The organism is Gordonia sp. BP-119, from assembly GCF_016924115.1.
Lineage (GTDB): Bacteria > Actinomycetota > Actinomycetes > Mycobacteriales > Mycobacteriaceae > Gordonia > Gordonia hongkongensis.
In genome coordinates this window covers 57,295-146,253 of record NZ_JAFFZF010000008.1, presented here as the reverse complement: position 1 = coordinate 146,253, position 88,959 = coordinate 57,295, and the positions used below count along the sequence as shown (strand labels likewise).

Annotated in this window: 85 protein-coding genes and 2 pseudogenes (1 of these 87 only partly in view); 39 read left to right on the top strand and 48 right to left on the bottom strand. The window is 68.3% G+C overall.

The genetic code is table 11. From position 1 onward, the window contains the following. Positions 1–356: 356 nt before the first annotated feature. The gene (locus JW364_RS07485; protein ID WP_205333396.1) at positions 357–2,510 is read right to left on the bottom strand and encodes an acyl-CoA dehydrogenase; all 2,154 of its coding nucleotides are present in this window, start codon (positions 2,508–2,510) and stop codon (positions 357–359) included. 73 nt (positions 2,511–2,583) lie between these two features. After that, a complete protein-coding gene (locus JW364_RS07480; RefSeq protein ID WP_068971403.1) occupies positions 2,584–2,832 on the bottom strand; it encodes a hypothetical protein in 249 nt (82 codons plus the stop codon). Positions 2,833–2,849: 17 nt separating this feature from the next. Here JW364_RS07480 and JW364_RS07475 point away from each other — a divergent pair, with 17 nt between their 5' ends. Next, positions 2,850–3,833 (top strand): TauD/TfdA family dioxygenase, encoded by a 984-nt coding sequence (locus tag JW364_RS07475; RefSeq protein WP_068971404.1) that lies wholly within the window; start codon positions 2,850–2,852, stop codon positions 3,831–3,833. Between the two features lie 161 nt (positions 3,834–3,994). Here JW364_RS07475 and JW364_RS07470 read toward each other — a convergent pair whose 3' ends face one another. Beyond that, complete coding sequence (locus JW364_RS07470) at positions 3,995–4,837, bottom strand: sulfurtransferase (protein WP_205333395.1); 843 nt, start codon at positions 4,835–4,837, stop codon at positions 3,995–3,997. A gap of 108 nt (positions 4,838–4,945) precedes the next feature. Here JW364_RS07470 and JW364_RS07465 point away from each other — a divergent pair, with 108 nt between their 5' ends. Then, positions 4,946–6,115 carry a metallophosphoesterase gene (locus JW364_RS07465; protein WP_205333394.1) on the top strand — a complete coding sequence of 390 codons (1,170 nt, stop codon included), beginning with the start codon at positions 4,946–4,948 and terminating at the stop codon, positions 6,113–6,115. A gap of 190 nt (positions 6,116–6,305) precedes the next feature. Here the strand turns inward: JW364_RS07465 and catC are convergent, their stop codons facing one another. Genes catC through JW364_RS07445 form a run of 4 tightly spaced genes read right to left on the bottom strand, consistent with a single transcriptional unit; the run spans position 6,306 to position 9,593 of the window. Then, complete coding sequence (gene catC / locus JW364_RS07460; protein ID WP_058249761.1) at positions 6,306–6,587, bottom strand: muconolactone Delta-isomerase; 282 nt, start codon at positions 6,585–6,587, stop codon at positions 6,306–6,308. After that, entirely contained in the window at positions 6,587–7,453 is an 867-nt protein-coding gene (catA, locus tag JW364_RS07455; protein ID WP_205333393.1) for a catechol 1,2-dioxygenase, read from the bottom strand. The genes catC and catA overlap by 1 nt, the downstream gene beginning before the upstream one ends. 56 nt (positions 7,454–7,509) lie before the next feature. After that, a complete protein-coding gene (locus tag JW364_RS07450) occupies positions 7,510–8,613 on the bottom strand; it encodes a mandelate racemase/muconate lactonizing enzyme family protein (protein WP_205333392.1) in 1,104 nt (367 codons plus the stop codon). After that, the gene (locus tag JW364_RS07445) at positions 8,610–9,593 is read right to left on the bottom strand and encodes a LysR family transcriptional regulator (RefSeq protein WP_205333391.1); all 984 of its coding nucleotides are present in this window, start codon (positions 9,591–9,593) and stop codon (positions 8,610–8,612) included. Before JW364_RS07445 ends, JW364_RS07450 begins: the two co-directional genes overlap by 4 nt. Positions 9,594–9,813: 220 nt before the next feature. Between JW364_RS07445 and benA the strand changes: the two genes are divergently transcribed. Genes benA through JW364_RS07425 form a run of 4 tightly spaced genes read left to right on the top strand, consistent with a single transcriptional unit; the run spans position 9,814 to position 17,388 of the window. Further along, positions 9,814–11,208, top strand: a complete 1,395-nt coding sequence (gene benA / locus JW364_RS07440; RefSeq protein ID WP_205333390.1) for a benzoate 1,2-dioxygenase large subunit — start codon at positions 9,814–9,816, stop codon at positions 11,206–11,208. A gap of 36 nt (positions 11,209–11,244) precedes the next feature. Continuing rightward, on the top strand, positions 11,245–11,802 hold the full coding sequence (gene benB, locus JW364_RS07435; RefSeq protein ID WP_065632574.1) for a benzoate 1,2-dioxygenase small subunit: 558 nt from the start codon (positions 11,245–11,247) through the stop codon (positions 11,800–11,802). Between the two features lie 9 nt (positions 11,803–11,811). Further along, a complete protein-coding gene (gene benC, locus JW364_RS07430; RefSeq protein ID WP_205333389.1) occupies positions 11,812–14,634 on the top strand; it encodes a benzoate 1,2-dioxygenase electron transfer component BenC in 2,823 nt (940 codons plus the stop codon). 21 nt (positions 14,635–14,655) lie between these two features. Then, positions 14,656–17,388: a LuxR family transcriptional regulator gene (locus tag JW364_RS07425; RefSeq protein ID WP_205333388.1), complete on the top strand. Its 2,733-nt coding sequence runs from the start codon at positions 14,656–14,658 to the stop codon at positions 17,386–17,388. Positions 17,389–17,440: 52 nt separating this feature from the next. Here JW364_RS07425 and JW364_RS07420 read toward each other — a convergent pair whose 3' ends face one another. The 4 genes from JW364_RS07420 to JW364_RS07405 are packed head-to-tail and all read right to left on the bottom strand — an operon-like array spanning position 17,441 to position 20,943. Next, entirely contained in the window at positions 17,441–18,100 is a 660-nt protein-coding gene (locus JW364_RS07420) for a 3-oxoacid CoA-transferase subunit B (protein WP_078112734.1), read from the bottom strand. 10 nt (positions 18,101–18,110) lie between these two features. After that, entirely contained in the window at positions 18,111–18,944 is an 834-nt protein-coding gene (locus JW364_RS07415) for a CoA transferase subunit A (RefSeq protein ID WP_205333387.1), read from the bottom strand. Beyond that, positions 18,941–19,708 (bottom strand): 3-oxoadipate enol-lactonase, encoded by a 768-nt coding sequence (gene pcaD, locus JW364_RS07410; protein ID WP_205333386.1) that lies wholly within the window; start codon positions 19,706–19,708, stop codon positions 18,941–18,943. The genes JW364_RS07415 and pcaD overlap by 4 nt, the downstream gene beginning before the upstream one ends. After that, entirely contained in the window at positions 19,705–20,943 is a 1,239-nt protein-coding gene (locus JW364_RS07405) for an acetyl-CoA C-acetyltransferase (protein ID WP_205333385.1), read from the bottom strand. Before JW364_RS07405 ends, pcaD begins: the two co-directional genes overlap by 4 nt. Before the next feature lie 91 nt (positions 20,944–21,034). Between JW364_RS07405 and JW364_RS07400 the strand changes: the two genes are divergently transcribed. Further along, the gene (locus JW364_RS07400; protein ID WP_058249750.1) at positions 21,035–21,922 is read left to right on the top strand and encodes a LysR substrate-binding domain-containing protein; all 888 of its coding nucleotides are present in this window, start codon (positions 21,035–21,037) and stop codon (positions 21,920–21,922) included. A gap of 89 nt (positions 21,923–22,011) precedes the next feature. Here the strand turns inward: JW364_RS07400 and JW364_RS07395 are convergent, their stop codons facing one another. Then, a complete protein-coding gene (locus JW364_RS07395) occupies positions 22,012–22,788 on the bottom strand; it encodes an enoyl-CoA hydratase (protein WP_058249749.1) in 777 nt (258 codons plus the stop codon). Between the two features lie 70 nt (positions 22,789–22,858). Continuing rightward, complete coding sequence (locus tag JW364_RS07390; RefSeq protein WP_205333384.1) at positions 22,859–23,920, bottom strand: enoyl-CoA hydratase/isomerase family protein; 1,062 nt, start codon at positions 23,918–23,920, stop codon at positions 22,859–22,861. Between the two features lie 88 nt (positions 23,921–24,008). On the opposite strand from JW364_RS07390, the gene JW364_RS07385 reads away from it, so the two are divergent. Continuing rightward, positions 24,009–24,881: a siderophore-interacting protein gene (locus tag JW364_RS07385; RefSeq protein ID WP_058249747.1), complete on the top strand. Its 873-nt coding sequence runs from the start codon at positions 24,009–24,011 to the stop codon at positions 24,879–24,881. On the opposite strand, the gene JW364_RS07380 is transcribed toward JW364_RS07385, so the two are convergent. Together JW364_RS07380 and JW364_RS07375 are read right to left on the bottom strand one after the other, a co-directional pair. Continuing rightward, positions 24,878–25,747: an SDR family oxidoreductase gene (locus tag JW364_RS07380; RefSeq protein ID WP_307814759.1), complete on the bottom strand. Its 870-nt coding sequence runs from the start codon at positions 25,745–25,747 to the stop codon at positions 24,878–24,880. The two genes, JW364_RS07385 and JW364_RS07380, sit on opposite strands and share 4 nt — an antisense overlap. Next, a complete protein-coding gene (locus tag JW364_RS07375) occupies positions 25,744–26,235 on the bottom strand; it encodes a MarR family winged helix-turn-helix transcriptional regulator (RefSeq protein WP_137809451.1) in 492 nt (163 codons plus the stop codon). The genes JW364_RS07380 and JW364_RS07375 overlap by 4 nt, the downstream gene beginning before the upstream one ends. Before the next feature lie 94 nt (positions 26,236–26,329). Between JW364_RS07375 and JW364_RS07370 the strand changes: the two genes are divergently transcribed. Beyond that, complete coding sequence (locus JW364_RS07370; RefSeq protein WP_205333383.1) at positions 26,330–27,811, top strand: MFS transporter; 1,482 nt, start codon at positions 26,330–26,332, stop codon at positions 27,809–27,811. 273 nt (positions 27,812–28,084) lie between these two features. Here JW364_RS07370 and JW364_RS07365 read toward each other — a convergent pair whose 3' ends face one another. Beyond that, positions 28,085–28,840, bottom strand: a complete 756-nt coding sequence (locus tag JW364_RS07365; protein ID WP_205333382.1) for a GntR family transcriptional regulator — start codon at positions 28,838–28,840, stop codon at positions 28,085–28,087. 35 nt (positions 28,841–28,875) lie between these two features. Then, positions 28,876–30,027 (bottom strand): acyl-CoA dehydrogenase family protein, encoded by a 1,152-nt coding sequence (locus JW364_RS07360; protein WP_205333381.1) that lies wholly within the window; start codon positions 30,025–30,027, stop codon positions 28,876–28,878. A 117-nt stretch (positions 30,028–30,144) separates the two neighbouring features. On the opposite strand from JW364_RS07360, the gene JW364_RS07355 reads away from it, so the two are divergent. The 3 genes from JW364_RS07355 to JW364_RS07345 are packed head-to-tail and all read left to right on the top strand — an operon-like array spanning position 30,145 to position 33,200. Beyond that, entirely contained in the window at positions 30,145–31,017 is an 873-nt protein-coding gene (locus tag JW364_RS07355; protein WP_205333380.1) for a CoA ester lyase, read from the top strand. Continuing rightward, complete coding sequence (locus JW364_RS07350; protein WP_065632511.1) at positions 31,014–32,018, top strand: MaoC family dehydratase; 1,005 nt, start codon at positions 31,014–31,016, stop codon at positions 32,016–32,018. The genes JW364_RS07355 and JW364_RS07350 overlap by 4 nt, the downstream gene beginning before the upstream one ends. A gap of 42 nt (positions 32,019–32,060) precedes the next feature. Beyond that, positions 32,061–33,200: a CoA transferase gene (locus tag JW364_RS07345; protein WP_065632510.1), complete on the top strand. Its 1,140-nt coding sequence runs from the start codon at positions 32,061–32,063 to the stop codon at positions 33,198–33,200. Positions 33,201–33,410: 210 nt separating this feature from the next. Here JW364_RS07345 and thpD read toward each other — a convergent pair whose 3' ends face one another. From thpD to JW364_RS07320, 5 genes are all read right to left on the bottom strand, one after another. Then, positions 33,411–34,346, bottom strand: coding sequence for an ectoine hydroxylase (gene thpD / locus JW364_RS07340; protein ID WP_065632509.1), 936 nt, complete (start codon positions 34,344–34,346; stop codon positions 33,411–33,413). A 235-nt stretch (positions 34,347–34,581) separates the two neighbouring features. Continuing rightward, positions 34,582–35,931: a hydroxysqualene dehydroxylase HpnE gene (hpnE, locus tag JW364_RS07335; RefSeq protein ID WP_065632508.1), complete on the bottom strand. Its 1,350-nt coding sequence runs from the start codon at positions 35,929–35,931 to the stop codon at positions 34,582–34,584. A 74-nt stretch (positions 35,932–36,005) separates the two neighbouring features. Further along, a complete protein-coding gene (locus JW364_RS07330; protein WP_165629551.1) occupies positions 36,006–37,193 on the bottom strand; it encodes an MFS transporter in 1,188 nt (395 codons plus the stop codon). Next, positions 37,190–37,864 (bottom strand): FadR/GntR family transcriptional regulator, encoded by a 675-nt coding sequence (locus JW364_RS07325; RefSeq protein WP_078113786.1) that lies wholly within the window; start codon positions 37,862–37,864, stop codon positions 37,190–37,192. Before JW364_RS07325 ends, JW364_RS07330 begins: the two co-directional genes overlap by 4 nt. A 66-nt stretch (positions 37,865–37,930) precedes the next feature. Continuing rightward, entirely contained in the window at positions 37,931–38,581 is a 651-nt protein-coding gene (locus tag JW364_RS07320; RefSeq protein WP_205333379.1) for a DsbA family protein, read from the bottom strand. 103 nt (positions 38,582–38,684) lie between these two features. On the opposite strand from JW364_RS07320, the gene JW364_RS07315 reads away from it, so the two are divergent. Further along, positions 38,685–39,971, top strand: coding sequence for a lipase family protein (locus tag JW364_RS07315; protein ID WP_205333378.1), 1,287 nt, complete (start codon positions 38,685–38,687; stop codon positions 39,969–39,971). Positions 39,972–39,980: 9 nt separating this feature from the next. Here the strand turns inward: JW364_RS07315 and JW364_RS07310 are convergent, their stop codons facing one another. Further along, the gene (locus JW364_RS07310; RefSeq protein ID WP_205333377.1) at positions 39,981–40,841 is read right to left on the bottom strand and encodes an SDR family oxidoreductase; all 861 of its coding nucleotides are present in this window, start codon (positions 40,839–40,841) and stop codon (positions 39,981–39,983) included. Between the two features lie 64 nt (positions 40,842–40,905). Next, entirely contained in the window at positions 40,906–41,154 is a 249-nt protein-coding gene (locus JW364_RS07305) for a hypothetical protein (RefSeq protein WP_058249732.1), read from the bottom strand. 228 nt (positions 41,155–41,382) lie between these two features. Between JW364_RS07305 and JW364_RS07300 the strand changes: the two genes are divergently transcribed. The 5 genes from JW364_RS07300 to JW364_RS07280 all read left to right on the top strand — a co-directional run bounded on the left by JW364_RS07300 (position 41,383) and on the right by JW364_RS07280 (position 46,357). Beyond that, a complete protein-coding gene (locus JW364_RS07300) occupies positions 41,383–42,051 on the top strand; it encodes a PAS and ANTAR domain-containing protein (RefSeq protein WP_078113781.1) in 669 nt (222 codons plus the stop codon). 254 nt (positions 42,052–42,305) lie between these two features. Next, the gene (locus JW364_RS07295) at positions 42,306–43,424 is read left to right on the top strand and encodes a glycosyltransferase (RefSeq protein ID WP_205333404.1); all 1,119 of its coding nucleotides are present in this window, start codon (positions 42,306–42,308) and stop codon (positions 43,422–43,424) included. After that, on the top strand, positions 43,417–44,523 hold the full coding sequence (locus JW364_RS07290) for a glycosyltransferase family 4 protein (protein WP_205333376.1): 1,107 nt from the start codon (positions 43,417–43,419) through the stop codon (positions 44,521–44,523). Before JW364_RS07295 ends, JW364_RS07290 begins: the two co-directional genes overlap by 8 nt. Further along, the gene (locus JW364_RS07285) at positions 44,520–45,500 is read left to right on the top strand and encodes a hypothetical protein (protein WP_205333375.1); all 981 of its coding nucleotides are present in this window, start codon (positions 44,520–44,522) and stop codon (positions 45,498–45,500) included. Before JW364_RS07290 ends, JW364_RS07285 begins: the two co-directional genes overlap by 4 nt. After that, entirely contained in the window at positions 45,497–46,357 is an 861-nt protein-coding gene (locus JW364_RS07280; RefSeq protein ID WP_137809465.1) for a glycosyltransferase family 2 protein, read from the top strand. Before JW364_RS07285 ends, JW364_RS07280 begins: the two co-directional genes overlap by 4 nt. Here the strand turns inward: JW364_RS07280 and JW364_RS07275 are convergent. After that, a complete protein-coding gene (locus JW364_RS07275) occupies positions 46,329–46,754 on the bottom strand; it encodes a hypothetical protein (RefSeq protein ID WP_058249946.1) in 426 nt (141 codons plus the stop codon). The two genes, JW364_RS07280 and JW364_RS07275, sit on opposite strands and share 29 nt — an antisense overlap. A gap of 323 nt (positions 46,755–47,077) precedes the next feature. On the opposite strand from JW364_RS07275, the gene JW364_RS07270 reads away from it, so the two are divergent. After that, a complete protein-coding gene (locus JW364_RS07270; RefSeq protein WP_078113777.1) occupies positions 47,078–47,527 on the top strand; it encodes a hypothetical protein in 450 nt (149 codons plus the stop codon). A 3-nt stretch (positions 47,528–47,530) separates the two neighbouring features. Beyond that, a complete protein-coding gene (locus tag JW364_RS07265) occupies positions 47,531–48,709 on the top strand; it encodes a zinc-dependent alcohol dehydrogenase (RefSeq protein WP_137809466.1) in 1,179 nt (392 codons plus the stop codon). Here JW364_RS07265 and JW364_RS07260 read toward each other — a convergent pair. Next, positions 48,699–49,562: an RNA polymerase sigma factor SigF gene (locus tag JW364_RS07260; RefSeq protein WP_068970828.1), complete on the bottom strand. Its 864-nt coding sequence runs from the start codon at positions 49,560–49,562 to the stop codon at positions 48,699–48,701. The two genes, JW364_RS07265 and JW364_RS07260, sit on opposite strands and share 11 nt — an antisense overlap. 439 nt (positions 49,563–50,001) lie before the next feature. Between JW364_RS07260 and JW364_RS07255 the strand changes: the two genes are divergently transcribed. Beyond that, positions 50,002–50,448, top strand: coding sequence for an STAS domain-containing protein (locus JW364_RS07255; protein WP_137809467.1), 447 nt, complete (start codon positions 50,002–50,004; stop codon positions 50,446–50,448). A gap of 7 nt (positions 50,449–50,455) precedes the next feature. Here the strand turns inward: JW364_RS07255 and JW364_RS07250 are convergent, their stop codons facing one another. Together JW364_RS07250 and JW364_RS07245 are read right to left on the bottom strand one after the other, a co-directional pair. Next, positions 50,456–51,139 carry a GAF and ANTAR domain-containing protein gene (locus tag JW364_RS07250; RefSeq protein WP_065632495.1) on the bottom strand — a complete coding sequence of 228 codons (684 nt, stop codon included), beginning with the start codon at positions 51,137–51,139 and terminating at the stop codon, positions 50,456–50,458. Positions 51,140–51,270: 131 nt separating this feature from the next. Then, positions 51,271–52,458 carry an acyl-CoA dehydrogenase family protein gene (locus JW364_RS07245; protein ID WP_205333374.1) on the bottom strand — a complete coding sequence of 396 codons (1,188 nt, stop codon included), beginning with the start codon at positions 52,456–52,458 and terminating at the stop codon, positions 51,271–51,273. Between the two features lie 131 nt (positions 52,459–52,589). Between JW364_RS07245 and JW364_RS07240 the strand changes: the two genes are divergently transcribed. After that, the gene (locus JW364_RS07240) at positions 52,590–53,597 is read left to right on the top strand and encodes a LacI family DNA-binding transcriptional regulator (RefSeq protein ID WP_205333373.1); all 1,008 of its coding nucleotides are present in this window, start codon (positions 52,590–52,592) and stop codon (positions 53,595–53,597) included. Positions 53,598–53,600: 3 nt separating this feature from the next. Here JW364_RS07240 and JW364_RS07235 read toward each other — a convergent pair whose 3' ends face one another. Together JW364_RS07235 and JW364_RS07230 are read right to left on the bottom strand one after the other, a co-directional pair. Beyond that, a complete protein-coding gene (locus tag JW364_RS07235; protein ID WP_165629539.1) occupies positions 53,601–53,918 on the bottom strand; it encodes a DUF2470 domain-containing protein in 318 nt (105 codons plus the stop codon). Continuing rightward, a complete protein-coding gene (locus JW364_RS07230; RefSeq protein ID WP_205333372.1) occupies positions 53,911–54,642 on the bottom strand; it encodes a tyrosine-protein phosphatase in 732 nt (243 codons plus the stop codon). The genes JW364_RS07235 and JW364_RS07230 overlap by 8 nt, the downstream gene beginning before the upstream one ends. 92 nt (positions 54,643–54,734) lie before the next feature. On the opposite strand from JW364_RS07230, the gene JW364_RS07225 reads away from it, so the two are divergent. Next, on the top strand, positions 54,735–55,367 hold the full coding sequence (locus JW364_RS07225) for a flavin reductase family protein (protein ID WP_165629538.1): 633 nt from the start codon (positions 54,735–54,737) through the stop codon (positions 55,365–55,367). 24 nt (positions 55,368–55,391) lie between these two features. Here JW364_RS07225 and JW364_RS07220 read toward each other — a convergent pair whose 3' ends face one another. The 7 genes from JW364_RS07220 to JW364_RS07190 all read right to left on the bottom strand — a co-directional run bounded on the left by JW364_RS07220 (position 55,392) and on the right by JW364_RS07190 (position 60,978). After that, positions 55,392–56,339 (bottom strand): PfkB family carbohydrate kinase, encoded by a 948-nt coding sequence (locus JW364_RS07220; protein WP_165629537.1) that lies wholly within the window; start codon positions 56,337–56,339, stop codon positions 55,392–55,394. After that, complete coding sequence (locus JW364_RS07215) at positions 56,336–56,911, bottom strand: zeta toxin family protein (RefSeq protein ID WP_165629536.1); 576 nt, start codon at positions 56,909–56,911, stop codon at positions 56,336–56,338. The genes JW364_RS07220 and JW364_RS07215 overlap by 4 nt, the downstream gene beginning before the upstream one ends. Further along, complete coding sequence (locus tag JW364_RS07210) at positions 56,908–57,291, bottom strand: hypothetical protein (RefSeq protein WP_068970821.1); 384 nt, start codon at positions 57,289–57,291, stop codon at positions 56,908–56,910. The genes JW364_RS07215 and JW364_RS07210 overlap by 4 nt, the downstream gene beginning before the upstream one ends. Before the next feature lie 123 nt (positions 57,292–57,414). Then, positions 57,415–57,963, bottom strand: coding sequence for a peptide-methionine (S)-S-oxide reductase MsrA (msrA, locus tag JW364_RS07205; RefSeq protein WP_068970820.1), 549 nt, complete (start codon positions 57,961–57,963; stop codon positions 57,415–57,417). After that, entirely contained in the window at positions 57,960–58,454 is a 495-nt protein-coding gene (gene msrB, locus JW364_RS07200) for a peptide-methionine (R)-S-oxide reductase MsrB (protein WP_165629534.1), read from the bottom strand. The genes msrA and msrB overlap by 4 nt, the downstream gene beginning before the upstream one ends. A gap of 156 nt (positions 58,455–58,610) precedes the next feature. Then, positions 58,611–59,834: an acyl-CoA dehydrogenase family protein gene (locus JW364_RS07195; RefSeq protein ID WP_277244056.1), complete on the bottom strand. Its 1,224-nt coding sequence runs from the start codon at positions 59,832–59,834 to the stop codon at positions 58,611–58,613. A gap of 55 nt (positions 59,835–59,889) precedes the next feature. Further along, a complete protein-coding gene (locus JW364_RS07190; RefSeq protein WP_205333371.1) occupies positions 59,890–60,978 on the bottom strand; it encodes a VOC family protein in 1,089 nt (362 codons plus the stop codon). Between the two features lie 246 nt (positions 60,979–61,224). Between JW364_RS07190 and JW364_RS07185 the strand changes: the two genes are divergently transcribed. From JW364_RS07185 to JW364_RS07165, 5 genes are read left to right on the top strand one after another with little or no spacing between them, the layout of a single operon-like run. After that, positions 61,225–62,118, top strand: coding sequence for an acetaldehyde dehydrogenase (acetylating) (locus JW364_RS07185; protein WP_078113761.1), 894 nt, complete (start codon positions 61,225–61,227; stop codon positions 62,116–62,118). Further along, a complete protein-coding gene (gene dmpG / locus JW364_RS07180; RefSeq protein WP_205333370.1) occupies positions 62,115–63,170 on the top strand; it encodes a 4-hydroxy-2-oxovalerate aldolase in 1,056 nt (351 codons plus the stop codon). The genes JW364_RS07185 and dmpG overlap by 4 nt, the downstream gene beginning before the upstream one ends. Before the next feature lie 4 nt (positions 63,171–63,174). Beyond that, a complete protein-coding gene (locus tag JW364_RS07175; protein ID WP_205333369.1) occupies positions 63,175–64,668 on the top strand; it encodes an aldehyde dehydrogenase in 1,494 nt (497 codons plus the stop codon). Positions 64,669–64,673: 5 nt separating this feature from the next. Then, positions 64,674–65,426, top strand: coding sequence for an SDR family NAD(P)-dependent oxidoreductase (locus JW364_RS07170; RefSeq protein WP_068970814.1), 753 nt, complete (start codon positions 64,674–64,676; stop codon positions 65,424–65,426). Between the two features lie 43 nt (positions 65,427–65,469). Further along, positions 65,470–65,883 (top strand): tautomerase family protein, encoded by a 414-nt coding sequence (locus JW364_RS07165; RefSeq protein ID WP_068970813.1) that lies wholly within the window; start codon positions 65,470–65,472, stop codon positions 65,881–65,883. Positions 65,884–65,976: 93 nt separating this feature from the next. Here JW364_RS07165 and JW364_RS07160 read toward each other — a convergent pair. From JW364_RS07160 to JW364_RS07125, 8 genes and pseudogenes are all read right to left on the bottom strand, one after another. Then, a pseudogene (locus tag JW364_RS07160) lies at positions 65,977–66,747 on the bottom strand (DUF222 domain-containing protein); the annotation flags it as partial. Between the two features lie 185 nt (positions 66,748–66,932). Continuing rightward, positions 66,933–67,139: a tautomerase family protein gene (locus JW364_RS07155; protein WP_068970812.1), complete on the bottom strand. Its 207-nt coding sequence runs from the start codon at positions 67,137–67,139 to the stop codon at positions 66,933–66,935. A gap of 1 nt (position 67,140) precedes the next feature. After that, complete coding sequence (locus JW364_RS07150; RefSeq protein ID WP_137809483.1) at positions 67,141–67,938, bottom strand: 2-keto-4-pentenoate hydratase; 798 nt, start codon at positions 67,936–67,938, stop codon at positions 67,141–67,143. Between the two features lie 32 nt (positions 67,939–67,970). Beyond that, a complete protein-coding gene (locus JW364_RS07145; protein ID WP_068970811.1) occupies positions 67,971–68,765 on the bottom strand; it encodes a 2-keto-4-pentenoate hydratase in 795 nt (264 codons plus the stop codon). 43 nt (positions 68,766–68,808) lie between these two features. Then, positions 68,809–69,630, bottom strand: a complete 822-nt coding sequence (locus JW364_RS07140) for an IclR family transcriptional regulator (protein WP_068970810.1) — start codon at positions 69,628–69,630, stop codon at positions 68,809–68,811. Position 69,631: 1 nt separating this feature from the next. Continuing rightward, the gene (locus JW364_RS07135; protein WP_068970809.1) at positions 69,632–69,943 is read right to left on the bottom strand and encodes an EthD family reductase; all 312 of its coding nucleotides are present in this window, start codon (positions 69,941–69,943) and stop codon (positions 69,632–69,634) included. 27 nt (positions 69,944–69,970) lie between these two features. Further along, entirely contained in the window at positions 69,971–71,008 is a 1,038-nt protein-coding gene (locus JW364_RS07130) for an NADH:ubiquinone reductase (Na(+)-transporting) subunit F (protein WP_068970808.1), read from the bottom strand. 3 nt (positions 71,009–71,011) lie between these two features. Beyond that, positions 71,012–72,247 (bottom strand): cytochrome P450, encoded by a 1,236-nt coding sequence (locus JW364_RS07125; RefSeq protein ID WP_068970807.1) that lies wholly within the window; start codon positions 72,245–72,247, stop codon positions 71,012–71,014. A gap of 121 nt (positions 72,248–72,368) precedes the next feature. Here JW364_RS07125 and JW364_RS07120 point away from each other — a divergent pair, with 121 nt between their 5' ends. Together JW364_RS07120 and JW364_RS07115 are read left to right on the top strand one after the other, a co-directional pair. After that, positions 72,369–73,358 carry an AraC family transcriptional regulator gene (locus JW364_RS07120; RefSeq protein WP_065632477.1) on the top strand — a complete coding sequence of 330 codons (990 nt, stop codon included), beginning with the start codon at positions 72,369–72,371 and terminating at the stop codon, positions 73,356–73,358. 47 nt (positions 73,359–73,405) lie between these two features. Beyond that, complete coding sequence (locus JW364_RS07115; protein WP_068970806.1) at positions 73,406–73,906, top strand: SRPBCC family protein; 501 nt, start codon at positions 73,406–73,408, stop codon at positions 73,904–73,906. A gap of 181 nt (positions 73,907–74,087) precedes the next feature. Here JW364_RS07115 and JW364_RS07110 read toward each other — a convergent pair whose 3' ends face one another. Next, the gene (locus JW364_RS07110; protein WP_068970805.1) at positions 74,088–79,586 is read right to left on the bottom strand and encodes a carboxyl transferase domain-containing protein; all 5,499 of its coding nucleotides are present in this window, start codon (positions 79,584–79,586) and stop codon (positions 74,088–74,090) included. A 318-nt stretch (positions 79,587–79,904) separates the two neighbouring features. Here JW364_RS07110 and JW364_RS07105 point away from each other — a divergent pair, with 318 nt between their 5' ends. Further along, positions 79,905–80,564: a helix-turn-helix domain-containing protein gene (locus JW364_RS07105; protein ID WP_068970804.1), complete on the top strand. Its 660-nt coding sequence runs from the start codon at positions 79,905–79,907 to the stop codon at positions 80,562–80,564. Further along, positions 80,561–81,226, top strand: coding sequence for an enoyl-CoA hydratase-related protein (locus JW364_RS07100; RefSeq protein WP_065632473.1), 666 nt, complete (start codon positions 80,561–80,563; stop codon positions 81,224–81,226). Before JW364_RS07105 ends, JW364_RS07100 begins: the two co-directional genes overlap by 4 nt. Before the next feature lie 68 nt (positions 81,227–81,294). Here the strand turns inward: JW364_RS07100 and JW364_RS07095 are convergent, their stop codons facing one another. Further along, positions 81,295–81,708, bottom strand: coding sequence for a cupin domain-containing protein (locus JW364_RS07095; RefSeq protein ID WP_065632591.1), 414 nt, complete (start codon positions 81,706–81,708; stop codon positions 81,295–81,297). Between the two features lie 40 nt (positions 81,709–81,748). Continuing rightward, positions 81,749–82,768, bottom strand: a complete 1,020-nt coding sequence (locus JW364_RS07090; protein WP_065632472.1) for a zinc-dependent alcohol dehydrogenase family protein — start codon at positions 82,766–82,768, stop codon at positions 81,749–81,751. 171 nt (positions 82,769–82,939) lie between these two features. Between JW364_RS07090 and JW364_RS07085 the strand changes: the two genes are divergently transcribed. The 7 genes and pseudogenes from JW364_RS07085 to ribB form a co-directional block, all read left to right on the top strand. After that, on the top strand, positions 82,940–83,806 hold the full coding sequence (locus JW364_RS07085; RefSeq protein ID WP_065632471.1) for a helix-turn-helix transcriptional regulator: 867 nt from the start codon (positions 82,940–82,942) through the stop codon (positions 83,804–83,806). 200 nt (positions 83,807–84,006) lie between these two features. Next, complete coding sequence (locus tag JW364_RS07080) at positions 84,007–84,918, top strand: hypothetical protein (RefSeq protein ID WP_205333368.1); 912 nt, start codon at positions 84,007–84,009, stop codon at positions 84,916–84,918. 136 nt (positions 84,919–85,054) lie between these two features. Next, positions 85,055–85,465, top strand: a complete 411-nt coding sequence (locus JW364_RS07075) for a globin domain-containing protein (RefSeq protein WP_205333367.1) — start codon at positions 85,055–85,057, stop codon at positions 85,463–85,465. A 109-nt stretch (positions 85,466–85,574) separates the two neighbouring features. Beyond that, positions 85,575–86,745 (top strand): annotated as a pseudogene (locus JW364_RS07070) (LLM class flavin-dependent oxidoreductase). A 1-nt stretch (position 86,746) separates the two neighbouring features. Further along, positions 86,747–87,160, top strand: a complete 414-nt coding sequence (locus JW364_RS07065) for an SRPBCC family protein (protein WP_205333366.1) — start codon at positions 86,747–86,749, stop codon at positions 87,158–87,160. 69 nt (positions 87,161–87,229) lie between these two features. Continuing rightward, entirely contained in the window at positions 87,230–87,766 is a 537-nt protein-coding gene (locus tag JW364_RS07060; protein WP_083229367.1) for a flavin reductase family protein, read from the top strand. Next, positions 87,763–88,959, top strand: partial view of a 3,4-dihydroxy-2-butanone-4-phosphate synthase gene (gene ribB, locus JW364_RS07055; protein ID WP_205333365.1) — the 5' portion only. The gene runs 60 nt beyond the window's last position; 1,197 of the gene's 1,257 nt are visible here — the first part of the coding sequence; its start codon is at positions 87,763–87,765; the stop codon falls past the right edge of the window. The genes JW364_RS07060 and ribB overlap by 4 nt, the downstream gene beginning before the upstream one ends.

The window sequence follows — 88,959 nt, the reverse complement described above, 5'->3', positions numbered from 1 at the left end:
CTTGTCTCCACGACTCAAACGACTAGCCTTAGACATTGACATCCTCCTTTTGTGGTTGGGATAACCAAGCCCCTTATGACCACATCAGGAGGATGTCCCAGTTACCAGCCCTTCCAGCTATTACTAGCAGCGAGCTTGCGAGCGTCACGAAGGGTCCTGGTGAGGCGGGTTGCGAGACCCTTCGTGACGCGCCCTCCGCAAGCTCCGGGCGCTCCTCAGGGAGCAGAAGGGTGACCCTCCGCAGGTGAGCAGAAGGGTGACCCTCCGCAGGTGAGCAGAGGGGTGACCCTCCGCCGGGAGCAGAAGGTGGGCCCTGCGCAGGGAGCAGAGGGGTGGCCTCCGCAAGCTCTGGGCGCTCAGCGGATGAGCGGGTCGCGCGGCAAGCCGAGGATGCGTTCGGCGATCTGGTTGCGGGTGATCTCCGACGTCCCGCCGGCGATCGACATCCCGCGGGCACCGAGGATCAGCAGGCCGGCCAGCTTGCCGGGACCGGACGAGAACGCGACGTCGGGTCCGAGCAATTCCGCGGCCAGGTGCGCGCGGTCGCTGAGATGCTCGGCGAGAAGCAGTTTCGTCACATTTCCCTCGGGTCCGGGAGCGGCGCCGACGACCGATCGGGCGGCACGACGCAGATTCAGCAGTCGCAGCGCATCCTCGACGGCGAGGAACTCACCGACCTTCGTCGCCGCCCCCTCGACCCGGTCCCCGTAGCCCTGGACGAGTGCCACCATCTGTTGGACCGCACCGTCGCTACCCGGCGCACCGCCGCCGATGCTGACCCGCTCGTTGCCGAGGGTCGCGCGGGCCACGGCCCAGCCGTCGTTCGGTGTGCCCACCACGTCTTCGTCAGGGACGAAGACGTCGGTGAAGAACACCTCGTTGAACTCGGACCCGCCGGTGATCTGCCGCAGCGGACGTACCTCGACACCGGGCGCCGACATGTCGATCAACACCGCGGTGATGCCCTTGTGCTTGGGGGCTTCCGGGTCGGTCCGCACCGTTGCCAGCCCTCGCCGGCACAGGTGGGCGCCGCTGGTCCAGACCTTCTGGCCGTTGATGCGCCATCCGCCGTCGACGCGCGTGGCCCTCGTGCTGACCGCCGCCGCGTCCGACCCGGCGCCGGGCTCGGAGAACAACTGACACCACACCTCGTCCCCGAGCAGCGCCGGCCGGACGAACCGGTCGATCTGGTCCTGCGTGCCCTGCTGGATGAGGGTGAGGATGACCCACCCGGTGATGCTGTAATCGGGCCGCTTCACACCCGCGGCCGCCATCTCCTCCTCGATGACGAGTTGTTCGACGGAATCCGCGGCGCGTCCCCACGGCCTGGGCCAATGCGGCATGACGTAACCGGTGTCGATGAGCTTCTCGCGCAGCGCGGACTCGCCGACGCCGGCGATCTCGGCGATGTCGGCTCGAACGCGCGCACGCAGTTCCTCGGCCTCGGGTGGGAGGTCGAGGCTGTTGGCACGGGTGACGCCGCCTGCGGAGAACTCGTACACGTCACGAGCCGGCTGTTGTCCGCCGAACAGCGCCTGCAGCACGGTGGCGCGGCGCAGGTGCAGGTGCGCGTCGTGTTCCCAGGTGAAGCCGATGCCGCCGTGCACCTGGATGTTCAGCTCGGCGTTCGTCGTGTACGTGGGCAGTGCCAGCGCGGCCGCCGATGCCGCGACCAGCCCGAGGGCGTCGGCGTTCTCGTCGGCCGCTCGCGCCGCGTCCCACACCACCGCGGTGGCGGCCTCCGCGCCGACGAGCATGTTCGCGCAGTGGTGCTTGACGGCCTGGAACGCACCGATGGTCCGGCCGAACTGTTCGCGGACCTTCGCGTAGGCCACCGCGGCGTCCAGCGCGTCCCGCGCCCCGCCGACGGCTTCGGCCGCGACCAGCGTCCGGGTGAGCGCCAGCGCGGTGGCCGCCAGTCTCGGCAGACGGACGGCGGCAGCACTCGACAGCGACACCCGCGCCGACAATCGGGTCGGGTCCAGATCGGCGTGCGAGCCCACCTCGACACCGGAGTCCGACGACTCCACCACCAGCACATCGTCGTCGCCGATGAGTACCAGCAGATCCGCGAGCGGTGCGCCGAGTACCGCGTCGACCTGACCGGAGACCGCCCCACCGGCCTCGGTCAGTCCCGGCACCACCGCGACACCCGCGGTGACCGTGCCGTCGACGAGCGACCGCAGCCAGCGGGCTCGCGTCTCGTCGTCGGCATGAGTCAGGATCGCCGAGGCGACCACGGTGGGCAGGAACGGACCCGGCGCCACCGCGCGGCCCAATTCCTCTGTCACGACGACCAACTCGGCGATCCCGAAACCGGAACCGCCGTACTCCTCGGCGACGTGCAGACCCAGCCAGCCGAGTTCGGCGATCTCCGCCCAGAACGTGGGTCTGGCCTCCTCGGGCGCGTCGAGTCGGTCTCGCGCCTGCGCCCGCACCTTTCGGTCGACGGCGAATTCGCGCACCACCGAGGCGAGTTCGACGTGGTCATCGGTCAGGGCAATACTCATGGCGACTCCCGGGATCGTCGGTCACCCGATCACACCATCTACCCCCGGTCCGGGGTGGACGCTTGAGACAAACTCATCGAATCCGTTCCCGACGCGCCCGTTGCACGACCGGGTCCGGGAACGGCACGGCATCGACGAGGTCCCTGGTGTACCGGTCTGCGGGCCGGGTGAGCACGTCCCGCGTTCCGGCCGATGTCCGCCGCGAGATCGACGACGCCGCGGAGACCTCGGCGGACTGAGGCGTTCCGATCACCGTGAGCGATTCCCTCGATCGCACCACCGTCGCGGTGGTCTGATGAATTCGATTGCCATCGAACGACATTGAGAAGAGGATGAGAGATGACCCTGGCGCAGATCGAGGACCGGACCGAGCGCGAGCAGGCAGCTCAGCAGATCTACCGCGACGCGGGGATCACCGTCGACAAGCTCGGCGAGCACATCGGGGCACGCATCGGCCAGGTGCGGCTCGGCGGCGACCTCGCCCCGGAGCAGGTGGAGGCGATCCGCCTGGCGCTGGCGATCAACAAGACGATCGTCTTCGAGGGCCAGGACCAGCTCGACGACGACAGCCAGTACGCGTTCGCCGAACTCCTGGGCGATCCCACCGCACCTCATCCGACGGTGACCTCACGCGGCGAACAGCTGCTGACCATCGAAGGCGCCGCGAACAGCTGGCACTCCGATGTGACGTTCGTCGATCGCATCCCGAAGGCGTCCATCCTCCGGGCGGTGACGCTGCCGAGCTACGGCGGCGCGACGACCTGGGCGTCGACGGTGGCCGCCTACGAGCAGCTGCCGAAACCGCTGCGCGCGTTGACCGAAGAGCTGTGGGCCACCCACACCAATCTGTACGACTACGTCGGCCAGAAGGAGCCCTCGGGTGGTGTCGACGTCAGCCGCAAGGCCGAGCACTACAAGGAGTTCACCAGCTCCGAGTACCAGACGCTGCACCCCGTCGTGCGCGTCCATCCCGAGACCGGCGAACGCAGCCTGCTGCTCGGACACTTCGCCAAGGAGTTCCGCGGCCTCAAGAGTTCCGAGTTCGCCGACCTCTACCAGCTCCTCCAGGCACGTATCACCAAGCTGGAGAACACCTTCCGGTGGAACTGGAAACTGGGCGACGTGGCGATCTGGGACAATCGCGCCACGCAGCACTACGGCATCGCCGACTTCGGCAACCAGCAGCGTGAACTGCACCGCATCACCCTCGCCGGCGATGTGCCCGTCGACGTCCACGGTCAGGCGAGCCAGGTTCTCCAGGGCGACGCGACGCACTACTCGGTCGTCGAAGAACCCGCCCGACTGTCGGTGTTCGCGGCCTGACCCGTGCGCGCGTCACCGCCCGCTCCCTGAGTTGCGAGGAGCGCAAGCGACGAGCCTCGAAGGGTCCTGGCGAGGTGCGTGGCAAACCCTTCGTGACGCGCCCTCCGCAAGCTCCGGGCGCTCCTCAGGGAGCAGAGAGTGCGGCTTGCGCTCCTCTCGCCTCAGGGCCGGTCGCCCTCGGCGACCGGCCGTTCCGGGTTCGACGACCACTGCGAGAACGAACCCGGGAACAGCGCGGCGTCGATCCCCGTGATGGCAAGCGCCGCGATCTGGTGCGCGGCATTGATCCCGGAACCGCAGTAGACGACGACATCGGAGCCGGCCCCGCCGTCGATACCGACATCTGCGAACCGGCGTCGTAGCTCCTCCGCCGGACGGAAGCGGCCGGAGGTGTCGACGTTGTCCGCCGTCGGGACACTGATCGCCCCGGGGATGTGGCCGGCGCGCGGATCGACCGGTTCGACGTCGCCGCGATAGCGTTCGGCGGCCCGGGCGTCGAGCAGGTGTGCCGGCCCGGCCGCGACGCTGTCCATGGTCGCGACCGGCAGGTGTCCGGGGCTCAGGGTCACGTTGCCCGCTCGCGGCCGACCGCCGTCGCCCGTCGTCGTGCGCAGGCCTTCGGCACGCCACGCCGCGAGGCCGCCGTCGAGAAGTCGCACGTCGGCGACACCCGCCCACCGCAGCAGCCACCAGGCGCGCGCGGCCGCGAGGTTGCCGGAGTCGTCGTAGACCACCACCGGGACGGCGTCGTCGATCCCCCATCGCCGGGCCGCCTCCTGGAGGTCGGCGACGTCGGGCAGCGGATGCCTGCCGCCGACCGGCCCGGAGGGCGGGGCCGCCAGTTCGGAGTCGAGGTCGACGTAGACCGCACCGGGGATGTGACCCTCGCGATAGGCGTGCCGACCATCGAAGTCGCCCAGCTGCCAGCGCACGTCCAGCAGGATCGGCGGAGTCGCCAGCAGCATCTCGGCCAGCTCGAGCGGGGTGATGAGGACCTCGGCCATAGCGGCGAGGGTACCAACGCGAACCGATGGCAGAATGGGGCAATCCGCCCATGACCGGGCACCTGGGCCTCCGTCGCCCTGTCGTCACCACCCTCAGGAGTCCAGCCCGTGGCGTTGTTTCCTGCCGTCGTCTTCGGACTCATCACCTTCTGGCTGCACCGGCGCATCGTCCGCGCGACCGCGATGCCGCGCCCCTGGTCGATCATCGCCGACGTGGCGCTGGTCGTGCTGTGGGCGCTCGCCCTCATCGGCTTCGCCACCGGACGGGTGCTCGACCCGTCGTGGGCGCGGCCCATCGGCACGATCGGGCTGATCTGGCTCGCCGCCGTCTTCTACCTGTTCCTCGGCCTCGCGGTGGTGGGCCTCGTGTCGTTCGCCGCACACATCGTCCGCTGGATCCGGCGACGTCGATCCGGAGTGCAGGACAACCCCTCGTTCGCGGCCCGTCGGCTCAGCAAGCTCCGGGTCGCCACGGCCGCGGTCGTGGTGGTCGCGCTCGGGGTCACCGGCTACGGGGTGTGGGAAGCATCTCGCCCCCAGGTCGTCGACATCGACGCCACGTTCGCGAGCCTGCCGCCGCAGTTCGACGGAACGCGCATCGCGGTGATCTCCGACCTGCACGTCGGCCCGGCCCGTGACGCGTCGTTCACCCAGCGCGTCGTCGACGACGTCAACGAGCAGGAGCCGGATCTCGTCGTCCTCGTCGGCGACCTCACCGACGGCACCATCCCGAACGTCCGCGACACCCTCGAACCCCTCGCGGATCTGGATGCGCCTCTCGGGGTCTTCGGTGTGAGCGGCAACCACGAGTACTACGCCGACGACGGTGGTCGGTGGCTCGACGTCTGGGAGGAATTCGGCGTGCGCACGCTGCGCAACGCACGAGCGCCCATCGAGGTAGACGGCGCGACCATCACACTTGCCGGCGTCCACGACGCCACCGCCCCCGAACCGTACGAGCCCGACCTCCCGGCGGCGTTGGCGGGAACGTCTCCCGAAGACTTCACCCTGCTCCTCGCCCACCAGCCCAAGCAGGCCGTCGAGGCATCGGATCTGGGTGTCGACCTCCAGCTGTCCGGGCACACGCACGGCGGCCAGCTCTGGCCCATCCGCTACCTCGTCCGTGCCCAGCAGCCGACGATCACCGGGCTCGACCAGATCGGGAACACCACGATCTACACCACCCGCGGCGCCGGCGCCTGGGGCCCGCCGGTCCGTGTCCTCACGCCGCCGGAGATCACGATCCTCACGCTGCGATCGGCGCCGCCTGCCTCCTGAGGCGCGAGGAGCGAAAGCAACACCCCCTGCCCCCTGAGGTGCGAGGAGCGAAAGCGACGAGCCTCGAAGGGCTGGTGAGTTGACTCGCCGGCCCTTCGAGGCTCGCTTCGCTCGCACCTCAGGGAGCAGATGGGTGGGCTCGCTCGCACCTCAAGGAGCAGGATGGGGCTCGCTCTCGAGGAGCAGCGGCTCAGCCGTTGATATCGGAAGGATGGGTCGCCAGTGGGGTGACCTTGATCCGCATGTACGGGAACAGCGGCAGACCTGACAGCAGGGTGTGCAGTTCGTCGTTCGACTCGACGTCGAAGATCGAGTAGTTGGAGTACTCCCCGACGATCCGCCAGATGTGCGGCCACTTGCCGGCGCGTTGTAGATCCTGCGAGTACGCCTTCTCCCGTGCGACCGTGTCGGCCCGCAGGTCGGGGTCGAGGTCGTCGGGAATGGAGACGTCCATCCGCACGTGGAACAGCATTACTTCGCCGGGTCCAGCACGAAGTCGTAGGAGACGGTGAAGCCGCCCTGGCCGTCGTCTTGCGGGTCGAGCACCAGTTCGGGCTTGACGGCGCTGGCGACGTCGTCATCGTTGTGCGGGTCGCCCGGGAAGTACAGCTGTGCGGTGAGCTGCTCGTGGCCCGGTGCCGAGACCTTGAGGTGCAGGTGCGCGGGGCGCCACGGGTGCCAGCCGGCCGCGGAGATCATCTTCCCGCACGAGCCATCGGTCGGGATCATGTACGGCGCGGGCCGGATGGTGGTGATCTCGAAGCGGCCCTCGTCATCGGCGGTGAAGGTGCCGCGCAGATTCCACTCCGGAATTCCCGGCGCGAACTGCGAGTAGAAGCCGTCGTCGTCGGCGTGCCAGAGTTCGACAGTGGCGCCGGCGAGGGGGGTGCCGTCGCACGACCGGACCTGGCCGGTCCACACCAACGGATCGCCGGGCTCGTTGTCCCGCATGGGCAGAGTGCCCTTGGCGCCGAGTTCCGGAGCGTCCGGGACGTAGTACGGGCCTTCGATGCTGCCCTTGTTGCCCTGACGATGCGAGGTCGCGACGTCCTCGACGACGTGCTCCACCCAGACGTCGAGGAACAGCGGCCACTCGCCGTCCTCACCGACGTTGATGAGCCACGCCTTGAGCGCGTTGTACTCGTCGTAGGTCACCTTGTGCTTCCGGATCACCTCGTGCACGCCTGCGAGGACCTCGTTGATGAGGGTCGAGACACGTTCCGGCGCAGTGTCCTTCACTGCCTCGAACGGAGACTTGTCCGCGTGGAACCGCTCGGTGGCGGAGGCGCCGGACGCCGCGGCGGTGGCGACTTCCTGGGGATGCTCGGTGGTGGTCATGTTCTTCTCCTTGCTACTGGGTTCGCGGCCACGAGACGTGTCGTGGGCGTGCGGGTCTAGTTGTCGGTGCGATAGCGGTCGAGCTTGTCCGGATCGATCTCGAAACCGATGCCCGGCGCGGTCGAACGGTGCAGGTGGCCATCGCGGATCTGCAACGGCTCGGTCAGCAGGTCGTCGCTCATGTCCAGGAAGTTCGACAGCTCACCCGCGTAGCGCGAGGTCAGCTCGAAGGCGCTGCCGAAGGCGAGCGTGCACGCCGTCCCGATCTGTCCGTCGATCTGGTTGCCCATGACGACCGGGACGCCCAACCCCTCGGCGAGGTGATGCGTGCGGCGTGAGGTGGTGAAACCCGACCGCGCGGTCTTGATGCTGACGGCGGTCGCCGACCGGCCGAGGATCTCGCGGGTGACGTCGGCTGGCGTGGGCACCGATTCGTCGGCGATGAACGGCACCGGCAGCTGTTCGACCAGCCACCGGCGACCGAGCACATCGGCTGCGTCGCAGAGCTCTTCGGCGAACAGCAGATCGAGGTCGGCCATCTCCCGCATGGCTCGCGCCGACTCGGCTGCGGTCCAGCCCCGATTGCCGTCGACGTAGAGGTCGACGTCGCTGCCGAACCGCTCGCGGAGCGCGCGGACGACCGCGGTGTCGAGGGATGCCGGGTGACGTCCGACCTTCACCTTGAAGGTGCGGATCCCGTAGATGTCGACCATCTTCTCGGCTTCGGCGACCATCGCGGCCGGCTCTGCGAAACCGAGCATGTGACTGACGCGCATCCGGTCGGTGTAACCGCCGAGCATGTCCCCCACGGGCAACCCCAGGACCTTGCCCAGCGCATCCCAGATCGCCATGTCCACAGCGGATTTCGCGGCCGGGTTGCCGACCGTGCGAGCCATCCGGGCGGCGACCACCTCACGCTCGAGCAAGGTGAGGCCGACGACCGCGGGCGCGAAGACGCCCTTGATCACGGCGATGATGCCGTCCTGGGTCTCGCCGTAGGTGAACGGGCGGGGCGGCGCCTCGGCGACGCCGACCACGCCGGCGTCGGTGTGCACCCGGACCAGCACGTGGGTCGCGGCGTGCACCTCGCCGGAGGCGAACCTCAGCGGCTTCACGTACGGGATGGTGAACGGAATCGCCTCTACGGCGGTGATTTTCACGGTTTCTCTCCAGATCGAGCACCCAGTCGGGTCCTCACGGAACGGTGGTCGGCAAGCTGGGTGTCGCGCGACTCTGCGGCGGCGGAACGGGCGAAGGCGGAATCGGCGAAGGCAGCGGCGATGACGTCGGCGACCGCGGTGACGACCGGGTCGTCGGAACCCGATCGCCAGGCGAGTGCCACCTCGACGGTGTCGGCATCGACGAGGTCGCGCACCACCAAACCGTCGAGCGGAAGTGACCGCACCGAGGCCGGGAGCAGGGCGACCCCCAGCCCGGCGGCGACCAGGGCCAGCAGCACCGCGGTACCCGGCGCCTGGTGCGCCCGGTGGGGAACGAAACCCGCTGCGCGACATGTCCGTATCGCGGCGTCGTTGACGGCCGAGTCCCGGCTGTCGTACAGCACGAACGGCTCGTGGCGGAGGTCGGCGACGGAGACCACGGGCTCGGCGGCCAGTCGGTGATCGACCGACACCGCGAGAACCATCGGCTCGACATCGATGACCGTCGTGTCGATGTGCTCCCCGATCGCCGGCGGGCGCAGGATCCCGAGGTCGAGGGTGCCGGCGCGCAGGGCGTCGCACTGGCCCGGCGTGAGCATGTCGGACTGGATACGAAGATCCACATCGGGCAACTCCCGCTTGACGACCCGCGCGATGCGCGGCAGATGGGAGAACGCGGCAATACCGGTGATACCGACCCGGACGAGGCCGCTGCGGCCGGCGGCGATCCGACGCACGCCGTCCACGGCTTCGTCCACGCCGGCGAGAATTCGCTCGGCCTGGGCCCTGAGGTACTGCCCGGCCGGGGTGAGCGACACCTGACGGGTGGTCCGCGTGAACAGGGTGACGTCGAGCTCGGCCTCGAGCTGGCGGATTGCGTACGACAGCGCGGGCTGTGCCACGTGCAACGACTCCGCTGCCTGCCCGAAATGACAGGTGTCGGCCACGGCGGCGAAGTACCGCAAGTGCCGTAGCTCCATGACCCGCCTCGTCTCGTACTGATCGACACCGCGGTTGTGACCGCGGACACGTCTCACGGTAGAGCGTCGATCCATACATGACAAAGACACAAATTGCGGCAATTGATTGACGCCATTGATCAATAGGCTGCTTGGACAGGACTGGCAATTACCCGGGTGTGATCGCCACCACGTGCTGCCACAGTGCAGAGAGCAGCCCACTTCCTGGAGGTTTACGACCATGACCGCGTCCGTATCGGAACACTTGAATCATGTGAACTCGGTCCTCGACGACGCGGTCGTCGACGACCGAGACGCCGGTGTCTACCGCGCCAACCGGCGGATCTTCACCGATGAGGACATCTTCGAGTTGGAGATGAAGCACATCTTCGAGGGCAACTGGATCTATCTCGCACACGAGAGCCAGGTCCCCGAACCTGGCGACTACTTCACCACCTACATCGGCCGGCAGCCCGTCGTCATCACCCGCGACAAGAACGGCGAGTTGCACTGCCTGATCAACGCCTGTGCGCACCGCGGCGCGATGATCTGCCGGCGCAAGACCGACAACCGGATGACCCTGACCTGCCCGTTCCACGGTTGGACGTTCCGCAACGACGGGACCCTTCTGAAGGTCAAGGATCCCGATGGGGCCGGTTACCCCGACACCTTCGACGTCGACGGCTCGCACAACCTGACCAAGGTCGCCCGCTTCGACAGTTACCGCGGCTTCCTGTTCGGCAGCCTCAACGAGGACGTCGCCTCGCTAGGGGAGCATCTCGGCGACACCCGACTGATCATCGACATGCTCGTCGACCAGTCGCCGGACGGCCTCGAGGTGCTCCGCGGCGCGTCGACCTACACCTACGACGGCAACTGGAAGGTCCAGGCGGAGAACGGCGCCGACGGTTACCACGTCACCGCCACCCACTGGAATTACGCTGCCACCACATCGCGACGCGGCACCGGCGAGTCGACGAACGACACCAAGGCGCTCGACGCCGGCGGGTGGGGCAAGTCCGGGGGCGGTTACTGGTCGTACCCGAACGGCCACCTGTGCCTGTGGACCTGGGCCGCCAACCCTCAGGACCGGCCGCTGTGGGACAAGATGGACGAGCTCAAGGAGATCCACGGCGACGCCAAGGGCGAGTTCATGGTGAAGGGGTCGCGCAACCTGTGTTTGTACCCGAATGTCTATCTGATGGACCAGTTCTCGACGCAGATCCGCCACTTCCGTCCGATCGCGCCGGACAAGACCGAGGTGACGATCTACTGCATCGCGCCCAAGGGTGAGAGCGACTCCGCGCGGGCTCACCGCATCCGCCAGTACGAGGACTTCTTCAACGCGTCCGGGATGGCGACTCCCGACGACCTCGAGGAGTTCCGGTCGTGCCAGCTCACGTTCCGGGCGCAGGCCGCGCCGTGGAACGACATGAGCCGCGGTGCCGAGCACTGGCTCACCGGTCCCGATCCCGTCGCCGAATCGCTGGGCATGACCGGGGTCATCTCGGCCGGCGTCAAGAACGAGGACGAGGGGCTCTACCCGGTCCAGCACGGTTACTGGCTCGAGCGGATGCGCGCAGCTGCCGCGAAGGAAGAGGCGGCGGCCGAACAAGCAGCGGCCCCAGCCCAGTAGACCGCCGCCCAGCCCACCGCCCTGAAGGAGAGCACCATGACCACCGCTGAGACCAATTCCGCCGCTGTCGATCCCGCTGGGTCGGGCATATCCACCGGCGGAAAGCTCATCACCCAGAACATGATCGAGCAGTTCCTGTACCGCGAGGCCCGCTACCTCGACGACCGCGAATTCGAGAAGTGGCTCGACTGCTACGCCGACGACGTCGTGTACTGGATGCCGGCCTGGGACGACCGTGATCGTCTCACCGAGAACCCGCACCGCGAGATCTCGCTGATCTACTACGGCAACAAGGGCGGCCTCGAGGACCGGGTCTTCCGCATCCGCACCGAGCGGTCGTCGGCGACCTCACTGCCCGAACCCCGGACGAGCCACAACATCGGCAACGTCGAGGTCATCGAACGGCGCGGTGATCTCGTCGACGTCCGGTTCAACTGGCACACCATGTATTTCCGGTACAACACGGTCGACCCGTACTACGGGACCTCCTTCTACACGATCGACTTCTCCGGCGAGCAGCCGTTGATCCGGCGCAAGACAATAGTGCTGAAGAACGACTACATCCACCACGTGGTGGACATCTACCACTTCTAGGACCCGTCCATGACTGTCACCACCGACAACGGCGTCGGCGCCGACCTGCGAACCCCCGACGGCGAGGCCACCATCCATCAGGTGGCGCTGTCCTTCGAAGACGGTGTCACGCGGTTCATCTCGTGCCGCGAGGACCAGACCGTCGCCGACGCCTCCTACCGTCAGCGGATCAACATCCCGCTGGACTGCCGCGACGGGGCCTGTGGAACGTGTAAGTCGTTCTGCGAATCCGGCGATTTCGACGGCGGGGTGTACATCGAGGACGCGCTCTCCGACGATGAGTCCGCCGCGGGCTATGCGCTCCCCTGTTGCATGAAACCCAAGTCCGATCTCGTGCTGCAGATCCCGGCGACCTCCGATGTCGCCAAGACCCAGGCGTCCCGATTCACCGGCACCATCGTCGAACTCGATCGACTCTCGGACTCGACCATGCGTCTCGAGGTCCGGATCGAGAACCGCGGGGAGCTGGCGTTCCTGCCCGGACAGTACGTCAACATCGAGATCCCCGGCAGCGACGACGGCGAGGGCACCCCGGTGTCCCGGTCGTACTCGTTTGCCAACGGCCCGCACGAGGACCGTCTCGTCTTCCTCATCAAGCTGAGTCCCGGCGGCGCGATGTCGACCTACCTGACCGACCGCGCCGCCCGCGGCGAGGAGATCGCGTTCACCGGTCCGCACGGATCGTTCTTCCTGCGCGAGGCCACCCGCCCCGTGCTGCTGCTGGCCGGCGGCACCGGCCTTGCGCCGATCCTGTCGATGTTGCGGAAGCTGCACGCCGACAACAGCCGTCGAAAAGTCCACCTCATCTACGGGGTGTCCACCGACACCGATCTGGTCGCCCTCGACGAGGTCGAGTTCTTCGCCGAGAAGCTGCCCGGTCTGACGTGGGACCACTGTGTCTCGGACCCGGCCAGTTCCGCGGTCAACAAGGGCTACGTGATGAGCCTGATCGAGCCGGCCCACCTCTACGACGGGGATGTCGCGATCTACCTGTGCGGTCCGCCGCCGATGGTGGAGTCGGTCCGCAAGCACGTCGCCCAGGCCGGCATCGCGCCGACGGGCTTCTACTACGAGAAGTTCGCGCTCGCGGCGCGTCCGGAGGCCGGTGCCGACGACGGCACAGTCGACGAGACCGAGGTGCTCACCGACGAAACCGCCCGGGTGACTACCGCGGCGTCCGACTCGTCCGCGCCGGACGCCGACGACCCGATCATCGTGGCCGCGAACGCCCGGTCTATCGCCGGACAGCAGACTCTCCCGGCCGCAGACATGGCGGCCTGGTCGGGTGCACGTCCGTCGGTCGCCGGCGACGATTCACTGGTCCGGATCGCTGGACAGGTCGTGTGGCACAGCGAATCCGATGACCGCGGACTGGACTCCGATGCGGGGTTGCTGCGACCGACGGCGTCGCATCCGGCGGGTCCGGCACGGTCGATCGCCGGTCAGGAGGTGTTCGCGTCGTCGAGCCTGGAACCGCTGCACGCAGCGGTGCCCGAGGTGCCGACCGAAACGCCCACCGTCGGGGACACCGTCGCGGGACCGGCAGTCGTCGGTTCGCAGGGCTACCAGATCGGCGAGGAGCATCCGGCGATCCACGAGTCGGATGCCCTGTTCGAGGCCCGGGCCGCACTGGAACTGGGCGCACTCGAGCTGACGTTCGGGCGCTTGTCCACGCAACAGCTGGCCGGTTACCGTCTGCTCGCCGACGCCACGGTGCCGTACGTGGACGGTGATCGCTTCGTCGATGCCGCGGAGTACACCGAGACCAACGCCGCGTTCCACGACTACCTCTTCGCCCAGACCGGTAACGATCACCTGCTCGAGGCCTACAAGGCGCTCGGCGTCAAGGGCCGCATGAGTGAGGTGCTACGGAACGCGACCTGGTGTCACCCGTTGTGCGCCCAGGACCACATCGATATCGTCTCGGCGTTCGAGGCCGGGGACCACGACGCGGCACGGGCACTGATCGCCGCGCATGCCGACCGGTCGAAGCAGACCATGCGCCGAGCGATGGCCGACGAATCGGTCTCGCGTCGACCGCGTTTCGTCACCCCGGGCCGGTTCGCCGGCAAGGTCGTCGTCATCACCGGTGCCGCACAGGGGATCGGCGAGCAGACCGCCCGGCGAATCAGCGCCGAGGGCGGCAGGGTCGTCCTCGCCGACCGGTCGAAACTGGTCGCCGAGGTGTCCCGCGATCTCGACGCGAACGGTCCCGGCGCGGCAGCCGCCATCGCCGACCTGGAGGGTTTCGGCGGCGCCGAGTCGGTGATCCGGCAGGCGTTGTCCACGTACGGTCGGGTGGATGTGCTGATCAACAACGTGGGCGGCGCCATCAACTTCAAACCGTTCGTCGAGTTCACCGAGGAGCAGATTCGGGCCGAGATCGACCGGTCGCTGATGACGACGCTGTACGCGTGCCGGGCGGTCCTGCCGTCGATGACACGCGCCGGGGGCGGGGTGATCGTCAACGTCTCCTCGGCGGCGACGCGAGGCATTCACCGGATCCCGTACTCGGCGGCGAAGGGGGCGGTGAACGCGTTGACCGCGTCACTGGCGATGGAGTACGCCGACGACGGCATCCGAGTGGTCGCCACGGCGCCGGGAGGCACCGAGGCACCGCCGCGTCGGATCTCACGCGGTACACCGGAGCCGCGCAACGAGATCGAGTCACAGTGGTATCAGGCCCACATCGACCAGACGATCGCGTCGTCGTCGATGCACCGGTACGGCACGCTCGACGAGCAGGCGGCCGCCATCTGCTTTCTCGCTTCCGACGAGGCGTCGTACATCACCGGGACCGTGCTGCCCGTCGCCGGCGGCGATCAGGGTTGAGCTGCTGACTAGTATGGACCGATGATGGTCACCGGCGGGTGCGTCGGCCGCGACCGCGAGATCGAATTGCTCTTCTCGCGGCTCGACGCCGTGTCGGAGTCGGGTTTTCTGGCCGTCACGGGAGATCCCGGAATCGGCAAGTCGACGCTGCTGAGGCACCTGGTCCGGCGGCGGCTGTCCGCTCCGACAACCGGTTCCACGTTGTGGGCCGCGGTCTCACCGTGGCGAGCGCACACGCCCGGCGCACTCATCCGGCAGCTGGTACAGGACCGGCCCGACGCCACACCCGCGACCGCTGCCGACCCGACCCCGGACGACCTGCTCGACGCACTACTCGCAGCGGTCACCACTCCTGCAGAGTCATCGACCGAGGTGCCCGGCGACACCGCCGGACTCATAGCCGTCGACGACGCCGACCTCGCCGACGAGGAGTCACTGCAGGCGTTGGTCTCACTCACCCGAGAACACCGGGATCGCCGAATCCTGGTCGTCCTCACCATGTCTCGGCCGGGCGCCCGGCTCGTCGGCAACGCACTCGACGAGCTACGACTCGACGGCCTGGACCCAACGGGTACTGCCGACCTCGCCGCGCAGCGCGGCATCGTGCTGCACCCGGCGATGCGGGAGGAACTGGCCCGGCACACCGGCGGGAATCCCCGCGACATCGTGGCCCTGCTCGACGAGGTCCCGCCAGGTACCTGGTCCCGCACCGGCGTGGGACTGCCTGCGCCGGCCCATGTCGTCGCGATGGTGCGGAAGCGATTGCCGGACAACGGCACCTCGGCTCGCGCGCTCATCGAAGCGCTCGCGATCCTCGACCCGGCCGAGCCCCTCGCCACCGCGATTGCGCTCGCCGGGATTAGCGACCCCCTGGCCGCGATCGACGACGCGCGCGCAACCGGTCTGGTGACGGACGACAGGGCATTGACACCCGCGGAGGCGCAACCGCGTCTCGCGGGTCCCCTGGTGCGGGCCGCCGTCCTCGAGGTCCTCGGCATGAAGACCGTGGGCGACGCCCACCGTCGGGCTGCGGACCTCGTCGACGACCCTGCCCGACAGCTCCATCACCGCGTCGCGGCCACCTCGACGGTCGACGCCGCCCTCGCCGACGCCCTCACCGACCTGGCACGCGCCCGCGGCGCCGACGGTGCGTGGGCCGAGGCCGCCGGGCTGTACGGGCAGGCGGGCCGGCTCACCCCCGATCCGTTGCAGCGCGACACACGGGTGACGCTCGCGGTCGATTCGCTCCTCGCCGCGGGCGACTGCACCGGTGCCGGCGCCCTCGTACCGACCGTGGAGAGCCTGCGCGAGACACCACTGCGCAATGCGACCCTGGCGTACCTCGCCATCCTGCGGGGCCGGTCGGCGGAGGCACAGCTGCGTCTCGACCGGGCGTGGGCGATCGTCAACGTCGAGCGCGAGCCCGATGTCGCCGCCCTGATCGCGCAACGTTTCGTCCTGCACAACCTGGTCCGATGCCAGGGCACCGAGTTGGTGGACTGGGCCGATCGCGCGGACGCGATGGCCGACGCCGGATCGGCCGCCCGAGTGGAGGCCGCCGTCATCCGTGGACTCGGACTGGCCTGGTCGGGACACCCGGATGCCGCACGCGCCGAGTACCAGACGGTGTCGGAACGGGTTCGATACGGCGCGCAGGCGCAGCGTGCGATCATGGGTCGCGGTTGGCTCGAACTCGGCCTCGACGAGATCGACGCTGCGCGTACCGATCTCGAAACCGCCGTGTCGATGGCGCAGCTCGGTGGCTCCACCCGGATCACGTTGTGGGCGCTGGCCTGGCTCGCCCGGGTCCAGTTCCTCACCGGCGACTGGGACGATGCGCTGCGCGGCGTCGAGGCCGGCCGCGCGCTCGCCCGCAACAGCGGCATCGCGCTCACCACGCCCCTGCTCAACTGGACTGCGAGCCAGATTTATTCGCTGCGCGGGAACTGGGAGGACGCGCATGGAAGTATCGCACAGAGCAGCACCTCCATCGGCGACTACGAGATCATGCGGATACCGGACCTGCTGGCCCGGGCCCAACTGGCGGAGGCCGCAGCCGACTACGGCAAGGTCCGGCGGATACTGACGCCGCTCGTCGCGATGGCCGAGTCCGTCCCGGCCCTGTCCGAGCCGGGCCTGTGGCCGTGGGTCGACGTCCTCGCCAACGCACTGGTCCTCGAGGGACGGCACGAGGCCGCCGACGATCTGCTGCGACGCTACGAGATCCGGTCCGCCGAGCGGGGCCACCGGTCGTCGGCAGCCCGGATGAAGTACGCGCGCGGCCGCCACCTCGGCGCAACCGGTGACATCCACGGAGCACGGCGCACCTTCGAGGAGGGCATCGAACTCCTCGACGGTCTCGGCCTGCGCTACGACCAGGCGCGGGTGAACTTCGCCTACGGCCAGACGTTGCGACGTGCGGGCAAGCGCCGGGTCGCCGACGCCGTCATCGGGACTGCCCGCGACCTGTATCTGTCACTCGGCGCGACCACCTACGTCGAACGCTGTGAACGCGAACTGAAGGCGGGCGGTCTCGCGACGTCGCGTGGTGAGAACCACACCGCCACAAAGGGTGCCGCCGAACTCACGCCGCAGGAGGAGGCAGTGACCGCCCTTGTCGCGCGCGGCCTGTCGAACCGGGAGGTGGCGGCCGAGCTCTACATCTCACCGAAGACGGTGCAGTACCACCTGACCCGGATCTACGCGAAGCTCGGTGTGCGGTCCCGCGCCGAACTCGCAGCCACCCGCCGGTGACGTCGACCGTGCGTCAGACTCCGTCGACCGTGCGTGTGTACCTGCAGGCGATCTATGCTCCGGCCGTCGCGTAGGCGGCGGTGCGGTCGGTGACCGGCGCACCGGTCCGGTCCTCGACCATCCCCAGGTCCACGCCCGGGGCGAACTCGACGACGTCGAATCCCGTTCCGGCGATGTCGAACACACCGAGGTCGGTGATCACGCGACTCACCACGCCGCGGCCGGTCAGCGGGAGCGCGCAGCCCTCGAGCAGCTTGGGCTCACCCTTCTTGGTGACGTGATCCATGAGCACGATGACCCGGCCGGCGCCGTTGACGAGGTCCATGGCGCCACCGATGCCCTTGACGAGGGCACCCGGCACCATCCAGTTGGCCAGGTCGCCGTTCATCGCGACTTGCATGCCGCCGAGGACCGCGACGTCGACGTGGCCTCCGCGGATCATCGCGAAGCTCGTGGCCGAATCGAAGTACGACGCCCCGGGCAGGACCGACACGGTCTGCTTGCCGGCGTTGATGAGGTCGGGGTCGACCTCGTCGTCGTAGGGAAACGGTCCGACGCCGAGGATGCCGTTCTCGGCGTGCAGGTGGACGCCGGAGTTGTCCGGCATGAGGTCGGGAATCATGGTGGGCAGACCGATTCCCAGGTTGACGTAGTCACCGGGGGTGAGTTCGCGCGCGGCGCGGGCGGCCATCTCGGTACGGGTCCAGGTCATGTCGACACTCCTAGGCTGACGGCGATGCGGTGGGACGTTCACGGACGGTGCGCTTCTCGATCCCCTTGCGCGCGACCTGCTCCGGGGCGAGTTCGACGATCCGCTGCACGAAGATGCCGGGCAGGTGGATCTCGTCGGGTCCGAGCTCGCCGACCTCGACCACCTTCTCCGCCTCGACGATGGTGATGCGCCCGGCCATCGCCGCCGGTGGGTTGAAATTACGTGCGGCGGCGTGGAATCGGCAGTTGCCGTCCGTGTCGACGACCGCGGCCCGGATGAGTGCGTAGTCGGTGACGATCGACTCCTCGAGGACCATGTCCCGACCGTGGAAGGTCCGCACCTCCTTGGGCGGCGACGCCTCCGCGATGGTGCCGTCGGAATGGTAGCGCCAGGGCAGCCCGCCCTCGGCGACGAGCGTACCGACGCCGGTGGGGGTGAAGAACGCCCCGATCCCGCTTCCGCCGGCGCGCATGCGTTCGGCGAGGGTGCCCTGAGGCGTGAGTTCGACGGTGACCTCGCCGGACAAAAACTGTCGCCCGAACTCCTTGTTCTCGCCGATGTAGGACGCGACCACCCGGTCGATACGGCGGGCCTCCAGCAGCAGCCCCAGGCCGGCGCCGTCGGCCCCGCAGTTGTTGGAGACGATGGTCAGGTTCGCCGCGCCCTGCTCGAGGAGCGCGTCGATCAGGAAGCCCGGAATCCCGGCCAGCCCGAAGCCGCCGACCGCGATGCTCGCACCGTCGGGGATGTCGGCAACCGCATCGGCGGCCGACGCCGAGAGTTTGATCGGGCCGCCGGGCCGGTCGACGACCGTCTCCGTGGCGGCACTGTCGCGAGTGCTCATTGCTGCTCCAGATGTTCGATGAGTGCGGGAGTGATGGTGTCGGCTTGTTGCGCGTTGGCCAGGTGGGCCGAGTCCGGGACCACCAGCAGGCGGCCGTTCGGCACGGCATCGACGATGTCGCGCAACAGATCCGGCGGGGTGGCCGGGTCGCCGGCACCGGCGATCGCCAGTGTGGGCGCGATGATCGACGACAGGTCGGATCGCTGATCCATGGCGGCGATCGCCTCGCAGCAGGCCGCGTATCCCTCGGCGGGAGTGGCGGCGACCATGGCCTCGAACTGTTGTCGGGCTTCGGTGTTCGCGGCGAGGTAGCCAGGAGTGAACCACCGCTGGACCACGGCCGCGGCGACCGCCGAGGTGCCGTCGGCGCGCACGAGTGCGGCACGGTCCGTCCAGCCCTGCGCCGGTGGCAGATACGCCGCCGTGCACAGCAGGGCCAGCCGATCCACTCGTTCGGGATTGCGTGCGGCGACGCGCATCATGGTCATCCCGCCGAGCGACAGCCCGACGAGGTGTGCTCGTTCGATGTCGAAGCGGTCCAGCAGCGCGATGACGTCGTCGGCCAGCTCGTCGATCGAGTACGGCCCCGGCGGCACCGGCGAATCGCCGTGCCCCCGGGTGTCATAGCGCACCACGCGGAATCGCTCTTCGAGCGCGGCGACCTGCGAATCCCACATCCGATGCGTCGAACCCAGCGAGTTGGACAGTACGACCGCCGGTCCGTCGGGACGTCCGGTGACGACGGCGTGGACCTGCGCGCTCATCGGGTCGCCTCGAAGATCGCGGCGAGTCCCTGTCCGCCGCCGATGCACATCGTCTCCAGGACGAATCGCGCGTCGCGCCGGCGCGCCTCGTAGGCCGCGGTGGCGAGGATGCGGGCGCCGGTGGCTCCGATGGGATGACCCAGCGAGATCCCGGACCCGTTGGGGTTCAGTCGTTCATCGGTCGGGTCGACCTTCCACTCCGCCAGGCAGGCGAGCACCTGAGCGGCGAAGGCCTCGTTGAGTTCGATGAGGTCGATCTCGTTCAGAGTGAGCCCTGCGCGGTCCAGTGCGGCGGCGGTGGCACCGACAGGGCCGATTCCCATCACCTCGGGCTCGCAACCGGTGACGGCCCACGAACGCAGGGCGAGAAGGGGTTCGAGTCCGCGCCGCTCCGCCTCGGCGCGCGTGGTGACCACGGCCATGGCCGCACCGTCGTTCTGGCCCGAGGCGTTTCCGGCCGTGACCGTCGACTCGGCGTCGATCTTGAACCTGATGGGACGCAGCGCTGCAAGCGATTCCGCAGTCGCGTCCGCTCGCGGGTGCTCATCGCGGTCGACGACGGTGTCCGTACGGCCGCGTCGGCCCGGGATGGTGACGGGCACCAGCTCGCTGGTGAAGCGGCCGCTGTCGTGCGCCGCGATCGCCCGTTCGTGGGATCGGGCCGCGAACTCGTCCTGCTCGGTCCGCGAGATGCCGTACCGCGCACGAAGATTCTCGGCGGTCTCGATCATCCCGCCCGGAACCGGGTGTGACTCGCCGCCCGCGGTCAGACGCCCGCGGTCGAGGCGATCGCGGAGTTCCACGCCGCCCTGCTTGACCCCCGACCGCAGACCCAGCGCGTAATGCTCGACGGTCGACATCGACTCGGCGCCACCGGCGACGACGAGGCGCGCACCGCCCGTCGCGACCATCGACGCCCCGGTCAGGATCGCCTGTAACCCGGAACCGCAGCGACGGTCGATCTGCATCCCCGGTACGCCGACTCCGAGACCGGCGTCCAGAGCCGCGATGCGACCGAGCGCCGGCGACTCACCGTTGGCATAGCCCTGCCCGAGGATCACGTCGTCGACATCACCCTCCCCGAGTCCGGTGCGTCGGACGAGGTCGCGAAGGAGGTCGGTGGCCAGTCGGGTGACGGGCACGGTCGACAGCGCCCCGCCCATGCGCGCGACCGGGGTACGCAGTGGCGAACAGACAACGATGTCGGTACCCGCGTCCGTGGTGAGAGAAGCCATGAGTCCACCCTAGGAAGCAACAGCGATATGCAGAAGTATCCATATCCCGGCATTTGATATGGAGCAGATATCAACGCTCTAGACTGACTCCATGGAACTGCGACACCTGCGCTACTTCCGCGCCGTCGCCGAGGAGCTGCACTTCGGCCGGGCCGCCGAGCGGCTCCACATGGCCCAGCCACCGCTGTCTCAGCAGATCCGCCAGCTGGAGGACGAGCTCGGTGTCGCACTGCTGGTCCGGTCGACGCGTCGTGTCGAGCTGACCCCGGCAGGTGCGGATTACCTGCAGCGCGCCGTCGCGATCCTGGACTCGGTCGACGCCGCTGCACGACAGGCGCAACGGATCGCCGACGGGCGGCAGGGCAACCTCGCGATCGGGTGCGTGGGTTCGGCCACCTACTCGCTGTTGCCCGCGCTCGTGCGCGCACTGAGCGACGAACTGCCCGATGTGGACGTCCACGTTCGCGGCGAGATGCTGGCACCGGCCCAGATCGCCGCGCTCGAGTCCGGGGACATCGACCTTGCCTTACTGCGCATGCCCATCAACACCACCGGACTGCGGGTCGAGTCGATCCGCAGCGACCGCCTCATCGTGGCACTGCCCCACGATCACCCGCTCGCCCACGGCGCATCGGATACGCCCGTCGACCTCGCGCTGTTGGGCGGCGACGACTTCATCGTGCACGCGGGCAGCGGGAAGTCGGTCATGCACGGGGTCCTGTCGGCGGCCGCCGGACGCGCGGGATTCGTCCCGCGCATCCGGCACGAGGTCGAGGAGACGTCGACGCTGGTGACACTCGTCGCCGCGGGGGTGGGGGTCGCCCTGGTCCCTGAACCCACCTCAGCGCTCGGTATACCCGGCGTCGTCTACCGCCCGCTCGACACCGACGACGAGGTCGAACTGGCCGTCGCGTTCCCCGACGGGCGCCAGTCCCCGCTCGTCGACCGGGTCCTGGCCGTGTTGCGCACCCTCTCCTGAACGCCGCAAACCCACCCCTTTTCGGTATATCCACCCACCACACAGGGGGTGGGAATGCCGAAAAACGGTGGGTTTGCGAATGTCTCGGATCAGCGGTGGGTGAAGTTCGGGTCCCGCTTCTCGACGAAGGCGGCCATGCCCTCGGTCTGGTCGTCGGTCGCGAACGTGGAGTAGAACAGCGCGCGCTCGGCGCGGACACCCTCGACGAGGCTCGACTCGAACGCGCGATTGACCGCGTCCTTGGCGGCGGCGGACGCGATCAGCGACTTCGAGGCGATGACCTCGGCGACCTCGATGGCGGCGGCGCGGCAGTCCTCCTTGGGAACGACGCGCGAGACGAGGCCGAGGCGTTCGGCCTCGTCGACCTTCATCTGGCGGCCGGTCAGCACCATGTCCATCGCCTTGGCCTTGCCCACGGCGCGGGTGAGACGCTGCGAGCCGCCGATCCCGGGGATGACGCCGAGGTTGATCTCGGGCTGACCGAAGACGGCGTTGTCGCCGGCGATGATGGTGTCGCACAGCATCGCGAGCTCGCAGCCGCCGCCGAGGGCGTAGCCGGTGACGGCGGCGATGATCGGCGTGCGCGCCCGCGACAGCTCATCCCAGGCACCGAAGAACTGCTCGTTGACCACGTCCGCGTAGGACTTCGACGACATCTCCTTGATGTCGGCACCCGCGGCAAACGCCTTTTCCGAGCCGGTGATCACGATGGCGCCGATCCCCTGGTCGACGTCGAACTCCCGGACGGCACCGACCACTTCGTTCATCAGCTCGGTGTTGAGGGCGTTCAGTGCCTTGGGGCGGTTGAGGGTGATGATGCCCACCCGGCCGCTGGTCTCGACGATGATGGTCTGGTGTTCGGTCACGGTCAGTCCTCTTTCGGTTCGGTGACGGGCGGGATGTTACGGGCTGACTCCCACCCGGGGAAGGTCTCGGTCAGACGGTCGGGAACGTGAGGTCGTCGGGCAGTGGCGCGAAGAAGGCGTCGACGGCGTCCTCGGAGAACGTGGCCCACTTCGGATCGCGGTCCTTGTCGATGACCTGGGCGCGGATGCCCTCGGCCATGTCGGGATGCAGCAGGCAACGCACCGACACGCGATACTCGCGCACCAGGGTGTCCTCCAGGGTCGCGTCGCCGGCTGCCTCGCGCAGCGAACGCAGGGTGACGGCCAGTGCGGTCGGGCTCTTCGCGGCGATGGCGTCGGCGGTCTTGTCGGCGAAGGGCGTACCGACCGCGCGGCATCGTTCGATGATCTCCGAGACCGAATCGGCCGCAAACGCTTCCGCGATCCATCCGCGATGTTCGGCGAGTTCGGAAGCCGGCGCGTCGACGGCGTGCGCGGACAGTGCCGCCTCGATTCCCGACTCGCCGATCACGGCGAGGAACGCCGGCAGCGACTCCGACGGGACGAAGTGATCGGCCAGGCCCATCGCGATGGCGTCGGCGCCGCGCAGGTGACCGGCGGTGAGGCCGGCGTAGGTTCCGAGCCCGTCCGGAACGCGCGAAAGCAGATGCGTACCACCGACATCGGGCACGAAGCCGATACCCACCTCGGGCATCGCGAGTTTCGTACGGTCGGTGACGATGCGGATGTCGCCGTGCGCGGAGACCCCGACACCGCCGCCCATCACGATGCCGTCCATGATCGCGACATACGGCTTGGGATAGCCCGAGATCAGCGCGTTCAGCCGGTATTCGTCGTACCAGAACCTCGCCGACGGCGACTGCTCGGCGTCACGATCGGTCGACTCGGGATTACCGCTCAACGCGGACGCGTCGCGATGGATGGCGACGATGTCGCCGCCGGCACAGAGCCCCCGCTCACCGGCGCCGGAGAGAACGACGGCCTCGACCGCGTCATCGGCGGCCCAGGCCGCGAGGTGCTCGGCCATCAAGCCGACCATTTCGTGATCGATCGCGTTGATGGACTTCGGACGGTTCAGGATCAGCGACCGCGCCGACCCGTTCTCCTCCGTCAAGACCGATGGTTCCGACACGGGCGAACTCCTCTCCACACCGACAGTTCTCCGATGGTTGCATATCCTAGTAACCGGGGTCCAGCCCGACTCAGGTTAGGGTTACCTCATGGGCTATTCCAGAGCACGCGTTGCCGACGTCGCCGACCTGACGCCCAATCTGCGTCGCATCGTCTTCGACGTGAACGATCTGCCAGGACTCGGCTTGCCCGGCGGAGCCGACGAAGCCGTGGGCATCTACTTCCCACACGACCCCGAGCGTGTCACACCGGACATGGAATGTCGCGACGGCACGTGGGCCTATTACGACACCGACCCGGCGCCCGACGGCCGGAACTACTCGATCCGGTCGGTCGACCACTCCGCCGGCACCATGGTCGTCGACTTCGTCATCCATGCCGCCGGCCCCGCGACACTGTGGGCCCAGCGCGCAGAAGCCGGGCACGACGTGGTGATGACACACGCGCGGTGCTGGTACGCACCACCCGCCGGCGTCGAACGCCTGATCCTCGCCGCCGATCTGGCCGGACTCCCCGCCCTGGCCCGAATCCTCGACGAACTGCCGTCGACCGACGGTGTCACCGCCGTGGTCGAGGTGCCTGCTCCGACCGAACTGGCCTATCTGCCCGAGCGCGACGTCGAGCTGATCACGCTCGTCGGCGGCAACTCCCGCACGCCGAGCCGTCTCGCGGACACGGTCTGCGGACTCACCCTGCCGACCTCGGGCGCGTACTGCTGGTTCGCCGGCGAGGCGGCGGAGTCGCGTGCGATCCGCAAGCACCTGCGCGGCAATCTTCGCTGGGACCGCCGGTCCTACGACGTCATCGGCTACTGGCGCGTCGACGCCGAGCGATGGACGCAGGCCTATGTGGAGCGGGGCGCGGAACTGTTCGCCGTCTACCGCCAGGCGCTCGACGACGGCAAGAGCGAGAAGCAGGCGTCGGAAGAGTTCGACGAGGCGCTCGAACGGGCCGGCCTCTAGTACTCGGCGACCATACCCTTGTCGGGGGCACGAAACATCGTCCACAGGAACCGGGGTATGACCCGCTTTGGCAGCGGCGACGGCCAGTCCCGTCCGCGCATCAAGGCGTCGGTTCCACCGTCGACGGTGACGACCGCGCCGGCCATGAAGTCCGCCGCCGGCGACAGCATCAGCATGACCCAGGCGGCGAGCTGGTCGGGAGTTCCGTACTCGCGCACCGGAACCGGAAACGACTTCACGTGCCCGGCCTGCGGACCGTCGAGTTGCGACTGCAACAGCGGCGTCATGACCGGCCCGGGAGCGAGGACGTTGACCCGGATGCCCTCACCGGCCCATTCGGTCGCCGTCCCGTGCAGGCGGCACCACTGCGTGACCGCGATCTTCGACGACGCGTACGCCACCGTGCCCGTGACGCCGCGCCGGCGTCGGATCACCCGGACGGCCCCCTCGGGGTCGCCAGCCAGCAGGCGTCGGATGGCGGATTTCGGGACCAGCGGCGTGACCGTCGTCGAATTCGAACCGAAGACAACCACTTTCGCCTTCGCCGCGGCGGCCAGGGCGGGCCGCCAAGCGGCCAGCAGCTCGGTCACCCCGAACACGTTGACCTCGACGATCATCCGCTCCCGTCCGGCCGCGGGGCCCATGCCCGCGGCCAGCACGGCCCCGTCGAGTTGCCCGCCGGATCGGGCGAGGACCTCGTCGGCCGCGCGGCGTCGGCCCTCGGGTGTCGACAGATCGGCGACGACGTCGGCATCGCGCTGATCGACCCCGATCACGGCGTGACCGTCCGCGCGCAAGGCGGCGGCCACCGACGCACCCATCCCCGACGCCGAGCCCGTCACGGCGTAGATGCCGGCCGAGGTCACGCCAATCCCCTTTTCCCGCGGTCGGATTCATCGGCCGCACCGTGCCGGTGCTGGGTCCGCTCGTAGGCGTCGTTGAAGGCACGCAGCTCGTGGAGCAGGGCCTGCGGCGAGCCCGGGGCCAGATCGGCGAAGACCTGCTCGAGCCGTTCGGCACGCAGCAGACCGTCGCGCCGGAACGCCTCTCGCCCGGCCTCGGTCGGGCGGATCAACTTCGACAACGAGTCCTCGACCTCGAACCGCTCGACGTAGCCGTGTTTGATGGCGGCGTTGACCTGCCGGTTGACCGTCGACTGCTCGAGCTGGAGGTCGGCGGTCAGCTCCCGCAACGTCCGCGGCCGACCGTCGGAGAGAATCCAGAGGATCGCGAAGGCCGAGCGTTCCAGGCCGACCGCGGGGTGCACCAGGCTGCGACGCCGTGACATCCGCAGCAACTCCTGCGCCAGGTCACGATGCACCGGCGACTGCCAGGGCGCATGATCCTCCGACATCTCTCCTCCATCTGTCGACGTGGACAATCTACTGTCCGATTTGCATGTGTACATTACATATGTATGCTGCATACCTAGAAAGGAGGTCTCCCCCATGAGCCAAGTACGAGGTTCCGCGCCCGAGCTGACCGACGACGCGTCCGACGCCGTCGAGAAGGCACCCGCCGGCGCGATCGGCAGCGTCGTGGTGCTGTGTTTCGGCGGCCTGGTCGCCTCGCTGATGCAGACGCTGATCATCCCGATCCAGCCCGACCTGCCCCGTCTTCTCGGGACATCGATCGGCAACGCATCGTGGATCATCACCGCGACCCTGCTCGCCGCCGCCGTGGCCATGCCGATCGCCGGACGCCTCGGCGACATGTTCGGCAAGCAGCGTGTCCTCTTGGTGAGCGCGGTGCTGCTCACCGTCGGTTCGCTGATCTGCGCGCTGGGCGATTCGCTCATCCCGCTGATCATCGGACGCGGCGTGCAGGGCCTGGCCATGGGATTCATCCCCGTCGGTATGAGCCTCATCCGAGAGATCACTCCGCCCCGGATCACCTCGATGGCCGTCGCCGCAATGAGTGCCACGCTCGGCGTCGGCGGTGCGATCGGCCTACCGCTGGCGGCCTGGATCGTGCAGACCTGGGATTGGCACGCCCTGTTCTACGTGGCAGCCGGTCTCGGCGTCCTCGTCACGGTCGCGGTCCTCGTCCTGGTCCCGCGCGTGAACGACGCCGCGGGCGGCCGCATCGACGTCCCCGGCGCGATCGGGTTGGCCGTGGGACTGTCCGCCTTCCTCATCGCCGTCTCGAAGGCGAACGACTGGGGTTGGACGTCCGGCGCCACACTCGGACTCGGTATCGGCGGAATCCTGGTGTTGATCGGATGGGGATTCTTCGAACTGCGACAGCGTGAGCCGCTCGTCGACCTGCGCACCACCGCACGGCCCGCCGTCCTGCTGACCAACATCGCCGCCGCGGCAATCGGATTCGGCATGATGGCCCAGTCCATCGTGCTGCCGATGCTGCTGCGCCTACCGGAGGCCACCGGATACGGTCTGGGACAATCGCTTCTGGCCGCGGGTCTGTGGATGGCGCCCGGCGGACTGATGATGATGATCTTCGCGCCCATCTCGGGCATCCTCATCAACCGGATCGGCGCCAAGATCACCCTGGCGATCGGCGCGGCCATCCTGGGCTGCGGCTACCTGCTCGCCTTCTTCCTCATGGACGCGGCCTGGAAGCTGATGCTGGCCTCGATCGTGTGTGCCATCGGTGTGGGTGTCGGTTACGCGGCGATGCCGACCCTGATCATGGGATCGGTGCCGGCCACCGAGGCCGGTGCCGCCGTGGGACTCAACGGACTCATGCGTTCGCTGGGCACCACCGTCGCCTCCGCCGTGATGGCACTGATCCTGGCCAGCGCCACGATCTCGCTCGGCGGCACCGAGGTGCCCGACCAGTCGACGTTCACCTGGTGCTTCCTCGTCGCCGCGGCCGCCGCCTTCGTCGGGATGGCGATCACACTCACCATCCCCTCGCGTCGCGGACCGTCGAACGTGCCGGAGGAGCAACCGCTTCCGGCTCGGGGCTGACAGGGGTACCGCTTCGTTAGAGGGCGCGTGCCCACTGCTCATCGAGGTGCGAGCGGAGCGAGCCACCAACTGCTCCCTGAGGAGGCCGTAGCTTGCGGAGGCCGTCACGAAGGGTCCTGGTGAGATCCATCGCCAAGCCCTTCGTGGCTCGTCGCTTGCGCTCCTCGCACCTCAGGGAGCAATGGCTATGTCGTTTTTTCGGATTAGGGAGCAGGGGGTGGCGCTCCCCAGGGAGCAGGGGGTCGCGCTCGCCGGGGAGCAGAGGGCGCCGGCTCACTCCGATCGCGGATCGGCGGTGCGACGGAGCGTCACCCGATACGTGTAGTGCTCGGGAAGGAAGTGGCTGACCGCGAGTTCGACTGCCCGGCCGCGTGAATCGGTGTACAACCGGTCGACACGCAGCACCGTGTGCCCCACCGGGCATCCGAGCCGGGCGGCGGTCTCGGCATCGGCGACGGTGGCGGTGATCGACTGCGCACACTCCTCAATCGGGTGCACCAGGTGAGGTTCCAGCAGGCCGATCATCGTGTGATCACTCCGCGCTCCGGTCTCGACTTCCGGGGCGTCGATCACGAGGCGTGCGACCGACTCCGGCCACCACACGGTGGTCACCACGAACGGGACGCCGTCGTGGAATCGCTGGAAGACGATGCGGTACACCACGTCGGTGTCCAGTCGCAGGCGTCCGGCCGCCTCGAGATCCACGCGACGCGAGGGTGATTCGATCACCTGCATCTCGGTGTCCGTCGACAGGTTCATGAGGTCCTCGATCGAACCCAGCTGGCGCAGGTACTGACCCGCGGTCTCGGTCGCGAATGTTCCCCGGCCGGGCACGCGGTACACCGAGCCCTCGGTCACGAGTTCGAGGAACGCGCGGCGGACGGTCTGCCGGCTGAGCCCGTACTCCTGGGAGAGCTCGGATTCGGTCGGCAGCCGCACACCGCCGGCGTATCTGCCCGCGACGATCTGCGCGCGCAATTCCGCGGCCAGTGTCTTGTACGCAGGTGCGGACTGCTCGGACTCGCGCATGGAACCCACTCTCCCGCCGGACGACGGCGTGCCGCTCAGATCCCGCCGCGCGACACGAGTTGCGCCGCAATGACATTGCGTTGGATCTCGTTGGTGCCCTCGCCGACGATCATCAGGGGCGCGTCCCGGAAGTATCGCTCGACGTCGAACTCGGTGGAGTACCCGTAACCACCGTGGATGCGGACGGCGTTCAGGGCGATCTCCATCGCCACCTCGGAGGCGTAGAGCTTGGCCATCCCCGCCTCCATGTCGCAGCGCTCACCCCGGTCGTACTGTTCGGCCGCGTGCCAGGTCAGCTGACGCGCCGCGGTGAGCTTGGTGGCCATGTCGGCCAGGTAGTTGCCGATCGACTGGTGCTTCCAGATGGGCTGACCGAACGACTCCCGCTGCTGCGCGTAGGCAAGCGAGTCCTCCAGGGCGGCGGTCGCCACCCCCAACGCGCGGCACGCCACCTGGATACGACCGGTCTCCAGCCCTTTCATCATCTGGCCGAACCCCTTGCCGGGAACCTCACCCAGGATCGCCGACCGTGGCGCACGGTAGCCGTCGAAGGACAGTTCGCAGCTCTCGACGCCCTTGTAGCCGAGCTTGGGCAGGTCGCGCGAGACGGTCAGTCCCGGACCGTGTTCGACGAGCACGATGGAGATGCCCTTGTGCCGGGGCTGCGCCCCCGGATCGGTCTTGCACATCAGGGCGATCAAGCCGGAGCGCCGTGCGTTGCTGATCCAGGTCTTCGCGCCGCTGATGACCAACTCGTCGCCACAGGTCTTCGCCACAGTGGTCATCGCCTGCAGATCGGAGCCGCCACCCGGCTCGGTGAGCGCCATGGTGGCGCGCAGTTCGCCGGTCGCCATCCGCGGCAGATAGCGCTGCTTCTGCTCGTCGGTACCGAACAGCGTCAGCAGTTTCGCGACGACGGTATGCCCGCCCATCGCACCGGCGAGGCTCATCCACCCGCGCGCGAGTTCCTGGGTGACCCGCGCGTAGCACGGCATCGACACCGGTGAGCCACCGAACTCCTCGGGCACGGCGAGACCGTAGATCCCGATCTGCTTCATCTGGTCGATCCACTTCTCGGGGTATTCGTTGGCGTGCTCGACCTCCTGGACCGACGGCTTCACCTCGCGGTCGACGAAGGAGCGCACGGTGTCGACCAGGAATGCCTCTTCGGCGGAAAGCGAGCTCATGACGGTGCCCCTACGATCTACGGCCAGATTTGTACGGCCATTTTGTCGATCCTCGCCGCACCTGTCAACATTTCCCAAAGCTCGCCGAGATCTGATACAACCGGAACCGCATCGCATATGGCCGCACATTTGACCTCGACCCCTGGAGCAACCGTGCAGAGAAGACGAGCCGTCCTGGTCGCGCCCGCCTCCGACGACCGCAAGGCCCGCAAGGCGCTGGCTTCGATCGCCGACGAGGTCGTCCTCGACCTCGAGGACGCGGTGACCCCGGCGAACAAGGACTCCGCACGCGCAGCGGCCGCCGACCTGATCGCCGAGTTCGGCTCCGACCGCGCGATCTCCCTGCGCATCAACGCGATCGACACGCCTTGGGCCGCCGCCGACCTCGCCGCCTGCGCCCAGATGCCGAACCTGACGTCGGTGGTGCTGCCGAAGGCCGACTCGCCCGCCGACCTCCGGTCGGCCGACGAGCAGCTCGGCCGAGCGCCGGTCCGTCTGCAGGCGTTGCTCGAATCACCGCGCGGCATCCGTGACGCCGGCGCCATCTGCGCGGCCACGAACCGGCTCGACGCCGTCCTCATCGGTTACGCCGATCTCGCCGCATCCTTGGGACGCAGCCCCGGCCTGGCGATGCAGACGTGGCACGTCGTCCAGGACTCGGTGCTGCTCGCCGCGCGCGCGGCCGGCGTGGACGTCATCGACGGACCGCATCTGACGATCGCCGACGACGACACCTTCCGCGACGCCAAGCGCTGGGTCCGCGACCTCGGCTTCGACGGCACCTGGGTGATCCATCCGGCTCAACTGCAGTCCGCCATCGACATCTTCACCCCGGACGCCGCCGCCGTGGAGGACGCACGACGGGTGCTCGACGCACTCGAGCAGGCAGCCGCCGCGGGTGCCGGTGCGGCCGAGCTCGACGGCCGAATGCTCGACGAGGCGCTCGCCGTCTCCGCGCGGCGCGTCCTCGCCAAGGCTGCGTCCGAATGAGCGCGTCCGAGCCGGTCGCCGTGGGCGGCCCGTTCTTCGACGAACTGTCCCATGGACAGTTGTTCGACGACGCGCCGTCGCTCACGTTGACATCCGGTCTCGCCGCGACGCACCAAGCGATTCTCGGTGACCGCCTTCGACTCTCGCTCGACGCCCATCTCTCGGATCGCGTGGTGGGTGGCGTCCTCGCCCATCCCGGCCTGGTCACCGACGTCGCGATCGGTCAATCCACGCTGGCCACCCACCACGTGAAGGCGAACCTCTTCTACCGCGGCCTGCGGTTCCTGAGCCACCCCCGGATCGGCGACACGTTGACGACCGTCACCGAAGTGGTCGGGCTGCGCGAGAACACACCGAAGCCAGGACGTGCGCCGACCGGGCTCGCCGCGCTCCACATGGTCACCACCGATCAGACCGGCGTCACCGTCCTCGACTTCTACCGGTGCGCGATGCTGCCGTTGTCACCCGACGCCGATCCCGGGCGGACCGTGCACGCTGACGACCTGAGCACCATCGGACCGGGAGACGATGCGCAACCGTTCATCCCCGAATGGGACCTCGACACCTATCGCGAATCCGCACGCGGACAACATTTCTCATCCGAGTTTGCCGGACGCGCCTTCTCCTCCAGCGCCGACGTGGTGTCCAGCGCACCCGAACTCGCCCGGCTCTCGCTGAACATCGCAGCCACCCACCACGACGAGCGGGTGGCCGGTGCGGCCGCCGGCGGTCGGCTGGTCTACGGCGGGCACACCATCGGACTGGCCCTCGCGCAGGCGAACCGGGCGCTGCCGAACCTGGTGACGGTGACCGGCTGGGATTCGTGCGACCACACCGGACCGGTGCACGAGGGCGACACCCTCAGTTCGACGATCCTCGTCGAGGAGGCGACGCCGCTCGCCGCCGGCGGCGTCCTGCGCCTGCGCTCCACCGTCGTCGCACACGGCGACGACTCCGATCGCGAGGTCCTCGACTGGCGTTTCCGCGTCCTGATGGCCTGATCGTCTGCCGAATCCCCCATTCCACTCCAGGAGTTTCCGCGCATGAGCTCGCATCCCCGTCCGCTCGAAGGCCTCCGCGTCGTGGAGGTGTCGAGCTTCGTCGCCTCACCCCTGTGCGGCCTGACCCTGTCGCAGCTCGGCGCCGAGGTGATCCGGGTCGACCCAATCGGCGGGGCCGCCGACATCAACCGCTGGCCGGTCACCGATGACGGCAACTCGATCTACTGGACCGGGCTCAACCGCGGCAAGAAGTCCGTCACCGTCGACTTCCGTGACCCCCAGGGACAGCGAATGATCCAGGATCTTGTCATCGACAGCGGGCCGGGCGGCGGAATCCTGGTCACCAACGCGGGCGGACGGTCGTGGATGAGTCACGAGACGCTGTCGGCGCGGCGCTCCGACGTCATCACCCTGGAACTGCTCGGCCGGACCGACGGCACTCCCGGAGTCGACTACACAGTCAACGCGGCACTCGGATTCCCGTCGATCACCGGCCCCACCGACTACGCCGGCGTCGTCAATCACGTACTGCCGGCGTGGGATGTCGCGTGCGGCCTCTATGCCGCACTGGCGATCACGGCCGCCGTCCGGCGCCGCGACCAGAACGGGATGGGGGCGCAGATCACCCTGCCCCTGGAGGACACCGCTCTCGCCATCGCCGGGACGCTCGGCTATCTCACCGAACCGCAGCTGAGTGGCGACACCCGACCGGCCACCGGGAACGACGTATACGGCACCTACGGAACCGATTTCGTCACCGCGGATGACTCTCGCTTCATGCTCGTCGCCCTGACCCCGCGGCATTTCCGCGGGCTGGTCGAGATGACCGGGACCGGCGAGGCGGTCGCGGCCGTCGAACGGGCGCTGGGAGCGGACTTCGTCAGGGAGGACGACCGGTACATTCACCGCGGTGTCCTCACACCGCTGTTCGCGGCGTGGTTCGCGCGACACACGTCTGTCGAGGTCGAGGCCGCGCTGGCGCAGACCTCCGTGCTCTGGGAGCGTTACCGGACTTTTGACGAGGTCGTCGAATCAGGTGTTCTGCAGCGCAATCCGCTCTTCACCGAGCTGGAGCAGCCCGGCATCGGCACCTACCTGGCCGCCGGCCTGCCGGCCATTTTCGACGGTGAGCACTACTTCGCCGGGCCGGCCCCGGACCTGGGCTCGTCGACGGGGTTCTGAAGGTCGTTCACCTGTGACCCCTCCGCTCCCTGAGCTGAGGAGCGAGCTTGCGAGCGTCACGAAGGGTCTGGCGAGACACGTTACGGGACCCTTCGTGACGCGCCCTCCGCAAGCTCCGGGCGCTCCTCAGGGAGCAGGGGGCAGGTCGTTCTCTCGGGTTAAGGAGCAGGGCCGTGCCGCTCGCACCTCAGGGAGCAGGGGACGACGAACTCACCTGTGCGCCAGATGATCCGGGCGTGGCTCGGTCCCGCCGAACGGCGCCTGGAGGGCGTTCGATTTCGCGTTGAAGACGACGAACAGATTGCTGCGCGGGAAGGGCGTGATGTTCCCGCCGGACGCGTGCATGCAGTTCGAGTCGAAATACAGTGCGGACCCGGCGGGGCCGGTGATCGTGTCGATGCCCAGTTCGTCGGCGAGGCTCGCGACATCCTCCTCCTCCGGTGTCCCGAATGGCGGCCGATACGACGTCAGCGATTCCCGGTGGTAGTCATCAGGTGTCTCGCCCACGCAGCTGACGAACCGGCGGTGTGATCCCGGGATGATCATCAGCGGACCGTTGGTGGTGTGGTTCGGCGTCAAGGCCAGCGAGACGCTCAGCGCACGTGGGGCGGGCATGCCGTCCTCGGCGTGCCACGTCTCGAAGTCCGAGTGCCAGTAGAACGGACCGCCCGCGAACCCGGGTTTCAGGTTGATGCGGCTCTGGTGGATCGTGACGTCGTCGTCGAGGATCTGCCGGGCCACCCCGGCAATCGTTTCACGCGAACATATCTCGGCGATGACGTCACTGAGCTGATGCACCGCGAACAGCGATCGCACCTGCCCGCTCGATGATTCGCGGATCACCCGATCGTCGTCGCCGAGCCGCTCGGTGATGGACTCCACCTCGCGTAGGCAGTCGGCGATGTCGGCGTCCGAGAGAATGTTTGTCTCCGTGTGGTATCCGCGATCGGCATAGTGCCGGAGTTCGGGCGCGGACAGCGGGCCCGGGTTTCCCATGCTCCCCCACACGGTGTTGTGTGGGCGCGGTTCGATCTGGCTGCGCTGCGCGAGCCGGGTGCGGTAGACGTCGACGGGTGTGCTCGTCGACTGCGCGCCGGGCGAGACATCGGCGGCTTCTGGAGTTCTGGCTGCTGTGTGAGTTACCACGATCGCAACGATCCTTTCCCTCATCCGGCGGGCCGCTCGCGGAGCAGTTCTGCCCCGGCGGCAGGCAAGGTGATTGTGTTGTGCGCGACCGTCGCACGACGACGCGTCGCGAGGTACGGCGTCCGCGGCGCGGAGTTCTGCACGCCCTTCGGGAAACGGCCGTATATGTGCACCCTGCCAGGGACGACAAACCCCCGCAACCATGCTGGTATGCGCCGCGGAGAAAGTCCTCGACTCAACCGAGCCGGGCGAACTCCAGGATGATGTCGACGGCCCGCGCCGCGCTCTGACACGCGCCCTCCATCGTCGTGGTCCAGTCGGTGCGGGTCCAGTCACCGGCGAGGGCGAGGCCGTCGACCTCGGTGCGCTGGTCTGGGCGGAGGCCGGCGGTCCCGGGTCGTTGCGCGAAGGTCGATTTCGGCATCCGGACCACGTGGCTGTGGACCACCTGCGCGTTCGCCGCCTGCGGGAAGTAGCGGCGCAGCATGTCCATCTGGATCTCGGTGATCTCGGCGTTCGTCTTCGAGATCAGATCGTAGGACGCCGACACCGTCGTCGAGTAGAAGTAGTTGTCGCGTGGTTCGCGCCCGTGCATGCGCTGGCGGTCCCAGACCTGTTCGAGCACTCCCTCACCGCCGTAGAGGATCTCGCCCCAGTCGGTCATCCCGATCGAGCGGTCGAGATAGAGGTTCACACTGACGATGGGCACCGGGGTCAGGTTCTCGACGGCGCGATAGATCCGCTCGTGCCCGGGCACCTGGTCGAGCAGACCCTTCACGCTCCACACCGGTACCGCGCAGATGACGGCATCGGCTGCGATCTTCTCGCCGTCGGCCAGCGTCACCCCGCTCACCGTCCCGTCGGTGACGTCGATCGACGAGACCACCGCCCGGTGTCGGACCTCCACACCGGCGTCGGCGAAGCGCTTCTCGGCGCCGTCGATGAACAACGTGTCGAGATCGACGGTGGGATACCCGATCGAGATCGGCGTACGCGTCTCGCGCGCCCGGCGGGCTCCCGTGACGAGCAGATCGGCCGGGACCTTGGCCGAGGAGATGTCGGGCTTGTCGCCGGTGAGGCCGATGACGATGCCGTCCCACAACGCATCCCGGGCCGACTGCGGCAGTCCGATGCGACGGAACCACTCGTCGGCGGTGACCTCGTCGAGCCAGTCGGGTTGCCGAAATGCCTGCCGTATCAACCTCATCTGCGCACGCGCCGTGCGCAACCGGTCGAGGCCGGTCACCCCGGGCAGGTCGCCGAGCGCGGCCCGCAGTCCGGGCAGGCCGGTGAACGCCGATCGGCGCGTCGCCCCACCGGGCATTCGCACCGTCATGTGACCCGGGAAGGCCACGTGCTCCCGCGTACCGACGCTGTCCAGATAGCGCATGAGGTGCTCGTACCCGCTGGCGAAGACGTGCTGCCCGTTGTCGGGCACGTCGTCGACGGCGTGCAGCGGCATCGAGATGGTGCGTCCGCCGAGTGAACCCCGCCGTTCGAGCAGGGTGACGCGTTGCCCCGCCTCCGACAGCCAGACCGCCGACGCCAGTCCGGCCAGTCCCCCACCCACGACCACACAATGCATGGCGACAGATTAGCGGTCAGGGCTGACCGATACCGACTGTGCGACGAATTGTCCGGGTCCCGGCGCAGACCTCGTCAACCGGTCATCTTGACGTCCTTGGCGGCGCCGAGGACGGAGAGCGCCTGGGGCACCAGCACGAGACCGAGCACCGCCATGGCCAGAGTCCACGAGCCGGTGACGTCATGGATGGCGCCGATGATGATCGGGCCGGCCGCCGCCGCCAGGTAGCCGACGCACTGCGCCATCCCGGACACCTGGCCCGTCTGTTCGGATCCCGAGCTGCGCAGCACCATGAAGAGAAGGGCCAGACTGATCGACGAACCGGGCCCGACCATCACACAGGCCGCCCAGAATCCCGGCCAGACATCAGTGCTCAGCAGACCCACGAAGCCGACGGCGCAGACCGCGATCACCGACAGGGTCACCACCCGCTGACCGGCGAAGCGGCCGGCGACGATCGGCGCGACCAGCGACATGATCAGGGCGACCACCTGCGCCGACGCCAGGACCGCACCCGCCCGCAACGGCGACATGCCGGCGTCGACGAGGTACTGCGGCAGCCAGGCCACGAACGTGTAGAAGATCAGCGACTGCGTGCCCATGAAGACCGTGATCGCCCACGCGATCGGGTTCGTCAGCAACGACGATGTCGGCGCCGCCGAGGTCACCCGGTGAACCAGCGGCAGCTGCGGAATCCAGACGACCACGGCGACCAGCGCGAGCAGCGACCACGCGGCCAACGCCAGCCGCCAGTCCCCGCCGAGTGCGTCGTTGATCGGCACGCTCACCCCGGACGCGACCGCCGCCCCGCCGGAGAGAGTCATCGAATAGAGGCCGGTCATGAGCCCGGAGCGGTGCGCGAAGTCGCGTTTGATCAGCGCCGGGAGCACGACGTTGCAGGTGCCGATGGCGGCGCCGATGACCGCCGAACCCCCGAACAGGGCGGCCGGCGACGGGATGAGCCGGACGAGGATGCCGACGATCAAGACGAGCAGGGCCCCGAAGATGACCCGTTCGATGCCGAACCGGTTGGCCAGACGGGGAGCCACCGGCGCCGAGATCCCGAAGAACAGCACCGGCAGCGCGGTCAGCAGACCGGCGACGGCGCTGCTGAAGCCGGCGTCGTCGGAGATCACCCCGATGAGCGGTCCGACGGCCACCACGGCCGGTCGCAGGTTCGCGGCGACCAACATCACTCCGACCGCGGTGACGATGACCCCGACGGCGGACTTCTCGCGCGTGGACAGCGCCTGCGCGCTCATCCCCACACCTCGGTGGAGTCGACGTAGGCGTACACCGCCGCGCGCGCTGCGTCGGCGTCGCCGCGCTCGATCGCGTCGACGACATCTCGATGACCGCGCGGGTGCGACTGCTCGGCCAGCGGACGTCGCAAGACCGACGGATGAGTACGGGCGATCGCCTCGGCGATTCCGTCGTACATCGCGATGAGCAGCGCGTTGCGGGACGCGACGACGAGCTCGGCGTGGAATGCGATGTCCGCCTCGGTGTATCGATCCAGGTCACCGTCGGCCATCGCGTCCTCGGTGCGCGCCAGCAACAGGCGGAGACGTTCGACGTCGGCGGCGTCGCCCCGGGCGGCCGCACCGGCCGAGGCCTCGCTCTCGAGAGCACGTCGCACTTCGAGCAGATCCCGGAGCTCCGACGGCGCGGAGGTCCGCGCGATCGCACCGGCGAGTGGGCTCCGGCCGCGCACATACGTGCCGTCGCCCCGCCGGGGCTCGAGCATGCCGGCGTGTTCCAGGGCCCGGGCGGCCTCCCGGATCGTGTTGCGGCCGACGCCGAACTGCGCCACGAGCTCGGGCTCGGCGGGGATCCGTTCGCCCAGGGGCCAGGTGCCGTCCGCGATCAACTCCTGCATGCGCTGCACGACGAGCTCGCTCGTCCGGCGAGGTGGGGTGATCTGTCCGGACACGCAAACAACCTAACATCCCATGTTTCAGTCCCGGTCGGTGCCGCACGGTCTCCCCCGCCCGTAGCCTCAGCCGGTGGCCGCCCGTTCCAGCGCTCCGGTCAGGTCGTCGACGGTGGTCGGCACCAAGCGCTGGTCGTCGAGAAAGAACGTAGGGGTGCCCTGTACGCCCAGGGCCAACCCATCGGCGACATCGGCACGAATCCGCTCCAGCGTGGCGGGACTGTCGTACGCGGCGTCGAAGGCCGTCATGTCCAGCCCGAGATCGATCGCGAAACCACGGAACACGTCGTCGGCGGGAGCCCGCTGCTCCCCCCATCGGGCCTGGGTGGTGAACATGCGCTGGTACATCTGCTCGAATCGGCCCTGCTGTGCAGCCGCTTCGACGGCGCGGGCCGCGCGCTCGGCGTTGAGATGCCCGGGCATCGGGAAGTAGCGGACCACGAAGGTGATCCGGTCGCCGTAGGTGCGCCGGAGATCTTCGATGATCGGGTAGACCGCGCCACAGGCCTCACACTCGAAGTCGAGGAACTCGACAAAACGCGCCCGCTCACGTTCCGGCGACGTTAGGCGGTGGCTGTCCAGGCGCACCACGAGATCGGCCGCGACGGCGGTGTCCGCCGGGGCAGGCGCGGGTTCGCGGTCGATGAGTACCGCGACACCGAGGACGACGACGACGGCCGCGAGGGCCGTCCATGCGATCTTGGTCGGTCTGCTCACTCCTGCCCTGCCCACCCGCACACCGTAGGGGTGACAGAGCCGAAAACGGACATCCGCCTGCTCGATCGCTGACGCAGACACCCATTCGGTGCTTAGATGAGCCATGTCGTTCGGGGTGCGCACGAGTTGGCTGCGCGTGGGTGTCATCGGTGTGGTTGTCGGCGTGCTGCTCGGCGTGTTCGCGGGCACGCCCCCCGCCCAGGCCGCACCCGGGCCGGGCTCGCCACTGCCGTCGGCCGACCCGTTCTACCGTTACAACGCCTCACTGTCGGGCGTGGCTCCCGGAGCGGTGCTCCGCAGCCGTCCCATGCGGTTCCAGACACCCACGATGTCCACCCCGATCACCGGCTCGCAGGTGCTCTATCGCACCACCGACCAGTTCGGCGAGAGCGTGGTGACGGTCGCGACCGTGCTGCGACCGCTGATCCCGGGCCCGACGCGCCTGGTCTCGTACCACATGGCCTACGACGCGCTCGGGTCTCAGTGCGATCCGTCGTACACGCTCAGCGGGGGTTACACCAACGGCACCGCAACCGCCGAACAGGGCGTCATCGCAGGCTATCTCGCCGCCGGGTACACCGTCGTGGTGCCGGACTACGAGGGCGAGAAGCTGCAGTGGACCATCGGCCGGCAGTCGGGCTATGCCGCACTCGACGGCGTCCGCGCCGCACAGTCGTTCCTGCGGCTGCCGCGGTCGACCCCGGTCGGCCTCGTCGGATATTCCGGCGGGTCCATCCCCACGCAGTTCGGCGCCGAGGTCGCGCCGCGCTACGCGCCCGAACTGAACATCGTCGGCGCCGCCGCGGGCGGATTGCCGGTGGACCTCGCGCACAACCTGCCCTACATCAACGGCAGTGCGAAGTGGGCGGGTGTCATCCCGGCGCTCGTGGTCGCCTACCAGCGGACCTACCGGCTCGACACCTCGACGTTCCTCTCGACCCGCGGCCGACAGGTCGCCCAGGACGTCAGCGACGAGTGCATCTCGGAGTTCGCGTCTAAGTATCCGGGACTCACCAGCGCGGACATGGTCAGGCCGCCGTACGCCGGCCTGCTCGACGTGCCGCAGGTGGTGCGGGCGATCAACGACAACATCATGGGACGGTCGGGCACCCCGTCGACGAAGATGCTTCTCGCGGTGGGCCACTACAACGCGATCGGGGACACCCTGATGATCACCGGTGACGTGATCGGCCTGGCGAACGAGTACTGCTCACGCGGCGTGGACATCACCTACCGGCAGCTCAACGGCCTGACCCATCAGGAGGCGTTCCTCCCGTTCGAACCGCTGGCACTGCAGTACCTCACCGAGCGGTTCGCGGGTGCCCCGACACAGAGCAACTGCGGTTCGCTGCCGCGCGGGAACAGCCTGGCGCCGCTCCCGGTGCCCTGACCCGACGGCCTACCCCGGCAGGGTCTCGCCACCGATCGGGGCCAGCACCTCGCCGGTGTAGTACGACGAGAGCTGCTCGGCCGCGAAGAACACGTACGACGGCGCGATCTCGTCGGGCTGGGCCGCCCGTCCCATCGGCGCCTGGGTGCCGAAGTCCTTGACCGCCTCGGCCGGCATCGTCGCCGGGATCAGCGGCGTCCAGACCGGGCCCGGCGCGACGCAGTTCACGCGGATCTTCCGTTCCATCAGCGCCTGCGCCAGCGAGTAGGTCAGGGCCAGCACCGCGCCCTTGGTCGCCGAATAGTCGATGAGGCTGTCGTTGCCACGCAGACCGTTGATCGACGACGTGTTGATGATGGCGCCGCCGCCGGTCAGGTGCGGCACCGCCGCTCGCGTGGTGTGGAAGAAGCTGTCGATGTTGACGTCGAAGGTGCGTCGCCACTGCTCCGGCGTCAGCTCCAGGAAGTCGTCCACGATCTCCTGATAGGCGACGTTGTTCACCAGGATGTCCAATGCGCCGAGCTCGTCGACGGTCCGCTTCACGATGTCGGCGCAGTGCGCCGGGTCGGCGAGGTCGCCGCGGTACGCGCGGGCCTGCCGTCCTTCGGCCTCGATGAGCTCGACCGTGTGGCGGGCGTCGTTGTCTTCCTCCAGGTAGGCGATGGCGACATCGGCGCCCTCCTTGGCGAAGGCGACCGCGACCGCGCGACCGATACCCGAGTCGCCGCCCGTGATGAGGGCGGTCTTGCCGGCCAGCAGATCGCGGCCGCGATAGTCGCGCATCTCGTCCCGGGGGCGTTCGCCCATCTCGTCGGTCTCACCGGGGTAGGAGATCGTCTCCGGTTCGTGCTCGGGGTTCTGGTCGCTCATGATCGAGATGGTGCCCGCTGAGAAGCGTGCGGAAACATCGGCGCGGACTGAGGAGCGGACGTCGTCAGGGGTTCGGGTCGGGGATCTCCTGGTCGAGTTTCTCGTCGAGGGACTCGCCTTCCCGCTGTTCCCGGGCGGTCGTGCCGGTCCGATCACTGGCCGACCAGTCCTCGGGCGGGTCCATCCCCTCCTCGAGCGGGTCCTGACCGAGCCGGTCCTCGTCGAGATCCTCGAAACCGGCTGTCGACGTCAGATCGGGGTTGATGCCCTCGGATGCCGCTGTCGCACTGTCGCCCACGTTGTCGGTACTCATTCTCGTCCTCCTGGCCGTAGCCGAGATCGGTGTCGGTCGGGCCGGGTCTCGCCGTCGGCCCTGCGAGTACGGCGGATACCCGCGAGACACGGCACCGAAACGATCTCCGCGAGTCCTGCCCCGGGACACGCACCGGGTCGATTCCCGCCAAATGCGTCAGCCAGGTAAGCTCATCTTTCGCCCGAGACCGCTGGCATTCCTGTTGATTTGTGGTTTGTAGGGGTGAGGGTGACAGACGCCAACGATCACACCGCCGGCGAGTCCCGTATCAGTCACGTCGGCAGCTTCCGGTTCTTGTTCGACACCCAGGAATGGGAGTGGTCCGACGAGGTCGCCGAGATGCATGGTTACCGGCCCGGTGAGGTCACTCCGACGACCGAGCTGATCGCGGGGCACAAGCACCCGGACGACCGGCAGTCGTTCGAAGAGCTGCTCGCGACGATGCTCGACCGCCGGATCCCGTTCTCGAGCCGTCATCGCATCGTCGACACCAAAGGTGAGGTCCGCCACGTCGCGGTGGTGTCGCAGCAACTCACCGACGAATCCGGCGCCGTGATCGGCGCCGAGGGGTTCTATCTCGATCTGACGGCAATCGAGGAGAAGGCCGTCAAGGACCGCGTCGACGAGCACGTCGCGCGATTCCGCGAGCACCAGGGCGTCATCGAGCAGGCCAAGGGCATGATCTCGCTGGCCTACGGCGTGAGCGCCGATCGCGCGTTCGAGGTCATGCGCTGGCGTTCGCAGACGGCCAACGTCAAGGTGAACGAGCTCGCGCGGTCGATCGTCACCGGCGTCCACCGATACGTGGTGCTACCGGACCCGGTCCGGCAGTCGTTCGACCATCTGCTGCTCAACGCACACCGCTTCGACGACGAGAACGCCTCGTCCTCGAAGTAGCACCGACGCACCACCGTTCATCGCGTCGACGGGCGGTTTCACCGCCGACATTCCGGGGTATCCGGACCGGCACGAGATAGGTGCCGGAAACCGGCAGTCATCTGCGGCTCGCCGAGGCCGCGATCGTGCAGGCCCGGTTGAGAACACAGCCGTTGCGACCCTAGTGAACGGATGTGGCAGTGAGCAGTGCGCAGCCAGGCGGAACAGCAACCCTCGAGACAACGGGGTCGAACACGACACGAGGTCTGTCGACGATGTCGGCGGGCCTCGGTTCGCGGAGGGGCGGTGCGACCCGCGTGCGCGTCGCGTCGGTGCCGCACTCCCATGTGTACGTCCGCCACCTGTCGCCGCTGAACGGGACGGTCAGCGGGCTCGACTCCGGCCCGGTCTCGGTCGTCCGCCTGCCCGACCCGGTTCCGGCCGACGGCGCCAAGGTGCCGGGCGGCTGGTGGCCCCCGCTGATGCTCGACCCCGCGTGGATCGCCCGCAACCACAACGAGTTCGACGTCTTCCACCTCCACTTCGGGTTCGACGCCGTCGAGCCGGCCGAGATGTCGAAGGTGATCGACGAGCTGCGCACCCACGGCAAACCACTCGTGTACACGCTGCATGATCTGCGCAATCCGCATCACCCCGAACCGGGACGCCACGAGGAGGTCCTGGACATCCTCGTACCGGCGGCGGACGAGGTCATCACCCTGACCCCCGGCGTCTCCCGGGAGATCGCGCGTCGCTGGCAGCGCGAGGCGACCGTGCTGCCTCACCCGCATGTCGTGCCGCCCGGCCGATTCGGTCCGCGCACGCCGCACGCCGACGACTTCGTGGTGGGGGTGCACGCCAAGAGCATTCGCGCCAACATGGATCCGCTGCCGGTGATCATGACCCTGCTCGAGGCGGCCGCGGACTACCCGGACATGACGGTCCAGATCAACCTCCACGACGAGGTGTTCGTCCCCGGGAAGCACGCGTACAACCCGGACTTCGGCACCACTGCGCTGGCACTCTCCCGGCACCCCTATGCCCGCGTGCTCGTGCATGAGTACTTCACCGATGATCAGTTGTGGGACTACCTGCGGAGCGTGTCCGTGTCGGTACTGCCGTACCGATTCGGCACCCATTCCGGCTGGCTCGAGGCCTGCCACGATCTCGGCACCACCGTGATCGCGCCGAGCTGCGGCTTCTACCGCGAGCAGCAGGACTGCCTGTCCTTCGAGTTCACCGAGGACACCTTCGATCCGGACTCACTCGTTTCTGCTCTGGCACAGGCATATTCGGCTCGTCCCGCGGCGGCCTCGTGGCCCGACCGGCGCGCGCAGCGCGAGTCGCTCGCCGAGCAGCACGCCGCCCTCTACACCAGGGCTCTGGATGCGTGACACGTTGAGGATCGCCATCGTCGCGTCGAGCCGCTACCCGATCGCGCAGCCGTTCGCGGGCGGACTCGAGGCCCACGTCTGGCATCTCACTCGCGCCCTCACCCTCGCCGGTCACGAGGTCACGCTGTTCGCGGGCGCGGGCAGCGATCTGCCGGTCGACTCGGATCGCCTGCGCGGCGAGTTGTTCGAGCCCTCCGCGGCCGCACGCTCGGATGTGTCGATGCCCCAACTCGAAGCACTGCAGGATCATCACGCGTACCTGTCGCTCATGCTGTCGTTCACCAACAACCCCGGCGACTACGACGTGATCCACAATCACAGCCTGCACTACCTCCCGGTCGCCATGGGTCCGGCCGTCGAGACCCCGATGGTCACCACGCTGCACACCCCGCCGACGCCGTGGCTCGAGTCCGCGCTGACCCTTGCGCCCGGTACGCGTTGTGTCGCCGTCAGTCGGCACACGGCACAGTCCTGGTCGCATGTGCTCGGCGAGATCCCGGTGGTGCACAACGGGGTTCAGTTGGACCGCTGGCCCGCCGGCCCCGGCGGAGACGACCTGGTGTGGTTCGGCCGGTTCGTACCGGAGAAGGGCGCCCACCTCGCGATCGAGGCTGCCCAGCGCGCGGGCCGTCGGCTCGGGTTGGCCGGACCCATCAGCGACACAAGGTATTTCGAGCAACAGATCGCCCCGTCGCTGGGCGGTCTCGTCCACTACGAGGGACACCTCCACCAGCACGACCTGGCGCGATTGGTCGGCTCCTCCGGCGTGACACTGGTGACCCCGGTGTGGGACGAGCCATACGGCCTCGTGGTGGCCGAATCCCTCGCCTGCGGCACCCCGGTGGCGTGCTTCGCCCGTGGCGGCATTCCCGAGATCGTCGGCGAGCACGCCGGCGTCCTCGTGCCGCCGGGCGACATCGACGCGCTGGCCCTCGCGGTGGACGATGCGCTCACCCTCGACCGGGGCCTTGTGCGTCGGCGCGCGGAGGACCACTGCACGGACATCGCGATGATCGATCGGTACCTCGACATCTACGCCGATCTGGTCGCCGGGCGGCCGTTGGCCGACTCCTCGCTCCCCCGGGAGGTCGGGGTGTGATCGGTTACTACGTGCACCATCAGGGCCGCGGACACTGTTCCCGGGCCACCGCCGTCGCCGGCCACATCGGCACCGACGTCGTCGCGCTGACCAGCGCGTCGCTGACCGCCCCGGTGTTCAGCGAGGTGATCACCCTCGAGCGCGACGACTCCGACCCGCAGCCGCGGGACGTCGACGCCGGCGGCCTGCTGCACTGGGCCCCACGGCACGACGGCGGACTACGGACACGCATGGCGCAGCTGGCCGAGTTCGTCGAGACGCGCCGACCGGCCGCCGTCGTCGTCGACGTATCGGTGGAGGTCACCCTCTTCCTCCGGCTGATGGGCGTGCCGGTGATCGTGACGGCGCAGCCCGGCGTTCGCGACGATCTGCCGCATCAGCTCGCCTACCGGGCGGCCGATGCGATCATCGCGCCCTGGCCCGCCGAGCTGTATCAACCGGACTGGCTCCGGGAGCATCTGCCGAAAACAGTCTTCACCGGCGGTATCTCGCGGTTCGACGGACGACTCCCCGTGTCCCACCCCACCTTCGCCGCCGACATCCTCGTCGTCACCGGCGCGGGCGGGGTACCGGGTGCCCCGCATCCGGCGACCACACTCGGCGAGGAGCTCCCGGAGCACACCGTCGCCGGGCTCGGACCCGCCTTCGGCACCTGGGTCGACGACCCGTGGCCCTTCCTGTGCAGTGCGCGGGTGACCGTCATCGGCGCGGGTCAGGGAAGCGTGGCCGACGCCGCCGCGGCCGGGCGCCCGGCGGTGGTCATCCCCGAGGACCGACCCTTCGCCGAACAACGGGCAACCGGCACCACCCTCGCACGCTCCGAACTCGCTCTCGTCACGTCGTCATGGCCGTCCACCGAACGCTGGCGCTCGATCCTCGACACCGCCGGGAGTTCGTCGCCGGAATGGTCGCGGTGGCACACCGCAGGCGCCGCCGAACGTGCGGCGCGGGCGATCGAGGCGGTCGCGCACCGATGACCGGCGTCCCCGAGGTGGTCGCCGTCATCACGATCGTGTCGGGGCGGCACCGCCACCTTCGACGACAACTCGAGGCGTTCGCCCATTCGACCCGGCGGCCCGACCTGCACTTCGTGGTGGCCATGGACGACCCCGGCATCACCTCTGTCACCGACGGGCACCCGGTGGAGGTCATCCGGTTCGCCAGCGACGACCCGGACACCCTGCAACTCGCCGATGCCCGGAACGCCGGCGCCACGGCCGCCATGACCGCGGGGGCCTCGCTCTTGGTGTTTCTCGACGTCGACTGCATCCCCGGCCCGGACATGCTCGAGCGCTATCTCCGCTCCTGCACGGCCACACCGGACCTGAAAGTCCTCTACTGCGGCCCGGTCACCTACCTCCCCTGCGACCAGCCGACCTTCGATGCGCGCGAGCTCGCCCGGTTCACCGATCCGCACCCGGCGCGTCCGTCACCGGGAACCGGGCAGACACAACTCTCATCGGAGCTGATGCTCTTCTGGTCGCTGTCGTTCGCGGTCCGGGCGACCGATTGGCTCGCCCTGGGCGGCTTCCACCCCGGCTACCGCGGTTACGGCGGCGAGGACACGGACTTCGCGATGTCCGCGCGCGACAACGGGTTTCGGATCGCCTGGGTTGGTGGCGCACACGCCTACCACCAGCACCATCCGGTCTCGAACCCGCCGGTCGAACACCTTGCGGACATCCTCCGCAACGCACGGGTGTTCCACCGGCGATGGGGCACCTGGCCCATGGAGGGGTGGCTGCGCGCGTTCGCCGACCGCGGCCTGGTCGCCTACGACACCGCAGGCGACGAGTGGCTCCGGGTCAGCGACGGAACTTCGAGAACCCGATGACGACGCCGCGGGAGGCGGCACCCGGGAGCGGTTCGTCGTAGGAGATCGTGTGAGTGTCGGTGACGGTCTGCACGATCCGCCATCCGAAAGTCGACTGCTTCAGGGTCACGTCCGGGACGAGCTCCCCCCGGATCTCGCCGATCACGCCCTGCGACGACATGTGCAGGGTCAGTTCGATGGACGACTCCTCAGCGGCGGCGGAGATGATCTGCGAGCAGATCTCGTCCACGGCCACCTTGGCGTCGATGACGTCGTCAAGCGCCCAGTCGTCGATGTACAGCGCGGTCTCGACCAGAGCGCGCACCAGCGCGAGACGATCGGTGGCGGCCGGAACCCGCAGGACCGTCGGCGTACCGCCGTCGATCGATAGCTGGGACGTCGCGTCGGAATCGGTCATCAAATGAGTCTTCTTCGCCCGTTGATTGGTGGTGCCGATCTCGGCTGGTCTGGTCATGAGTGCCCCGTGATTCCGTGTTCCAAACCGCGGCCGGAGGACCTTGCCGCGCTGAACGTGCCCCCCCGAACACGTGTCGACACGTTAGCAGAGCGTTTACCCAGATCATGACTCGATGAGATTCACGTCTCCATCCGTCCCATGACCGACGCGGGCGCGGTGGGGCGACGTTTCATCGCCGGCCGCTCGCGGTAAACCCTCCGCACCGAGGCCGGTGTCGAGCACGCCGGCCACCGAGCCCGACCAGACAGCGCAGGGAGTGCACCATGCCAGATCTGACACCTGAACGAGAAGTCGCGTCGCGTGAGGCCATCGCGCGGCGCCCGGCACGAAAGTCGCGAGGACTGAAGGCCGTCGGCCTACTCGGCTTCGTCTGCCTCGGACTGATGCTGGTGCTCGCCGGCATCGCCATCGCCGCCGGTGCGAGCGACCGCGATGCGACGGTGTGGCTGGCGGTCGGCGCCGTCGTCATGGGTCTGCTCGCGATCGGACTGCTGATCGGCAGCCGCGTCCTGCTGCGACGTCGCGCAGCCCGGGACGGCGATCGGGCCCATCAGGACCCGATCCAGCCCGAGACCACCGCCGAGGAAGCCGAACGCTATGAGGAGCGGTTCCACGACTTCCCGGTGGAACACGCCGGAAAGAGTGAACGAGGACGAGACGACCGCCTCGAGGAGATTCGCGAAGAGCGTCGAGCCGACAACGGAAAGGCCTAGAGAATGCGTGCAGTGACCTGGCAGGGCAAGCGAAACGTCTCGGTCGAGACGGTGCCCGACCCGAAGATCATCGAACCGACCGACGCCATCATCAAGGTCACCTCGACCAACATCTGCGGGTCGGACCTCCACCTCTACGAGGTTCTCGGTCCGTTCATGCAGGCGGGCGACATCCTCGGGCACGAGCCGATGGGGATCGTCGAGGAGGTCGGCAGCGACACCGGCGACCTGCGGGTCGGCGACCGTGTGGTCATCCCCTTCCAGATCTCCTGCGGCTCTTGCCTTTTCTGCAACGAGGGCCTCATGACGCAGTGTGCGACGACCCGCGTCACCGAGCAAGGGATGGGCGCCGCGCTGTTCGGCTATTCCCAGCTCTACGGCTCCGTGCCCGGTGGGCAGGCCGAGTACCTCCGGGTGCCGCAGGCCCAGTTCACCCACATCAAGGTGCCGCTGGAGAAGCCCGACTCGCGGTTCGTCTATCTCTCGGACGTGTTGCCGACGGCCTGGCAGGCCGTCACCTACGCCGAGATCCCCCAGGGCGGAACCGTCACGGTGCTGGGCCTCGGCCCCATCGGCGACATGGCTGCCCGCATCGCCGCGCACCAGGGAGCGCGGGTCATCGGTGTCGACCGCGTGCCCGAGCGACTCGCCCGGGCGGAGGCCCGCGGCATCGAGACCGTGAACTTCGACGCGGTCGACAACGTCGGCGACGCCATCCGCGACCTGACCGGAGGACTGGGTACCGATTCGGTCATCGACGCTGTCGGGATGGAGGCCCACGGGTCGCCGGTCAACAAGGCGCTGCAGAGCGTCGTCGGCCTGCTGCCGGACGCCGTCGCCCGCAAGGCGATGTCGGAGGTGGGTACCGATCGGCTGGGCGCGCTCTACTCGGCGATCGACATCGTCAAACGCGGCGGCACGATCTCGCTCTCCGGGGTCTACGGCGGCGCGGCCGACCCGCTGCCGATGCTGACCATGTTCGACAAGCAGATCCGGCTGCACATGGGTCAGGCGAACGTGAAGCGCTGGGTCGACGACATCATGCCGCTGCTGACCGACGACGACCCCTTGGGCGTCGACACCTTCGCCACCCACGAACTACCGCTCAGCGAGGCACCGAAGGCCTACGAGACATTCCAGAAGAAGGACGACGGAATGGTCAAGGTGATTCTCAAGCCGTGAACCCGCGTGGCGTGCCGCGGCCCTTCGTCGCGGCACGCTCGCTGTCGGCCTGCGATCCCGGCCTGGAGTTCTCGTCATCGTCATCGACGACTTCCGATCGCAAGGTCTCGAGAATCCGCGTCAGCAAGCGCGACACATGCATCTGGGAGATCCCCACCTGACGCGCGATCTCGCTCTGCGACATGGACTTGAAGAACCGCAACGTGAGGATGGTGCGCTCGCGTTCGGTCAGCCGCTCGAGGGCCGGCTGCAGCGTGACGAATTCTTCGACGAGTTCCAGTCGCGCGTCCTCGTCGCCGAGGGTGTCGGCCAGCGTCCAGCCGTCGGTCGACGAACCGGCTTCGGCATCGATCGAGCTCGCCGTGTAGGCCGACCGGGCGACCATGCCCTCGATCACCTCGCTGACGGGCAGCCCGAGGTGCTGGGCGATCTCACTCGGGCGCGGCGACCGTCCGAGGGACTGCAGCAACTCCTCGCTGGCCTTGGCGATGTTGAGCGACGCCTCCTGGGCCCGGCGTGGCACGCGGATGGACCAGGTGCTGTCGCGGAAGTAGCGCTTGACCTCGCCCATGACGGTCGGGACCGCGAAGGCCAGGAAATTATTGCCTCGTTCGACGTCGAAACGGTCGACGGCATGCATGAGACCGATCCGCGCCACTTGACGCAGGTCGTCAATGGGTTCCCCGCGCTCCGAGAAGCGCCTGGCGACATGGTCTGCCAGGGGCAGGCACCTCGCGATGACGTCCTCCCGCAGCCGGGCACGACGAGCGTCGTCCTTCTCCTCGTGCATGGTCCGCAGAGCCGGAAGGACATCACTGTAATCGTCGTGATCGCCCCGGTCACCCGACGCCATTCTCACCACCAGACTTCGAAGACAGCTCGAGATCGATGCGCAGACCTCGTGCCGCATCCAGAACAGGACTGATGTGCGCACCGGGTTCGACGCATATCCGAGTCCACCCAACCACGGTCGCCCGGCGGCGTCCAGCCACGGCGGCCCTCGGCTGGTCAGGGCGTCGCGTGGCAGGAACACACCGCATAGAAACTGCCGAAGTGGGCACAACCTTGTAGGTCGCTCTTGTGCAACGTAGGGTAAGAGATGCGGTTCAGGTAGAAGCTGCGTTCTAGAGCGTTGGGCGCCCAGGGCCTTCTCGCTTTCCACCATCACGCTCAATCCCTCTGACCGGGTGATCGTGAACTTGGGGTACTGACGCCGATTCGGTGCAGCACCAAGGCTTCCGATCCAGAAGTGACGGTCGTGGCCAGACGCACTTGACTGAATTGAGAACATCATGGCTCTCACCTCTTCGACCATCTTTCGTTCGGCGTTCGATCCCACTGCGGAGTCCGCGCCGAAGGCCCATTCCCACCAGTTGGTCTCCCCGAAATCGTATTGCGTGCAAGGCTTCTCCGGCAGCGTCGACCGCGACTCGGCGGCCGACTTCGCCGCCGCTCTCGACCGCGTGATCAGCGGCCCCGTCGACGGCATCGTCCTCGACTTCTCGGGCCTGAACTTCTTCGGAACCGTCGGGTTGGTGCTACTGCGTTCGTTCATCGACGACGCCGGTCGCCGATTCGTCCCAGTGGTGGTCGTGGGTGGCCGCGCGGTGACCCGCCCCCTCGAACTCTGCGGAATGGCGCCGTATGTCAAGACTTTCGAGTCCATCGAGGACGCGGGACGCGCTCTGACCCAGGATCAGGTCGGCCCGAGCACGGTGGAGTTCACCGTCACCGAGTGAGCTCTGATCACCGTGCTGTCGTGATCTGACGCGCGATGTCGACCAGCTTGGTGTTCGAGTCCTGCGACAGGCGCTTCAGCAGGTCGAAGGCGGCCACCGCGTCGATGTCGAACCGTTCCATCAGCATGCCCTTGGCCTGACCGATGACGTCCCGGTTGGCCAGGGCGCTGTGGAACTGCTTGTCCTTCTTCACCTTGTTCCACGCGAGGGCGGCATGCGTCGCGAAGACCACCCCGATGTCCTCGGCGTGAAGGTCGAAGGCGAACGGCTCGTCGGCGTAGAGGTTCAACGCCCCGATCGACGTGGTGTCGGCGAAGAGCTGGAACGACAGGACGGAACGAATCGGCGTCTCGACGAGCGCGCGGCGGCGGTATTCGGGCCAGCGCTGCTCGTTCTCGAGGTCGTCGACTCGGACGATGCGATCGGCGAGCGCTGCCGAGATGCACGGTCCCTCACCGAGTTCCGCTTGAATACGGTCGTGTACGTCGGCAACGTCGTGCGTGGACCCGAACGACGCGATCGATTTTCGGTCGATTGCGACGGTGAGGCCGGCGTACGCGACTCCGGGGATGTCGACCAGCGCGTTCTCGACGATCGTCTTCGCAACCTGCTCGTCGGAGTCGTCGCCGTGGAGTTCACGCGCCAGATCCGCGATCTTGCGGTGAACGTCATCGTCAGCCGGATCGGTCATGGTCGAACCCCTTTCGACGCCCGACGTGAGCGAACGACCACGGACGCGCATTGTTCGGCGTGCTCGTCCAACGTAACCCACTGCGCCACGTTCCGTGGGCGCCGGTGGTTACCGCCAGGCGCCCGACTGCCTCAGCGAAACGCCGCCGACCCGGTGAGTGCGCGCCCGATCGTGAGCTGGTGGACCTCCGAGGTCCCCTCGTAGGTGAGCACCGACTCCAGGTTGTTGGCGTGCCGGATCACCGGATACTCCAGAGTGATGCCGTTCGCGCCCAGGATGGTTCGGCATTCGCGGGCGATCGCGATCGCCTCGCGGGTGCTGTTCAGCTTGCCGGTGCTGACCTGCTCGGGCGTGAGTTCGCCGCGGTCCTTCAGACGGCCGAGGTGGTAGGCCAGCAGGTGACCCTTGCCCACCTCGAGCGCCATGTCGGCGATCTTGGTCTGGGTGATCTGGTAGCCGGCCAGCGGCTTGTCGAACACCTGGCGGGACTGCGCGTACTCGATGGCCGCCTCGAGGCAGTCGCGGGCGGCACCCATCGCTCCGAAGATGATCCCGAAGCGGGCCTCGCCGAGAGCGGTCAGCGGTCCGCGCAGCCCCTCCGCCTTCGGCAGCATCGCCGAGGCGGGAAGGCGCACGTCGTCGAACACGAGCTCGGAGGTGACCGAGGCGCGCAGCGACATCTTCTTGGTGATCTCCGGCGCCGAGAACCCCGGTGTGTCGGTCGGGACGACGAACCCGCGGATGCCGCCGGGACTGTCGGCGAGGTCGGTCTGCGCCCACACCACCGCGACGTCGGCAATCGAACCGTTGGTGATCCACATCTTCGTCCCGTTGAGCACCCAGTCGTCGCCGTCCCGCTTGGCGTGGGTGCGCATCCCCGACGGGTTGGACCCGAAGTCGGGCTCGGTCAGGCCGAAACAGCCGATCGCCTCGCCCGCCGCCATCCGCGGCAGCCACTGGTTCTTCTGCTCCTCCGAACCCCAGTGGTGGATGGAGAACATCGCCAGCGAGCCCTGCACCGAGACCAGACTTCGGATGCCGGAGTCGACGGCCTCGAGTTCCAGGCACGTCAATCCGTAGGACATCGCGCTCATCCCGGGGCAGCCGTAACCCTCGAGGTGCATGCCGAGCGCTCCGAGCCCGCCCAGCTCGCGGGCGATGTCGCGGGCCGGCAGCCGGGCCTCCTCGAACCAGTCGGCGATGTGCGGACGCAACTTCGACGCCGCGAAGTCCCGCACGCTGTCACGGATCGCGATCTCGTCGGCGTCGAGCAACGAGTCCAGGGCGAAGAGCTGGGGCAACGTGCTGGTGCGGGACATGGCGGACCTCCGTCGAGAATGGGACTCGCGCGGACCGAGGGCCGTCGACGAGAACGTTTGCACGAACGTTTGCATCGCCTAAGGTAGGTGTTCGATGCCCATCGGGTCAATGAGGAAGAGAGAGGATCAGCGTGGTCAGTGGTCAGCGCGCCCCCACGCTGAAGGAGATCGCCCGGCGTGCCGGCGTACACGTGTCCACCGCCTCCCGGGTGCTGCGACAGTCCGAGCCCGCCGACGGGTGGTCGGCGTCGGCTCTGCGGGTGCGGGAGGTGGCCGACCAACTCGGTTACCAGCGCAATGTGTGGGCGGCCAGCCTGCGGACCCGCCGAACCACCACGATCGGGGTCGTGATGACCCGCCTCACCGACGGCGTCGTGGCCACGACCTACCAGGGCATCGAACAGGCGGCCACCCGGGCCGGGTACTCGGTCCTGCTGTCGTCCCCGCCCGACGAGGAGGCCGCTCAGCGACGGGCCATCGAACTCCTCGTCGGCCGGCAGGTCGACGGTCTGCTGCTGAGCGGATTACACCTGCCGGGCCGGGACTTCGTGGAGTCCCTGCGGGTCGGCGACCTCCCGATGCTCACCCTCACCCGGCACGCCGAGGCCGGACTCCCCTTTGTCGGCGGCGACGACGTGCGCGGCGGACGCATCGCCGCCCGGCATCTCCTGGAGCGCGGTCACACCGACCTCGCCGTCATCGGCGGGCCCGGCCACGCCACGACGGCCACCGACCGGCTCCGCGGGTTCCGCGCCGAGCTGGCTCATGCCGGGATCACGCTGTCCGACGACCGCATCGTCGCTTCCGACTTCGAGGTTCACGGCGGGACGGCGGCCGGGCGTGCACTGCTCGATCGTCCGGACCGTCCCCGGGCGATCTTCGCGGTGTCGGACACCATCGCCATCGGAGTCCTCGGTGTCGCCCGCGACCTCGGACTCCGCATCCCCGATGACCTCGCCCTGATCGGCTACAACGACATCCCGGTGGCCGCCCAACTCCCCGTGCCGCTCACGACGGTCCGCTCCCCCGCTCGGGAGATCGGCGAGACCGCGGTGCGCGGCCTCCTCGACCTCGCGGCCGGGCGGAACGTCGAATCCCGCCGCCTCCCGGTCGAACTGATGGTTCGCGGGAGCACGTGACCCTCAGGACGCAGAGGTACCCGAACGTTCTTGCGCCGCACGGAACATCGCGACGACCGCGGTGCGGACGTCGCCCCGATCGCGGACCGGGCGATCCCAGGCGAGCCGCACCCCGACGACCCCCTCGGGAACCGTGGCGTCGAACGTCGCTGCCTCGTGGTCGAATCCGGTCATCGGCGCCGCGACCGCATCGGGCCGCCCGCCCAGCGCACGGCAGATCAGCAGCGAGTCGTCGGCATGATCGTCGTTCATGTGCGCGAGCACGGCTGCCACGACACTCGGGCTGAATTGCGCTGATTCCGAAGTGTTCTCGTCAGTCACGCCCGGCCTCCTCGGCCTCGGGACGCGCGAACCTCGAGACCCAGCCCCGGAAGTGGTCGACGTCGCCGCCGTGCTCCTCGAACCATCCCCACGCACCGCCGCGCGCACCGGTCACGTCCCCGACGACGAGTTCGATGGCCTCGCGCGGGGTGCGCAGGATCGGGGCGTCCAGCGTGGTGCCCGCCGGGATCCGCTTGCGGGACCGCAGACGCGCGAACACCCCGGCGATGCCGTCCTCGGTCCGGTGATAGTCGGTGACGACCGCTTCCTCGTCGACGCCCGCCAACAGCAGGGCGATCGCGATGATCACCCCGGTCCGGTCCTTGCCGGCAGCGCAGTGCACGAGCGTCGCGCCCTCGGAGTCGAACTCGTTCAGCGCGGCGGTGAGCCGATGCCCGCCCGTGCGCATCATCGCGGTGTAGATCTCGACGAGCGCGGTGTCGGCGAGACGGTCGACGCGGGCACCCGAGGACACCGGACGGTGCACGACGCGAACGTTCGGCGGCCAGGTGACGGCCATCCGGCCCAGCTCGGTCGGGTCGCGCAGATCGACGACGGTCGCCGGCGGCCAGGGCAGGCCGACGGGGTCCTCGTCGTCGGGATAGGGGGCGTCGCTGCGAATCAGCACATTCGCGGCGGTGACGCCGCCGCCGGCGACCCGCATACCGCCCAGGTCCCGGATGTTGGCGAAGGTCCGCAGGTCAGAGGCGGAGGAGAGGGTCACGGCGGTCCCGATCGTCGATGTGCGCGGTGGTCGGTCGCACCTCACCTTACGCAGGCGATGGAACGGGTGACGGCTGACGTACCGTGGCGATGGTGACGACCTACCACTCCTACGAGCCGTCGCAGGGCCACCGGCTCTCCCACGACCCGGTGAATGCCATCGTCGCGCCGCGGCCGATCGGCTGGATCTCGACGGTGTCCGACGACGGCGTCGGCAACCTGGCTCCCTACAGCTTCTTCAACCTCTTCAACTACACGCCGCCGATCGTCGGTTTCGCCAGCGTCGGTTACAAGGACACCGTCGCCAACTCGATCGGGTCCGGCGAGTTCGTCTGGAACCTCGCCACCGACGATCTCGGCGAGCAGATGAACGCCACCTCGGCTGCGGTGCCCGCCGGCGAGGACGAGTTCGACGTCGCCGGCCTGACGCGCCTCGCCTCTGATCTCGTGGCCCCGCCACGGGTCGGCGAGAGTCCGGTGAGTTTCGAGTGCCGAACCACCCAGTCGTTCCAATTACGCACGGCCGCAGGCGACCTCGTCGACACCTGGATGGTGCTGGGCGAGGTGGTCAAGATCCACATCGCCACCCATCTGTTGCGCGACGACCAGACGTACGACACGGCCGGCGCCCGACCACTGCTGCGTGCGGGCGGGCAGGGCGACTACTTCCTGCCCAGCGACGACCATCACCGGTTCATGAAACGGCCGCAACCGGCCACCCGCTAGCAGCTCTCCCCCGGCCGGTTCCGCTCACATCGCGCGGCGGATCTCGTCGTCGCTCGGCATCCCGGCCCGGGCGCCGACCGCCGCGACGGACAGCGACGCCGCCGCGACACCACGTCTCGCCGCCTCGACTACCATCGAGCCGGCGGCGAGCGCGGCCGCGAACACGCCGTTGAAGGTGTCACCCGCACCGGTCGTGTCGACGACCCACGCGACCTGTCCGGCGGGGAGCGAGATCACCTCGGACGCGGGGTCGGCGATCAGTACGCCATCGGCACCGAGGGTCACGAGAACCGGTGCGCCCGTTCGGGATGCGACCGCCGTCGCCTGTTCGGCCGCCGATATCTCCGGCGCGGCCACACCCTCGGAGACGAGTCCGTACAGGTCCCGCAGTTCAGAGGAGTTGGGCGTCAGTACCGGCGCCGACGCCATCAGGTCGACGGTCGACGGCAACACCGGGGCGGGGTTGACGACGCAGCGGATACCCCGGGCGGCGGCCGTCGTGACCGCCGCGGCGACGGCGTCGGCCGGGATCTCGGTGCTGACGAGGACACAGCCGGCCCAGCCCGCCGCACGGTCGACCGCGGCACGGACCTCATCGGTGCCGAGGACGGCATTCGCGCCTGCCCCGACCGCGATCTGGTTCTCCCCGTGCGGATCGACGACGATCAGCGCCATCCCGGTGGCGACGCCGTCGAGCACGTCCACGTCCGTCACGTCGACACCGGAGTCCCGCAGTTCGGCGAGTGCGCTCGCGCCCATGTCGTCGGAACCCACAGCGCCGCAATATCGCACCCCGGCACCCGCACGCGCCGCGGCGACGGCGGCGTTCGCACCCTTGCCGCCGCCGTGACGTGTCACGGTCGGACCGACGACCGTCTCACCGGGCCCCGGCAGACGGTCGGTCGCCACCACGAGATCGACGTTGACAGCGCCGACGACGAGAAGCCGGCCGGCTCGATCGAGGGAAGTCATCGTGCCTTCGTATCCGTCAGCGCACCCGGCGTCCAGTCCGGCCAGTCGGGTACGCCGGCGACCAGACCGTCGACGTACCGCGCGACGATGCGCGTGGTCGGTCGCTCGTTGGCGTACACGGTTGCCAGGTCACTCCGCGCGATGGCCGTCCGGACGAGCGGCCACAGGCGTCGGAACCGCTCGCGGATCTTGACCTCGGCGACCGCGTGCCCGCCACTGTCCACGCGCAATCGGACGCGATGGACCGCGAGAGCCTCGGGGATCATGACGACGTGCAGCGCGACTCGGTATCCGGCGGTATGCGCACGTTCGATGAGCTCCAGTTTCGAGGGGTGCGAGAAGACCGTCTCGGCGATGAACGAGGTGCCGCGCTCGATGAGAGTGTCGCGCGTCGCCGCCGCCAACCGGGCGGCGTCGTAGGAATGGGCTTCCGCGGAGTCGGGCCACCGCTGCCGGGCGATCAGGTCGGCGTTGACGAAGGGCACATGCAGCAGGGGTTGCAGATGACGCTCGACCAGCGTCGACTTGCCTGCGCCGTTGCATCCGACGACCAGATCGAGCCGCGGAGTCACTGCTCGAGGATGACGCTCGTCCCGTCGGGGCGGTGTTCGACGAGCCGTCCGGCGTCATCGACGACCACCGAGGACAACCCGGCCGAGGCACGACGAACCACGTGGTCGTCGGTCGCGAGCCGCGCTTCGAGATGAGCGTCGATCTCGGCGTCGTAGACGACGGCTTCCTCTGCGGTCAGCACCTCTCCCGGCAGATCGCCCGCCAGCGCGGCCTCGACCCGCTGACGCGACGCGGTGGTGCGCTGCGAGACGCTGCGCCCCAGACGCGCCCAGTGTTCGAGTTGCTGCCGCGCCGACCGCTGCTCTCGCGCGCCTTCCCGGGCCGCATCGGTCACCAATGCAGCAGACAGCCGGGTCACCTTGTCCGTCCCGGTGCTCATCGCACACCTCCCGCGCGTGTGTAGCAGAGTGCTACATCGCCCCAGCATACGCCGACGAACCCGTCGACGGTCGTTGTCGCATGACCGTCGACGGGCGTCGGCACGGTCAGCCGGCCTCGCGCGTCACCGCGTGGACGCCGCGTCCCGCTTCGGCAGCACCCATCCCGGGCGCGGGAAGTGGCAGGTGTACCCGTTCGGGAAATTGAGCAGGTAGTCCTGATGTTCGGGCTCGGCCTGCCAGAACGGACCCAGCTCCTCGATCGTCGTGACCGCCTTGCCGGGCCACAGCCCTGACGCGTCGACGTCGGCGATGGTGTCCCGGGCGATCTGCTCCTGCTCCGGCGTCACCGGGAAGATCGCCGAGCGGTAGCTCGTGCCGACATCGTTCCCTTGCCGGTTGCGCGTGGTCGGGTCGTGGATCTGGAAGAAGAACGCCAGGATGTCGCGATACGACGTCTGGGTCGGGTCGAACACGATCTCGACGGCCTCCGCGTGACCGGGGTGGTTGCGATAGGTGGCGTGGTCGTTCTGCCCGCCGGTGTAGCCGACCCGGGTGTCGAGCACGCCGGGCTGCTTGCGGATGAGGTCTTCCATACCCCAGAAGCATCCGCCCGCGAGGACCGCGGTCTCGGTGCCGGGACGGACGGTGATCTGGCCGGGGTCGGTCGTCATACGTTCTCCTCCTGGGTATCGGTGGTGTGGGAATTCGTGGTGTGCGTGCCGCCGAACAGGCCGGCGTACTCGCCGTACCCCTCCGCCTCGAGCTCGCCAACCGGGATGAACCGCAACGAGGCGGAGTTCATGCAGTAGCGCTGTCCGCCGGCCTCGCGCGGCCCGTCGTCGAAGACGTGCCCGAGGTGACTGTCGGCGCCGGACGAGCGCACCTCGGTGCGTCGCATCCACAGGGTGCGGTCGGTCTTGGTGGCGACCGCGTCGGGCTCGATCGGCTTGGTGAAGCTCGGCCAGCCGGTGCCGCTGTCGTATTTGTCGGTGGACGAGAACAGCGGCTGCCCGGACACGACGTCGACGTAGAGGCCGGGTTCGTGGTTGTCCCAGTACTCGTTGTCGAAGGCACGCTCGGTGCCGTCACGCTGGGTGACGCGGTATTGGATGTCGGTGAGGCGGCTCAACGCCTCGGGGGTCTTGCGGTAGGTGTTGCTCACGTTTCCTCCTGCTGACGCTCCCTCGGCTCCGTCGAGCGACGGCGCTCGGAGGGCGTCACCGTGCACAACACCACCATGCCCCGATTTGGTCCCGCGACGCCAAGGGCCGCCGCCCACCGGGGTGGACGACGGCCCGGAGGGTCGTCAGCGCGTCGATCAGCCCACGACGTCGCGACCGAAGATCTGCCGCGCGAGCACCCACCGCTGTACCTCGCTGGCGCCCTCGTAGATCTCCCCGATCTTGCTGTCCCGGTACAGGGCCTCGACCGGACCCGACGAGTCGTCGTCGCCGAGCTCTTGCGTGAATCCGAAGCCGCCGAACGCCTGGACCGCGTCGCGGGCCATCTGGACCGCGACCTCGGTGCCGCGCAGCTTGGCCATCGCCGCCTCCGGTTCGGGAAAGCGCGTTCCGGCGTCGAGCCGCATCGCGGCCTTGATGTACAGGTCGCGCGAGATCGCGATCTCGGTCGCGCGGTCGGCCATCAGGAACTGCCAGTGCTGCCGGGCTGCGAGCGGTTCGCCGAAGGCCACCCGGGTGCGCAGGTGGGCAGCGGTGCGGTCGAAGGCGGCTTGCGCCATGCCCACACCCGCCGCCGCGATCCCGATACGTCCGTAGGTCAGCGTCTGCAGGGCGACCTTCAGCCCGCCGCCCTCGGTCCCGAGCAGGGACTCACGCCCCAGCTCCACCTCGTCGAGGTGCACGTCGGCGGTGATCTGGCCCTTGTTCCCGAGCTTGCGATCCGGCGTACCCACCCGGACCCCCGGGGTGTCGGTCGGGACGATGAACGTCGAGAGCCGGTCACCGGTGCGCGCGAGCACCACGACGAACGCGGCGACAACGGAGTTGGTGATCCAGCGCTTGCGTCCGTTCAGCACCCAGCCGTCGCCGCGGCGGTGCGCCACGGGCCGGACCGCCTCGGGCGAGAGATCACTCGACGCGGCCGGCTCGCTGGTGGCGAACGCGCCCACGATCTCGCCGGCGACGACCGGTGCCAGCCACCGGCGGCGCTGCTCCGGCGTGCCCCGGTTGACGGCGTTGCCCGCGAGGATGCAATGGACGTCGAAGATCGCGGCGACGCTGTTGGAGAAGTACGCCAGTTCTTCGACGGCGGTGGCCGTCGCAGTCGCCGGGTGGGCCAGTCCGTCGCCGCCGACGTCGGCCGCGAAGGGGATGCGGTAGATCCCCGCCGCGGCCAGCCGATCGAACACGTCGTGCGGGAAGCCGTCGAGCCGTTCGTCGCCCCGCGCGATCCGATCGGCCACCGGGGCGACGTCGCGGAGCGCGACTTCCCGAACCCGGCGGCGGACCACCGCGACCTCGCCGGGCGACACGAGGTCGTGGTACAGGGTGTCGGCGATCCGCAGTGGCTGGTCGGGCACGTTCGTCGGACGACGACACCGCGGCGATGTCGATGACAGTCAGGGAATCTCCCGATCAGACCGGTGCGTCGGCCACGGCACGCGACCTCTCGATCTCGTCGGGCACCAGTTCGACGACCGCCTCGACCTCCGGCGCGGGTGCACCCGGCCCGAAGTCGGCGAACGCCGTGATGTGCTCGTCGAGCGGAAGCGGATTGGGGGTGCCGTAGGTGAAGTAGGTCTCCCACGGCAGCTTCGCGCCGCCGACGGCCAGACCGGTGTCGATGTCGGACATCTGCCAGGTCTTCGTCTCGGCCGACGGATCGAGATGCAGATATCCGGACTCGCCGAACAACTCGATGCGGTTGCCACCCGGTTCGAACACGTAGAGGAACTGCCCCTGGGTGATCCCGTGCCGGTCCGGACCGGCTTCGATGCGGATGTCGTACTCGCGGAACATCTCCACGGCGTCGATGTTGTGCTGACCCGTGCCGTAGTAGAAGGCGAGGTGATGCAGTTTGCCGCGCCCGCCGGTCATGTCGCGCATGCAGGCGACCTCGTGGCCGAGGATGTTCGAGCTCATCCAGGCGCCGATCTCGACGTCACCGTCGACAACGCGCTCGGTGGTTCGGAACCCGAGGTGGCGTTCGAACTCGGTCTTGAGCGCGGTGACGTCCGAGGCCATCAGGTTGAGGTGGTCGATGCGCTTGACCGGAATCCCCTGCAACGGCTTCTTCGACGGCCGGGTGAGGATCTTGCTCTGCAGTTCCGGTGGCGCGACGTAGGTCTCGGCTTCCCACACCAGCGCGAAGTCGTGACCGTCGGCGGTCTTGTACGCGAGCGTCTTGCCGTAGCCGAACTCGTCCTCGTGCCACGAGGTCTCGATGTTCGCGCCCTGCAGCGAGGCGGCACGGCGTTCGAGCGCCTCGGGGGAGCTGGTCCGCATGCCGGCATGGCCCATCCCGGGTTCGGCGGACTCGGTGATCTTCAGACTCCAGGGGTAGGGGTCCTCGTAGGCCCGCAGGTAGACGGACTGGCCTTCGCGCCGGGTGACGTACATGCCCAGGAATCGGGTGAAGAAGTCGAGGGTCTCCTGCGGCTTCGGGGTCAACAGTTCGGCACGGGCGAGGTGCGCGACATCGAAGCGTGCGGCGTTCTCGGTCATCGTTTCTCCTGTGGATCGGGCGCCACCGGATCTCGGTGGCTGCTGGCTGATGAGCCTCAGCATGGCGACGAGATGTGACTGCCGTCACCGCCATTCGGGATATCCGAACAACGGTGTCGCCGATGCGCTCCGCGTTCGGACTGCCCGTGCCTTGGCCCCGGAGACGGCAACCGCTCCTTAGGTTCGGTGTCGAGCACGCCGACGGCAACCGAGACCGAACGTGCGCACGAGCAGAGGAGACATGCGATGAGCCGGTTGACCGCCGCCATTGTGGGATCGGGCAACATCGGGACGGACCTGATGTACAAACTGCTGCGGTCCGAGTACGTAGAACCGGTCCACATGGTCGGGATCGATTCCGCCAGTGAGGGTTTGCGCCGGGCGCGCGAGGAAGGACTCGAGGCGTCGGCCGAGGGCGTGGACTGGTTGCTACGGCAGTCCTCGCCCCCCGACCTCGTCTTCGAGGCCACCTCCGCCAAGGTCCACGCCGCCGTCGCGCCCCGCTACGCCGACGCGGGGATCACCGCGATCGATCTGACGCCCGCCTCGGTCGGCCCTTACGTCGTCCCCGCGGTCAACCTCCGCGAACACGTGAACGCGCCCAACGTGAACATGGTGAGCTGCGCCGGGCAAGCCACCATCCCGATCCTCCACGCGATCAACCAGGCCGCCGACGCCGCCTACGGAGAGATCGTCGCGGCCATCGCGTCGGCGAGTGCGGGTCCGGGAACGCGGCAGAATCTGAGCGAGTTCAGCGAGAAGACGGGGCGCGCCCTGGCGCAGGTCGCGGGAGCGGACCGGGCCAAGGCGATCTCGGTGATCAACCCGGCCGAACCGCCGATGAACATGCGCGACACGGTGTATGCGAAAGTGCGCAACCCTGATCCCGTGGCCATCGAACGCGCCGTGGTCGACATGGTCGCCGAGGTCCAGCGCTACGTCCCCGGTTACACCCTCAAGCTCGTCGACACCGATGGCGATCTGGTGACCGTGATGCTCGAGGTCGTCGGCGCCGGCGACTTCTTACCCACGTACGCAGGCAATCTCGACATCATCACCGCGGCCGCCGTGCAGGTCGCCGAGGTGATGGCGCAGGAGAGGGCCGCGACAGCGACACTTCAGACAGGAGCACTGCGATGACCAGCCAGTCCCCGGCCCGCGGGCCACGATCGGTCACCCTCGTCGACACGACGCTGCGTGACGGGATGTCGAGTGTCTCGCACCGGTTCACCACCCGCGACGTCGCCGCCATCGCGGCCGGCCTCGACCGGGCCGGCGTCCCGACAATCGAAGTGGCACACGGCATCGGTCTCGGTGCGTCGTCGGTCCAGTACGGCTTCGCCGCGGCCACCGACCCCGAGTACGTGCGCGCCGCCGTCGACGCGGTCGACAACGCCGACATCGCGGCCCTCTACGTACCGGGCATCGCGACGCTGAACGAACTGCAGGCGGCGGTGGACGCCGGCATCTCGACCGTCCGCGTCGCCGTCCACTGCACCGAAGCCGATTGCGGGCAGCAGCCTGTCGAATGGGCGAAGGAGAACGGTCTCACCGTGATGACCTTTCTCATGATGAGCCACAAACTCGAACCCGACGCACTCGCCGAGCAGGCGGCCAAGCTCGACTCCTACGGCGCCGACGTCGTGTACGTCGTCGACTCCGCAGGTGCGCTCGTCCCGCGGCAGGCCGGCGAGCGGGTCGCGGCACTGCGCGAGGCGATCTCCGCGGACATCGGTTTCCATGCCCACAACAACCTCGGTGTCGGGATCGCCAACGCGCTCACCGCCGCCGAGAACGGCGCCACCTACATCGACGGCTCGCTCCGAGGGCTCGGCGCGAGCGCGGGCAACGCCCAGACCGAAGTCCTCGCCGGCGCATTCGAACGCGCCGGCTGGGACACCGGCGTCGAGCTGTTCCCGCTCATCGACACCGCCGAGAACGTCGTGGCCCCACTGATGACCGAGCCGCAGATCGTCGACGAGACCGCTCTCGTACTGGGATACGCCGGGGTGTACTCGACGTTCTTCCACCCCACCAAGCGCGCTGCGAAGAAGTTCGGGGTCCCGGCCCGGGACATCCTGCTCGAACTCGGCCGGCGCGGGGTGATCGGCGGCCAGGAAGACATGATCATCGATGTGGCCTCGGAACTCGCGGGCCGCACGTACGAGACGCCCGTCGCGGCAGAGGTGTGACGCAATGACTCTTTCCAGCCATCTGACAAGCACCGATCAGAACGGTACCGCCGAGGTCCGCCACCTCATCGGGGATGAGTGGCGCACAGCTTCGGACGGTGCGACGTTCGAGTCGCGCGACCCGCATGACGGCACGTTGCTCGCGCGGGTGGCGCGCGGCACCGCCGACGACGGTCTCGCTGCGATCGACTCTGCCCGAGCAGCTTTCGACGACGGGCCGTGGCCGCAGATGTCACCCAAGGAACGCGCGGCGATCCTGCATGCGGTCGCCGACGCCGTCGACGAGCACCGAGAGGAGCTGGCACAGCTCGAAACCCGTGACGGCGGCAAGACGATCACGCAGTCGCTGCACGCCGAGATCCCGCGGGTGGCCCACAACCTGCGCTTCTTCGCCGATTACGTCTCGATGGCCGCGAACGAGGCCTACCCGGACGGCGATCTGCTCTCCTACGTCCTCTACCCGCCCGCCGGGGTCGTGTCCGCGATCAGTCCGTGGAACGCGCCGCTGATGCTGGCGACATGGAAGATCGCGCCCGCACTTGCCTTCGGCAACACCGTGGTACTCAAACCGGCACCGCAGACACCGTTGACCGCCAACCGTTTCGCGCAGATCGCGCTCGAGGCGGGTCTGCCGCCCGGGGTGCTCAACGTCGTCCACGGCTTCGGTGGTGAGGCCGTCGCCGGACCGCTGACCTCCGATCCGCGCGTCGACCGCATCACCTTCACCGGATCGAGTGCCACGGGCGTGAAGATCCTGCAGGCGGCCGCCGCGAACCACACGCCTGTCTCGGCCGAGATGGGTGGCAAGTCGGCCAACATCGTGTTCGCCGACGCCGATCTCGATGTGGCCGTGCCGATGTCCCTTCGGGCCATCTTCGGCGGCAACGGGCAGGTCTGCCTGTCGGGTTCGCGACTGCTGGTGCAGAACTCGATCCGCGAGCAGTTCGTCGAGCGCTTCGTCGAGGAGGCGCGGAAGCTCGTGGTCGGGGACCCGAAGGACCCGACGACGTTCATGGGGCCGCTCATCGAGCAGCGTCACCTCGACAAGGTGCACAGCTACGTCGAACTCGCGCAGGATGAAGGCGGCAAGATCATCACCGGCGGCGAACGACTCACCGACCCCGATCGGGCGGGCGGCTTCTACTATCCGCCGACCGTCATCACCGGCCTGACCAATGACTCCCGCACGGCACGTGAGGAGATCTTCGGTCCCGTCGAGACGGTTCTGGGCTTCGACACCGAAGAGGAGGCGCTGCGCATCACCAATGACTCCCCCTACGGTCTCGCCGGAATCCTGTTCACGCAGAACCTCGATCGGGCTCATCGGATGGCCGCGCGCTGGAAGGCCGGCACGGTCTGGATCAACACCTTCTTCGAACGCGATCTCCGGCTGCCCTTCGGCGGTGAGGGCATCAGCGGCCTGGGCCGTGAGGGTGGCCAGTACTCACGCGAGTTCTTCACCGAACCCCGTGCGGTGACCCTGCGCATCCGGAAGTAGGACCCGTGTCCACAACCGAGACATGTGTGGTCGTCGGCGCGACCGGCGCGATGGGGACCGTGTTCACACGACGCCTGGTGGCACGCGGGATGCGGGTTCTCGCGGTGGGGCGCCGTGCCGAGGAACTCGAACAGCTCGCGGCAACAGACGAACTGATCATCCCGTGCGCGGCCGACATCGCCGAGGACTGGTCCGTGGACGCGATCCGATCCTGCCTCGACGGGCCCGTACGACTCGCGGTGTTCGCGGCCGGTCTCCCGGTGCGCGGCTCCGCGGACGCGATCGAGCCATCGCTGCTGGCCACCGCGGCCAACATCAAGGTGGCCGGCACCGTCCGGTTGCTGCGAGCAGTCCGCGACCATCTCGCCGACGGCTCGCGGTTCGTAGCGGTCGCGGGTTCACTCGGACTCGAACCGGGGCCCCTCGACGCGGGACCGGGTACCGCCAATGCCGCGTTGTTCAATCTGATGCGACAGATCTCGGCACTCTACGGACCCCGGGGTGTCACCGTGCACACCATCGCGCCCGGGCCCATCGACACCCCTCGGCTCCGCGCCTTCGTCGACACCGAATCGCGTGAGACCGGGGCCGCGCCGCAGGAGATCTGGGACAGGTACACGGCCAAGACCTCGCTGGGTCGCCTGCCCACACTGGACGAGATCGCCTGGCTCGTCGAGATGTTGCTCGAGCCCCAGGCCGCCGTGCTGCACGGCAGCGTCCTCAACGCCGACGGCGGAACTCGCCACGGCATCCAGTAGCCCGGTCCGAAACGGACGCGGGCACTTCCCGAACGGAGCCAACATGCCGGTTGCACACTTCCACATCCCCGTCGGCAGCGCGTCCACCGAGCAGCGCGCCGCTCTGCTGACCGCCGCGAGTGCGGCCTACTCCCGCATCCTCGACTCACCGATCGAGCGGGTACGCGCCTTCGTCGTGCAGTACGACCCGACCGACCTCGCCGTCGGCGGACAGCTCGTCGCCGACGGCGGGTCGGCAGCCCCCTATTTCACCGCCATCGTGCTCGCAGGCCGTCCGCCGCAGCAACGTTCGGAACTTCTGGCCGCGTTCACCGACCTCGTCGTCGAGCACCTGGACGTTGAACGCTCGGGCGTCCGTGGACAGATTGTCGAGGTGGCGCCGGAGAACTGGGGCATCGCCGGCCAGCCGGCGAGTGATGTCCGGGCGTCGGAGATCGCACTCCGCGCGGCTCGCTGAGCCCGACACATCCACCCTGTGGAGTTGTCAAAGGTCGTGTGGCGCCGGAGTCGACGCCGGAGAGTCTGGGCGCGGTGGTTCTAGGGTTGGCGACTACACGAGGGCGTCGTCGAGTCGCATGGTGCGGCGGTTGTAGGCAGGCCGGGGTAACCGTCGGGGGTCGATGTCGGCCGGCGGGATCAGCCACGGATGCCGATCAGGACCCATCACCACCTCCCAGCCATGGTGATGACCTGGGTATGGCAGCGCTGACACAGCAAGCACCCGTTGTCCAGATCAGTCGGACCACCATCAGCCCTATGGACGAGATGGTGGACCTGCGTATACGCCGCGGGGGCAACGCATTTCACACAGCACATAACGCGAACGATGATCGCTCGACGTAAGTGGTGTGGGAACAGCCGATTCGTGGTGCCCTTCCGCAACGGCACGCCCTCGGTGTCGAGCACGATCTCGGCCACCCCACCGTCGCAGGACAGTCGTCGTGCCGTCGACGCCGTGACCGCACCGACCCACGGCAACCGCGCCGGATCGGTGTTGTCGGCCGGGATGGTCACCAGCACCTGGGTGCGAAGCGCGCCAGCGGTGGTCATCGCCGCACCGACCGCCGCCTGATCCGGCAATAGTTCCAAACCGTCGGCGCGGCGTTCTCCGACACTGCGACGATCCTCGGCGCCGTCGGGTTCCGGCCGCGGGCAGGATCGTTCGTCGATCATCGACAGGAACTTCTCCCCGATCACCGCGGTCACGTCCGCGGCGATCGCGACTCTGCCCTGCTCGGTCACCCGCATGTGCACCGTGTTCAACGACGCATCATCAGCGGGCAACACTCTCGGGATCGACGTCGGCTACCCGGACGGCCAGGGAGCAGAGCTGACACGCCCCGTGACCAACAGACTTCAACTCGACTCCTAGACTTCAATCGAAGTCCATCGGTCGAGTTGAAGTCTGCCGGTCACCGGCCGGACTGCAGGTATAGCGGCCTTTTCGAATCAGGGACCAGTGTCTTGCAGTTCCCGTGGACAGTAGCGAGCAGCTCCTCCCGCGCCTCACGATTCCGTGTTCGCCGCCTGACGTTCGGCAACGGTGACGTCGCCCGCCGACCAGTGGGTGGTCGGGACCTCGCGGACGCATACTCGGATGTTCGCGATCGGCGCGCCGATCGCACGGTGGGCGGCCGCCGTCAGTTCGCGCATCAGCGCGCGTACCTCGTCGGGTGAACGCCCCTGGGCGATGGTCACATCGATGAACGGCATCTCACCCTCCCGCGATCGTGATCGAGCCGAGCGTGGTGAAGTGTGCCGCGACCCGGCTACCCGGCTCGACCGGCACAGCGTCCGTCATGCCGCCGGTGAGGACGACCCACCCTGCCTCCAGGGTGACGCCCCGCGCGCCGAAGGTGTTGGCCGCGAACGCCAGTGCCTCGGCAGGATGTCCGAGCACCGCCGAGCCCGTCGCGGTGGCGACGATGTCGCCATCGATCTCCAGAAGGCACGCCTCGAGTCCGAAGTCCACGTTCGCGACATCTCGGATGACCGGACCCGTCACGTAGACGCCGGAGGAGTTGTTGTCGGCCACCGCATCCGCGAGGGTGAACTTGAACCCCGAGTAGCGACTGTCGATGATCTCGATCGCGGCCATCGCATGGTCGACCGCGGCGAGTGCTGTGGCCGCGGTGACACCGGGACCGGTGAGGGGCCGCCCGAGCACGAAAGCGATCTCCGGCTCGGCGCGCGGATGGATGAGTCGCTCACGCGGAACCGGCAGACCGGCGGGCAGCACCATCGCGTCGGTGAGCCAGGCGACCGACGGTTCGTCGACGCCCATCTGTTTCTGCTTGGCCCGCGAGGTCAGGCCCAGCTTGATCCCGGTCACGGTCTCTCCGCGCGAGCGCCGATCGGCGAGCGCGATGTCCTGAGCGGCATAGGCTACGTCGAGTGTCAGGCCCGGCCACTCGTGGTGGATCGAGGTCCGCGCCGTCCGCGAGTGTTCGGCGGCGAGCAGCGTGCCGGCGACACGAACCGCACTCCAATCGTCGATTCCATTGTCTGTCACATCTTCTCCTGATGGTTCGAGGACACGAGCACTCACGCGCCGGCCAGCACCGCGGTGACGCTGCCGAGTCCGGCGATGGTGGCGACCACGGTGTCCCCCGGCGCGACCGGCACGGCCGCGGTCATCGAACCGGGCAGGACCACGTGGCCTGGTTCGAGGGTGACACCCAGCGGCCCGACCGTGTTCGCCAGCCAGACCAGCGCGTTGATCGGGGATCCCAGCACCGCACCACCGGCGCCGGTGTCGACGAGTTCGCCGTTCACATGCAGGTTGCAGCCGGCCATCCGCAGGTCGACGTCGACGAGCGGCACCGGCCGTCCGCCCAGGATCACCCCGCCCGACGACGCATTGTCGGCGATGGTGTCGAAGATGCCGATCTGCCAGTCGCGGATGCGCGAGTCCACGATCTCGAGTGCGGGGAGCACGAAGTCGACGGCCGCGGTGGCCTCTGCGACCGTGACCCCCGGCCCGCGAAGCGGTTTGGCGAGGACGAAGGCGACCTCTGGCTCGATGCGCGGCTGGATGAAGGTGCCCGCCGGGATCGGGGCGTTCTCGAGATGGAACATGCTCGCCGTGAGGTGCCCGAAGTCCGGCTGGTCGACACCCATCTGCCGTTGGATGGCACGGGAGGCCAGCCCCACCTTGTGCCCTTTCACCACGTCACCCTGCTTCTCCCAGTCCTGGACCTGGGCGAGGGCGATCTCATAGGCGGTCGACAGTGGATGGTCCGCGAACCGCGCGGCCAGGGGTTCGATCGGGGCGTGGTCTCGATAGGCGTCGAGCAGCGCATCGGCGGCGTCGCGCACGAGGTCGGCATGGTCGGTCATGGAAGGCACGATCTTTCTGGGCTGAGGAACGGCGATCGCGGGGTCATCCCGCCACCGCGTGCAGGACGGAGACCTCGCGCTCGGGCAGCCGGATGGGCGTGGACTCGTCGCCGGACGAGGTGCTCAGCGCGCGGGACGCGTCGGCGGCGGCCGCGATGACCGCACGCCGGAATTCGTGTTGTGCCGGGACGAATCTGGTCGCGGGCGCGGTGATCGACATCGCCGCCACGACCACCCCCATCTCGTCGCGGATCGGAGCCGCGACGCAGTGCACGTCGGGAACGGCTTCGGCCAGGTCGAAGGCGCAACCCCGGCGCAGCACACCCTTCAGTTCGGCCGCCAGTTCGTCTGGGTCCGTGACGGTCGACGACGTGTACCGCCGGAGCTGCTTGTCGGTCACGTTGCGGGCCAGCTGAGCCGGGTCGCAGTGCGCGAGGAGTACTTTGCCGACCGCGCTGCAGTGCGCGTCGAGTTGGGCGCCGATCCGGGCGCCGGATACGTTGATGACGTGATTGCCGAGCACCTTGTCGACGTATATCACCCGGTAGCGTTCCATGACCGCGAGATGGGTTGTCTCGCCGAACTTCTCCGACAGCGCCTGCAAAGCCGTTGCGGCACAGGATTTGACGTCGACCGTGCCCTGCAACGCCTGGTTCAGCTCGACGACCCGCCAGCCGATGCGATAGCGGCCGCGGGCGCGGCACTGGAGCAGGCCGATGTCGACCAGTGAGGCCAGCAGCGCGTGCGCGCTCGACCGGGGGACGCCGAGCTCACCCGCGACCTCCGAAACACCCCACTCCGGACGTTCGACGGTGAACAGATCCAGGACCGGGCCGATCTTCTGGACGGTCTGCAGCGCGGCCATCTCAGGGACCCACCATCGACTCGTCGCTGAACAGCATGGTCGCCCCACCGGTGGCGAAGTTGGCGACATCGCCGGCCGCGGCCTGCCCCTCAGGCGATCCGAGGGCCTGGGCAAGGGCGTCTTTCGAGTCGAAGTACAGCTCGGCCACAGAGTACGAGGCGGGCTCGGTGCCGTCGAGGGAGTCGCACTTGCCCGCGGCGAACCGGCGCAGTCCGGGGATACGGCGGACCAGTTCAGCATGCTCGTTCTCGTAGTGCCGGTCGAAGGCCTCCGGGTCGAGCGGATGTCCGTAGATCACGGTGAGTCGGTACATGACTTGCCTTTCGGATCGATCGAGATGTCACGATGCCGCGGTGGTCGCCACGGGGGCCGCCACGGTGAATTCCTCTCGGAAGATGAGACGGGGCGCCATCCGGCGACGTTTCAGCGCCCGGACGCCGGCCTCGATCATGGCCGGCGGGCCACAGAGATAGGCGCTCAGCCCTTTACAGCTCCGGAAGTCCTCGACGACGACGTCGGTGACCATCCCGGTGGCGCCGTCCCACTGCTCCTCGCTGAGGACCGGCCGGTAGTGGAAGTTGCTGTACCCGGCCTCGAGTTCGCGGAAGAACTCGACGTCGTAGAGGTCGTCGCGTCGTCGGCCACCGTGGTACAGGTACAGCTCGGGTACCAGGCCGTGGTCCAGCACGTGGCGGGCGATGGACTTCAGGGGGGCGAGTCCGGTACCGCCGCCGATGAGGATCGCCGGCTCGGCCTGCTCGCGGACGAGGTGGAACTGGCCGAGCGGTCCGCGGAGTTCTACCCGCTCCCCCACCGTCAGCGAACCGAAGATCCAACCCTCCGTTGCTCTTCCACCGACGGTGCGCTTGACGTGGAACTCCAGGAGCTTCGACTCCGACGGCGGGTTGGCCATCGAGTACTGGCGCCCCACACCGGTACCGGGAATCACCAGCTCCGCATACTGGCCGGCGTTGAACGACATCGGCTCGTCCAGTTCGACGACGAGTCGGCGCGTATCGGTGGCGATGTCGTCCAGGACGACGACGGTGCCGTCGTGATCGCGCAGGGGATGTCGGGGCGTTCCATCGTCGACCGCGGCGCCCAGCGGTTCGACGACCAGGTCCGAGCACGGGGTGGCCATGCAACCCAGCGCCAGCCCGGCACACCGTTCGGCAGGTGTCAGCGTGTAGTCGGGTGAGTCATTGTGCGCCACTTCGCCGTCGAGTACTCGGAGCTTGCAGGTACCGCAGGTCCCCTGCGTGCAGGAGTGCGGCAGCCATTCCCCCGCGCGCAGAACCGCATCGAGAACCGATTGATCGGCGGCGACCTCGAGCGGCGTGTCCGAACCCTGGACACGAACACGATGTGTGGTGGTCACGCCTCAGACCTCCCACTGGATGTGGAGCTCCTTGGGGCCACGGAAGCCCCAGCCCCAGAAGTTGACCTCGTGGTCGGTGTCGCGCTCGATGTTGGGGATCGTCTCCAGGAGTTCCTCGAGCGCGATCCTGATCACGTTGTTGGCGAAGTAGGTTCCCGCACAGGCATGGACACCGCCGCCGAAGGTCATGTTCGGGATCACCGCGCGGTCGAGGTCGTAGGCGGTCGGGGCGTCGTAGGCGTTCTCGTCCTGATTCGCCGAACCGTAGGAGAGCATCACCAAGGAGTTCTGCGGGATCGTCACCCCGCCGACCACGACCTCGTCGGTGGCGATCTTTACGGCCGCCGACCAGATCGGCGCGACCCACCGCATACCCTCACCGACCGCCCTGGGGATGAGGCCGGGATCGTCGACGACCCGCTCGAGCTGTTCCGGCCGGCTGAACAGACCGGCGAGTGTGGTCGCCATCGCATGTCCCGGCTCCTGCATCGCCCCGAGAAGGAACACATACAGGTTGGGGTAGATGACGTCGCGGCTGCGCGTCTGGCCTTCCGGCATCCCGTCGTGGAGCCAGTGCGAGATCGCGCTGTGATCCGGGTTGACGATCCACTCGTCGATCTTGGGGTCGACGTGCGCGATGATCTCGGCCTTCGCCTCGTCCCCCGGGACGAAGCCGTCGGGATTGGCGAACTCGCCGTCGGGCGTCATCGCGGAGTTGGTGAACGAGCCGCTGAGCTTGTGGAACCACTCCCGCAGTTTGTCCGTGCTCACATCTCCGAGGCCCAGCAGGTCGCCGAGGGCACGGACACTGACCGGTTCGCAGTACTCGGCGACGATGTCGGCCGAACCGTTGTCCTCGATCCGCTCCAGCAGTTCGCGTGCGAACGGACGCACCAGATCGTCGATGTAGTCGTCGACAGCCGACGGTTGCAGATGCGGCTCGACCATGTCGCGCAGGTCGCGATGCTCGGGGCCGTTCGAGTTGAGCAGCGCACCGTGGCCGAACGTGCGTCCGCCGGCCGGGGAGATCACCGCAGGCCAGGTGTCCGAGTCCTTCGCGATCTGCATGCAGAGTTCGCGGGTCGAGACGATGTACATCCCGAGTGACGGCACGAACGCCACCGGCGCCTCCTTTCGGAGCCGCTCGTAGAAGGGGTACGGATCGGCCTCCAGCTCGGCCATCGTGATCTCTTCGACGAACTTCGGGGTGACCTCGTGGGAGGGCTGTACTGCGGTCATGTGACTCTCCGTTGTCGTTCCGGATATCTGTTGTCTGGGGCCGGCTCGTTCGGTCATGCCGCCGGCCACGTCGGCGATGTCTTGTGATCTGGAACACTATGGGTGGAGGTGGTGGGAGAGAATGACTGCGAATGCACCGATGGATGACTCCGCGCGCACCGCCGGATCCGTGGAACTGAGCACCCGCGAGCTTGCGAGTGCCGAGGGCCGGGTGCGGTGGGCCGAGGCCCTCGACGCCACCTTCTGCGAGATGGACATCGACTGGCCCCAGGACCGACGCCCGTTCACCGCACAGATCGTCGCCCGACCCGTCGGCGCCCTGTCGGTCAGCGTGGTCCGCGCCGATCCGCACACCGTCGTGCGCACGCCGGCGATGATCGAATCCGATCCGGCCGACGACTATCTGCTGTGCCTCATCACCCAGGGGGCCGCGACGATCTCACAGGGTGAGCGCACCGGATTGCTGGAACACGGCGCCTTCGGGATCATCGACGCCACTGCACCTTTCGTCGTCAGTGGCGCAACCGAGTTCGAGCAGATCGTCGTGCGCGCCCCGCGGGAACAGCTCATCGCGCGGGCAACCCACGACGTCGTCGACGACGCGACGGGCCGGGCCATCGCGGTCGACTCGGGCATCGGACGGCTGGTGTCGAACTTCCTGGTCGATGTCGCGGCCCAGGTCCAGGGCATCTCCGTGCCGTCGTCGAGCACGGTGGCGAGCGCGGTCCTCGACATGGTCGCCGGCGCGATGACCGAGCAGGTCTCACCCCGCACCGCGACCGACCGGATACACGCCGCCGACCTCCGCGCGGTCCAGAACGCGATGGCCGATCACATCCACGATCCCGACCACACCATCGCACTGGTGGCCGCAGAGCTCGGGATGTCGGTGCGCTACGTCCACAAGCTGTTCAGCACGACCGGCACCACACCTCGGGCGTGGCTCTACGCCCGGCGGCTCGACCGGGCCCGTAACCTGCTCGTCCAGAGCGATCTGGGCGTCGCCGACATCTGCGCACAGGTCGGGTTCCGCGACCCGTCGCACTTCAGTCGTGCGTTCAGCCGGACCTTCGGGGTCAGCCCGTCCCGGTACCGGACCATCGCGCCCTGAGCGGCGCCCTCCCTAGGATGGTCGGTACGCGACCGCAGGAAGGGCCCATGACGACCAGCGACATCGACCGCAGTGCTCGATTCACCCGTTCCGAGTCCATCCACATCGACGCCACGCCGCAGCAGGTCTGGGATCTGGTGACCGACATCGCTCGCACCGGCGAGTGGAGCCCGATCTGCAAGGCGTGCTGGTGGAAGGAGCCCGCGACCGGACCGGAGGTGGGCGCGTGGTTCTTCGGCCGCAACGAGACACCCGAGCGGGTGTGGGAGACCCAGTCGCGGGTGGTCGCCGCACAGGAGCCCATCGAGTTCGCCTGGATGGTCAACGGCGACGCCGTGCGGTGGTCGTACACGATCGAACCCGACGACGACGGGACGACGCTGACCGAATCGTGGGCCGTGCAGCCGGCCGGGTTCGAGCTGTTCGCGCAGCGGTTCGGGGACGACGCCGACGCCCAACTCGAGCAGCGCCGCGACGCCGCGTTGTCGGGGATCCCGGTCACCCTCGCGGCGATCAAGGAGATCGTCGAACGCGTCTCTGCTCCCTGATCCGGAAGAACGACCTGGCCCCGCTCCCTGAGGAGCGAGCTTGCGAGCGTCACGAAGGGTCCCGCAAGGCGTCTCACCAGGCCCTTCGAGGCTCGTCGCTTGCGCTCCTCGCACCTCAGGGAGCAGTAGTTGGGCTCGCTCCTAGCACAAACAGGCTCTTTCGGATCAAGGAGCGCAGGCTCTACGAGCTGGCCACCTGCGAGTCCTGCCGACCCCACGCCGGCGACTTCTCGATCGCGCCGATGATCTGGGGCCGGAGCTCGTCGGCCTGGATGACCGCGTCGACCGAACCGACCTCGACGGCGCGTCGGATGCTGTGCACCGCGTCGAACTCCGCGGCGATCTCGCTGATCTTCTCCGCGCGCACCGACTGACGCAGATCGGCCAGCTCGGCGTTGAGCCGTGAGCGGTCGGGGCCGGTGGCCTGTGCGGTCTCCGCCTCGAGTTCGCGCACCCGTGCGTCGGCACTGACCCGCTTGGCCACGTCGCCGGCGAAGACCACCGCCGCCGCGGGGGCACCGCCGAGCACCGACGCGAACGACCCGTCGATCGCGAGCACGGTCATGTTGGGGTTCAACGCCTTCGAGAACACCACGAATGCACCACCGTGGTAGCGCGAGATCACGCAGAACACGATGGGGCCCTCGAAGTTCACGATGGCCCGCCCGATCTCCGCGCCGTACTCCAGCTGGAGCTTGCGCAACGACTCCGGCGATCCGTCGAACCCGGACAGGTTGGCCAGCACCACGAGCGGTCGGTTTCCGCTGGCCACGTTGATCGCGCGCGCCGCCTTCTTCGACGACTGCGGGAACAGCGTGCCGGCCGTGTAGGTGTCGGGACCGTCCGTGGGGGTGTATCCCCGGCGCGGCACCTCCCTCGACTCGATACCCAACAGGCACACCGGGATTCCGCCCATGTGCAGATCGCACACGACCGCGGTCTCCGCGTCGGCCATCCCCGCCCAGCGCTCCAGCACCGGGTGGTCCTGGTCGGCGACGGCGCGGATCACCGTGCGGATGTCGAAGGGCTTCTTGCGGTCCGGGTTGGTGGCCGCCGAGAAGATCTGTCCGACCGTGGTGAAGTCGCTGCCCGCCAGGACGTGCGGGTAGTCGGAGATGTCGCGGTCCACCGGGTCGCTCGTGATCGCGCGACGCGGGGTCTGCTCGCCCGACGCCACGTAGGTGTGCTCGTAGTGAGCCATCAGAAGATCCCGTGCGGCACCGAGATTCGGCGCCCAGTACTGCGCCTGACCGTTGGGGCCCATGACGCGGTCGTAACCGCCGATGCCGAAGTTGTCCTCCGCCGACACACCGCCGGAGAAGTCCAGCGACTGCTTGCCGGTGAGCACCATGGCCGACTCCGGTGTCATCACGAGGATGCCCTTGGTGTGCATGAGCATCGTCGCCTCGGCGTTCCAGTACGGCTGCCCGCCCACGTTGATCCCCGCCACGACGATGTTGATCTCACCGCCGGCCTGCGTGAACTCGACGATGCGCTTCAGCGCCCGGGCGATCCAGTCCATGTTCTCCGTGCCGGAATCCATGGAGATCCGCGCGCCTGAGGAGAGTGCGTACCACTCGAGCGGGACCTGCATCTGCTCGGCGAGGTCGAGCGCCGCGACCAGCCGGCTGCACTCCGGTTCCGCCAGTGCGCCCAGCGATTTCGTCGGGTCGCCGAGCAGGACCACGCGGGTGACACCGCGCGGGTACTTCTCGGTCGGGGTGGTGACCACACCGGCGACGATCGCCGCGGAGTTGCGACCCTTGGCCCGGTCGACCGGCACCAGACGCTGCTCGGCGTCGAGGTCGTACTCGGTGAAATCGCCCAGGATGGCGGCCAATTCGTACGGATAGACGGTGTTGCGCTTCGCTGCCCGCAGCACCTTCTGGCGGTACTCGTCGACCGGTTCGATCGGCTCGTCGGTCGGGTCGACTACCCGGACGTCGAACCCGCCGGTCGGGTTGACCGAGAAATGGACCGACACCTTGCTCAGCTCGCCGGTGTCGCGGTCGCGGCGACGCGCGATGAGCTGGACCTCTTCGAGCCCCACTCCCTGTGTCGTGCCGCGGATGTGGTCGGCGATCGCGTCGAGGACGTCGGCGTCGACGTCGATCGGCGGCCACACGTACATGATGATCCGGTTGGCGCTGGACAGGTTGGTGGAACCGCGCTGCGCGCGCCGGATCGAGTCGACGCACGACGCGAGCGCCGCCTCGGCGGTCGGCAGCGTCAGCAGGCGGCCGTCCTGGTCGCGCAGTGCGGTCAGGTCGCGGACCTGAGCGAAGGCGACGAGACGGCGATCCGACGCGTTCTCCCGTGCGACACAACGGAAGAGGTAGACCTCTTCGTCGTCCGACGACGGCAGTCGGGTGAGGTCGAACTTGCGGAGCCGTTCCATCTGCATGCGCTGCGCGATGTAGGGGTGCAGTCCGCGGATCAGGCGTTCCTCGGCCATACCGGTCGCCGACGGCCGGAAGGTCACGTGGTGATGCATCCGCGCATCGGCACTGCCGGCGACCGTGATGGTGACGCGGTGCACCTGCGGCGGAAGCGAACTGGTGGCGACGATGTCGTGCAGTGTCCCGGCGAGCACGTCGAAGTCGTCGGGTTGCTGCTCCCACGCCAGGTAGATGTCGGCATCGACCGCGGCGGTGTCGCGGGCGAGTTCGGCGAGTCCGCCGATCGTCGCCGGCAGGGCGTCGAAACCGACTGCGGCCGAAGCGATGTCACCGGCATCTCGCCGGGCGACCACGAATGTCGCACCGCCGGCCTGCCGGGTCCGGATGTCGGCGAGGCCGCGGTTGCCGTAGTAGCGCCGGGTCAGCACCTCGAGCATCACCGTGTTGTCGGCGTGCCGTTCGATGCGCTGGCCGAGAAGCCGGACGAGCGGTTCGGTGCTGCGCACCATGTCGTCGATGCGGCTGGTGCGGTCGGCGGCGTCGGGGTTCTCGTCGAGGTACTTGAGCTGTTTGCGCACATTGCTGTAGACGCGGGCGCGGTCACGCAGCAGCAGCGGCTGGCCGTACCAGGCGTAGATGACGCCGCGGGCGAGGTCGGCGACGGCCGGGAAGCGGACCTGGGTGGCGGCGACGAGGCGGTCGAGGGCGGTGCCCACCGCGTCGCGCAGTTCGTCGCGCGGGGTCGGCTCGTCGAGCCATTCCAACAGCAGCGAGCTGATCACCGCGGCCGAGTCGTTCGGGTTCTGCAGCGCGAGGAAGATCCGGAACACTGCGGCCTCGAGCTCCGGGGTGCGCTCGAGGTCGGTCACGCCGTAGTGGCTGAGCGCGCGGCTCAGCTGGTCGTGGAACGCCGCGGGCAGCCCGTCGCGTTCGACGTCCAGACTCTGCAGGTAGGTGTGGAAGTTCTCGCGTGCGCTGTGCACGTGCTCGACACCGACGTCATGACTCGACGGCCGGTTCTGGCTCAGCTCGGCCAGGTCGGCGAACACCGTCACCAGTTCGAGCTCGTCGGCCAGCGGACGACGGCCGCTGTCGAACGCGGCGCGCCGGACGGCGAGGTACTCGTCGAGCAGGCGCATCCGGTGGTTCGGGTCGACGTCGAAGCCGAGCAGCTGGCTGCGGAGGTCTTCCTGACTGCGGGTGGTGCGTTCGGTGGGATCGACCTCGAGCTCGGCAGGCAGCTCCAGGTCGACGGCGTCGGCGGCCACCTCCTCGACGGCGTCGTCCTCGTCGTCGGCGAGCGGTTCGAGGCGCATCAGGGTCGCGCCCGTCTCCACCTGGGTGCCGACCGACACCGCGCACTCCTTGACACGTGAGCGCACCGGCGCGCGCAGGACGGTCTCCATCTTCATGCTCTCCAGCACGAGGATGGGGGCGCCCGCGTCGACCTCGTCGCCGGCCTGCAGCGGCGTCGCGACGACGAGCGCCGGCGCGGGCGAGCGCACCACACCGCCCTCGTCGCGGCTGACGCGGTGGGTGACGCCGTCCACGTCGACGAGGTGGATCGGCCCGTGGGTGTCGGTGAGCAGGCGGTAGCGCACCCGGTTGACCACGAGCTGCGCGGCGTGCTCGTCGAAGCGTTCGAGGTCGACATCGGCGGTCCGGATCTCGCCCGGCGCCTCGATGGTCACGCGGAAGCGATGCGCGCCGATGGCCCCGACCCGGACGCGATACGCGACGCCGCGCAGCTTCAGATCGAGCGGACGGCCGCTGTCGTGCTGCACCTGCGGACGACCGCCGGAGGCCGTCGACATCAGCCGCTGCCGCTCGACGAGTTCCTCTTCCTCGTACGCGTCGATGGCGGCGGCGATCAGCGCGATCGCCGAGTGCCGGTTGGCGACGAGGCCGCCCTCGGCACGCACGCGGTCGATCCAGCCGGTGTCCGCGCTCCCGTCGATGACCTGCGGCTGCGCGAGCAGCTCCAGCACGAAGCTCTTGTTGGTCGCGCCGCCGGCGATGATCACGCGGGTCTCGCGCATGGCCCGGCGGAGGCGGCCGAGTGCCTCGTCGCGGTTCCGTCCGTAGGCGATGATCTTGGCGATCATCGAGTCGAAGTCGGCGGGGATGGTGTCGCCTTCGCTGACCCCGGTGTCGACGCGGATGCCCGGCCCGGCGGGCAGCTCGAGCAGGTCGATACGGCCGGGCGCGGGGGCGAAGTCGCGGTCGGGATCCTCGGCGTTGAGGCGGGCTTCGATGGCATGCCCGCGCTCGACCGGGGGCTCACCCTCGAGGCGGCCGCCCGACGCCACGTGCAGCTGGGCACGGACCAGGTCGAAGCCGGTCGTCGCCTCGGTGATGGGGTGTTCCACCTGCAGGCGGGTGTTGACCTCGAGGAACGCGAGCAGGTTCTCGCCCGGGTGGTAGAGGAACTCGACGGTGGCCGCGCCGCGGTATCCCACGGCCACGGCGAGCCGCTCGGCCGACGCCTTGAGCTCGGCGACCCGGTCGGCGGGAAGTACCGGCGACGCGGATTCCTCGATGATCTTCTGGTTGCGTCGCTGAACCGAGCAGTCGCGGACGCCCAGCGCCCACGCGGTGCCCTGGCCGTCGGCGATGACCTGGACCTCCACGTGGCGCGCGCCGGTGACGAGTCGTTCCAGGAACACCACGCCACTACCGAAGGCGCGCTCGGCCTCCTCGCGGGTGCGGGTGTAGGCGTCCCGGAGATCGGCATCGCTGGTGACCTTGCGGATGCCGCGGCCGCCACCGCCGGCGGTGGCCTTCAGCATCAGCGGGTAGCCGATCTGGGCTGCCGCGGCCACGGCCTCGTCGAGAGTGTCCACACCGCCGCGGCTCCACGCCGCCACCGGCACGCCCACTTCCTCGGCGATCAGCTTGGCGCCGATCTTGTCGCCCAGTTTGCGCATCGCCTCGGCCGACGGCCCGACGAAGGTGACGCCGATGCGGTCGCAGAGTTCGGCGAACAGCGGATCCTCGGCCACGAAGCCCCAACCGACCCATGCCGCGTCGGCACCGGTCTCCAGCAGGGCGTGCTCGAGCACCTTCATGTTCAGGTACGGACGCGACGCGGCAGGCCCGAGGTCGTATGCGACGTCCGCCTCACGTACGAACGTGGCATTGCGATCCACGTCGGTGTGCAGCGCGATGACCTCGATGGGTTGCCCGGTCTCTTCCGAGAGGCCCCGAACGGCGTGGATGAGCCGCATCGCGGCCTCACCTCGGTTCACGATGGCGATACGAGAAAACAACACCGGCTCCATTCACGTCGTCGTCGTGCGGTTGAAGGTCCGCAGGTACGGTACAGCGCAGCGGCCCAGCTCAGTGGCGATCCGGGACGCGCGGGGTGGTTCGACGCTGTGATTCTTACGAGTCAAATCGCTACGCGCGAGTACGGCGCGTCGCGAGGTGGGTGAAACCACGCGATCCGGACTTCAGGCGGCCTTTTCGCGCAACCGTCAGGCTTCTCGAAGCACGGGCACCTCGGCGACAGTCGCCGGGAAGAACGGCATCGAACCCGAGTCGGGGTCGACCCGGGCTGCGGTGGCATTACAGAGCGCGTGCTCTGTTAGAGTTTCGTCATGCCTCGTCCTCGCAGGCACGACCTCGAGCAGTTGATGGATGCGGCCGAGGGCTTGGCGGTCCGGGCCGGCCCTGCGGCGGTGACGGTTCGTGCGCTGTCGGAGCTCACCTCGATGTCCAACGGCGCGATCTATCACGCGTTCGGGTCGCGCGCGGGTCTCGTGGGAAGGGTGTGGTTGCGCGCTGCCGAGCAATTCCTCGCCGCTCAGCGCGAAGCGGTCGACGCGGTCCTCACCGGCGGCGACGGCCGCAGTGACTCCGCAGTCGAAGCCGTCGTCGTCGCCGCGGATGCGCCCGCACGGTTCTTGCTCGAAGCTCCTGTGCGGGGTGGCTTCCTACTCACGGTCGATCGCGGAGAACTGCTTGGGTCCGATGACCTTCCCGACGACCTCGCGAGGGAGCTCCGCGGTCTCGACCGGTCGTTGACGTCGTTGTTCGTCGAGTTGTCCCAGGCGGTCTGGCAGCGCGCAGACCGTGACGCCGTGTCCGTCATCAGAGACTGCGTGGTCGAACTTCCGACTGCATTGCTTCTGCGCGGCAGGAGAACCCCCGATGCCGCAACCCGCGAACGCATTGCAACGGCGGTCCGCGCCGTATTGTCCCTCACCCCAACCGAACCATCGCATCAGTCCACTTCTTCGCGAAAGGACCCGTCATGACAGCTTCACTGGACTATCGGGACGACATCGCCATCCTGACCATCGGCGACGACGAGAACCGGTTCTCCCCCGATTGGCTCGACGCCGTCGGTTCACTCCTCAACGACGCCGAGGCGAACGCCAAAGGCCTGATCACCGTGGGCGACGGCAAGTTCTACTCCAATGGTCTGGACCTGGACTGGCTCATCGCCAACGGCGATCGAGCCGACTGGTACGTCGAGGCCGTGCAAACGCTGCTCGCGCGCATCCTCACGTTCTCGCTGCCGACCGTTGCAGCGGTCAACGGTCACGCCTTCGGGGCGGGAGCGATGTTCGCCATCGCTCATGACTTCCGGATCATGCGCGCCGACCGCGGTTACTACTGCTTCCCGGAAGTGGACATCAACATCCCGTTCACCCCCGGGATGGCCGCGCTCATCCAGGCCAAGCTCTCCCCCCGATCTGCGCTCACCGCGATGAGCACCGGCCACCGGTACGGCGCCGCCGAAGCTCTGGACGCCGGCTTGATCGACGGCACTGCGGCCGAGGGGGAGATTGTCGGGGCAGCCCTGGAGACGCTGTCTCCGATTGTCGGCAAGGACCGGGCGACCCTCGGGGCCATCAAGTCGACGATGTTCGAGTCGGTGACGACGGCATTGCGGCATGGCCGAGCTCGATCATGACAGAACGATCCAGGCTGCTGACGTGTCAGGCAACCCCGAAGACCCCGGCCACCGTCGGGTTCGACTGATCAGATCCCGAGATCCGGCGCCTGCCCGTACTCCTCGTCGGTGACCGGTTGCAGCCACTGCACGACATCGTGGTCGTCGTCGCCCTCGTTGATCGCGAGATGGACCATCAGGCGCGTGGGGGCGGCTCCGTGCCAGTGCTCCTCGTCGGCTTCGAAGAGGACGCGATCGCCGGGGCGGATGACCTCGATGGGGCCACCGCGCCGCTGGCACAGGCCGATCCCCTCGGTGACGAAGACCGTCTGGCTGAGCGGGTGCCGGTGCCAGTGCGTCCGCGCCCCCGGCATGAAATGGACGAGGCTTGCCGACACCCGGGACGGCGGTGGCGAGGCGGCCGCCGCATCGATGTAGACGTCGCCGGTGAACCAGTCGCCGGGACCTTTGACGGTGTCGATGGAACTGCGAGTGATCTTCATGCTGAACACCTTTCGTTTGCCGTGAGGGTACCGACCGAGGTCAGACGGTGAGCAGTACCTTGGTCGCGCGGCGCTCGTCCATGGCGCGGTATCCCTCGGCGGCGTCGTCGAGCGGGAGGGCGAGGTCGAAGACCTTGCCGGGATCGATCTCCCGCGTCCAGATGAGGTCGATCAGGTCGGGCAGGAAGCGTCGGACCGGGGCGGGTCCGCCGTGCAGGTGGACGCCGGAGAAGAACAGCTCCAGGCCGGGGAGTTCGACGTCGTGCGAGACGCCGACGTAACCGACGTGGCCGCCCGGCCGGGTCGACCGGATGGCCTGCATCATCGACTCCTGCGTGCCGACGGCTTCGATGACCGAATGCGCACCGAGCCCGTCGGTGAGCTCCTTGATACGTGCCACGCCCTCGTCGCCCCGTTCGGACACGATGTCGGTCGCCCCGAACTCGCGCGCAAGCGCCTGCCGGTCCGCGTGCCTGCTCATCGCGATGATGCGTTCGGCGCCCAGGTGTTTCGCGGCCAGCACACCGAGCAGTCCGACCGCGCCGTCGCCGACGACGGCCACGGTCTTACCCGGACCCACCTCAGCCGCCACGGCACCGAACCAACCGGTGCCGAGCACGTCCGACGCCGCGAGCAGCGACGGGATGAGGTCGGCATCCGGCTGACCGGGTGTTGCCACGAGCGTGCCGTCGGCGTGCGGAATCCGGGCGTATTCGGCCTGCGTACCGAGGGCGCCCATCGGCTCGGCGTGCACACACCGGGACTGATAGCCGGCACGGCAGATCTCGCACGTGTTGTCCGAGGCGAAGAACGAACCCACCACGAAGTCGCCCACCTTGATCGACGACACCTGGTCGCCGACCTCGGTGACGGTGCCGACGTACTCGTGGCCCATCGGCGCGTGATCGACGTCTTCGATGCCGCGGTACGGCCACAGATCCGACCCGCAGACGCAGGTCGCGGCGACCTTGATGATCGCGTCGGTCGGTTCCTGGATGGTCGGGTTCTCGCGATCGTCCACCCGGATGGTGCCGGGGGCATCCATGATCACTCCGCGCATGTGTTCTCCTCGTCAGTCGGTTCCGCCACCTGCTCGCCTCACGAGACGAGCACGACGGCAGATGCGGTCACCCATCAAGGCAACCGCATGCGTCGCGTCCGCGACAGTTCCTGTCGGGAGGTGTACTGACAGGGCACCCCTGCACGCTTCCGACCGTCCTACGCTGGGCACATGGACAACCGAGCCGAGGTCCGCGAATTCCTGATGTCGCGACGCGCGAAGATCTCGCCCGAGACCGCAGGGCTCCCGGCCGGCGGTAATCGCCGCGTACCCGGTCTTCGACGCAGCGAGGTGGCGACCCTCGCCGGGGTGAGCGTCGAGTACTACTCCCGCCTGGAACGGGGCACCATCGCCGGTGCGTCGTCGTCGGTTCTCGAATCACTCGCGCGAGCCCTGCAACTCGACGACACGGAGCGCGCCCACCTTCTCGACCTCGCCCGGGCCGCCGACGGGATACCCGCCTCCGGACGGCCGAGGCGTCGTTCGGCGAAGGCCACGGCCTCTCGCCACAGCCTGACCTGGGCACTCGCCGCCATCACCGACGCCGTCGCCTTCGTGCGCGACTCGCATCAGGACCTGCTGGCCACCAATGCCCTCGGCCGCGCCTTCTATTCGCCGGTCATCGGCGACGGCGGCCGCACGCCGAACCTGGCCCGCTTCCAGTTCCTCGACCCGGCCAGTCGTGACTTCTACCCGGACTGGGAATTGTTCGCCGAGATGTGCGTCGCCATCATGCGGGCCGAGGCGGGACGCGATCCGCACGACAAAGCGCTCCAGGATCTCGTGGGCGAATTGTCCACGCGCAGCGACACTTTCCGCACACTCTGGGCCGCGCACAACGTCCGGACACACGGCACCGGGACGAAACGCTTCCACCACCCGGTGATCGGCGAACTGACGCTGGCCTATGAAGAGCTCGCCGTCACCGCCGATCCCGGGACGATCCTGATGATCTACGCCGCCGAGCCCGGCTCCCCCAGCGCCGAGCGACTCCAACTCCTGGCCTCCTACGCCGCCAGTGAGGTCGCCGAGTTCTGAGGACCGCGGTGGCCGAATCCCGTCGTTGAGACGACAATCACTGTTCGTTTCTTTCAGTGCCCCCTGTGCAGCTCACGCCGGACCTGCGCGCTGAAACCCTGTCCGAATAGTGCCTTTTCCAGCACTTTTGGGCAGCCTCACTTCTGACTACATGTGGTATCAGATACCTGTTCCAGTCCGCATTTTCAGAGGAGAAGCAGATGATCCGAGGCAGAGCGCTGGTCGCCGCCACCGTGGCCGCGATGCTGACATGGACGGGAGTCGGCGCCGCGGTGGCCGATCCGAACATCCAGCTTCCCGGCCGAGACGACGGCACGTCGAACTGTGCTGTCCTCGACGGGCGGGCCTTCGCGGGGTACATCGGCACCGGTGACCCGCAACCGACCCGGCCGATCGACGAACGTTTCGCCACGGCACCAAGCGACTGGTGCAACACGAATGTCGGCTACAGCAAGACGTCGTACGGCCCCGACGGCGTCACATTCAAGGCGCCGCCGACCGTCGAGGGGCTGTTCCCGTACAACAATGCGGAGATCCTTGCCAAGCCCGTGTTCAAGCCGGGCCAGACCATGACGATGCGCGTCGGCGGTACCGAGCAGATCAAGACATGGAACGGCACCACCGGCTGGGGAGTCTCGAATCGCTCCATCGACCCACTGGGACTGGAGATCGCCTGGTTCATGTACAACGGCTCCGCCGGCCTGGTCGGCCAGGCCAGCACGCTCACCGCACCGCTCGCGCAGGCTCTCGGACAAGACTTTCCCAAGGGCTTCTTCATGATGGTCAAGAAGTCGGGAACCCTTGTCCCGCAGGCCAGACTGCTACCGATGAGCATCCTCGACAAGCAGCATGACTATGCCGTCAAACTCGGCAGCAAACAGGTCGAGTTCTTCGTCGACGGTAAGGAGGTGGGAACGTTCGACGGCGCACCCACCGGCAAGTGGACCGACATCTCGCGCCAGCCCGTCCCGCTGCTGGGCCAAATGTGGCTCGATTCGAGCTATTGGTTCCCGCTGCCGATCCCGGAGTACAACGGCCGCTGGCAGACAGCCACGATGAGCCGCTACCGTCAGGGCCCGTCGACGACGACACCGTTGACCTTCGAGGACTGACGACCAGTCGTCGGCCAGGGACAGACAGCACTACTCGGAACAAGTTGTGACTCGCGTCACCTCGTGCTAGATGTTACAGGGATACACATTGTGTGTCATTGACACATCTTCCAACCCGACGAGGTGCAGCCCCACCATGTTGAATCGAGAAGTATTGCAGGACAGTCTGTCCCTGGTCGTCGACGACGAGCACAAGCTGATGCGCGACTTCTACAACCGATTGTTCGCCGAGCATCCGGAGGTCCGGCCGATGTTCGGCGCCGACCTGCGACCACAGGCCACGATGCTTCAGCAGGCCATAGCGGCGGTCCTCGACCACCTCGACGACCTCGAGTGGCTCGGCCGCACACTCGGCGCGCTCGGACGCCGGCACAACGACCTCGGCGTGACGCCCGAGATGTACGGATGGGTGGGCGACGCTCTGGTCACGACGATGGCCGAACACGGCGGCGGAGCCTGGACCGGCGAGATGACCGCGGCCTGGAACGACGCACTCGGCGCGGTGGCGGGCCTCATGCTCGACGCGTATCCGGCCGTCGCCGACTGAACGGCGGCGGTCGGTCGCCGCCATCGAATGTCTACTTTTGCGGACTTATCTCGCTGTGTCGTGAGTCATAACTTTTGATGTGTACCTCTCACGTCACACAGGAGTTCCGATGACCAGACTGAAGTTCGGCACGTTCCTCGCCCCGATCCACGAACCGGGACAGAACCCGACGCTGCTGCTGCAGCGGGATCTCGAATTCGTCCAGTACCTCGAACAATTGGGATACGACGAGGCGTGGTTCGGCGAGCATCATTCCGCGGGCGCCGAGATCTACGCGTCGCCCGAGATCATGATCGCGGCCGCAGGGGAACGCACCAGCCGCATCAAGCTCGGCACGGGCGTCACCTCGGTCTCGTACCACAACCCGCTCTGGGCGGCCGAACGCATGATCATGCTCGATCACCTGACCCGCGGCCGCGCCCTGTTCGGCCTCGGGCCCGGATCGCTCCCGACCGACGCCGCGATGCTCGGCCTCTCGCAGATCGACACCCGGGAGTTGCTCGCGGAGAACACCGACATCATCATGCGCCTCCTCCGCGGCGAGACGGTGACGGCCAAGACCCGCACCCACGAACTGTTCGACGCGAAGATCCAGATGGCCCCCTACTCGGATCCGCTGTTCGACGTCGTGGTCGCCGCGATCGCGTCGCCGACCGGCGCGCGTCTCGCCGGCAAGTACGGCATCGGCCTGCTGTCGATCGCTGCCACGCTGACCGCCGACGGTTTCAGTGCACTGCAACATCATTGGGGTCTGCTCGAGGAGTTCGCCGCCCAGTCAGGACGCAGCGACGAGGTGGACCGGTCGACGTGGCGACTGGTCGGGCCCTTCCACATCGCGGAGACCAAGGAGCAGGCCTACCAGGACGTCGAACACGGCATCGAGTACTGGTTCAACTACCTCCAGCACGTGGCGGCCTTCCCGCAGATGGACGTCCGCGGCACCAACAAGCACGAGATGATCGACTTCATCAACACCTCCGGCATCGGCGTCATCGGCACCGCCGACGAGGCACGAGCACAGGTCCAGCGCCTGATCGACCAGTCCGGCGGTTTCGGCACGCTGCTGATCCAGAAGTCACGACTGGGCGAACCCGCAGGCCACCCGGCGTTCCTACGAGCTGTTCGCGCAGGACGTCATGCCGTACTTCCAGGGGCAGGCGCAACCGATGATCGACGCCGCGGCGCGCGCCCAGGCGGTCCGCGAAGGCCAAGCGGCCGAACACGTCAAGGCCGTCGAGCACATGACCAAGAAGTACGAAGCCGAACTGGGACGGGTGTGACATGGCGAGCATCGAAGTGACCAAGGACTTCCCGCTGTCCGCCGGGGACGTGTGGTCGTGGATCGGTGACACCGGCGCTGTGGCGGCGTGGATTCCGGCCATCGACGCATCGCGGATGGACGGCGACGTCCGTCACGTGGTCTTCACCGACGGCGCACCGGCGCGCGAGCGCATCGTCGCCTTCGACGAGGAGGCGCGCACGTACTCCTACGAGTACATCGACGGACCGCTTCCGCTCGAGCACTACCGCTCGACCATCTCGGTCACAGCAGTCGGCGACGACACCTGCTCGGTTCACTGGTCAGCGAAGTTCGGCGCCGAATCCGCAACGGTGGAAACCGAACTCGCCACCGCGATCGAAGGTATCTACGCGGCCGCCCTCGACGAGTTGGCCACCAAGGCCGTCCCGGCCTGATCCCGGTTGCCCGGCGGGTGCGTGCGTCCTTGACCCCGCACCCGCCGCGGCCGCATCGGAAGGACTTCCATGAACACCAGTCACATCGCCGACGACGTCGCGTCCGTGCACGCCGATGACCACGCGTCGGTCCGCGACCGATTTCGTGAAGTGCTCGCGCACTTCGGTTCCGGCGTCGTGGTCATCACGTCGGCCGGCCCGGACGGTTCGCCCGTGGGCATGACCGTCGGCTCCTTCACCTCGATCTCGATGGAGCCGCCGCTGGTCGGCTTCTTCGCCGGCATCACCTCGACGACGCTGCCGTCGGTCGTGGCGAACGGCTCCTTCTGCGCCAACGTGCTGTCCGAGGATCAGCATGTCCTGGCGCGCACCTTCGCCCGGAGCGGCGCCGACAAGTTCGCGGGCGTGGAATGGACCCCGTCCGGCAACGGCTCCCCCCGGCTGGCGGGTGCGCATGCGTGGATCGAGTGCACCATCGACGAGCACCGCCCGATCGGCGATCACGAGCTCGTCGTGGGACGGGTCGACGCCCTCGGCGTTCCCGCCGCCAGCGAACCGTTGATCTTCCATCGCTCGCTGTTCCACGGGTTGCGGGCACACCGATGAGCCACGAGGACCGGGTGCCCACGGACAGCACCGCCGCCGTCGAACGGTGTCTCGACCAGCTCCGCCTCGGGCGTCCGGTCATCGTCGTCGACGACGCCGACCGCGAGAACGAGGCCGATCTCGTGATGCCGGCACAATTCGCCGACGTCGACGACATCGCCTTCTTCCTCGAGTGCACCTCCGGCTTCCTGTGCGTCGCGATGACCGCGGATCGTGTTGCCGCATTGGAACTGCCCCCGATGGTCGACGACCCGACCGACCCCCTCGGCACCGCGTTCACCGTCAGCGTCGATGCCGCGGTCGGTGTCACGACCGGGATCAGCGCGGCCGACCGGGCCCGGACCATCCGCGCCCTTGCCGACCGCGAGGTCGGTCCGGCAGACCTCACCCGGCCGGGCCACGTGATGCCACTGCGTGCCAGGCCGGGCGGGGTCCTGGAGCGTCGCGGACACACCGAGGCAGCCGTGGACCTCTGCGCCGCAGCCGGTCTCGAACCTGCCGGTCTCATCTGCGAACTCGTCAGCCCCGACCGGCGCGCGATGCTCGGCGGGGCAGACGTCCGGGATTTCGCCGCGCGTCACGGACTCGAGGTGGTCTCCATCGCCGATCTGGTGGCCCACCGCCGCGCAGGCCGCTCGGTGGAACGGGGCGCGACCTGCGCGCTGCCGACCGATCACGGCGTCTTCGAGGCCACCGTGTACCGATCATCGAGTGGCGCGGAACATCTCGCACTCGTGTACGGCGATCCCGCGCAGGGCGAACCGCTCGTCCGGGTCCACAGCGAATGCCTCACCGGAGACACGCTCGGCTCGCGCCGATGCGACTGTGGCGCCCAGCTGCGAGCCGCACTCCAGCACGTCGCGGACGCCGGAGCCGGGGTCGTGGTGTACGTCGGCGGACACGAGGGACGCGGCATCGGTCTGGCGGCCAAGATCGCCGCCTACCGACTCCAGGACCTCGACGGCGTCGACACCGTCGACGCGAACCTGCGTCTCGGTCAACCCGTCGACAACCGGGACTATCGGGAAGCGGCGGCGGTGCTGGACGATCTCGGCATCCGACGAGTCCGGTTGCTGACCAACAATCCGGCCAAAGTCGACGGGCTGGCCTCCCACGGCATCGAGGTCGTCGAGACGGTCGGACTCGAGATCGAGGCCACCGCGGACAACGCCGGATACCTCGCCACCAAGCGT

What these genes read in the sequence shown, in the direction of transcription:
- JW364_RS07060 (WP_083229367.1), top strand. Translation starts at nt 87,230, where the DNA reads ATGAACACCAGTCACATCGCCGACGACGTCGCGTCCGTGCACGCCGAT.
- benC (WP_205333389.1), top strand. Translation starts at nt 11,812, where the DNA reads ATGACTGTCACCACCGACAACGGCGTCGGCGCCGACCTGCGAACCCCC.
- JW364_RS07305 (WP_058249732.1), bottom strand. Translation starts at nt 41,154, where the DNA reads ATGAGTACCGACAACGTGGGCGACAGTGCGACAGCGGCATCCGAGGGC.
- JW364_RS07085 (WP_065632471.1), top strand. Translation starts at nt 82,940, where the DNA reads ATGGACAACCGAGCCGAGGTCCGCGAATTCCTGATGTCGCGACGCGCG.
- JW364_RS07125 (WP_068970807.1), bottom strand. Translation starts at nt 72,247, where the DNA reads ATGACCGCAGTACAGCCCTCCCACGAGGTCACCCCGAAGTTCGTCGAA.
- JW364_RS07365 (WP_205333382.1), bottom strand. Translation starts at nt 28,840, where the DNA reads ATGCGCGAGTCCGAGCAGTCCGCACCTGCGTACAAGACACTGGCCGCG.
- JW364_RS07250 (WP_065632495.1), bottom strand. Translation starts at nt 51,139, where the DNA reads ATGACCGATCCGGCTGACGATGACGTTCACCGCAAGATCGCGGATCTG.
- JW364_RS07185 (WP_078113761.1), top strand. Translation starts at nt 61,225, where the DNA reads ATGAGCCGGTTGACCGCCGCCATTGTGGGATCGGGCAACATCGGGACG.
- JW364_RS07090 (WP_065632472.1), bottom strand. Translation starts at nt 82,768, where the DNA reads ATGCGCGGAGTGATCATGGATGCCCCCGGCACCATCCGGGTGGACGAT.
- JW364_RS07260 (WP_068970828.1), bottom strand. Translation starts at nt 49,562, where the DNA reads ATGGCGTCGGGTGACCGGGGCGATCACGACGATTACAGTGATGTCCTT.
- JW364_RS07210 (WP_068970821.1), bottom strand. Translation starts at nt 57,291, where the DNA reads ATGAGCACCGGGACGGACAAGGTGACCCGGCTGTCTGCTGCATTGGTG.
- JW364_RS07330 (WP_165629551.1), bottom strand. Translation starts at nt 37,193, where the DNA reads ATGAGCGCGCAGGCGCTGTCCACGCGCGAGAAGTCCGCCGTCGGGGTC.
- JW364_RS07190 (WP_205333371.1), bottom strand. Translation starts at nt 60,978, where the DNA reads ATGACCGAGAACGCCGCACGCTTCGATGTCGCGCACCTCGCCCGTGCC.
- JW364_RS07245 (WP_205333374.1), bottom strand. Translation starts at nt 52,458, where the DNA reads ATGTCCCGCACCAGCACGTTGCCCCAGCTCTTCGCCCTGGACTCGTTG.
- dmpG (WP_205333370.1), top strand. Translation starts at nt 62,115, where the DNA reads ATGACCAGCCAGTCCCCGGCCCGCGGGCCACGATCGGTCACCCTCGTC.
- JW364_RS07065 (WP_205333366.1), top strand. Translation starts at nt 86,747, where the DNA reads ATGGCGAGCATCGAAGTGACCAAGGACTTCCCGCTGTCCGCCGGGGAC.
- JW364_RS07265 (WP_137809466.1), top strand. Translation starts at nt 47,531, where the DNA reads ATGCGTGCAGTGACCTGGCAGGGCAAGCGAAACGTCTCGGTCGAGACG.
- JW364_RS07375 (WP_137809451.1), bottom strand. Translation starts at nt 26,235, where the DNA reads ATGTCGGAGGATCATGCGCCCTGGCAGTCGCCGGTGCATCGTGACCTG.
- JW364_RS07470 (WP_205333395.1), bottom strand. Translation starts at nt 4,837, where the DNA reads ATGGCCGAGGTCCTCATCACCCCGCTCGAGCTGGCCGAGATGCTGCTG.
- JW364_RS07080 (WP_205333368.1), top strand. Translation starts at nt 84,007, where the DNA reads ATGATCCGAGGCAGAGCGCTGGTCGCCGCCACCGTGGCCGCGATGCTG.
- JW364_RS07175 (WP_205333369.1), top strand. Translation starts at nt 63,175, where the DNA reads ATGACTCTTTCCAGCCATCTGACAAGCACCGATCAGAACGGTACCGCC.
- JW364_RS07360 (WP_205333381.1), bottom strand. Translation starts at nt 30,027, where the DNA reads ATGAGCTCGCTTTCCGCCGAAGAGGCATTCCTGGTCGACACCGTGCGC.
- JW364_RS07270 (WP_078113777.1), top strand. Translation starts at nt 47,078, where the DNA reads ATGCCAGATCTGACACCTGAACGAGAAGTCGCGTCGCGTGAGGCCATC.
- JW364_RS07220 (WP_165629537.1), bottom strand. Translation starts at nt 56,339, where the DNA reads ATGACTTCCCTCGATCGAGCCGGCCGGCTTCTCGTCGTCGGCGCTGTC.
- JW364_RS07345 (WP_065632510.1), top strand. Translation starts at nt 32,061, where the DNA reads ATGAGCTCGCATCCCCGTCCGCTCGAAGGCCTCCGCGTCGTGGAGGTG.
- JW364_RS07095 (WP_065632591.1), bottom strand. Translation starts at nt 81,708, where the DNA reads ATGAAGATCACTCGCAGTTCCATCGACACCGTCAAAGGTCCCGGCGAC.
- JW364_RS07105 (WP_068970804.1), top strand. Translation starts at nt 79,905, where the DNA reads ATGCCTCGTCCTCGCAGGCACGACCTCGAGCAGTTGATGGATGCGGCC.
- JW364_RS07400 (WP_058249750.1), top strand. Translation starts at nt 21,035, where the DNA reads ATGGAACTGCGACACCTGCGCTACTTCCGCGCCGTCGCCGAGGAGCTG.
- benB (WP_065632574.1), top strand. Translation starts at nt 11,245, where the DNA reads ATGACCACCGCTGAGACCAATTCCGCCGCTGTCGATCCCGCTGGGTCG.
- JW364_RS07420 (WP_078112734.1), bottom strand. Translation starts at nt 18,100, where the DNA reads ATGACCTGGACCCGTACCGAGATGGCCGCCCGCGCCGCGCGCGAACTC.
- JW364_RS07100 (WP_065632473.1), top strand. Translation starts at nt 80,561, where the DNA reads ATGACAGCTTCACTGGACTATCGGGACGACATCGCCATCCTGACCATC.
- JW364_RS07475 (WP_068971404.1), top strand. Translation starts at nt 2,850, where the DNA reads ATGACCCTGGCGCAGATCGAGGACCGGACCGAGCGCGAGCAGGCAGCT.
- pcaD (WP_205333386.1), bottom strand. Translation starts at nt 19,708, where the DNA reads ATGAGCGCGCAGGTCCACGCCGTCGTCACCGGACGTCCCGACGGACCG.
- JW364_RS07295 (WP_205333404.1), top strand. Translation starts at nt 42,306, where the DNA reads ATGTCGGCGGGCCTCGGTTCGCGGAGGGGCGGTGCGACCCGCGTGCGC.
- JW364_RS07415 (WP_205333387.1), bottom strand. Translation starts at nt 18,944, where the DNA reads ATGAGCACTCGCGACAGTGCCGCCACGGAGACGGTCGTCGACCGGCCC.
- hpnE (WP_065632508.1), bottom strand. Translation starts at nt 35,931, where the DNA reads ATGCATTGTGTGGTCGTGGGTGGGGGACTGGCCGGACTGGCGTCGGCG.
- JW364_RS07075 (WP_205333367.1), top strand. Translation starts at nt 85,055, where the DNA reads ATGTTGAATCGAGAAGTATTGCAGGACAGTCTGTCCCTGGTCGTCGAC.
- JW364_RS07145 (WP_068970811.1), bottom strand. Translation starts at nt 68,765, where the DNA reads ATGACCGACCATGCCGACCTCGTGCGCGACGCCGCCGATGCGCTGCTC.
- JW364_RS07315 (WP_205333378.1), top strand. Translation starts at nt 38,685, where the DNA reads ATGTCGTTCGGGGTGCGCACGAGTTGGCTGCGCGTGGGTGTCATCGGT.
- JW364_RS07280 (WP_137809465.1), top strand. Translation starts at nt 45,497, where the DNA reads ATGACCGGCGTCCCCGAGGTGGTCGCCGTCATCACGATCGTGTCGGGG.
- JW364_RS07120 (WP_065632477.1), top strand. Translation starts at nt 72,369, where the DNA reads ATGACTGCGAATGCACCGATGGATGACTCCGCGCGCACCGCCGGATCC.
- JW364_RS07350 (WP_065632511.1), top strand. Translation starts at nt 31,014, where the DNA reads ATGAGCGCGTCCGAGCCGGTCGCCGTGGGCGGCCCGTTCTTCGACGAA.
- JW364_RS07370 (WP_205333383.1), top strand. Translation starts at nt 26,330, where the DNA reads ATGAGCCAAGTACGAGGTTCCGCGCCCGAGCTGACCGACGACGCGTCC.
- JW364_RS07480 (WP_068971403.1), bottom strand. Translation starts at nt 2,832, where the DNA reads ATGTCGTTCGATGGCAATCGAATTCATCAGACCACCGCGACGGTGGTG.
- JW364_RS07275 (WP_058249946.1), bottom strand. Translation starts at nt 46,754, where the DNA reads ATGACCGATTCCGACGCGACGTCCCAGCTATCGATCGACGGCGGTACG.
- JW364_RS07290 (WP_205333376.1), top strand. Translation starts at nt 43,417, where the DNA reads ATGCGTGACACGTTGAGGATCGCCATCGTCGCGTCGAGCCGCTACCCG.
- JW364_RS07445 (WP_205333391.1), bottom strand. Translation starts at nt 9,593, where the DNA reads ATGGAGCTACGGCACTTGCGGTACTTCGCCGCCGTGGCCGACACCTGT.
- JW364_RS07155 (WP_068970812.1), bottom strand. Translation starts at nt 67,139, where the DNA reads ATGCCGTTCATCGATGTGACCATCGCCCAGGGGCGTTCACCCGACGAG.
- JW364_RS07485 (WP_205333396.1), bottom strand. Translation starts at nt 2,510, where the DNA reads ATGAGTATTGCCCTGACCGATGACCACGTCGAACTCGCCTCGGTGGTG.
- JW364_RS07385 (WP_058249747.1), top strand. Translation starts at nt 24,009, where the DNA reads ATGGGCTATTCCAGAGCACGCGTTGCCGACGTCGCCGACCTGACGCCC.
- JW364_RS07355 (WP_205333380.1), top strand. Translation starts at nt 30,145, where the DNA reads ATGGCCGCACATTTGACCTCGACCCCTGGAGCAACCGTGCAGAGAAGA.
- catC (WP_058249761.1), bottom strand. Translation starts at nt 6,587, where the DNA reads ATGCTGTTCCACGTGCGGATGGACGTCTCCATTCCCGACGACCTCGAC.
- JW364_RS07115 (WP_068970806.1), top strand. Translation starts at nt 73,406, where the DNA reads ATGACGACCAGCGACATCGACCGCAGTGCTCGATTCACCCGTTCCGAG.
- benA (WP_205333390.1), top strand. Translation starts at nt 9,814, where the DNA reads ATGACCGCGTCCGTATCGGAACACTTGAATCATGTGAACTCGGTCCTC.
- JW364_RS07310 (WP_205333377.1), bottom strand. Translation starts at nt 40,841, where the DNA reads ATGAGCGACCAGAACCCCGAGCACGAACCGGAGACGATCTCCTACCCC.
- JW364_RS07140 (WP_068970810.1), bottom strand. Translation starts at nt 69,630, where the DNA reads ATGGCCGCGCTGCAGACCGTCCAGAAGATCGGCCCGGTCCTGGATCTG.
- JW364_RS07405 (WP_205333385.1), bottom strand. Translation starts at nt 20,943, where the DNA reads ATGGCTTCTCTCACCACGGACGCGGGTACCGACATCGTTGTCTGTTCG.
- JW364_RS07135 (WP_068970809.1), bottom strand. Translation starts at nt 69,943, where the DNA reads ATGTACCGACTCACCGTGATCTACGGACATCCGCTCGACCCGGAGGCC.
- JW364_RS07425 (WP_205333388.1), top strand. Translation starts at nt 14,656, where the DNA reads ATGATGGTCACCGGCGGGTGCGTCGGCCGCGACCGCGAGATCGAATTG.
- JW364_RS07110 (WP_068970805.1), bottom strand. Translation starts at nt 79,586, where the DNA reads ATGGAGCCGGTGTTGTTTTCTCGTATCGCCATCGTGAACCGAGGTGAG.
- JW364_RS07165 (WP_068970813.1), top strand. Translation starts at nt 65,470, where the DNA reads ATGCCGGTTGCACACTTCCACATCCCCGTCGGCAGCGCGTCCACCGAG.
- msrA (WP_068970820.1), bottom strand. Translation starts at nt 57,963, where the DNA reads ATGACGACCGACCCCGGCCAGATCACCGTCCGTCCCGGCACCGAGACC.
- JW364_RS07255 (WP_137809467.1), top strand. Translation starts at nt 50,002, where the DNA reads ATGGCTCTCACCTCTTCGACCATCTTTCGTTCGGCGTTCGATCCCACT.
- catA (WP_205333393.1), bottom strand. Translation starts at nt 7,453, where the DNA reads ATGACCACCACCGAGCATCCCCAGGAAGTCGCCACCGCCGCGGCGTCC.